Source organism: Pseudomonas sp. Ost2 (assembly GCF_018326065.1).
Lineage (GTDB): Bacteria > Pseudomonadota > Gammaproteobacteria > Pseudomonadales > Pseudomonadaceae > Aquipseudomonas > Aquipseudomonas gingeri.
Map to the genome: position 1 here is coordinate 1967873 of NZ_AP021904.1, position 112122 is coordinate 2079994.

The following is a 112122-nucleotide window of genomic DNA, read 5'->3' on the forward strand; positions in this document are numbered from 1 at the left end:
TTCAAGGGGCTTGCGGGGGAGGGGTCAAATCGCAGGCAAAAAAAACCCGGGTTCTGGGGGGGTGAATCCGGGTTAAGACCATTAGGAGTAAAACAAAGGCGCGCGGTCCCTTGGCACCTTTATCAGCGCGTCACTTGGGGGAGATGTCGCGCCGACACTTCAAGTATTGGCCAGTATCGCGTCACGTCCAGTCAGCCCTGCTCATTTTTTAAACAGATTTGGAATACCGCCGCTTCGGTTGAGTTCTCATTGCTTGTCACGGGCTTCGGGGCTTGTCTGAGTGCGACGCTCCGTGACCTGGGCGAAGATTTTTTGACCAGTAGGGCCTGATTCGTCGACAGTGAAAACGAAAAGCTTCGGATGATTCGTGCAATTTGGCGCGGCTCAGGCATAATAGTTGGCTTCGATTTTGCCCCTACAGACCTTTTCTTATGCATAAAGAACCCCGTAAGGTCCGTGAGTTTCGTCGCCGCGAGCAAGAAATTCTCGATACCGCGCTAAAGCTGTTCCTCGAACAGGGTGAAGACAGTGTCACCGTCGAGATGATCGCGGATGCCGTCGGTATCGGCAAAGGCACCATCTACAAGCACTTCAAGTCCAAGGCGGAGATCTACCTGCGCCTGATGCTCGACTACGAGCGCGACCTGAACGAATTGCTGCACTCGGCCGATGTCGACAAGGACAAGGAAGCACTGTCCCGCGCCTACTTCGAATTCCGCATGCGCGACCCGCAGCGTTATCGGCTGTTCGATCGCCTGGAAGAGAAGGTGGTCAAGGGCCACCAGGTTCCGGAAATGGTCGAGGAACTGCACAAGATCCGCGCCTCCAACTTCGAACGCCTGACCCTGTTGATCAAGGGCCGCATCAGCGAAGGCAAGCTCGAGGACGTGCCACCGTACTTCCACTATTGCGCGGCCTGGGCATTGGTGCATGGCGCGGTCGCGTTGTACCACTCGCCGTTCTGGAGCAATGTGCTGGAGGATCAGGAAGGTTTCTTCCAGTTCCTGATGGACATCGGCGTGCGCATGGGCAACAAGCGCAAGCGCGACACCGATACGCCGGTAGCCTGACCGGCGCGGTATACTGGTGATGGTCCTGTAGGAGCCGGCTTGCCGGCGAAGAACGATAGCGCGGTGCGGCTTGAATTCCGCATCGCTTGAATCGCCGGCAAGCCGGCTCCTACGGATAGGACTTGCTAAAACTTGATTTTCAAGTCAACTTTTAGCTTGTGCCAGAGTCCATCGCCGGAGTGTTCCATGATCGTTGACCGTCAAGGCAGGCGTTTTCGCAATCTGCGCATCAGCCTGACATCCGCCTGCAACTATGCCTGTACCTACTGCGTGCCCAACGGCAAGCGGCTGGTGGCTGCCCAGGATGAATTGTCGGCCGAGGCCATGGCGCGGGGTGTTGCCTACCTGATCGAGGCGGCCGGAATCGAACGCCTGCGTATTACCGGCGGCGAACCACTGGTCAGTCCCAAGCTGGAAACCTTCATGGGCGCGGTGGGCCAGTTGGGCCTGAGTGATATCAGCCTGACCACCAACGGCCAGTTGCTGGCGCGCAAGCTGCCGTTGCTGGTGGATGCCGGGATCCGGCGGATCAACGTTTCCCTCGATACGCTCGATCCCGAGGCTTTTCGCGGCATTGCCCGTGGCGGCGATCTGGCCAGCGTGCTCGACGGTATGGATCAGGCGCGGGCCGCGGGGCTGAAGATCAAGGTCAATATGGTGCCGCTGCGCGGGCAGAACCTGGATCAGGTGATGCCGCTGCTCGACTACTGCCTGGAGCGGGGTTACGAGCTGCGTTTCATCGAGTTGATGCGCATGGGCCACTTGGCCAGCGACAACAATGCCTTCCTTCAGCAGTTCGTCAGCCTCCAGCAGTTGCTGGGATTGATCGGCGAGCGCTATGAATACCTGCAGGCCAATGCGCCGGTCGACGCGACCGCGGTGCGCTACGAGATTCCGGGGCAAGGCTATTTTGGCGTGATTGCCAACGAAAGCGTGCCGTTCTGCCGGACCTGTTCGCGCTTGCGCCTGTCCTCGACGGGCTGGCTACATGGCTGCCTGTCGTCGAGCAACCGGCATTACGTCGGCGATCTGCTGGACAAGCCGCGTCACGAAGCCCTGCCGGCGTTGCAGCGGCTGCTGGTCAAGGCCCTGGGCGACAAGCAGGAAGTGGCCTTCTCCGGCGGTGCGACGGTGATGAAAATCATCGGCGGCTAGTCATGTCGCGGTGCCTTGCTGGGAGCGGGCTTACTGCAGGGCGGGCTATGCAGGAGTGAGCTATGGGGGAGCGGGTTATGTGGGAGCGGGCTTGCCCGCGAAGCTTCTAGCGACCTCAAGGGCCTCTTCGCGGGCAAGCCCGCTCCCACAGTTGCCACAGAGCTTCGATGCCACAGAGCTCACAGTTGCCACAGAGCCTCGATGCCACAGAGCTCGCCACAGTTGCCACAGTGCTCCCGCAGTTCCACGGTCTCACACAAACCCCGCTCCCACAGACTCAACCCGCTTGCCAGGCCGATCTGGCGCGGAAGCTGCATCACGCGGCTATTCGCCGGTTTTCCGTCACCGGCCTTTGGAGGATAGGATGCGTAGCCTGGTTATGCTGCTGGCGTTTTTGGTGCTGGGCGGCTGCATGAAAGTCAGCGATCTGGGAGAAGGGGCTCGTTATCAGATGAGCGATGCGGGATTGCTCGATCATAGCGATACGCGCCGGATCCACTCGTTCCGCATTCAGCCGGACTCCTTCATCTACATTGCCCAGGGCGCATTCGCCCCGCCTGGCAGCGCCTATCCACGGCCGAACGTGGTGGCCGAAGAGGCCTTCAACGGCTTTGTCGAATACTTCCCGATGGTTCGCCGCGCCCGTGCCCCTGTCGGTCTCGACGAGGCCATGGCCGAAGCCCGCTCCGCCGGTGCCCACTACCTGCTGTACACCCGCTTCGCCAAGGCTGACGACCGGATCGGCAACTACGACGAGTGGGCCGACCAGGAAGCCGTCGATCGCCTGGGGATCGACAGTGGCGTTATCCAGATCATGCTGATCGAGACCAGCACCCAGTACCTGATCGATACCGCCCGGATCAAGAGTCGTGGCGGTTTACTGACGTTCCACGACAACAAGCCGCAGGACCTGATCGCCAAGCCACTGGCAGAATATGCGCGTAGTCTATTGGGCTTGAGCGATCAGTAAGTCATTTCGGAGTGAGCATGAGTGAGCCAGGCAAGGCCGATGATCTGTTGGCGCAAATTTCTCTGATCGGGAAGGGCACGGAAAAGGGCCTGCCGCCGGTGCACCTGTGGAACCCGGACTTCTGCGGCGATATCGACATGCGCATCGCCCGCGACGGCACCTGGTATTACCTGGGCACGCCCATCGGGCGCAAGCCGATGGTCAAGCTGTTCTCCACCATCCTGCGTCGTGACGGCGACGATTATTTCCTCATCACTCCGGTGGAAAAGGTCGGCATCAAGGTCGATGACGCGCCTTTTGTCGCGGTAACCCTGGAGGTCGAAGGGCAGGGCGAGACGCAGCAACTGCGTTTTACCACCTACGTCGATGAACAGGTGACGGCTGGGGCCGAGCATCCGATCCGGGTGCTGATCGATCCCGTCAGCCAGGAGCCGACGCCGTATGTCCACGTACGCAGCAATCTCGAGGCGCTGATCCACCGCAATCTGTTCTACCAACTGGTGGAGCTGGCGGTGACCCGGCAGATCGACGGCCAGTCCTGGCTCGGCGTGTGGAGTGGCGGCGAGTTTTTCCCCATCGGCCTCGAACCCTGATATCGGGCTCCACCATTCATCCCCTGGAAAAATAAATCCCTTGCACCGACAAGCCTGTTTCGGTTATCAATTTGTACATGATTAGACATGTTCGATTTGACAAGAAAAAACGGGTGGTCGATGAGCTGATCCGGCGCATCGAAAGCGGTCTTCTCGAAGACGGCTTTCTGCTGCCGGGCGAGCATCAGTTGGCCGAAGAATTCTCGGTGAGCCGTGGCACGCTGCGCGAGGCCCTGGCCGAGCTCAAGCGGCGCAACTACATCGCCACCCAGAGCGGCGTCGGCTCGATCGTCACCTATGACGGCATCGCGCTCGACCAGCGCGCGGGCTGGGCCCAGGCCCTGGCCGACACCGGTGCGCTGATCAACACCGAAGTGTTGCGTTTCGAGGCCGTGGAGCGTCCGGACCTGCTCAGTCGCTACGGCACTGACCGGTTCATCGCCCTCGACCGGCGGCGGCGCAACACCGAAGGCGTCGTGGTCTCCCTCGAACATTCCCTGATGCCGGCCAGCGGCGGCCTGGAAAGCCTGCCCGAAACCGGCCTGATCGATAACTCCCTGACCATCACCCTGGCCGCCCACGGCTTTATCGGCGAGCGTGGCGACCAGTGGATCGGTGCCGAACCCCTCGGCGCAGAGGACGCCGAGCTGCTTGGGCGTCCCGTGGGCACCGTGTTCCTCAAGGCCCTGCGCACCACCTATGACAAACAGGGACGTTTCATGGAACAGGTCGAAAGCCTGCTCGATCCCTTGCATTTCCGCCTGCACCTGGCTTTTGGAAACCCGACATGACCCCGACGCACCGCGCCCTCGGCGCATTCTATGGCCTGGCCCTGGGCGACGCCCTCGGCATGCCGACCCAGTCATTGAGTCGTAGCCAGATCCAGGCGCGCTTCGGCAGCATCCGCACCCTGGTGGACGCCGGTCCGGACCAGCCGATTGCGCCGAACATGCCCGCCGGTTCCATTACCGACGACACGGAACAGGCGATCCTGGTCGGCCAGTTGCTGATCGACGGGCAGGGCCATATCGAGCCGGCCGTGCTCGCCGAGCGCCTGATCGCCTGGGAAGCGGTGATGCAGGCCAAGGGTTCCCAGGACCTGCTGGGGCCGTCGACCAAGCGCGCGATCGAAATGATCCTCGCCGGTCACAGCCCTGAAGAGGCCGGACGCTACGGCACCACCAATGGCGCGGCGATGCGTATCACGCCGGTAGGCATTGCCGCCGATATCGCCGAGCCCGGGCGTTTTCTCAAGGCCGTGGTGCAGGCTTGCCAGGTCACCCACAACACTAACCTGGGCATCGCCAGCGCCGCCGCCGTGGCCGCGGTGATCTCCAGCGGGATCAACGGCAAGAGCCTGGCGCAGGCGCTGGAGGTCGGCACCGAGATCGCCTTCGCCGCCGAACAGCATGGCCACTGGGTTGCCGGTGGTCGCATCGGTCCGCGCATCCGCTGGGCCCGGCAACTGAGCGCTGACTGCGCCGATGCCGATCTCGCCGATCTGCTCTATGACGTGGTCGGTACTTCCGTCGCCAGCCAGGAGTCGGTGGTGGTCGCCTTTGCCCTGGCCCAGCGCGTGGCCGAGGGGCGCCTGAGCGCCTTCGACGCGACCTGCCTGGCCGCCGGTATCGGCGGCGACACCGACACCATCGCCGGGATTCTCGGCGCCATGCTCGGCGCCTGCGACGGCCTGGAGTGCTGGCCGCCCGAACTGATCGCACAGATCATCGAAGTCAACGGGCTGGAACTGGTTCCACTGGTTCAAGGGTTGATCGCCCTGCGCACCGCCTGAATAAACAAAACGCAACGGACTGCAGAAGAAGGGGGCCGGAGTGGCCCGGGTTTCACTACGCCTTCCGCACTGCCCACAACCACAACAATGGCATCAGGAGCTGAACACCATGACCTCATCAAACGCCGGGCAAAGTGCCGGGCAACTGGAAACCCGCGGTATCGAACCGGCTCCCGAAGCGGAGTGCAACGGCCATCCTCTGCAGCTGTTCTGGGTCTGGTTCGCCGCCAACATCAGTATTCTCGGCTTGCCGCTGGGGGCGACCCTGGTGGCCTTTCGCGGCCTGGCGATCTGGCAGGCGATCATTGTCGCCATCATCGGTGCGGCGGGCTCCTTCGCCGTGGTGGGGGTCATCTCCATCGCCGGTCGCCGCGGCCGGGCACCGAGCCTGACGCTGTCGCGGGCGATCTTCGGGGTGCGTGGCAATATCGGCCCGACCATCGTTTCGCTGATGTCGCGCCTGGGCTGGGAAACGGTCAATACGACCACGGCGGCCTTTGTGCTGCTGTCGCTGTGTTCGATCCTGTTCCACTCGCCGGTCGAAGCCAAGAGCGCACCCGCGCTGACGTTGCTGTTCATCGCCATCTTCGTGTTGCTGACCCTGTCGGTTTCCGGCCTGGGCCACGCCACCTTGCTGGTGATCCAGAAGTGGGCGACCTACGTCTTCGGCGCCCTGAATATCCTGGTCGGCGGCTTCCTCTGCGCCACCATCGACTGGAGCGCGGTGTTCAACGCCACGCCGGCGCCGATGAGCGCGATGATCATCGGTATCGGTACCATGGCGGCGGGCACCGGCATCGGCTGGGCCAACGCCGGGGCGGATATGTCGCGCTACCAGCACAAGAGCGTCAAGGCTGCGCGTCTCGTCGCTTCGGCGGCCTTCGGTGCGGGTATCCCGCTGGTGCTGCTGATCACCCTCGGCGGCCTGCTGTCGGTGGGCAACCATGACCTGGCACAAGCCACCGACCCGATCATCGCGATCCGCGACATGCTGCCGACCTGGATGGCGGTGCCGTACCTGATCACCGCATTCGGCGGCCTGCTGCTGTCGAACAACCTCTCGGTGTATTCGGCCGGCCTGACCACCCTGACCCTCGGCCTGAGGGTCAAGCGCGTGCATGCGGTGATCGTCGATATCGTGGCGATCTTCGCCGGCTCCATCTACTTCATGCTGATCGCCGACAGCTTCTACGGCCCGTTCATCACCTTTATCTCGCTGCTGGCCGTGCCGATCACCGCCTGGGTCGGGATCTTCGTGGTCGACCTGCTGCATCGCCATGTCTACAGCGCCAAGGACCTGCTGGACGTCAGTCCGACCAGCGCCTACTGGTATCGCGGGGGTGTGGAATGGCGTGCGTTCGGTGCCTGGGCCGTAGCCATCGTGCTGGGTTTCAGTTTCACCACCATCGGCACCACGGCGGAGAACATCTGGTTCCGTGGTTTCCTGTCCGATTCCTGGCTGGGTCACAACGGCCTGGGCTGGATCGTCACTTTCCTCGTTGCAGGCGGTATCTACGGCCTGCTCGGCGGCGCGGCGGATCGTCGTGCGGCCTTTGTAGAGAATGCCAATGGCTAGATTGCTGCATACCGGCCAGGTCATGGTTGACCTGGTCATTTCCCTCGACCAGTTGCCGGTCAGTGGCGGTGACGCCCTGGCCAATGCCGCCAGCTTCGAAGCCGGTGCCGGTTTCAATGTGATGGCCGCCGCCCGGCGCAATGGCCTGGCGGTGGTCTACCTCGGTCGTCACGGCAACGGCCGCTTCGGCGAACTGGCCCGTCAGGCGATGGTGGCGGAAGGGGTCGAGATCGCCCTCGACAGCGACAAGGAAAAGGACACCGGGCTCTGCGTCTCCCTGACCGAAGCCAGTGCCGAGCGCACCTTCATTTCCCATATCGGCGCCGAAGGCGGGCTCTCGGCCGCCGATCTGGCGCGGGTTGCGGTGCAGGCCGACGACTATGTCTATGTCAGCGGCTACAGCCTGCAATACCCGGACAAGGTGCAGGCGCTGCTGGACTGGGTGCTGGCCTTGCCGAGGGAAGTGACGGTGGTGTTCGATCCGGGGCCGCTGGTCAACGCGCCGGACTCGGCACCCATGGCGGCCCTGCTGCCGCGTATCGATATCTGGACCAGCAACAGTGTCGAATCCCTGCGCTTTACCGGCGCCGTGGATATTGCCGGCTCCCTGGACAGCCTGACGCGGCGTCTGTCCGACGGTGCCCTGCTGCTGGTGCGCGACGGCCCGGACGGTTGCTGGATCAGCCGGCACGGGGAGCGCCGGCATATCCCCGGCTTCAAGGTGACGGCGGTGGATACCAATGGTGCCGGCGACGCTCATTCCGGCGTGTTCCTCGCCGGGCTGGCGGCGGGGCTCGATGCTGCCCAGGCAGCCCTTCGCGCCAATGCGGCGGCGGCCCTGGCGGTGACCCGCTGGGGGCCGGCAACCTCGCCGGGTGCTGACGAAGTAGATGTCCTGGTCGCGGGGCTGAAGTCGTAAAGATGTAAGAAAAATCTGTAATAGATTGCGCTTTTGTCTTCTGCTTAAGTAGGAAGTGCTGGAAACCACGGCAGCGGCTGTTCTACCCTAGTACGTTGGCTACTTTTCTCGATACCCAGCCTCCGGAGGCTCTGCTCCAAGGCTGGTGGTCGGGTGAAGTCAGCGTATTCTCCGACTTCTGTGACGACGCCCGTGAAACTCATCATCATTGCTGTTTACGTATTGTCCATCGCGTATGTACACCTGCGCGGTAAAGTCCGGCACAAGCTGGGTCGCCAACTGAGCGACCACTCCAGCTTCCTGGCACCGATCAACTGCTTCCTCTACCTGTTTTCGAAGATCCCCAGCCGACCGTACCTGCAGACGACGGACTTCCCCGAACTCAAGCCGCTGCAGGACAACTGGCAGGCGATCCGCGAGGAGGCCCTGGCCTTGCTGCGGGCGGGTGAAATCAAGAAATCCGAGCGGCCCGACGACGTCGGTTTCAACTCCTTCTTCAAGACCGGTTGGAAACGTTTCTACCTGAAATGGTACGGCGACAACCATCCCTCCGCCCTGGAGCTCTGCCCGCGTACCACCGAGCTGCTCAACGGCATCGGCACGGTCAAGGCGGCGATGTTCGCCGAATTGCCGCCGGGTTCGAAGCTGGTCCGTCACCGCGATCCGTATGCCGGTTCGCTGCGCTACCACCTGGGGCTGGAAACGCCGAACGACGCGGGTTGCTACATCAACGTCGACGGCCAGAACTACCACTGGCGCGACGGCGAGCCGGTGATGTTCGACGAGACCTTTATCCACTACGCGGAAAACACCACCGACAAGGACCGCGTGATCCTGTTCTGCGATATCGAGCGGCCGATGAGGTATCGCTGGGCGGCGGCGTTCAACCGCTGGTTCAGCCGTAACGTGATGGCGGCTGCCGCGGCGCCCAATGGCGACGGCGACAAGACCGGCGGGATCAACAAAGCCTTCACCAAACTGTACGGCATCCGCCTGCGCGGCAAGGCGCTGAAGAAGACCAATCGCACCCGCTACTACCTGGAAAAGTGGGCGATCTTCGGTGGCCTGCTGGCGTTGTTCCTGCTGATCTAGCGCCATTTCCGCGATCGATTGCAGCAATGAATCGGCCGGGCTCCCAACGGGAGTCCGGCCGATTTTTTTCAAGCGTTCCGCAATGGGTCGCCAGGGGCGATCAACTAGATGCCATCCTGCGGGTGCAATGTACGCTTGGCCAGGTCCTCGGGACTCTTCTGCTGCCAGACCGGCCAGTAATCGGCGCGTTTCTCTTCTACGCTGCCCTTGTTGCTCTCGAACCACGACAGCGATTTCGGCGAGTTGTCGACCAGTTCGGTGTTCTTGATCAGATCGGTGACGTCCTTGCTGCCGGTGCTGAACTCGGCCTTGCTGTCGCTACTGACCGGCCACAGTGAGAAGCGGGCTTTCCAGGCACCCATGCGTGGCGTCACGACGCTGTAGTAGGTCTTGCCCGGGGCCAGGTCGGCCTCGAGGAAGTCGGCGGCTTCGGAGACCACCATGAAGGTGTGCTTGCCCGGGGTGGTCGGGTAGTTGATCTTGCTGCCGTTGGCCATGATTCCGATAAACCGGGTCTGGCCGCCGGTGACGTCATACAGCGAGGCATCGATGATCTTGCCGACGAACGACGAGCGCATGAACACCACCTGGGCGGCGGTCGGTTCGGCGGTCGGGATGGTTTGCGTGGGGACTACCTGCATCGGGTTGCCGGCACAGCCGCCCAGCAGTGCAGCGGCGGCCAGCAGCCACAAATGGATAAAGCGCATTGAATGCTCCTTGGTCTTGAACTCGAGTTATTCCCTACTCAGGTGCGCCGCGGCAAAGACGTGTTCGCCGCTCCGGACATCTTTCAGGCCCGGCCTTTAAATCATGAAGGCATTTGGCTATCAAGTGTTTTCGATTTTCTCCGGGGATGAGTTTTCCCTGTCTGTACGGGCCTCGTATACGTCGGATTGATGTAGTGACCTGGATTCGGGAAGTTACCGGACCCACATCAACCCTTGCCGCGCGGTCAACGCTCCAGCACACCCCGGAACGCCGCGCTCAAGGCCCGCAGTGTCTCCTGGGAGCGGGCGTCCGTGGGCCGTGAATGCAGGATGATTTCGGTCACCGGCAACGCCGGCAGTCCCAGCTGTTCGCCGACTTCGACAGCACCGGCCGGAGCCACCCGCCTTGCCAGCGCGGCGACGCCGAGCCCGGCACTGACCGCCGCGCCCACCGCCATGACGCCGCCGCCGATAAACACTTCGGTCCAGGCAATTGCGGCGTCGTCCAGCACCCGTACCGCCAGGTGGCGCACGCCGCACGGCGCGGCCATGGTTGCCAGGCGCAGTACGCTACCCGGCACATGCTGCCAGGTCGGCGCGGCGAACCAGCCGAAGCGCTCGACCACCAGCACTTCACCGTCGTGGCGGTCGCCCTCGCTGCGCACGATGGCCGCGTCCAGCTCGCCGCGGTCGAAGGACGCGCTCAGGTCCCGGGACGATGCGATGCGCACCTCGATGATCAGCAACGGATCGTAATGGGCCAGTCTGCTCAGGAGCACCGGCAGGTCGGGCCCGGCGACATGATCGCTGATACCGATGATCAAGCGTCGGCTCGGCGGCGCGCTCATGTCGCCGAGGGCGCGTTCATGGGCCTGGAGCAGGGTCCGCGCCGCCTGGATGAATTGCTCGCCGGAAGGCGTCAGGCGCACATGCCGTGGCGTGCGCTCGAGCAAGCGATAACCGAGGCGCTCCTCCAGACGCTTGAGCTTCAGGCTGATGGCCGCCTGGGAGGTGTCCAGTGCCTGGGCGGCGCGGGTGAAGCTGGCGAAGTCGGCAATCAGGACAAAGGCCTGGACGGTGTCGATATCGAGAGGCCTGCTGATGTCTGTCATATCTACCTCTTATCACACATATATCGGTAGATATCTTGTTGTAATCATCGACCTTGCGCAAGCTGGCTCCAGGTTTTCCACAGCCGGTTTTTCCCAAGGAGCGCGATCATGTTTGCCAAACAGTATTCCCACCGCTTGCCCGCCAACTACGACATGGATCTGATCCGTCGCCGTGCCGCTGAACTCGGACCGCTCTGGGACGATGCCCGCGGCCTGCTGTTCAAGGCCTTTATCGCCCGGGAGCGCGGCGTCTTCGGTGCCTCGGCCAACCAGTATGCGTCGGTCTACCTGTGGTCGGATCCGGCCGCCGCCGCTGCCTTCCTGATGGATGAGCGGTTCCAGAAGGTGATCGATTCGTTTGGTCGTCCGCAGATCGAGGCCTGGTTGCCCCTGGATTTCCAGCTGGGCACGGCGCTTGAGGCGCGGGCGCTGTACCGCGAAGAACTGGCGGTCGACCCGGAAGCCGATCGCGCCCGGTTGCTGGCAAGCGAGATCGAGCGCAACCAGGCTCTTCTACGCCAGGAAGATACCTTCGCGGTCTTCCTGGCACTGGATACCGCGAGCTGGCGGCTGGTGCGCATCACCCTGTCGTCAGGTCATCCGGACCGCAGTCGTGCCAGCGAGGCCTACGAAGTGCTGTACCTGGCCCAACCCGGTGTCGAGAGCCGGCGTCATGGACGGGCGTGACGAGCAGGGGCAGGCCAGCCGCGCGCTGCTGGCCCATCTGCTGGGGATGGGCGTGGGCGCAGGGCTGATCCTCGGCCTGACGCTGCTGGCCTGCCTGCTGTTGCGAACGAATTTTCGTTGAAATGATTCAAGCGGCAACACAATCCGAATAGCATGGGCGTCTCCATTGATTCCGGAAGCGCCCATGTCCCTCGAAATACGCGAAGCCCGGCCCAGCGATGCGCCGCAGATCCTGGCCTTTATCACCGAACTGGCGGACTACGAACGGGCGCGTCACGAAGTGATCGCCAGTGTCGTCGACATCGAGCGCAGCCTGTTCGGCGAAGGCGCCACGGCCCACGGCCTGATCTGCCTGCGGGACGGCGAACCGGTCGGTTTCGCGGTGTTTTTCTTCAGCTACTCGACCTGGCTCGGGCGCAATGGCCTGTACCTGGAAGACCTCTATGTCTCGCCACAACAACGCGGCGCCGGGGCGGGGAGGAAGCTCTTGCGGCATCTGGCGAAGATCGCCTGTGCCAACGACTGCGGACGCCTGGAGTGGAGTGTGCTGGACTGGAACGAGCCGGCGATCCGCTTCTACGAGTCCATCGGCGCGCAACCCCAGAGTGAATGGGTGCGCTACCGGATGGACGGCGAAGTGTTGAAGAACTTCGCCTATTCGCAGGACTGAACAGCGATCCTGAAAACCCCGCGAAACCTGTAGGAGCTGGCTTGCCAGCGATAGCGATGTCACATTCACCACCGCCATCGCTGGCAAGCCGGCTCCTGCAGGAATCGGGTTCAACCTGGGCCGATGTTTATTGCAACCACTGCCACAACAGCAGCGTGCCGATCAGCCCGACCACCGAGACGATGGTCTGCAGTACCGACCAGACCCAGATGGTCTGCTTGAGTTGCAGGCCGAAGTACTCGCGCACCATCCAGAAGCCGGCATCGTTGACGTGGCAGAAGAATACCGAGCCGGCACCGATGGCCAGCGCCACCAGGGAACTCTGGGTGGTTGCCAGGCCCGCCATCAGCGGGGCCAGGATGCCCGCGGTGGTGGTGGTCGCCACGGTGGCCGAACCCGTCGCCTGACGCAAGGCCACGGCGATCAGCCAGGCCAGCAGCACGTAGGACATGTTCGCGCCGGTGGCGACCTTGCTGATGGTGTCGCTGATCCCGGCTTCCAGCAGCGTCTGCTTCAGCCCGCCGCCGGCGCCGATGGTCAGCAACAGCACGGCAATCGGTGCAAGGCTCTTGCGCAGTACGTTGCCGACCTGGTCGCGGGCCATGCCGATCGACCAGCCGAGGCAGATCACCGCGGCGATCACCGCGAGGCCCAGGGCGATCAGCGGTTCGCCGAGAAACTTCAGGGTGATCGCCAGGTTGCTTTGCGGCGCCATGGCGACTTTCGCCAGGGTGCTGCCGAGCATCAACAGCACCGGCAACAGAATGATCAGCAGCGAGACGGCAAAGCTCGGCTTGCGCCGGGTCTCGACCTTCGCCGTGAACAGGGCGCCGAGTTCCGCCGGTTCCTTCACATCCAGGCGCTTCGACAGCCAGATGCCATACACCGGGCCGGCGAGCATTACCGCCGGAATGGCGATGCACAAACCCAGCAGCATGGTCATGCCGAGGTCGGCGTGCAGGGCGCTGACGGCGATCAGCGGCCCCGGATGAGGTGGCATCAGCGCGTGCAGGGTGGTCATGCCGGCGAGGGCCGGGATCGCCACCTTGAGCAGCGGCTGGCCGGATTGCCGGGCGATCACGAAGATGATCGGCACCATCAGCACCAGGCCGACTTCGAAGAACAGCGGCAGGCCGATGATCATTGCCACCAGCGCCATCACCCAGGGCAGCGACTTGCCGCGGGCGTGGCGCAGCAACGTCGAGGCGATGCGATCGGCGGCCCCGGATTCGGCCATCAGCGCGCCGAGCATGGCGCCCAGGGAAATGATGATCCCGGCTTCGCCCAGGAGGCTGCCAGCGCCTTTGCTGAACGCCTTGGCCACTTCCTCTGGCGGCAGGGACGCGCCGAGCCCGGCGACAAAAGTGCCGATCAGGATGGACAGGAAGGGCGGCAACTTGGTGAGGCTGATCAGCACGATGATGGTGGCGATGGCCAGCAGGCAGCAGATGATCAGGCGGGTGTCGTGGGCGAGCCACGCGGCATGTGAAAGATCCAACGGAAACCCCTTCTTGTAATATCTTGTTACGCGGTTGGAAGGAATATACCTGATCAATTCATATAGATGACTATTTGACACGGGTTTTTTACCAACGGCCGTCTGAAAGTCCCGGACGGTTTGCGCTGGTCGCGAGCAGTAACCGAAGCGGCTTCAGTCCATCAGCATCGGCGGCAATGTGCCCAGCAGCGATACCGCGAGGATCGCCCCCAGCCCCAGCAGCCATTCGAGCGTCACACTGCGGCGCAGGACGCTGAAGTGTCCGCGCCGGCTCATCACCAGGTTGAACAGCGCCAGCCCCAGCATCAGCGCGACCATCAGCACCTTGATCAACAGGATCAGGGCAAAGCCGCTGAACAGCGGAGTCGGCCAGACGGCACCGGTGAGCACGCGCACGTTGATCATCCCGGTGACGATGATCGTGGCGACCAGCAGGTAGCCGAGGTTGCTGAACCGGCGCAGCACCCGGTCGATGTCATGTTCCGCCGGTTTGCCCAGCACCAGGGCGAGCAACATCAGTCCGCCGATCCAGGCACCGACACCGCTCAGGTGCAGCAACTGGTTGAACATCAGCAGCCGGCCACCCAGGCCGTCGAGCATCGCGCCGTGGCCGACCGGAGCCAGGGTCGCCAGCAGCAGGAAGGCGAGCAGAAGATTGAGCCGGGGAGAGGTATTGGCCCGGAGGCCGATCAACAGCAGCAGGCCGAACCCCAGGTGCCAGCTCCAGACCTTGCCGAAGAAAGTGCTGCCCAGCACCAACTGCAGGGTGCCGAGGTGGAACGCGTCGGCCCCATCGCCGGTCATGCCGGCGGTGGTCAGCAGCAGCCAGGCGATCGCACTGAGCGAGGCCAGGCCGGCCATCCAGCGTTTGGCCCGCGACAGGCGCAGGTCGAGGACCGCGCAGGGTGCCGGGCCGAGCAGCAAGGGCCTGAACAGACAGGCCCCGAACAGCGACAGGACCATGGTGAAATGCAGGAAACGGCACAGGACCATGGCGCTTTGCATGAATTCAGTTGCCCACCTTGAAGCCGTAGTTGCCTTCGCTCTTGTGGGTGTCGACCGAGACCGCATGCCATTCGACCTTGTAGTCGCCGGCCTTCAGCGGGGCGGCCGGGGTCACGATGAGGGTTTTCTTGTCGGCCGGATCGGTGACGATGCTTTTCACTGCGACCGGGACGCCGTCACTGCTCAGCCCGACTTTGCTGAATTCGGCTTCGACCCCTTCGCTGAACACCAGGCGCAATTCGCTCGGGGCGCTGACGGTGCTGTCCGCCGCCGGGGTCTGGCTTTTCAGGTGCGCATGGGCGAACGCGGAACCGGCCGCGACGCAAGCGCCGAGCAGGACAAGGGTATTCAGGGCTTTTTTCAGGTGGGGAAATGACATCGATCAGTACCTTGATGGCGGAAACAGGTGAGGATGATGCGAGAGGACGTGGGGCAACAATAGCCGGTACAGAGGGGTTTGGCACGGAGGAGCCGGGGGCAGCCGGCTCCTTTTTTGTAATGCAGTCGCCTGGTCCGATCAGCCGAGCACGTAGTGGCCCTGGCGCTTGAGGGCGCGTTCGGTCAACCAGCCGAACAGCAGGCCGAGGGTGGTCCACAGCACCAGCTGGATACCCAGGGCGGCGACGCGGAACTGCCACAGCACCACGGCCGAGAAGTCCGCCGGCACTTCATTGATTTCCGGGAACGCGTAATGGGCCACGGCGGCGATCACGATATACAGCGCGGCACCGACCAGAGTGGCTGTCCAGGCACCGTGACGGGCGATCAGTTTGCGACCGAGGTTGATCGCGATCACCATCGCCGCGATCGACACCGCCAGCATCAGGAAGAACAGCTTGGTGCGCTGCTTGATGGTATCCGGGTCGCCCACCGACGGCGGGTTGGCCGGGTACTTGAGTTCCGGCACGAAAATCACCGCGACAAAGGCGGCCAGTGCCAGCAGGGCGGACAGGCCACGCGGCCCCATGCGACCGACGCGGCCCAGGGAATAGGCGAACACCAGGGCGAACAGGCCACCCATGGACGCGCTGTAGACCAGCACCCCGGTCAGCAGGCCGATGCTGCTCTGGGTTTCGCGGCTGACCAGCTCGGGTTCAGGCGCCTCGCCCTTCATGGCGTCCATTTTTTCTTCGAAGGCAATGGCCTTGTCGACCTGCGGCTCGCCAAAGACCTTGGCAAAGCCAAACGCCAGCAAGCCGGCTACGAGCCCCACGAGCATGCCGCGCAGCAGAAGTGATCCAGTCATGATGAGTTCTCGAGATCAGTGGCAGGGAAAGCCGAGCAAATGACGGCCATCGTGTACGAACTCATGCACGTACATGCCGGAGATCAGCGAGGTCGCGCCCTGTTCCGCGCCGACGAAGTAAATCGCCAGCATCAGCAGCAGGCCGCCGAAGATTGCCCAGGGCAGCAGTTCGCCGAGGGGAATGGTGGGGATCGATATGGAGCCGGGAGTATCGTATGTTGCGGTACTGGCCATCTGAAAAATCTCCAGGGATTGTGCGTCCGGTCTGAGAAGTGGAGTGTGCGTGGAAGGGTCTGACTCTCGGCATCTATGCTCTGTACGATAATCGCCTGTGCGACCCTCAGGCCGCCTTGCGAGTACTCGTACAGACCGTTTGAATGCGATTACAGTGGCGCAACCGTGCCGGGTTTCCACCGGCTTCCTTCCTTGTAACAAATTGATACAAGTGCTCGCGGAGTGTAATCCCCCGCGAGGCGTAACGGGAGAAAATTCCATATGCCGATCCGGCTCAGTGTTGTCTGCCATGCCCGCACCGAGGCCCAGCGCCTGGGGCGTTTTCCGCTGGATGAGCCGGTGGAACCCAAGGGCCTGGCCAAGGCTGCCGAGCTGGCGGCGCGGCTGAAAAAGCCGGTGCGGATTCTCAGTGCGCCGGAGACCCGCGCCTGGCAGACGGCCGAGGCCCTGGGCAGCGAGATCGAGATCGTTCCGGAACTGGGGGATTACGACTTTGGCGAATGGCAGGGCCTGGCCCTGGCGGATCTGCAGGAAAGCGATCCCGAGGCGCTGGCGGCCTGGGTCAGCCAGCCGCAAGTGGCAGCGCCGGCGGGCGAATCGGTGGAGGCGCTGTGTGCGAGGGTCGGAGCCTGGCTCGACGGTTTTCACGAGGACGGGCATTTTGTCGTCGTGACCCATCCCTTCGTGATCCGCGCGGCCATCCTGCATGCACTGCAGGCTGGCCCGGCTTCGTTCAACGCGATCGATATCGAGCCCTTGTCAGTGGTCGACCTGCGCCGCAACGGACGCTGGCGTCTGCGTTTCTGAGCGCAAGCCCGTTCCCACGCCGTGCGTGGGAACGAGTGTGTCGACTAGGGTTTTTTCACCGGCGTCGGCAGGGTCACCAGCGACACGTAGTCGTTCCAGAATTTCTTCTGGTCCACCGCGAACACCACCTTGGCTTTCTGCGTCCCCACCGGCGGGTTCTTCTTGTAACCCAGGGCACGCCCGTAGTCCGGACCGAAATGGGTGTCGACGTCGACCCACATATCGCGCGATTCGGTGACGATTCCAGGCTCGGTCAGGAACAGTGCCGGCAGGCTGTCCCAGGTAAAGCTGTGGTAGCCCGGGTCCTTGGCGAACTCCGGCCCGAACACGCTCTTGTACAGTTCCGGCACCGCGCCCTTGGCGGCGATCACCCGCTTGTAGACCGAGGCGTCGAAGGTGACTTTCTCGCAGACATCGTTCGGGAAGATCACATGTTCGATCGGCGAGCGCAGGACGATCCGCGCCGCTTCCGGGTCGAACCACCAGTTGAACTCGGCGGCCGGGGTGGTATTGCCCGGGATCTCGATGGCACCGCCCATGTACACGATGCGCTTGATCAGCGGCACGATATCCGGCGCCTGGCGGATCGCCAGGGCCAGGTTGGTCAACGGGCCGATGGCCAGCAGGGTTACTTCGTGAGGATTCTTGCGCACGCTGTCGATAATGAACTGCGGGGCGGTTTCGCTGCGCAGTTGGGTGTGGGTCGCCATGCCATCGGGTGGCGCCACCAGTTGCGTGGCCGAGGTCGGTCGCGGGTTCTTGAACGCGCCGGGCCAGCCGGCACCGAACATCGCCTTCTCCTGTGGATAAGTCGCGAAGTCATGCAGCAGCGGATACGCCGCGCCGGAGTAGACGCCGATTTCCTTTTCCACACCCATGCGCTCGACGGCCTTCAGTGCATCGACCTGTTCCTGGTCGACCCACGCATTGCCGCTGACCAGGGTCATCCCCAGCAGGTCGATCTTCTTCTGCGCGTGCAGTTGCGCCAGCATGATAAAGGCCTGGCCGTCGTCGTTGAGGACGTTGAAATCGGTGTCGAGAATGACTTTTTCAGCCGCCTGCAGCGAACCGGCCGACAAGCCGACAGCCAGCGCCAGCGCGCAGCCCTTGAGAAAGCGTTGCATGTTGATTTGCCCCAATGAGTTGTTGTTGTCTTGCGGTAGTCCAGCATGCCTGCCGACGCCTGGAAACGCCATCGGCAGGTAAGTGACTACTTAACGATTGACCAGTTTGGCCGGCAGTGCGATCACCAGGAAACTGCTCAGGATCAGGCAGCCGGCGAAGAACCAGAGCGCACCGGCACTGCTGCCGGTCAGGTCGATCGCCACGCCCATCAGCGAGTTGCTCACCAGTCCGGCGATGTTCGCCACCGAGCAGGCCAGGGCAAAGCCGGTGGCCGCCGCGGTGCCCTTGAGGAAGGTCGCCGGCAGGCTGAAGAACACCGGCACCGCGCCGATGATTGCCGCCGAGGCGATGGCGAACAGCGCCACGGTCGCCACCACGTTATGGGTGAAGAACGTACTGGTGGCCATGGCGGCGGCACCGATGAAGAACGGCACGATGATGTGCCAGCGGCGCTCGCGGTGGCGGTCGGAACTGGCGCCGATCAACAGCATGCCCAGCAGTGCGGCGACACTCGGCAAGGCGGTCAGTACGCCGATATGGAAGGTGTCGGTGATGCCCGCGTTGCGAATGAACGTCGGCATCCAGAAACCCATGGCATAGGCGCTGAGCAGGATCGAGAAATCGATGCCGCCGAGCATCCACACCTTCAGGTTGAAGAAACCGTCGCGGAAATGCTGCTTGCTGTCCGGGCTGCTGGCCTCATCGGCCCGCAGCTCGTTTTCCAGTACATTTTTCTCGTCTTCGCTCAGCCATTTGGCCTGGCGGAAGTGGTTCGGCAGCGCCCAGAAGGTCAGGATGCCGAGCAGCACGCTGGGAATCGCTTCGATCAGGAACAGCCACTGCCAGCCGCGCAGGCCGCTGACCTGGTCGAAATGGCCCATCACCCAGCCGGACAGCGGGCCGCCGATCACGCTGGAGAGCGGCAGGCCGATCATGAACAGGGCGATGATCCGTCCCCGTCGGTGGGTCGGGAACCAGGTGGTCAGGTAGAACAGCACGCCTGGCAGGAAACCGGCCTCCGCGGCGCCGAGCAGGAAACGCAGGATGTAGAACTGCGTGGTGGACGTGACCAGCATGGTGCAGGCCGAGAGCAGGCCCCAGGTGATCATGATCCGCGCGATCCAGATTTTCGCCCCGACCCGTTCCAGCACCAGGTTGCTCGGCACCTCGAACAGGATATAACCGACGAAAAACAGGCCGGCACCCAGGCCGAAGGCGGTTTCGCTGAAGTGCAACTGGTCGAGCATCTGCAGTTTGGCGAAACCGATATTGATCCGGTCGAGGTACGCGGCCAGATAGCAGAAGCACAGGAACGGGATCAGTTTCCAGGTGATCTTGTGGTAGAGCGCTTGGGTCGGGTCGGCGACCGAAGTCGCTGATGTTGCATTCGCAATGGGCATTGGGTGTCTCCTGGCGGTGACTTATTCGTGCCCCGTGAAAACTGCCGCGCTCGAAAATACTGCGTTGAAGACAGGTTCGGACTGCTCACTTACAACGTGTAAACTCCGCGTCCTCGCCTGTCTTCGCCTGGTATTGACTTCGCTCGCTACGTTTTCACGCGGCCCTCTTTGGTTTTTATTACAGCCGCTTTTGTTCCAGCACTTCGGAGTGCTGTGAAAGCGACTTCCAAAGGCAGTGTCAGAAGACTGGGAGCTCCCATAGTTGACCGGCTTTATTCAACAAGCCGTATGCCAAAGTGGGCTCTCAGTTTTTCAAGACCACGCTCTATGGCGCGGTTCTTCGTAAAACCTTATTGCTCCTTGAACTTCGAGATCGCTTCCTGTTTGCTGACGACATCGCCGTACTTGCTGTCGATGTCGAACAGATTCGCTTCATGGGGCGCCGGATGCCGGTCGCCCACGCATTCGCGTACCACGATGGTGCGAAATCCATGCTGGACGGCATCCACCGCCGTTGCGCGGATGCAGCCGCTGGTGGAACAGCCGGCCAGGACCACGGTATCGATACCCTGGGCGTGCAACTGCGAGGCCAGGCTGGTGCCGAAAAACGCACTGGCGTACTGCTTGCTGATCACCACTTCCGACGGCAGCGGCAGCACCGCTTCGCAGAAGGCCGCGAGCGGATTGCCCTCGACCATGTCCTTCATCACCGGGGCCTTGCGCACCCAGACGCCACCGTCGGCGAAGTGTCCCGGATGGTAGCGAATATTGGTGTGCACCACCGCAATCCCGTGACGCCTGGCGCTGTCGAGCAGGGCCACGCTTTCGGCCACCGCGCTGACCACGCCCGGAGCGAACAGCGGTGCACCCTCGGTGGTGTAGCCCTGCATGAAATCGATCATCAGCAGTGCCGGTTTGCGTCCGAAGCCGATGCGCTGGCCCCAGACTCCCTGGTAATTGTCATTGGCGCTTTGTTCGCTCATCTCGCGGACCCCGCTCAGTAGGCGCCGGACAACAGGGCACCGGCACCGGGCACGATCGGCTCCAGGTCCAGGGCCTTGAGCATGGCGTAGGTGGTGGCGATGGCGGCCGTCAGCACCGGCTTGCCGGTCTGTGCCTCGACCTTGGCGACGGCCGGCAGCGACTGCATCTGCACGCAGGCCGAGAGCACGATCACGTCGACGCCTTCGAGGTTCATCCCGGCGACGATGCCCGGCAGGTTGGCCGGATCGTGACGGGCCACTTCGAGGTTGTCGGGGATCTCCAGGGCGCGCCAGTCGACGACCTCGAAACCTTCCTCGCGGATGTAGTTCACCACCAGTTCGGTCAGCGGCTTCATGTAGGGCGCGACAATGGCGATGCGCTTGGCACCCATGACTTTCAGGCCCTCGATCAGGGCGCCGGCGCTGGTGATCACCGGGGCATTGCCGTCGTTGTCGGCGGTGGCCTTGCGCAGGCGCGCCTCGGACTGGCGGTGATAGCCCAGGCCCATGGCCATGATCGCTACCAGGCAGGCGTAGCCGAGTACATCGACCTTGGCGTCGGACAGCTCGACGGCGCAGCGATCGGACTCGCCGTCCATCGCCGCCAGTTCTTCCTTGCGCACCTGCTTCATGCGCATGCGGCTGGAGTGAAAGGTGAAGCGTTCCGGACGGATCGCCTGGCGGGCGTTGAGCATCGCCGGGATCTCGGTTTCCATGGTGGTGTTCGAGCTCGGTACGATCTGACCGATGCGGTAAGGCTTGAGCATGCTTGTCTCCTTAAATCGATAATTCAGCCGATACATCAACCTGTGGGAGCTGGCTTGCCGGCTCCCACAGATTCAAGAGGTCAGGTGCACGCCGAGGAAATCACCGAAGGCGGCGAAGAAGCCGTCCAGGTCATCCCAGGGAATCATGTGCCCGGCATCGGCGACATGGGCGATGCGGATCGTCGGTTGCAGTTCGCGGATCTCGGCTTCGTCCTCGGGCTGGATCACGCCGCCGCGCCCGGCCACCAGCAGCAGGGCCGGCGCCTCGAGGCGCGGCAGGTCCTGGTGGAAGTCGACGTCATGGAAGTCGTTGAAGGCCCGGACAATCGCTGGCTCGTAGCAGGTGTGCAGCCATTCGGCGCGCAGTTGCAGTTGTTCTTCGGTCCAGGTGGCGCAGAAGGCGCGCATCGCCTCGGCATCCATCCCGACCAGCGACTGGCGGATCGAGTCGACGTACCACGGCAACTTGCTCGGGTACTCGCGACGGCCCGGGCCGGATACCGGCGGGTCGATCAGCACCAGGCTTTTCACTCCGGCGGGGCTGAGCACCGCACTGCGCACGGCAAAGCGCGCGCCCATGGAGTGGCCCACCAGGTGATAGCTGTCCAGGCCTAGGGCCGCGGCAAACGCGGCGATATCGCTGGCGCAGGTCTCGGCGCTGTAGTCCAGTTCCGGGCCGCTGGAGGACAGGCCGCGGCCACGCACATCCAGCACATAGGTGTCGAAATACTTGCCGAAGCGCTCGGCGACGAATCCCCAGGTGATCGCCGGGCTGGTGATGCCGGGGATCAGGATCAGCGCCGCGCCCTTGCCGCCGTAGCGCAGGTAGTGCTGGCGAATGCCGTTGGCCTGGACGTTGCCGCCATGGACGAAGGTGCTCACGCCGCCACCCCCGATTTCAGCTGTTGGGCATAGAGGTCGTAGCCGTAGACCCAGGCCGGATCTTCCTGGGTGCGCAGCCAGGTGTTGGCGTTGGATACCGATTGCACGCGGGACGCACGGTCCTTGCGGTTGGCTTCATAGAGCTCGAAGGCGGTGCGGTAGTCGCCCAGACCGGTTTCCTGCAGGCAGCGGGTCAGCATCGCCGCGTCTTCGATGGCCATGCCGGCGCCTTGGGCCATGTGCGGCTTCATCGGGTGGCAGGCATCGCCCAGCAGCACCAGGCGCCCGCGGCTCCACAGCGGCAGTGGGTTGCGGTTGCGCAGCGGCCATTTGGTCACGGTATCGGTGGATTCGATCAGCGCCTGGACGGTGGGGTGGTAGCCCTGGAAGGCTGCGAACATCTCTTCGCGGCTGCTGTCGACGAACGGACCGTCGAAGTCCAGTTCCGGGTGCGGCACGCCGGTGACGTAGTAGTACTCGTCGCGCTTGCCGGTGGTGTAGTAGACCATCATGTGCCGGTCCTCGCTCCACCACTTGATGCAGTCTTCGAAGTTCAGGTCGTAGCGGGCCAGCTTGTCGCGGGTGATCAGCGCGCGGTGGGCGACCCAGCCGCTGTACAGCGGTGCTTCCTGGCCCAGCAGTTCTTCGCGGATCTTCGAGTTGATGCCGTCGGCACCGATGACGATATCGGCGCTGGCGTGGGTGTCGTCGGTGAACGTCAGGTGCACCTGGTCACCGCGGTCCTCGATGGTTTCCAGGCGCTTGTTGAAGTGCAGGGTGCCCGGTTTGATGGTGGACATCTGCAAGGCGTGCAGGTCGCCACGGTGCACCGTGATATAGGAAGCGCCGTATTCCTTGCGGGCAAACTCGCCCAGGGGAATGCGCGACAGGTAGTCGCCGCTCATGCCGTCCCGGCTGAACCAGTGGTCCGGGTGCGAACCCATCTGGTCGAGCTGCTGCTCGATGCCCATGCGCCGGAAGATCTTCATGATATTCGGGCCCATGTGGATCCCGGCACCCAGGCGGGAAAACTCCGGCGCCTGCTCGTAGATCGTCACGTCGAATCCCGCCTGTTGCAACAGGGTGGCGGCGGCCGCGCCACCCAGGCCCGCGCCGACGATGGCGATTTTTTGTGTGCTTGCCATGGGCATGCTCCTCGTTCCGAGTGAAGGTTGGCGGGGACGACCCGCAAGGTTTTTAAAGTGTATACGCTCTTTTTTTGAAAAGAGAAGATCCTCCGTAAAAATTAAAATTTTGCCGATATTTGGCTGTCGTAACGCTAAGTAACCTTATTTTATTGGGGTTGTGTGGGTTGGTAACGTTTTGGTCTGGCTCTTGCAGAATGTCTTCAATTCGGGTCTTATCGGATTTAAATGGCGTATACGCTATAAAAATGCACTAGAGTGAAGCGTGACGCTTCTACTTGGTGCGTCGTGGGCGAATTGAGGAGAGAGGAAATGCCGGTAAGTGATTGCGAACTGACGCAGATGTTCGAGCACGTGTTGAAACTGTCGAAGGTCGACTCGACCCAGAGTGTCGCGGTGCTCAAGAGCCATTACTCCGACCCGCGCACCGTGCGTTCGGCGATGGAGGCTTCGCAGCGCCTGGGGGCCAAGGTGTACGCGGTGGAATTGCCGTCCTTCAACCACCCGATGGCCATGGGCAATGACATGACCGCCTACTGCGGCGACACCGCGCTGACGGGCAATATCGCCGCCCAGCGGGCACTGGAGGCGGCGGACCTGATCGTCGACACCATGATGCTGCTGCACTCGCCGGAGCAGGAGCAGATCCTCAAGACCGGCACGCGCATCCTGCTGGCGGTCGAGCCGCCGGAAGTACTGGCGCGCATGCTGCCGACCGAGGCCGACAAGGTGCGGGTGCTGGCGGCGGAAGCACTGTTGAAGAAGGCGCGCTCGATCCATGTGAAGTCCCGTGCCGGCAGCGATTTCCGCGCGGCGCTGGGGCAGTATCCGTCGGTGACCGAGTACGGTTTCGCCGATGAGCCGGGGCGTTGGGACCACTGGCCGAGCGGCTTCCTGTTTTCCTGGCCGAACGAGGAAACCGCCGAGGGCGTGCTGGTGCTGGATATCGGCGACATCCTCCTGCCGTTCAAGACCTATACCCGGGAGAAGATCACCCTGGAGATCGAGAAGGGCTTCATTACCTCGATCCATGGCGGTTTCGAGGCCGAATACCTGCGCGACTACATGAAGTACTTCAACGATCCCGAGGTCTACGGCATCTCCCATATCGGCTGGGGCCTGCAGCCGAAGGCGCAGTGGACCGCCATGGGCCTGCACGACAAGAACGACGGCATGTGCATGGACGCGCGGGCGTTCTATGGCAACTTCCTGTTCTCCACCGGGCCCAACACCGAAGTCGGCGGCACCCGCAAGACGCCGTGCCACATGGACATTCCGCTGCGCAATTGCGATGTCTACCTGGATGACCAGGCGGTGGTGATCGGCGGCGACGTGGTGGCTCCCGAGGCCTCGCGGGCCCGTTGAGTGGCGACCTGGATCGTTCCCACGCTCCGCGTGGGAATGCACCCCGTGACGCTCCGCGTCACAGATCTACAGCGGACGCAGAGCGTCCAGAGAGGCATTCCCACGCGGAGCGTGGGAACGATCTGATGAGTGAGTGACAGAGGACTGCAGGAGCCGGGCTTGCCCGCGAAGGGGCCGGCCCGGACGACCTCACACTTGAGTCCGCCTCGCAACCTGTCCATCATGCCAGCCCATTCTCCATTGCCTTTTCGAGCCTGCCGTGCCGGATACTCCTGATTCCAATTCCTACGTCTTCTCCGAACAGGTCGGCCACCTGCTGCGCAAGGCCTACCAGCGACATATGGCGATCTTCCAGCAGAATGTCGGCGATTCGCAGCTGACGGCCGTGCAGTTCGTCACCCTGTGCGCGGTGCGTGACCACGGCCCCAGTTCCCTGACCGAGCTGGTCAAGGCGACCGCCGTCGACCAGGCCACCATCCGTGGCATCGTCGAACGACTCAAGGCCCGCGAGCTGATCAGCCTGGAGCCTGACCCCGAGGACCGGCGCAAGGTCATCGTCGGCCTGACCGACGAAGGCGCCCGCCTGGTGCAGCAGACCGTGCCCTGTGCCGCGCGGATCAGCGAGCTGACCATGAGCAACCTCAACCCCGCCGAGCAGGTGGCGGTGCTGTTCCTGCTGCGCAAGATGATCGACGACCGCGACGAATAACCCCTCTTGAACCGATGCTTGGGAGGGATCCCATGGTGCAGGGCAACGGGTCCTGCCTTACCTGTGCCAATCTCGTCACCAGCAAGCGCAGCGTCGCCTGGCTGTCTCTCACAAATATCGCACCGCAAGCACTAACCCCGTGGGAGCGGGCTTGCCCGCGAAGGCGTCCGCCCAGTCGCCGCAGGTCCACAAGAGCGCTGCAAGCCTCAAGGCCCTCTTCGTGGGCAAGCCCACTCCCACAGGGGTGTGTTTGATCGTTCCCACGCTCCGCGTGGGAACGCCTCTCCGGATGCTCTGCGTCCGCTGCGGACCCGTGACGCGGAGCGTGGGAATGATCGTGATCACCCGGACCCACGCCGCTGGCATCCTTCTTGCTCTCTGTTCATGTAGTAACCACTTCATCAGAAAAAGTGTGTCGTCAGGAGACACTGACGGCGTAGAGCCATGGCTTTTTCATGTAGTGATCACTTCATCAAATGAACTGAGCGCAGCCCATGACGACGCAGGAAATCACGGTAGCCCTTGAGGTCAACGGCAGCACCACTTCGGTCACCGCCATGGCGGACACGCCGCTGTTGCTGATCCTGCGCAACGACCTGCGGCTCAACGGCCCCAAGTACGGCTGTGGCCTCGGCGAATGCGGGGCGTGCACGGTGATCATCGATGGGGTGGCCGCGCGCTCCTGCGTGTTTCCCCTGGCCGGTGCGGTGGATCGGCAGATCGTCACCCTTGAGGGGCTCGGCAGCCGCGAGGCGCCGCACCCGGTGCAGCAGGCCTTTATCGACGAGCAGGCGGCCCAGTGCGGTTATTGCCTGAACGGCATGATCATGACCGCCAAGGCCCTGCTCGACCGCAATCCGCACCCCAGCGAGGCACAGATCCGCAACGAACTGTCCGCCAATCTCTGCCGCTGCGGCACCCATATCGAAATCCTTCGCGCGGTGCTGCGTGCCGCCCGTCAAACGCCTTGAACGTGGACCGACGACCATGACCGATGCCATCCCCACCCGTGATCAATTGCTGGCCAAGACCGGCGTCCTGCTGATTGTCGACGATATCCTGCCGCCCTCCGGCCCGGTGGCCAAGGGCGGTTCGCCGGTGGTCAAGCCCAAGGAGCTGGGGCTGTTCATCGCGATCAGCGATGACGGCTGGGTCTATGCCTTCAACGGCCATGTCGACCTCGGCACCGGCATCCGCACCTCGCTGTCGCAGATCGTCGCCGAAGAGCTGGACCTGGAAGTGGCGCAGGTGCGCATGGTGCTCGGCGACACCGAGCGGGCACCGAACCAGGGCGCGACCATCGCCAGTGCGACCCTGCAGATTTCCGCGGTGCCCCTGCGCAACGCGGCGGCCGAGGCGCGGCGTTTCCTGCTGGCGCGGGCGGCGCGGCGCTGGGGGCTGGCAGCGCAGGAACTGCGGGTCGAGCGCGGTATCGTCAAGGCGCCGGACGGCCGGGCCCTGAGCTACACCGAACTGGTGGCGGGCGAACACGATCAATTGCGCATCAGCGGTGACGCACCACTCAAGCCGGCCGCCGACTATCGGCTGGTGGGCAAGGGCGCGGCGCGGGTCGATATCCCGGCCAAGGCCACCGGCGAGCTGACCTATGTCCACGATATGCGCGTACCGGACATGCTCCATGGCCGGGTGGTGCGGCCGCCCTATGCCGGGTTCGACAGCGGCGACTTTGTCGGCAACAGCCTGCTGGAGGTGGATGAGTCGTCCATCGCCCATATTCCCGGGATTGTCCGGGTGGTGGTGATCCGCGACTTTGTCGGGGTGGTGGCGCTGCGCGAGGAACAGGCGGCGAAGGCAGCCCAGGAACTGCGGGTGCGCTGGAAGGACTGGCGGCAGAAGCTGCCGGACCTGAGCGACGTCGAGCAGGCGATCCGCGACAACCCGCGGATCAAGCGCACGGTGCATGACCAGGGCCAGGTCGACGAAGCCCTGGCCGGTGCCAGCCAGCGCATGCCGCGCACCTACCTGTGGCCTTACCAGATGCATGCCTCGATCGGCCCGTCCTGCGGGCTGGCGGATTACCAGGCGGGCGGCATCCGGGTCTGGTCCGGCAGCCAGAACCCGCACCTGTTGCGGGCCGACCTGGCCTGGTTGCTGGAGTGCCCCGAGGAACATATCGAGATCATCCGCATGGAGGCCGCCGGCTGCTACGGGCGCAACTGTGCCGACGATGTCTGCGCCGACGCGCTGCTGTTGTCCCGGGCCGTCGGCAAGCCGGTGCGGGTACAACTGACCCGGGACCAGGAACACGTCTGGGAGCCCAAGGGCACGGCGCAACTGATGGATGTCGATGGCGGCCTGAATGCCGACGGCAGCGTCGCCGCCTATGACTTCCAGACCAGCTACCCGTCCAACGGCGCGCCGACCCTGGCTTTGTTGCTCACCGGGCGCGTCGAGCCGGTGGCGGCGATGTTCGAGATGGGCGACCGGACCTCGATCCCGCCCTACGACTACGAACATATGCGGGTCAGCATCAATGATATGTCGCCGATTGTCCGGGCCTCGTGGATGCGCGGGGTCTCGGCCTTGCCCAACACCTTCGCCCACGAATCCTATATCGACGAACTGGCCTTTGCCGCCGGCGTCGATCCGGTGGAATACCGCCTGCGCTACCTGCATGACGAGCGCGCCGTGGACCTGGTGAAATCCACCGCCGAGCGCGCCGCCTGGACCCCGCGCACCGCGCCGATGCAGACCCCCAACGACGACCATCTGTTGCGCGGGCGTGGCTTTGCCTACGCGCGTTATATCCACAGCAAGTTTCCCGGGTTCGGCGCGGCCTGGGCCGCCTGGGTCGCGGACGTGGCGATCGACCGGCAGACCGGCGATGTCTCGGTGACCCGGGTGGTGATCGGCCATGACTCGGGGATGATGATCAACCCCGACGGCGTGCGGCACCAGATCCACGGCAATGTGATCCAGTCCACCAGCCGGGTGCTCAAGGAGCGGGTGACCTTCGAGGAATCGACGGTGGCGAGCAAGGAGTGGGGCGGCTACCCGATCCTGACCTTTCCCGAAGTGCCGAAGATCGACGTGCTGATGATGCCGCGCCAGAGCGAGCCGCCCATGGGCGCGGGGGAGTCGGCCTCGGTGCCGAGCGCGGCGGCGATTGCCAACGCGATCTTCGATGCCACCGGGATCCGCTTTCGCGAACTGCCGATCACCCCGGAGCGGGTGTTGCAGGCGCTCAATGCCGGTACCGAGCAGGATCCGCCGAAGTCCCCGGCCAAGCGCTCGAAATGGTTGTTCGGTTCCTTGTTCGCCGCCTTTGGCGCGTTGCTGGGCATGGCGGCCACCGCCTGGCCCTGGCACGGCGAGATCGCCCCCATCGCGCCACCGAGCGCCGGCACCTGGTCGGCGGCCACCCTGGAACGCGGACGCCTGTTGGCGGCGGTCGGCGATTGCGCGGTCTGCCATACGGCGCCGGGCGGGGCGACCAATGCCGGAGGGCTGGCGATGGAGACGCCGTTCGGCACCTTGTACAGCAGCAATATCACCCCGGATGTACAGACCGGCATTGGCAGCTGGTCGTATCCGGCCTTCGAGCGGGCGATGCGCGAGGGTATCGGGCGCGACGGGCGCAATCTGTATCCGGCGTTTCCCTACACGGCGTTTCGCAATATCAACGATGCCGACATGCAGGCGCTGTACGCCTACCTGATGTCCCAGGCACCGGTCAGTCAGCCGGCCAGGGCCAACGCCATGCGCTTTCCGTTCAACCAGCGGCCGTTGATGGCAGGGTGGAATGCGTTGTTCCTGCGCAAGGGGGAAATCCAGGTGCAGCCGCAACGCAGCGAGCAGTGGAATCGCGGGGCTTATCTGGTCAACGGCCTGGGGCACTGCGCGGCCTGTCATTCGCCGCGCAACCTGATGGGCGCGGAGAAGGGCGGCGCGGCGTTTCTGTCCGGCGGACTGGTCGATGGCTGGGAGGCGCCGGCCCTCACCGGCTTGTCGAAGGCGCCGACGCCCTGGACCGAGGACCAGTTGTTCACCTACCTGAGCAGCGGCTATTCCGATGCTCATGGCGTGGCGGCGGGGCCGATGGGGCCGGTGGTCAGCGAACTGGCGAAGTTGCCGAAGGAAGACGTGCGGGCGATGGCGGTGTACCTGGCCTCGCTCAACGGCGCGCAGGACGAGGCGCGGGTGGTGGAGCGGGCAACCCGCCCGGCAGCGGTTGAAGCGTTGTCCCTGAGCAACGGGCAGCGGGTGTTCGAAGGCTCATGCCAGGGCTGCCATGCCGATGGCCTGGGGCCGAAGCTGTTCGGGGTCAGCCCGTCGCTGGCGAGCAATACCAATGTGCACAGCGACCTGCCGGACAATCTGATCAAGGTGATCCTGCAAGGGATTGCGACGCCGGCGACCCGCGACCTGGGCTATATGCCGGGCTTCAAGGACAGCCTGTCCAATACCCAGGTGGCGGAACTGGCGGCGTACCTGCGCAGCCGCTTTGCCGGCGATGCGCCGCCATGGCAGGGGCTGGAAAAGACCGTGGCCCATGTACGCGCAAATCCGGGAACCCACTGATGGGCATTGTTCGTTGCCGCACCGCGAACCTGTAGGAGCTGGCTTGCCAGCGATGGCGGCCGGATGAGCGCTGCAGGACCACAAGAGTGCTGCAAGCCTCAAGGCCCTCTTCGTGGGCAAGCCCACTCCCACAGGGGGGGCCGTATATCCGCGGCTGAGCCGGTGATTGTGGGAGCGGGCTTGCCCGCGAAGGCGGCCGGATGAGCGCTGCAAGGCTTGATGGCCTTATCGCTGGCAAGCCGGCTCCCACAGGTTCTGCGTTTACGGCAGGCGCAATACCCCGCGAACCACCAGGTCGCTGATAAACGCCAGCCAGTCCTGCTGCTGGTGTTTCTCCGCCAGCGGCTCGCCGAGGAATGAACTCAGGGTGTGCTGGTTGGAATTATAGAAATAGCAGAGCGAGGCGATCATCAGGTACACGTGCTTGAGGTCCAGGTCCTCGCGAAAGATCCCCCGGGCCTGGCCCGCCTCGATGATCGGCCGCAACACGCCGACCGCTTCCCCCGACAGCCGCCGCAGTTCCCCGGACTGCTGGGCGTGCCTGCCCTTATGCAGGTTCTCGATGCTCAGGATGGCCACGAATTCCGGGTGCTTGACGTAGTAGTTCCAGACGAAGGCCACCAGTTCCCGCAGGGCTTCCAGGGGCTGGTCCAGGTCCAGGCGCAGTTTGCTTTCGGCCTTGTTGAACTGCTCGTAGGTGTGTTCCAGCACGCAGATGAACAGCCGCTCCTTGCTGCCGAAGTAGTAGTAGAGCATGCGGTCGTTGGATTCGGCTTCGCGGGAAATGCTTTCCACCCGACCGCCGGAATAGCCGTCGCGGGTGAAAACCTTGACCGCCGCCTTGAGGATACGGGCGCGTGTCTGGTCGGCTTGCTGGGCTCTGATGCCGATTTTCTTGTTCACCGTCGGGCATTCCTTCGACAGGGCGGGGTGGGGCGCGAATATACCACGGCTGCCGTGACGGCCCCTTGTGGGAGCCGGCTTGCCGGTAAGGGGGGCCTCCTTGTCTGGCGCCGACCGTACGGCCGCCATCGCTGGCAAGCCAGCTCCTACAAGGTCGGTGTTGTTCTTAAGAGTTTAGTTTTTCCCACTATATGGGATTGATATTTATATATTGAGATTTTAAACGCGCCGGGTTTATAGTTCATCGCACTCACTGCCCAGAAAAACAAAACAGGTGAAGCGATGCAGGCGCAATTGATCGCGCTCGACTGGGGAACCACTTCCCTTCGTGTCTACAAGCTCGGTCCCCAGGGCCTGGTGCTGGAACAGCGCGCGCTGGCTTGCGGCATCATGCAATTGCCCAAGGTGCCACGGCTGGTAGCCGGCCAGTGGTGCAGCGACGGTTTTGAACTGGCATTCGATGAGGCCTGTGGTGACTGGCTCGATGCCTGTCCGCAACTGCCGGTGATCGCCTGTGGCATGGTCGGCAGCGCCCAGGGCTGGCGCGAAGCGGTCTATCGGGAAACCCCGGCCAGCCTTGCGGGCCTGGGCTCCAGTCTGCAAAGGGTCGCCACCTTGCGCGGTAGCGACCTGCATATCGTTCCCGGGGTCATCCAGCGCTCCCGCCTGCCCAACGTGATGCGCGGCGAGGAAACCCAGGTGCTCGGTGCCCTCGATGTGCTGGGCGACGACAGCCGGGTGCTGATCGGCCTGCCCGGCAGCCATTCGAAATGGGTCCAGGTGGTCGCCGGCAACCTCGTGCACTTCGACACCTTCATGACCGGCGAGCTCTTCGGTGCCTTGAGCGAGCACACCATCCTCGGCCGCACCCAGCAACGCAATGCGCCGTTCGACGCGCACGCCTTCGATCGTGGCGTGCAGGTGGCCTTGTCCGCCGAGGGCGAGATCGGCCCCTTGTCGACCCTGTTCAGTGCCCGCACCCTGGGCCTGACCGGCGAGCTGAGTCCTGCCGAGCAACCCAACTACCTGTCCGGCCTGCTGATCGGCCATGAACTCGTGGCGCTGCGCGCGTTGCTGCTCCAGCGCCACACCGGCAGCGAGCTGCCGGCAATCCTGCTGATCGGCAACGAACAACTCTGTGTCCGTTACCGGCGGGCCCTGGAGGCCTGCGGCTTTGCCTCGGTGAGCCTGGCCGAGCAGGCCACCGAACGGGGTTTATGGCAACTGGCCCAGGCGGCCGGCTTGCTCGACTGAAGCTTTCGACGATTCCTTTCAGAGGTTTGAGATGCTCAAGCAAGCGCTGGCAAAAAACGGTCTGATCGCCATCCTTCGCGGCCTGCGCCCGGAGGAGGCGAAGGCCATCGGCCGGGTGTTGTACGACGCCGGGTTCCGTACCCTGGAAGTGCCGCTCAACTCCCCGCAACCCTATGACAGCATCCGTATCCTGCGCGACAGCCTGCCCGCCGATTGCCTGGTGGGCGCCGGTACCGTGCTGACGCCGGAGCAGGTCGGGCAGGTGAAGGCGGCGGGCGGCCAGGTGATCGTCATGCCCCACAGCGACCCTGTGGTCCTGCGCGCGGCCAAGGCCGCCGGCCTGTACCTGTCGCCGGGTGTCGCCACGCCCACCGAAGCCTTTGCCGCCCTCGCCGAAGGTGCCGACGTGCTGAAGATGTTCCCCGCCGAGCAGATGGGCCCGGCCGTGGTCAAGGCCTGGCTCGCGGTGTTGCCGGCCGGGACCCTGTTGCTCCCGGTGGGCGGTATCACGCCGGACAACATGGCGGTATTCCTCGAGGCCGGCGTCGGCGGCTTCGGCCTTGGCTCGGGGCTGTTCAAGCCGGGCCTGAGCCCCGATGAGGTGGCGGTTCGCGCCAAGGCCTACATGACGGCCTGGAACACCTTTCGTTAAGACTGCCGACGCCCAGGGCGTCCATCGACAAGCCCCATTACAAGAGAGATAAGCGATGAAAATCACCCAGCTCACCACCTACATCGTTCCACCGCGCTGGTGCTTCCTCAAGATCGAAACCGACGAGGGCGTCACCGGCTGGGGCGAGCCCGTCGTGGAAGGCCGTGCCCACACGGTGGCGGCGGCGGTCGAGGAATTGTCCGATTACCTGATCGGCAAGGACCCACGCAATATCGAGGATATCTGGACGGTGCTCTACCGCGGCGGCTTCTATCGTGGCGGGGCGATCCACATGAGTGCCCTGGCCGGGATCGACCAGGCGCTCTGGGATATCAAGGGCAAGGCGCTGGGGGTATCGGTCAGCGATCTGTTGGGCGGTCAGGTGCGGGACAAGATCCGTGTGTATTCGTGGATCGGCGGCGATCGTCCGGCCGACACCGCGCGGGCGGCGAAGGAAGCGGTCAGCCGTGGCTTCACCGCGGTGAAGATGAACGGCACCGAGGAACTGCAATTTCTCGATACCCACGACAAGGTCGACCTGGCCCTGGCGAACGTTGCCGCGGTGCGCGATGCGGTGGGTCCGGATGTCGGCATCGGCGTGGACTTCCATGGCCGGGTGCACAAGCCCATGGCCAAGGTGCTGATGAAGGAACTCGATCCCTACAAGCTGATGTTTATCGAGGAGCCGGTGCTCAGCGAGAACTACGAAGCCCTCAAGGAGCTGGCGCCGTTGACCAGTACGCCGATTGCCCTCGGCGAACGGCTGTTCTCGCGCTGGGATTTCAAGCGGGTGCTCAGTGAAGGTTATGTCGACATCATCCAGCCGGATGCTTCCCATGCCGGCGGCATTACCGAAACCCGCAAGATCGCCAACATGGCCGAGGCCTATGACGTCGCCCTGGCCCTGCATTGCCCCCTGGGGCCGATTGCCCTGGCGGCCTGCCTGCAACTGGATGCGGTTTGCTACAACGCCTTTATCCAGGAACAGAGCCTGGGCATCCATTACAACGAAAGCAACGACCTGCTGGATTACGTCAAGGATCCACGGGTGTTCGACTATGAGAAAGGCTTCGTGAAGATCCCCAACGGTCCGGGACTGGGGATCGAGATCAACGAGGAATACGTGATCGAACGGGCCGCCATCGGCCATCGCTGGCGCAATCCGATCTGGCGCCACGCCGATGGCAGCTTCGCCGAGTGGTGATACCTGATCGTTGCTTGATCGTTCCCACGCTCCGCGTGGTAACGCCGCTCAGGACGCTCTGCGTCCGCTGTTGGAGGTGACGCGGAGCGTCACTGGATGCATTCCCACGCGGAGCGTGGGAACGATCATCAGGGATAGGCAAGCAGTCCTCAATAATCATAAGAAGAGGCACGCTCCATGCAATTCGAACGGCCCCAGGCCGCGGCGTCCCTGGTGACGCCCAGCCGCAAGCGATTCTTCATCATGGTGCTGTTGTTCATCACCGTGGTGATCAACTACCTGGACCGCAGCAACCTGTCGATTGCCGCGCCGGCCCTGACCAGCGACCTGGGCATCGACCCGATCCATGTCGGGCTGATCTTCTCGGCCTTCGGCTGGACCTACGCCGCCATGCAGATTCCCGGCGGCTGGCTGGTGGACCGGGTGCCGCCGCGGATTCTCTACAGCGTGGCCCTGCTGCTGTGGTCGGTGGCGACGGTGATGCTCGGTTTCGCCGCCAGCTTTATCGCCCTGTTCGTCCTGCGCATGGCGGTCGGCGCCCTGGAGGCCCCGGCCTATCCGATCAACAGCCGGGTCGTCACCACCTGGTTCCCGGAGCGTGAGCGGGCGACGGCCATCGGCTTCTACACCTCCGGACAGTTTGTCGGCCTGGCCTTTCTCACCCCGGTCCTGGCCTGGTTGCAGCACCGCTACGGCTGGCACATGGTGTTTGTCAGCACCGGTGTGGTGGGGATTCTCTGGGCGGTGGTCTGGTACGCGGTGTATCGCGAACCCCGGGACTTCAAGGGGGCGAATGTCGCCGAGATCGAACTGATCCGCGAAGGCGGCGGCCTGGTGGATATCCAGGCGCAAACGGCCCGCCGCAAGGCGCCGTTCAGCTGGACGGACCTGGGCATCGTGCTCAGCAAGCGCAAGCTGTGGGGCATCTACCTGGGGCAGTTCTGCCTGAACTCGACCCTGTGGTTCTTCCTCACCTGGTTCCCGACCTACCTGGTGAAGTACCGCGGCATGGACTTTATCAAGTCCGGTTTCCTCGCCTCGCTGCCGTTTCTCGCGGCCTTTGTCGGTGTGCTCTGCTCCGGGCTGTTCTCCGACTGGCTGATCCGCCGCGGTGTCGGCATCGGCCTGGCGCGCAAGCTGCCGATCATCGGCGGGCTGCTGATTTCCACCTCGATCATCGGCGCCAATTTCGTCGACTCCACGGCCCTGGTGATCGCCTTCCTCGCCCTGGCGTTCTTCGGCAACGGCCTGGCCTCCATTACCTGGTCGCTGGTCTCGACCCTGGCCCCGGCGCGTCTGCTGGGGCTGACCGGCGGGGTGTTCAATTTCATCGGCAACCTGTCGGCGATCACCACGCCGATCGTCATCGGTTTTCTCGCCAGCGGCGACTCGTTCGCCCCGGCCATTACCTATATCGCCGTGCTGGCGTTGATCGGCGCGCTGTCCTACGGGCTGTTGGTGGGCAAGGTCGAGCGGATCGAGCTGTAGCGCGCGTCACGGGTTCATTCGATTTCATTCAGGAGTGTTTGAAATGGCAAAACCGCTGTCGTTACCCGAAGTCCCCGAGCCGAAGTACGGCGATCGCCTGAAAGACAAGGTGGTGGTGATCACCGGCGCGGCCCAGGGCATTGGCGAGGCGATCGTCGCCTGCTTCCAGGCGCAGCAGGCAAAGCTGGTGATCGGCGATATCCAGGCCGAAAAGGTCGAGCAGGTCGCCGCGCGTTGGCGCGGGCAGGGCGCACAGATTCACGCGCAGGCCATCGACATCACCTCGCAGACGCAATGGCGCGCCCTGGTCGACCTGGCCATCGAACGCTTCGGCCGGGTCGACGTGCTGGTCAACTGCGCCGGCGTGAATGTGTTTCGCGATCCGCTGGAGATGACCGACGAGGATTGGCGGCGCTGTTTCGCCATCGACCTGGACGGGGCCTGGTTCGGCTGTCGCACCGTGTTGCCGCACATGATCGAACAGGGCATCGGCAACATCATCAATATCGCCTCGACCCATTCCAGCCACATCATCCCCGGCTGCTTCCCTTATCCGGTGGCCAAGCATGGCCTGCTCGGCCTGACCCGGGCGCTGGGCATCGAGTACGCGCCCAAGGGTATCCGGGTCAACGCGATTGCCCCGGGGTATATCGAGACCCAGCTCAATGTCGACTACTGGAACGGTTTCGCCGATCCCGGGGCCGAACGCCAGCGGGCCTTCGACCTGCATCCGCCACGACGTATCGGCCAGCCGGTCGAGGTGGCGATGACGGCCTTGTTCCTGGCCACCGACGAGGCACCGTTCATCAACGCCACCTGCCTGATGATCGATGGCGGGCGCTCGGTGATGTACCACGACTGATCTGCGCGCCGGCCTTCGGGGCGACGTTTGTTGCACGCAGCGATTCAACAAGAACCGGTCAAACAAGAACAAGAGGGTTACCCATGCTTATCCAACGCAAGCTCCGTTCCCTGGCCTGTGCGGTCGCGGTAGTCGCCGCCGGTGGTCTTACCCATCTGGCAGCGGCCGAAGAAGTGAAAATCGGCTTTCTCGTCAAGCAGGCCGAGGAGCCCTGGTTCCAGACCGAGTGGGCCTTCGCCGAGAAGGCCGGCAAGGACAAGGGGTTCACGGTGATCAAGATCGCCGTGCCGGATGGCGAGAAGACCCTCGCCGCCATCGACACCCTGGCCGCCAATGGCGCCAAGGGCTTTGTCATCTGCCCGCCGGACACTTCGCTGGGCCCGGCGATCATGGCCAAGGCCAAGCTCAACGGACTGAAGGTGCTGGCGGTGGACGACCGTTTCGTCGACGCCAAGGGCAATCCGATGGAGGACGTGCCCTATGTCGGCCTGGCGGCGTTCAAGATCGGCCAGAAGCAGGGCGCGGCGATGGCCGAGGAGGCGAAAAGGCGCGGCTGGGACTGGAGCAACACCTACGCGGTGATCAATACCTTCGACGAGCTGGACACCGGCAAGAAGCGCACCGACGGTTCGGTGGACGGCCTCAAGGCGGCGGGCCTGCCGGCGGATCATATTCTCTTCAGCCCGCTCAAGACCCTCGACGTACCGGGCAGCATGGACGCCACCAACTCGGCGCTGGTCAAGCTGCCCGCCGCGGCGAAGAACCTGCTGATCGGCGGGATGAACGACAGCGCGGTGCTGGGCGGCGTGCGCGCCACCGAAAGCGCCGGCTTCAAGGCGGCCAATGTGATCGGTGTCGGCATCAACGGTACCGATGCCATCGGCGAACTGAAAAAGACCGACAGCGGTTTCTTCGGCTCGATGCTGCTGAGCCCGGACACCTCCGGTTATGAAACCGCCAGCCAGATGTACACCTGGGTCACCACCGGCAAGGAGCCGGCCAAGTACACCGCGCTGGACAACGTCACCCTGATCACCCGGGCCAACTTCCAGGCGGAACTGAGCAAGATCGGCCTGTGGAAATGAAAGGGGGTTGAGGATCGTTCCCACGCTCTGCGTGGGAATGCCTCTCAGGACGCTCCGTGTCCGTTGTGGCGACGCAGAGCCTCACGGGCTGCATGCCTTTGCGGCATGTGGGAACGATCGGTGTCGGTGATTGGGGCGGGAGAATGACAATGATGGATGAACAGAACACGGGCGCCAGTCTGCGCTTCAACGGCATCGGCAAGGAATTCCCCGGTGTCCGCGCCCTGGCGCAGATCAGCTTCGAGGCCCGGCCCCACAGCGTGCATGCGCTGATGGGGGAAAACGGTGCCGGCAAGTCGACCCTGCTGAAGATCCTGGGCGGCTTCTATGCGCCCAACAGCGGCCACCTGCAGATCGGCGGACAGACCCTGCACTTCAGGTCCGCCGCCGACAGCATCGCCAGCGGTATCGCGGTGATTCACCAGGAACTGCAACTGGTGCCGGAAATGAGCGTGGCCGAAAACCTGCTGCTGGGGCATATGCCGACGCGCTGGGGCGTGGTCAACCGGCGGGCGATGGTCCGTCGTGCCCGCGAGTTGCTCAAGGGCCTGGCCGACGAGATCGATCCCGATACCCGTCTCGGCAGCCTGTCCCTGGGCCAGCGGCAATTGGTGGAAATCGCCAAGGCGATGTCGCGCAATGCCCGGGTGATTGCCTTCGACGAACCCACCAGCAGCCTGTCGGCGCGGGAGATCGAACGGTTGATGGTGATCATCGCGCGCCTGCGGGACGAGGGGCGGGTGATCCTGTATGTCTCGCACCGGATGGAAGAGGTGTTCCGCATCTGCGACGCGGTGACCGTGTTCAAGGACGGGCGCTTTGTGCGCACCTTCGAGGACATGGCCCAGCTGAGCGTCGATCAACTGGTGAGCTGCATGGTCGGCCGCGATATCCAGGATATCTACAACTACCGGCCGCGCGAACACTTCGGCGAAGCCCTGCGGGTCGAAGGGCTGCTGGGGCCTGGCTTGCAGGAGCCGGTCAGCTTCAGCGTCGCCAAGGGCGAGGTGCTCGGCCTGTTCGGTCTGGTCGGTGCCGGGCGCACGGAACTGCTGCGACTGCTGGCCGGGCTCGCCCGCGGCAAGGCCGGGCAATTGTTGCTGGAAGGGCGGGAGGTACGCTTGCGCTCGCCTCGCGATGCCATCGCGGCGGGGGTGTTGCTGTGCCCGGAGGACCGCAAGAAGGAAGGCATCGTGCCCCGCGCCAGTGTCGCGGAGAACATCAATATCAGTGCCCGCGCCCATCACGCCGGCTTCGGCTGCCTGATCCAGGGCGGTTGGGAACGGGACAACGCACAGCGGCAGATCGCCGCCCTGAATATCCGCACGCCGTCGGCGGCGCAGCCGATTCTCTATCTGTCCGGTGGCAACCAGCAGAAGGCCATTCTCGGTCGCTGGCTGTCGATGCCGATGAAGGTCCTGCTGCTCGACGAACCGACCCGCGGCATCGATATCGGCGCCAAGGCGGAGATCTACCAGATTATCCACAACCTGGCCGCCAGGGGCATCGCGGTGATCGTGGTGTCCAGCGACCTGATGGAAGTCATGGGCATCGCCGACCGGCTGCTGGTGATGAGCGAAGGGGCGATCACCGGCGAACTGGCGCGCACTGAGGCCGATGAGGCCCGGCTGTTGCAACTGGCACTCCCGCGGACGCGGGAATAAAGAACCACTCCCGCGAACCCGGGAATAAAGAGGCACTCCCGCGAACCCGGGAATGAACCACTCCCGCGCAGCGGGCCCCAAGAGACATTCCCGTGTTCGTGGAATTGAAGACTGACGAGGTGGCTATGTCACAGGTAAAAACGCCGGGCGCGTTCTGGCTGGGTCTGAATCAACGCAAGTTTTTCGACGATTGGGTGATGCTCCTGGCGGCGCTGGGGATCTTCCTGTTCTGCACGCTGTTCATCGACAACTTTCTTTCCCCGCTGAACATGCGCGGCCTCGGCCTGGCGATTTCGACGACCGGGATCGCCGCCTGCACCATGCTGTTCTGCCTGGCCTCGGGTCACTTCGACCTGTCGGTGGGCTCGGTGATCGCCTGTGCGGGGGTGGTGGCGGGGATCGTCATCCGCGATACCGACAGCGTCTTTCTCGGTGTCTCGGCGGCCCTGGCGATGGGCCTGTGCGTGGGGCTGATCAACGGGATCGTGATCGCCAAGCTGCGTATCAATGCGCTGATCGCCACCCTGGCGACCATGCAGATCGTCCGCGGGCTGGCCTATATCTTTTCCAGCGGCAAGGCGGTCGGCGTGATGGACGAAGGGTTCTTTGTCTTCGGCAACGGCCAGCTGTTCGGCGTGCCGGTGCCGATCGTGATCACCGTGCTGTGCTTCCTGTTCTTCGGCTGGCTGCTCAACTACACCACCTACGGGCGCAACACCATGGCCATTGGCGGCAACCAGGAAGCGGCGTTGCTGGCCGGGGTGCAGGTGGACCGCACCAAGATCATCATCTTCGCCGTGCACGGCCTGATCGGCGCGCTGGCAGGGGTGATCCTGGCCTCGCGCATGACCTCCGGCCAACCGATGATCGGCCAGGGCTTCGAGCTGACGGTGATTTCCGCCTGTGTGCTGGGCGGGGTGTCCCTCAGTGGCGGGATCGGCCTGATCCGCCATGTGATTGCCGGAGTGCTGATCCTGGCGATCATCGAGAACGCGATGAACCTGAAGAATATCGACACCTTCTACCAGTACGTGATTCGCGGTTCGATCCTGCTGGTGGCGGTGATCATCGACCGGCTGAAACAGCGTTGACGCGCAGGGCATCGTCTCCTGTTCCCGAAGTCGGCTGGTCGTGCTCCACAGCCGGCAAGCGAAAGGCCATAATGGCCGCCGTTCTGGTACACCTCTCATAGGCTGGATATGCAGGAAGACGCTCCGATCTCCCCGACGAACACGGCCAAGGAGGCCGCGCCCACCGGTACCCAGACCCTGCTGCGCGGCCTGGGCGTGGTGCAGGCGGTGGCCGCTGGTGCCCGTGATCTCAAGGAGATCGCCCGGCGCATCGGCACCACGCGCAGCACCACCCATCGCCTGGCCAGCTGCCTGGTGGAGGAACGCTATCTGCGGGTGGTGCCGCAGGTCGGCTACCTGCTGGGGCCGAAGCTGATCGAACTGGGTTTCCAGGCGCGGGAAGAACTGCCGCTGGTGACCCTGGCCGTGCCGTACCTGGACGAGTTGTCGAGCCTGACCGGCGACACCATCCACCTGGCGATCCGCGAGGACGACGATGTGCTGTACCTGCACAAGAATCCGGGGCGCAACGGCCCGGAGATGCGTTCGCGGGTCGGTCATCGCATGCCGTTGGCACGCACCGGGATCGGCAAGGCACTGCTGCTCGACGATACGGCACGGGAATGGCAACGATTGTATGAAGCGAGCCTGCCGGCGGCGGGGAAAAATGCGCTGTGGCCGCAGCACCGGGAAGCATCCTGGGAGCAGTTCCTGCAGCGTATGCAGGAGTATGCGGCGGGCGGTTATGCGTTCGACCTGGAAGACAACGAACCGTCGATCCGCTGCGTGGCGGCGCCGATCCGCGATGCCGGCCGGCGCATTGTCGCCGGTATCAGTATCGCCAGTACCGTGCCTTACATGCCGCTGGAGAAGATGGCCGAGCTGATTCCGCTGATCAAGAAAGCCGCGGCGGGTATTTCGGCGGAACTGGGCGGCTGACCATCCCTGTGACCTGTGGGATTGAGCGTGTGGCACGAACCCTGTGGGAGCCGGCTTGCCGGCGATAGCGGCCGATCAGGCGCTGCAAGGCTTGCGGGCCTCTTCGCTGGCAGGCCAGCTCCCTCGGGGTGTCAGACCTTCAGCGTCGCCATATCGATGACGAAGCGGTATTTCACATCCCCGGCGATCATGCGGCTGTAGGCCTCGTTGATATCGCGGATATCGAGCATTTCGATATCGCAGGTGATGTTGTGCTCGGCGCAGAAATCCAGCACTTCCTGGGTTTCGGCGATACCGCCGATCAGCGAGCCGGCCAGCACGCGGCGCTTCATCACCAGCTTGCCGGCATGCAGTGCCGGGTCCACCGGTTCGATCAGGCCCACCAGGATATGCACGCCGTCAAAGCGCAGGGTATCGAGGTAGGGATTGAGGTCGTGCTGCACCGGGATGGTGTCCAGCAGGAAATCGAAGTGCCCGGCGGCGGCCTGCATCTGTTTGTCGTCGGTGGACACGATCACATGATCGGCACCCTGGCGACGGGCTTCCTCGGCCTTGCTGGCGGAGCGGGTGAACAGGGTGACTTCGGCACCCACGGCCTTGGCCAGCTTGATGCCCATGTGACCCAGGCCACCCATGCCGAGCACGCCGACCTTGTCACCGGCCTTGATGCCGTAGTGCTTGATCGGCGAGTACATGGTGATGCCGGCGCAAAGCAGCGGGGCGGCGCTGGCCAGGTCGAGTTTTTCCGGGATACGCAGGACGAAGCGTTCGCTGACCACCACGCTGTCGGAGTAACCGCCCATGGTGAGACTGCCGTCCACGCGGTCGGCGCCGCCGTAGGTCATGGTCATGCCTTCCAGGCAGTATTGTTCCAGGTCGGCATGGCAGGCTTCGCAGTGGCGGCAGGAGTCGACCATGCAGCCGACGCCGACCAGATCGCCGACCTTGTAGCGGGTGACATCGCCACCGACGGCGGTGACCTTGCCGACGATTTCATGGCCCGGCATCAGCGGGTAGACGGCGATGCCCCATTCGTTGCGGGCCTGGTGGATATCTGAGTGGCAGACGCCGCAGTAGAGAATCTCGATGGCGACATCGTCCGGTCGTGGCGCGCGACGCTGGAAGGTCATGGGGGCGAGGGGAGTGGTGGCCGATTGAGCGGCATAACCGATGGCGGTGTACATGGAAAAACCTCGCAAGGCAGTGACGGTTGAGGCGGGCCATTCTCTGCGTCGCCCGGCGAGCCGGCCATGACGATTCCTCCGAGTGTCATGCCTAATCCTCCGGCATCGGCGGCCGGCCACTTTCATGTCGCCCAGGACCTGCGATGATGTTTGCATCCCTTTTTCCGTGAAGTTTTTGCCATGCAGTTGACCCGTCATCTCGACGCCAATGCCACCCTGGTTTCATTGCTCCAGCCCCTGGCACCCCGTTCGGGCTTCCTGCCGACCCCGCTGCCCCAGGTGAACATCGTGGCGGCCTACGGCAATGTCTCGCGCTGCCCGCAGATCTACGAGCCGAGCCTGATGATCATCGCCCAGGGCAGCAAGCTCGCCTACCTGGGGCCGCGCATCCTCGAGTATGGGGCGGGGCATTACCTGATCCAGGCGCTGCCGGTGCCTTTCGAGTACGAGACCTTTGCCACGCAGGACGAGCCGTTGCTCGGCGTGTCCATCGGTATCGACCGGGCGATGTTGAGCGAGCTGGTGCTGGCCATGGGGCTGGCGACGGAGCGCGGGGCTTCGTCGCAGACGCCGGAGTCGATGACCTCGGTGGCACTGGACGACGAGATGCGCCTGAGCGTGGAGCGTTTGTTGCGTTGCCTGCATGATCCGCTGGAGTGCCGGGTCATGGGACAGGCGCGCCTGCGCGAGGTGCTGTTCGCCGCGCTGCGCGGACCCCAGGCCGATGTACTGCGGGCGCTGGTGGAACAGCAGGGGCAGTTTGCCCGGCTGGCCGCCTCCCTCAGCCATCTGCACGAGCATTTCGCCGAGCCGCTGAACGTCGATACCCTGGCGGGTTACGCGAACATGAGCACCTCGACCTTCCACGAGCATTTCAAGCGCAGCACCCTGTTGTCGCCGGTGCAGTACCTCAAGCGCCTGCGCCTGATCAAGGCCCAGCGGCTGCTGGTCAGTGATGGTCTGGGCGTGGCCCAGGTGGCGCATCGGGTGGGCTACCAGAGCACGTCGCAGTTCAGTCGGGAGTACAAGCGTTACTTCGAGCACAGCCCGGTGGAAGAGGGGAGCCTGGCAGTCCAGTGATCGTTCCCACTCGCTGCGTGGGCAGGCGTCACCTGCAGAGCGGACGCGGAGCGTCCAGTGAGGTATTCCCACGCGGAGCGTGGGAACGATCATGCAAAAAGGCCCCCGAGGGGGCCTTTTCGTGACGGGCGGGCGAACTACATGTTCGGGTAGGTCGGTCCGCCAGCGCCTTCCGGAGTCACCCAGGTGATGTTCTGCGCAGGGTCCTTGATGTCACAGGTCTTGCAGTGCACACAGTTCTGGGCGTTGATCTGGAAACGCTTCTCGCCGTCTTCCCGGGTGATCACTTCATAGACCCCGGCCGGGCAGTAGCGCTGTGCCGGTTCGTCGTACATCGGCAGGTTCTTGCTGATCGGGATGCTCGGATCCTTCAGCTTCAGGTGGCACGGCTGCTCTTCTTCATGGTTGGTACCCGAGATGAACACCGAGCTCAGCTTGTCGAAGCTCAGCTTGCCATCCGGCTTCGGATAATCGATTTTCGTCGAGTCCTTGGCCAGCTTCAGGCAGGCGTAGTCCGGCTTGGTATCGTGCAGGGTGAACGGCAGCTTGCCGCCCATGATGTTCTGGTCGAACCAGTTGAAGCCCGCGCCGATGATCGGCCCGAACTTGTGCATCGCCGGACCGAAGTTGCGGCTGGCGAACAGTTCTTCGTACAGCCAGCTGGTCTTGAACGACTCGACGTAGCCGGTCAGCTGATCGCCACCCTCGGCGCCAGCCAGCAGCTTCTCGGCCACGGCTTCGGCGGCGAGCATGCCGGACTTCATGGCGGTGTGGCTGCCCTTGATCTTGGCGAAGTTCAGGGTGCCCAGGTCGCAGCCGATCAGCGCGCCGCCGTTGAAGATCATCTTCGGCAGCGAGTTCAGGCCGCCCTTGCAGATGGCGCGGGCGCCGTAGCTGATGCGCTTGCCGCCTTCCAGGTACTGCTTGAGCACCGGGTGATGCTTGAGGCGCTGGAACTCGTCGAACGGCGACAGGAAGGTGTTGCTGTAGGACAGGTCGACGATCAGGCCGACCACCACCTGGTTGTTTTCCAGGTGATAGAGGAACGAGCCGCCGGTGTTCTCGGCGCTCATGATGTCCAGCGGCCAGCCGGCGGTGTGCACCACCAGGCCCGGTTCATGCTTGGCCGGGTCGATTTCCCAGATTTCCTTCAGGCCGATGCCGTAGTGCTGGGCATCGGCGTCGCTGTCGAGCTTGAAACGCGAAATCAGTTGCTTGCCGATATGCCCGCGGCAGCCTTCGGCGAACAGCGTGTACTTGCCGCGCAGTTCCATGCCGGGGGTGTACAGGCCTTCCTTCGGGTTGCCTTCACGGTCGACACCGAGGTCGCCGGTGATGATCCCGCGGACCACGCCGTTCTCGTCGAACAGCGCCTCCTGGGCGGCGAAGCCCGGGTAGATCTCCACGCCCAGGTTCTCGGCCTGCTGGGCCAGCCAGCGGCACAGGTTGCCCAGGGAGATGATGTAGTTGCCTTCGTTGTGCATGGTCTTGGGCACAAAGAAGTCGGGGACCTTGGTCGAGGTCTCGCCGCTGCGCAGGACATAGATGTCGTCACGCTTGACGGGGGTGTTCAGCGGCGCGCCGAGTTCTTTCCAGTCAGGGAACAGTTCGTTCAGGGCCCGTGGTTCGAACACTGCGCCGGAAAGGATATGGGCACCGACTTCGGAGCCTTTTTCCACCACGCAGACGCTGATTTCCTGACCCGCTTCGGCCGCTTTCTGTTTCAGCCGGCAAGCGGCGGACAGGCCTGCGGGGCCGGCACCGACGATGACCACGTCGAATTCCATGTATTCGCGTTCCACAGACTCTCTCCTACTCAAGGCTCAACAGTTTTTCTAATGGTGGAGGTTTGGTGTCGCGCTCCAGTATTCCTGCTCCACGTCGGGAAGAGGATCACGGATGAGACATCTTTCTCTCTAGGCGGCGCATTATATCTACACCACCACCAGCGTCCAATACAAACGTTTGTTTGAAATCGCTGGAAGCCAGATAAATCAAAGTAGCGCGGCTTATGACTGGCCATTTTGCCGTATTGACCGGAATAGGCGTTCCGGTCAAGATACGGGCGGTTTTGCGTTCGCCGTAGGCTAAATGCGGCTCGCAGGAGTACGTCCAAAGACAGGGCGAAGGCACCCGAACGTGAAGCACCACGCCGGTTCGGCGCGGAGTTTACACGTCCCGACGACCCGTGACTGCATAGTCACGTCGGACAAACGGTAGTTATCGGGGAAAAAGGATCCGCTTTTCAGCGTGTCGGCGTTTTTGGAGGTCCTCCTGGGCCAATGAGCATCAACCGCCAGGTTCGCCTAGGCGACTTTCTTTTCACCGGAGAGTGAGGAATCCATGAAGGTTCTTGTAGCTGTCAAACGCGTTGTCGATTACAACGTCAAGGTTCGCGTCAAGGCGGACAATTCCGGCGTAGACCTCGCCAACGTCAAGATGTCGATGAACCCCTTCTGCGAAATCGCAGTGGAAGAAGCGGTACGCCTGAAAGAAAAAGGCGTGGCCACTGAAATCGTCGTCGTCTCCGTCGGCCCGTCCACCGCCCAGGAGCAACTGCGCACCGCGCTGGCCCTGGGTGCCGACCGCGCCATCCTGGTCGAATCGGCCGAAGAGCTGACCTCCCTGGCCGTGGCCAAGCTGCTCAAGGCTGTCGTCGACAAGGAACAGCCTCAGCTGGTGATCCTCGGCAAGCAGGCCATCGACAGCGACAACAACCAGACCGGCCAGATGCTGGCGGCCCTGAGCGGCTACGCCCAAGGCACCTTCGCGTCGAAAGTCGAAGTGTCGGGCGACAAGGTTGCCGTGACCCGCGAAATCGACGGCGGCCTGCAGACCGTTTCGTTGAGCCTGCCGGCCATCGTCACCACCGACCTGCGTTTGAACGAGCCGCGCTATGCGTCCCTGCCGAACATCATGAAAGCCAAGAAGAAGCCGCTTGAGACGCTGACTCCGGATGCTTTGGGCGTTTCCACCGCCTCCACCAACAAGACCCTGAAAGTCGAAGCGCCGGCTGCTCGCAGCGCGGGCATCAAGGTCAAGTCGGTTGCAGAACTGGTCGAGAAACTGAAAAACGAAGCGAAGGTAATCTGATCATGACTATCTTGGTAATCGCCGAACACGACAACAAGGTCGTGGCTCCGGCCACCCTGAACACCGTTGCCGCCGCCGCCAAAATCGGTGGTGACATTCACGTGCTGGTCGCAGGCTCCGGCGCTGGCGCCGTGGCCGAAGCTGCCGCGAAAATCGCCGGTGTGTCGAAAGTGCTGCTGGCCGACAACGCCGCCTACGCGCATCAACTGCCGGAAAACGTGGCTCCTCTGGTCGCTGAGCTGGGCAAGGGCTACAGCCACATCCTGGCTGCCGCCACTTCCAACGGCAAGAACATCCTGCCGCGCGTTGCCGCGCAGCTGGACGTCGACCAGATCTCCGAGATCATCTCGGTAGAAAGCGCCGACACCTTCAAGCGTCCGATCTATGCCGGCAACGCCATTGCCACCGTGCAATCGAACGCCGCCGTCAAGGTCATCACCGTGCGTGCCACCGGTTTCGATCCGGTTGCCGCTGAAGGTGGTTCGGCCGCGGTTGAAGCCGTTGCCGCGGCTCACGATGCAGGCAAATCGTCGTTCGTCGGCGAAGAACTGGCCAAGTCCGACCGTCCCGAGCTGACCGCCGCCAAGATCGTCGTTTCCGGCGGCCGTGGCATGCAGAACGGTGACAACTTCAAACACCTGTACGCCCTGGCCGACAAGCTGGGTGCCGCGGTCGGCGCTTCCCGCGCTGCCGTCGACGCCGGTTTCGTGCCGAACGACATGCAGGTCGGCCAGACCGGCAAGATCGTCGCGCCACAGCTGTACATCGCCGTCGGTATCTCCGGCGCGATCCAGCACCTGGCCGGCATGAAGGACTCCAAGGTGATCGTCGCGATCAACAAGGACGAAGAGGCACCGATCTTCCAGGTGGCCGATTACGGCCTGGTCGCGGACCTGTTCGAAGCCGTACCCGAGCTGGAGAAGCTGGTCTGATCCAGCCACTTCACTTATAAAAGAGCCCGGCCTTCTGGCCGGGTTTTTTTTGCGATTTTTTTTTGCCGAACGTTCCCTTGTGGGAGCCGGCTTGCCGGCTCCCACAGGAGGGGCGGACAGGAGAACTGTGCCATGGACGTGCTTCGCGTCGTTACGTCATCACTGCTGTTGGGGCTGTTTGCGCTGCCCGCGTCGGCGTTTGCCGTGGGCAAATGCGAGCGCCTGATCGTCACCGGCAGCCCGGATGCGCCGCCGTACCTGTGGCGCGATCCCGAGGATCCGGTGCACCTGATCGGCGCCAGTGCCGACCTGTTGCGCCAGGTGGGCAGCGAGCTGGGGCTCAAGGTCGAGGTGCTGTATGGCGGCAAGCGCTCCCAGGCCCAGGAAGAAGTGCGCAGCGGGCGCATGGACCTGCTGGTGGATGCGCCGATTGCCCTCGACGAGCTGGATTCGCTGGATTACATCCACCCGGCGCTGGTGCAGAACGACTATCTGGTCTGGACCCGTAACGATTCGACACTCATCTATGACACCGCCACCGACCTGCACGGTCACCGCGGCGCTGTGTCGCAAAAGGCCCGGATGACCCAGCCGTTCGTGGCGTTCGCCAAGGAACAGCTGACGCTGCAATACACCCCGGCCTTGCCCCAGGCGTTCCACAAGCTGCTGCTCGGCGAGGTGGAGTATGTGCTGGCCGGGCGTTATGCCGGTATGGTCACCACCCAGAGCCTGGGCATGGCCGGGGACCTCGGCCCGCGGGCGCGACCGGTGGATCAGCCCGGCCTGTTCCTGGCGGTCTCGCACAACTCGGCCTGCAATGACGCCTGGTTGCGCGGACAGTTGGCGAAAAAGATGACAGAATTGCCCGCTTCCGGCCTGACCGAGGCCGTGTTGCAACGCAATCTGGAGCGTTGGAAGGCGCAGCTCCAACCGGTCAGCGCCCCAAAACAGTAGGAATTTCCATTGAGTATTCGACCTCTATTCGCTGTCCTGGCCGTTGTGGCTCTGGCGGGCTGCGCAGCCGATCCGGCGCCGAATGAACAAATGCGTCTCACCGAGCGAGCCCTCGAACAGGCACGGGCGGTCGGTGCCAAGGCCGACGATGTCGCCGAGCTGAAACTGGCCGAGGGCAAGTTCGAACGTGCCCAATCCGACATGGCCGACCAGTCCTTCAAGAAAGCCCGCATGCGTGCCGAGCAGGCCGAACTGGACGCCCGCCTGGCCGAAGCCCGGGTATTGACCGAGAAAAGCCAGGAGCAACTGAAGGTGCTCAACACCCGCATCACGCGCTTGCGCAAGCAATTGGGGGACGCCCAATGATCTCTCCGGGCAAAATGGCCGGCGGCCTGTTGCTGGCGGCCTGCGCCAGCCTGTATGGCTGTGCCGGCCAGCAATCCAGTGATGCGGCCCTGCAGCAGGCTTCGGCCAGCTTCCAGAAGGTCAAGGAAGACACCAATGTGCTGCGCATCGCGCCCAAGGACGTGATCCGCGCCGGCGAGTCGCTGGCCCGCGCAGATCGGCTGTCCAGCTACTGGGGCAGCAACGCCGACGTGGTGCACTACGCCTACCTGAGCGAGCGTTATTCGCAGATCGCCCGCGAGCACACCGAACAGGTGCTCAACCAGGAACGTGCCGCCAAGCTGGAACTGGAGCGCCAGCGCCTGCAACTGGCCTTGCGTGAATCCAAGTTGCTCAGCGTGCAGCAGCAGGGCAAGTGGGTGGAAGAGCAGATCAACAGCCTGACCAGCATCCAGGCCGATCGCGGGCTGGTCATGACCCTGGGCGACGTGCTGTTCGACACCGGCGAGGCGGAACTGCAGAGTTCGGCCAATCGCACGGTCCTCAAGCTGGTGCAGTTCCTCCAGCTCAACCCCCGGCGCGTGGTGCGGATCGAAGGTTATACGGACAACACCGGGGACAAGGACTTCAACCTGCAGTTGTCCCGCGATCGCGCGCAGTCGGTGGCCGATGTGCTGGTGGACCTGGGCATCGATGAGAAGCGCATCCAGGTCGAGGGTTACGGCGACCAGTACCCGATCGACGTCAACGCCACCGAGCGGGGCAGGGCGCAGAACCGTCGGGTGGAGATCGTCTTCTCCGACGAGAAGGGCCAGCTCGGTGCCGCACGCTGAGGCTTGACCTACAGGCCCAGGTTCTTCTCGAGACAAACCCGGTATCCGCAAGGTGCCGGGTTTTTTCATGCCTCGATAATCGAAAGACCTGAGCGGGCGCGGAGCGTCCAGGGAGGCGCTGCCACACCGGGCATGGGGACGATCGAGTCAATTGAGACGCCTGTCTGTGCCCGTACAGTTTTACTTCTCTTGTCACTGTATTGTCGACTATTGTAGAAACTGTGCCAGTACACTTTAAAACTGTTCCGGTATCGTTGCTTCCAAGAATAAAAATGCCGTTGAAACCGAGTGCTGCTTCATGACCAATCTATTGCTCTACCAACGTATTGCGCAGCAGCTGGCCGAAGATATCCGGCGGGGTGTCTATCAGCCGGGCGAGCGGGTGCCTTCGGTACGCAAGATGAGCTCGCAGCTCAATGTCAGCCATGCGACGGTGTTGCAGGCCTACGCCAACCTGGAAGACCAGGGGCTGATCCGTGCACGTCCGCAATCGGGCTACTACGTTCACCAGACCCCCGCGCTGACCGCGCCGACGCCGGATATCGCCCGGGTCGAGCGCCCGGGGCTGGTGACCCGCAGCAGCATCATCCAGCAGGTCCTAGTCGAGTCCCGTCGCGAAGGGGTGTTCCCCTTTGGCGCCGCGGTGCCGTCGGTGGATTACCTGCCGGTGCGGGCGCTGCACCAGCAACTGGCCAAGGTCACGCGGTTTCATAGCCCGCGGGCCTTCAGCTACATGTTCAGCCCCGGCTTCGAGCCGTTGCGGCGCCAGGTGGCGATTCGCATGCGCGATGCCGGCGTGGTGGTCGATCCCTCGGAAGTGGTGATCACCCACGGCTGCGTGGATGCGCTGCAGATGTCGCTGCGGGTGCTGACCCGTCCTGGCGACCTGATCGCCGCCGAATCGCCGACCTATTACGGTCTGCTGCAACTGGCCGACCTGCTGGGTCTGAAGGTCATCGAGATCCCCAGCGATCCGGCCACCGGCATGAGCCTGGAGGCCCTGCAACTGGCGGCCAACCAGTGGTCGATCAAGGCCCTGGTGCTGACCACGCGGCTGAGCAACCCGCTGGGCGGGACCATGCCCGAGGAACGCCAGAAACAATTGCTGCGCCTGGCCTCGGACTTCGATATCCAGATCGTCGAAGACGATATCTACGGCGAGCTGATGTTCGAGGTCGGGCGTACCAAGGCCCTCAAGGCCTACGATCGGCTGGACCGGGTGATCTACTGTTCGAGCTTTTCCAAGACGCTGTCGCCCGGGGTGCGGATCGGCTGGATGATCGCCGGCAAGTTCCAGCAGGAAATCCAGCGCCTGCAGACCTTCAGTACCCATTCGGCGTGCAGCGTCACGCAGATGGGCGTGGCGGCCTACCTGGAAAACGGCGGTTATGACCGGCATCTGCGCTATATCCGCCAGGAATACCGCAAGAACCTGAGCGCCTTCCAGCTGGCGGTGCAGCAGTACTTCCCCGAAGGTACGCAGATGACCCGGCCGACCGGCGGTTTCATTCTCTGGGTCAGCCTGCCAGGCAGGGTCAATACCCAGGAGCTGCATGTGCGGGCGCTGCAACAGGGCATCAGCATCGCGCCGGGACTGATCTTCAGCAATACCGAGCAGTTCAACCACTGCATCCGGCTCAACTGCGGAATCCCGTGGAATCGCGAGGCCGACCGGGCGCTGATGACCCTCGGCATGCTGGCCAGCCAGCTCTGCCAGGAAACCGCCGCCGGGCTGTTCTGAGCCCCTGTGTCCGGGCGGCCGCCAGTGGCCGTTTCCGGGCACGGGGAGAGGTTGTCCGAACTCTTTACGTCTCTTTACTTGTCTTCAACTGCTCAACAAGCGAGCATATGACCCTCTGTTGTTTACGCCGTAGAGCCCATGACCGCCACTTTCCCTGTGCGCCTGCTGTTGATTGCCTTGCTGACCAGCCTGAGTGTTGGCGGTTCGGCAATGGTTCAGGCCCAGGAAGCGTCTTCGGCCAAGGCGTCGACGGCGACCAAGACCTCCACGGCGACCGCCAAGCCGACAGGCAAGGCCGGCAAGACCCCCGCGCCGCAAAAGAAACCCGCACCGAAAAACACCGCCCCGGTGAAAAAGCGTGCGCCTGTCGCGTCCAGGTCCAAGCCGGCCAGCGAGGTGGTGAAGACCCGCCTGCCACCGGCCAAGCTGGACCTGAGCCTGCCCCAGGACCTCGTCAACAAGATGCAGCCGGTGGGTACGGTGCCGCTGTCCAAGAGCCGCCCGCTGTTGCCGCAGATGTTCGGTGAGAAGCCTCCGGGCCAGACGCCGTTTCAGCTCAACGGTCGCTTGCTGAGCAATGAGATGGATCTGCAATTGCGCAACGAGAGCCGGCGGGAAGTGGAAGGCGCGGCCCTGGATTTCGAGTTCAAGCAGTAGATCCCTTCGTTCGGTCATGACACTTCGTCGGTGACTGACCGGTCATATAGCCTGTCATTGAAAAACAATTGTGCGACCAATTTTAAACAGCCGTTTTAGCGGTTACTCTGTCTTCCACACCCCGGGTCCGTTGCGAGGAGCGTGTCGTCATGAACTGCCGTGAAGGTTGTGGCGCCTGTTGCATCGCGCCTTCCATCAGCTCGCCGCTGCCCGGCATGCCGGACGGCAAGCCGGCCGGAGAACGTTGCCTGCATCTCTCGGTCGAACACCTGTGCGAGTTGTTCGGCAAGCCTGAGCGACCGGCTGTATGCGGTGGTTTCAAGGCCGATCCCGAGGTCTGTGGCGATAGCCGTGAAGAAGCCATTCGCCTGATCGGCTGGTGGGAGGAAATGACGGCGGCTTGAGGTGTGTTCAATGAACGGAACTTTGACAATAAGGAATAAAACAATGGGTTCGCTGCATCGAATGGCTGTGGTTTGTGGCTTGACTGTCCTGTTGACCGGTACTGCCTGCGCGGAAACCTGGGAAACGGCCAAGGACGAAAACGGGATCAAGGTTTCACTCAGCGAAGTGGCCGGTTCCAAGTACAAGGCCTATCAGGGCGTGACGACGATCAAGGCTTCGGTGGCCAAGATCCGCGCCTTGCAGGAAGACGTGGCCGGCGCCTGCTCCTGGATCCACGAGTGCAAGTCGCAGAAGCTGGTGGACAAGAAAGGTGACGAGAGCTGGACCTATACCCAGTTCAAGGCGCCGTTCCCGGTCACGGATCGCGACTCCTACCTGCATATCACCACCACCCAGGCCGCCGATGGCACCCTGACTCGCAAGCTGGAAGGCGTGCCGACCTACAAGCCGGAAGAGAAGGGTTATGTGCGCGTGGCCCAGGTCGCGGGCTTCTGGAAGCTGGTGCCCAAGGGTGACAACCTCACCGAAGTGACCTACCAGGTGCACACCGAGCCAGGCGGCAGCGTGCCTTCGTGGCTGGCGAACAAGTTCGTGGTGGATGCGCCGTACAACACCTTGCAAGCCCTCAAGGAACACGCCGAGAAGCCGTGAGGCGTTGAAGGGGTTTGTGGGAGTGGGCTTATGTGGGAGCGGGCTTGCCCGCGAAGCTTTTGCGCCCTTGAGGGCGCCTTCGCGGGCAAGCCCGCTCCCACAAGGTTCCCCACAAGGTTCATCCTCCGCAAGATCTCTGAACGATCCTCGCTGCCGAGCAGTCCAGATGTTGTAAGCCCGGCTTGGGCTTTATCGAGGAGACACCGATGAAAATGTGGGAAGTCACTTTCGTGGACGATCATGGTGTTCAGACCGTCGAGCACTTCGATTGTGAGCGCGAACCCAGCATGGAGGAGGCCGCGCAACTGATTCGCGCCAAGCTGCTGCCGGTTCCGGCCGAGCTGGACCTCAACGACCTGGAGGGACGCCGGGCCGATCCAACGGTCAAGAGCCTCAAGGACCAGAACAGCATCCAGATCCTGCACATCGCACCGGCTTCATGAAACTGTATTTTTCCCTCTCGGACCCTCTGGCAGAGCTGCTGGCATCGCGCTACTCTGCAATCGAGATCAGCGAATGATTCGCTAAGGTGGTCTGATCTTGTCAGCTACATGCTTGTTTCCCGGTCGGCAGATACCTGTCGAACTGCCAGCACCGCCCGGTGCCTGGTTCGGGAGTACGGAAAGTCTATCCAACGCTTGCTGAGGAGGACGTTTCATGAGCACAGCCTATCAAGAAGACATCAGCAGCCAGGTGCTGCGCCGCATGAAAGAAGGCGGTTTTGATTTCGCACGCATCCATCCCATCGAGTTCTATGCCATTTTCCCGGACGAGGAGCGGGCACGCAGGGCAGCAGGCAAGTTTCGTGGTGAATCCTTGAATGCCCAGGTCAGTGCCAGGGACGACGGTGCCTGGTATCTGGAGCTGAGCAAGGTGATGTACGCCACCTATGGCGGCATCGATGACTTCGAGCACGACTTCGGGGCGGTGGTCGAACCCCTGGGTGGTGTGATCGAAGGCTGGGGCGTCAAACATCCGATACGTGCGCTCAACTGAACGCATCGATCTCCACACGGCAGCGGCTGACCTCGGGGTCGGCCGTTTTTGTTTGTAAAAAACACGCACAAAAAAAGGCCGCCCGGGCAGGCCGCCGAACGAGGGCTATGCTGGTTATAGCCATAAGCTTGCTTCGCAATGAAGCGCGGCTGATCGCATTGGGGCGTTTACTGCACAGCTATGGTGCGGCGCAGGTTGGGTGTTTATCCAACTTATTGATATCTAAGCGTTTATGCCGATGGCACGGGCCTTGCGAAGGCTCTTGTGACCGGGTGACAAGGAGCACGGCATGATCCGCACCTATTTTGATGAGATGTACGATGCAGGCGGCCAGGTCCGCCCGCATTACCGGGAGTTTGCTCGTTGGCTGGCGGATACTCCGCAGGAGTTGCTGGCCCAACGGCGACGCGAGGCCGATCTGCTGTTTCATCGCGCCGGGATTACCTTCACCCTTTATGGCGACGACCAGGGCACCGAGCGCCTGATCCCCTTCGACACGATTCCCCGCAGTATTCCCGCCAGCGAATGGCGGATCGTCGAGCGCGGCTGCATCCAGCGGGTCAAGGCGCTGAACATGTTTCTCGCCGACCTCTACCATGAGCAGCGCATCATCAAGGCCGGGATCATTCCCGCCGAACAGGTGCTGGCCAACGAGCAGTACCAGTTGGCGATGCAGGGCCTGAACCTGCACCGTGATATCTATTCGCATATTTCCGGGGTCGACCTGGTCCGCGATGGCGACGGTACCTACTACGTCCTCGAAGACAACCTGCGCACCCCCAGCGGCGTGAGCTACATGCTCGAAGACCGCAAGATGATGATGCGCCTGTTCCCCGAGCTGTTCGCCGCCCAGCGCATCGCCCCCATCGACCATTACCCGAACCTGCTGCTCGACACCCTGAAAAGCTCCAGCCCGCTGGATAACCCGAGCGTCGTGGTACTGACCCCCGGACGCTTCAACAGTGCGTTCTTCGAACATGCGTTCCTGGCCCGGGAAATGGGGGTGGAACTGGTGGAGGGTGCCGACCTGTTCGTGCGTGACGACAAGGTCTTCATGCGCACCACCGACGGCCCCAAGCAGGTGGACGTGATCTATCGCCGGCTCGACGATGCCTTCCTCGATCCACTGGCGTTCAATCCCGATTCGATGCTGGGCGTACCGGGCCTGCTGTCGTCCTATCGTTCCGGCAATGTCGTACTGGCGAACGCCATCGGCACCGGGGTCGCCGACGACAAGTCGGTGTATCCCTTCGTCACCGACATGATCCGCTTCTACCTGGACGAAGAGCCGATCCTGAAGAACGTGCCGACCTGGCAATGCCGCAAGCCCGAGGAACTCTCCCACGTGCTGGCGCATCTACCAGAACTGGTGGTCAAGGAAACCCAGGGTTCCGGTGGCTACGGCATGCTGGTCGGCCCGGCGGCGAGCGCCGCGGAAATCGAAAATTTCCGCGCCCGGCTCAAGGCCAAGCCTCACGCCTATATCGCCCAGCCGACGCTGTCACTGTCGACCTGTCCGACCTTTGTTGAAAGCGGCATAGCTCCGCGCCACATCGATCTGCGCCCATTTGTCCTGTCCGGTCGTGAAACCCGTGTCGTGCCAGGCGGGCTTACCCGCGTCGCGCTGCGCGAAGGCTCCCTGGTGGTCAACTCGTCCCAAGGGGGCGGAACCAAGGACACCTGGGTGGTCGAGGATTAAGGAAGCCTGCCATGTTAAGTAGAACTGCCTCGGATTTGTACTGGATGTCGCGCTACCTGGAGCGAGCGGAAAACCTCGCGCGGATGCTCGACGGGAGTTACTCGCTGTCGCTGATGCCGCAGGACGGCCGTGGCGATGGCCTGCACGAAATGGCCATGCCGCTGTTGATCACCGGCACCCTGGATGACTACCTGGAGCGCCATGGCGACCTGCACGCCGAACGGCTGCTGCACTTCTTCGCCCTGGACGCCGAGAACCCGGCCAGCATCTACAGCTGCCTGCGCGCCGCGCGGGCCAGCGCCCATGCGGTACGTGGGCGGATTACCGCCGACATGTGGGAAAACATCAACGCCACCTGGCTGGAGATCCGCGGCATCGCCGACCAGGGCCTGGGCAACTACGGCATGAGCCGTTTCTGCGAATGGATCAAGGAGCGTTCGCACCTGTTCCGGGGCGCGTCCTACGGCACCATCATGCGCAACGATGCGTTCCGCTTCATTCGCCTGGGGACCTTTATCGAACGGGCCGACAACACCCTGCGCCTGCTCGACGCCCGCTATGACATGGCCGGCGACCAGGCCGATGCCGTCAGCGACCACACCGCCCATGCGTATTACCAGTGGAGCGCCTTGCTGCGGGCCCTGTCGTCGTTCGAGGCCTACACCGAGATCTACCGCGACGCCCCCGGTGCGCGCCAGGTGGCCGAGTTGCTGCTGCTGCGCGCCGATGTGCCGCGTTCGCTGCGGGCCTGCACGGAAGAAATCGACCAGATCCTCGCCAGCCTACCCGGCACCAACGGCCGGCCGGCGCAACGCCTGGCGGCCGAGATGGACGCGCGACTGCGCTATACCGGTATCGATGAAATCCTCGAAGAAGGCCTGCACGCCTGGCTGACCGAGTTCATTCCTCTGGTTGCCGAACTGGGCAACGCCATCCACAGTTCCTACCTGGAGGCTGCATGAGACTTTCCATTAGCCACGAGACCACCTATCACTACGCCGACCAGGTGCGGGCGAGCATCCAGTACCTGCGGCTGACCCCCCATGACAGCGAGCGCCAGCATGTGCTCAGCTGGCAGTTGAACCTGCCGCGCCCGGTGCGCGCGCAGCTCGATCCGTTCGGCAATATCCTCCATGTGCTGACCCTCGACGAGCCCCACGAAGCGATCATCATCGGTGCGCGTGGACAGGTCGATATCGACGAGCAGCGCGAGGCCGAGCACGAGAGCCAGTCGGCCCTGCCGTTCCTGCGCATGACCCGCCTGACCGAATCGGATGACGCGCTGCGCGGCTTCGCCGACCGGCAATGCCGCAAGCGCCGCGACCGTTCGGCGCTGATCGACCTGATGCAGGCGCTGAACCAGCACATGACCTATACGCCGGGCGTGACCGAGGTCGACACCAGCGCGGCCCAGGCTTTCGCCAAGCGTGCCGGGGTGTGCCAGGACCATACCCATGCGTTTCTGGCGTGCGCCCGCAGCCTGGGGATTCCGGCGCGGTACGTGTCGGGGTACCTGTACAGTGAAAACAGCGAGCACCTGTCCAGCCACGCCTGGGCGGAAGCCTGGCTGGACGATGCCTGGTACAGTTTCGACGTGACCAACCAGCTGGCCAGGCCGGAACGGCACCTGAAGCTGGCCGTGGGCCTGGATTACCTGGACGCCTGTCCGGTGCGCGGCATGCGCCGTGGCGGCGGTTTCGAGCAGATGCACGCCAAGGTGCTGGTGTCGCCGACACCGGTGTTGTCGGTACAGCAGCAGTAACCACGCCATACCGATCATTCCCACGCTCCGCGTGGGAATGATCGTCTATTGCGCGGGCACCTTGCGCTTGGCCATATGCTTTAGATAGCTCACCAGCAGATCCAATTCGCCGTCCGGTAGCACGGCCGGGGCGAACGCCGGCATCTTCGCCTGCGGCCAGTGGCGCAGGCCCTGTGGGTCGCGGATATAGCGCTTGAGAAAACCCTCGGCGAAGTATTCCGTCGGACTGTACGGCACGTTCAGGTCCGGACCGACCTGCGCATCTCCCGCGCCATTGAGCTTATGGCATGCCAGGCAGTTCTTCTGGAACAGCGCAAAGCCCTTGTTCACCGGATCGTTGGCCGCCAGTTTCGGATCGGGCAACAGCGCCGGGAAACGTTCCGCCACCGACGTCAGGCGCTTGATACTGGCGACCTGGAAAGGCCATTGCTCGGGGCTGATATGGCCGGCCTGCGGATGGGTCCACACCAGGTAGAACGGTCCGGCGCCGGGCTTGCCCTCCGCCAGCGGCGGCCAGGGTCTGGCCGGGTCTTCCACCGCCAGCCACGCTTGCGCGCCTTTCTGGTTGAGCAGGGGCCCGGCGCTCAGCTCGGCGGCGAAACCGTCCAGCGCCACCGCCTGCAGGTGATCGTCGGCCTTGATGCCGTCCAGCAGCGCCGCGACCGGTACAGCGCGATAGGTCATCTGGCGTTTGTAGGAAACATCGTCATCGATGGTGATGGTCTGGGCCTGGGGATGGGCCAGCAACGCCTCGGTTTCCCAGGTGCGGCTGCCGGAACCGAGGTCGAGGGTCAGTTGGGCGGCGTGCAGCGGAGCGCACAGCGGGACGATGCTCAGAAGGAAAGTGCTCAGCAGGGTCAATCGTTTCATGCGTTGGCTTTATTCCGTGGGAACGGCGGTAGGGGTGGCCTGGTCGGCGATATCGTCATCATTGTCGAAGGCCCAGGTCGGGGTGTCCTCGACGTGGTCGAACAGCGCATCGCGCAATTCGCTGTAGTTACCACCGTTCACGATACCGAAATACCCGCGTTTGACCAGCGTGTCCTCGGCTTCCAGGGCGTGCTGGTCGGTGTCGCTGTAGATGACCACGGTGGCATTGGGGTCGAGTACGACCTGGCGCAACTGATAGGCCAGGCCTTCGGCGCTGATGCCGGTGCCGTCTTCCAGGGTCAGGTCGACTTGCAGGGAGTTGTGGATATTGCCGGCGGCGAAGTCGCTGTTATTGCGCAGATCGAGGATCAGGGCGCCGTCGCGGATCTCGTCCACCGCCCGGTTTACATCGATGATGCCCGCGCGGACGGAGAAACTGCCGAGCAATGTGGTTGCGACGGCTGCGGCGGCGATCCAGTGGCGCATGAACCTGTCTCCATCAAGTCATGGCTCAAGATTGGCACACAAAAACGCACCTCGACAGGGAATCGGGATGAGAATTTGTGGTGATGTTGAAAAAACGCCACAGCGTCTAGCCGATCACTTTGGTGAGGTTCGGCAGAATAAGCAGAAGCGTGGTGGCGAATACGATCAAACCGGCCTGGCGGACTTTCGAGTGCTTGAACATGGCTGACTGCCTTTTGTTGTTATTCCTGAAGACGACTGCTCAATAACCGTGTGGGATACCCCGGCAAAACCCGGCGGCAACTCCTACAGGGATAACCTTAGAGCCCGCGTCACACTTGTCTTAGAACCATTTCATATGGAAGCCGGCGAAATTATTTTTAAAAAGGCATGAGGCATATGGCCAGCTGGCTAGCGGGCCGTTTGCTAGACACGTGCGTCCACTAAAACGGTTAAGCGCTTAGCACACTACCGTTCGTCCGAGCGTGAGGGTCAAGGCCGGTGAGCGCTTCGGTCATTGAATCCTGGAGAGCGGAGCCTAAGGTGGGAACAGGGCTTTTTTCCTACCAGAGCGGTTCGAGGACGTCATGACAGAGGCTTTGATATTCGATGCGGTGCGCACGCCCCGGGGCAAAGGCAAGGCCGATGGCGCCTTGTACAGCGTCAAGCCGGTGAACCTGCTGGCCGGGCTGCTGACGGCGCTGCAGCAACGCCAGGGGCTCGATACCCGTGAAGTGGACGATATCGTGCTCGGCTGCGTGACGCCGGTGGGCGACCAGGGCGCCGATATCGCCAAGACCGCCGCGCTGGTGGCGGACTGGGATGTCAGTGTCGCCGGGGTGCAGATCAACCGGTTCTGTGCCTCGGGCCTGGAGGCGGTGAACCTGGGGGCGATGAAGATCCGCTCGGGCTTCGAGGACCTGGTGGTGGTCGGCGGCGTCGAGTCCATGTCGCGGGTGCCGATGGGCAGCGACGGCGGCGCCTGGGTACTCGATCCGCAAACCAACATGCACAGCCATTTCACCCCGCAGGGCATCGGTGCGGACCTGATTGCCACGCTGGAAGGCTTCAGTCGCCAGGATGTCGACCGCTTTGCCCTGCAATCGCAGCAGAAGGCCGCACGGGCCCGGGCGGCCGGGGCATTTCGCAAGTCGCTGGTACCGGTGGCGGATCAGAACGGCATTGTCCTGCTGGACCATGACGAGTTCATTCGGGCCGATTCGACCCTCGAAGGCCTGGGCAAGCTCAAGCCGAGTTTCGAAATGATCGGCCAGTTGGGCTTCGACGCCACGGCCTTGCGGGTCTACAGCCATGTCGAGCGCATCCACCATGTACATACCCCTGGCAACAGTTCCGGCATCGTCGACGGCGCGGCACTGATGCTGCTCGGCTCTGAAGCCAAGGGCCGCGAACTGGGCCTGCGGCCACGGGCGCGGATCGTCGCCACCGCCGTGACCAGCACCGATCCGACCATCATGCTCACCGGGCCGGCCCCGGCGACGCGCAAGGCCCTGGCCAGGGCCGGCCTGCGGATCGAGGACATCGATCTGTTCGAAGTCAACGAAGCCTTTGCCTCGGTGGTGCTGAAGTTCATTCGGGACATGGCCATCGATCCGGACAAGGTCAATGTCAATGGCGGCGCCATCGCCATGGGCCATCCCCTCGGCGCCACCGGCTGCGCGATTCTCGGCACCTTGCTCGACGAGCTCGAGGTCCGGCAGTTGCGCTATGGCCTGGCAACCTTGTGTGTCGGTGGCGGCATGGGTATCGCCACCGTTATCGAACGCCTTTGAACCGATCGGGAAACCTGCCATGACTGATGCCATTCGTTACGAAAAGGGTGCTGACCGGATCGTCGTCCTGACCCTGGACATGCCCGGCCAGACGGCCAACACCATGAACGCGACGTACCGCGAGGCCATGGCCGCCTGCGTGGCGCGCCTGCAGGCCGAGCGCGATGAACTGGCCGGTGTGATCATCACCTCGGCCAAGCCGACCTTCTTTGCCGGCGGCGACCTCAACGAACTGATCAAGGTCACGCCGGCGCAGGCACAAGGCTTCCACGACGGCGTGCTCGAACTGAAGGCCCAGTTGCGCGCCCTGGAAACCCTGGAGCGGCCCGTAGTCGCGGCGATCAACGGTGCCGCGCTGGGCGGTGGCTGGGAGATCTGCCTGGCCTGCCAGCATCGCATCGCCCTCGATCACCCGGCCGTGCAACTGGGCTTGCCGGAAGTGACCCTCGGCCTGCTGCCGGGCGGTGGCGGGGTGGTGCGCATGGTGCGCCTGCTCGGGCTGGAAAAGGCCCTGCCGTACCTGCTCGAAGGCAAGAAGGTCTCGGCGCGACAAGCCCTGCAGGCCGGCCTGATCGGCGAGTTGGCGAGCGATACCGGGGACATGCTGGACAAGGCCCGGGCCTGGATCGCCGGGCATCCGACGGCCAGGCAACCCTGGGATCTGCCGGGTTATCGCTTGCCGGGCGGCACGCCGGCCGATCCCAAGGTGGCGCAGATGCTCGCCATCGCCCCGTCGATCCTGCGCGCCAAGACCCAGGGCTGCTTCCCGGCGCCGGAGAAAATCCTCTGTGCGGCGGTGGAGGGAGCGCAGGTCGATTTCGCCACCGCGCACCTGATCGAGACCCGCTACTTCACCGAGCTGACCACCGGCCAAGTGGCGAAGAACATGATCGGCACCTTCTGGTTCCAGCTCAACGAGATCAACGCCGGCGGTTCGCGGCCCAAGGGCTTCGCGCCGTACACCACGCGCAAGGTCGGCGTGCTCGGCGCCGGCATGATGGGGGCCGGCATCGCCCATGTCAGCGCCGTGGCCGGGATCGAAGTGGTGCTCAAGGACATCAGCCTCGCCGCCGCCGAGAAGGGCAAGGCCCACTCGGCGGCGTTGCTGGAGCAGAAGATCGCCCGTGGTCAACTGACTGCCGAGCAGCGTGACGCCATCCTCGCGCGTATCCAGCCGACCGAGCAGGACAGCGACCTGACCGGCTGCGACCTGATCATCGAAGCGGTGTTCGAAGACCGTGATCTCAAGGCCAGGGTCTCGGCCGCTGCGCAGCGTATCGTCGGCGCCGCCGCGGTGATTGCCTCCAACACCTCGACCCTGCCCATCACCGGCCTGGCCACGGCGGTGCCGCAACAGGACAGATTTATCGGCCTGCACTTCTTCAGCCCGGTGGAGAAGATGCAACTGGTGGAAATCATCCGGGGTGCGCGGACCAGCGACGAAACCCTGGCCCGTGGCTTCGACTTTGTCCTGCAGATCCGCAAGACGCCCATCGTGGTCAACGACAGCCGTGGCTTTTTCACTTCGCGGGTTTTCGGCACCTTCACCAACGAAGGCATCGCCATGCTTGGTGAAGGCATCTCGGCGCCAATGATCGAAACCGAGGCGCGCAAGGCTGGCATGCCGGTGGGGCCGCTGGCGATTGCCGACGAAGTGTCGCTGAGCCTGATGAGTCATATCCGCCAGCAGACCGCCAGGGACCTGCAAGCCGAAGGCAAGGCCATGCCGCGGCATCCGGCGTTTGCGGTGATCGACCTGTTGCTGGAATACAAGCGTCCGGGCAAGGCCGCCGGCGCTGGCTTCTACGACTACCCGGCGGGGGCACCGAAACACGTGTGGCCGGAGTTGAAGAGCCGCTTCGAGCAATCCGGGCGGCAGATTTCGCCCCAGGATGTGCGCGACCGCCTGCTTTTCGTGCAGGCTCTGGAAACCGTGCGCTGCCTGGAGGAGGGCGTCTTGCAGTCGACGGCGGATGCCAATATCGGCTCGATCTTCGGCATCGGCTTTGCCGCCTGGAGTGGCGGGGCCCTGCAGTTCATCAACCAGTACGGCCTGGCGGACTTTATCGCCCGTGCCCGTTACCTGGCCGAGCAGTACGGCGAACGTTTCGCGCCGCCGGCGCTGCTGCTGGACAAGGCGGCCAGGGGCGAACGGTTCTGAGCGGCCGGGACTGGGCTTGATCCTGGCCGGGCCTGTTCTTCTCTGAATCAGGCCTGACAATGGCGCGTTCTGTGCTTGCCTTGAAAGGCCGTTTCAAGGCAGGCTCAGGCCTCACTCTTTGTCTTTTGTGCCAGGTACTTTTATGTCGTTACGCATCTGCATTCTGGAAACCGATGTCCTGCGTCCGGAACTGGTCGATCAATATCAGGGCTACGGGCAGATGTTCGAGCGTCTGTTCTCCCGTCAGCCGATTGCCGCCGAGTTCAGTGTCTACAACGTGATGCAGGGCGACTACCCGAGTGACGAGCTGACCTTCGATGCCTACCTGGTGACCGGCAGCAAGGCTGATTCCTTCGGCAGCGACCCGTGGATCCAGACCCTCAAGACCTATTTGCTCGATCGTTACCAGCGCGGCGACAAGCTGCTGGGCATCTGCTTCGGCCACCAACTGCTGGCGCTGCTGCTGGGCGGCAAGACCGAGCGTGCCAGCCAGGGCTGGGGCGTCGGCACCCACCAGTACAAGATGGCCGCCAAGGCGCCGTGGATGAGCCCGGTGATGGAAGAGCTGACGCTGCTGATCAGCCACCAGGACCAGGTCACCGAACTGCCGGAAAACGCCACCGTGATCGCCAGCAGCGATTTCTGTCCGTATGCCGCCTATCACATCAACGACCAGGTGCTGTGCTTCCAGGGGCACCCGGAGTTTATCCACGACTATTCGCGGGCCCTGCTGGACATTCGCCAGCAGAACCTCGGCGAGCAGATCTATTCCAAGGGGATCGCCAGCCTGGAACACGACCACCACGGCACCACGGTGGCGGAGTGGATGATGCGTTTCGTCGCCCACAAGCCGCAGGCCACTTCCGCCTGACAACGGCTACCTGATCGTTCCCACGCTCCGCGTGGGAATGCCTCGCTGGACGCTCCGCGGGTGACGCGGAGCGTCACGGGCTGCATGCCCACGCAGAGCGTGGGAACGATCTGCGATCGATTACAGCCAGCCGGATTTCTTGAAGCTGGCCCACAAGCCCGTGCATCCCACGGCGATAAATCCCAGCACGGCAAAATAGCCGTAATGCCAGCTCAGCTCCGGCATGTTCTGGAAGTTCATCCCGTAGATCCCCGCCACCGCTGTCGGAAACGCCAGGATCGCCGCCCAGGCGGCAAACTTGCGCTGCACGATGCTCTGCCGGGCTGCCTCCAGCAGCACGCCGATCTCGATGGTCTGGCTGGCGATATCGCGCAGGGTCGAGAGGTCTTCCATCTGCCGCGTCACATGGATCTGCACGTCACGGAAATACGGACGCATGTTCTTGTCGATAAACGGGAAGTCCAGGCGCGAGACTTCCTCGCTGATCTCCACCATGGGCGCCACGTAGCGACGCAGGCGCAACACGTCCCGGCGCAGGTGGTGGATGCGCTGGATATCGCCTTCGTTCAGCGAACTGCTGAGCACGTTCCTTTCCAGCTCGTCGATTTCGGCATGGATGGCCTCACTGACCGGCTGATAGCTTTCGGTGACGAAGTCCAGCAGGGCGTAGAGCACGAAGTCCTCGCCATGCTCCAGCAGCAGCGGGCGCGCCTCGCAGCGCTGGCGGACGTGGGCGTAGGACTTCGAGTGGCCGTTGCGGCAGGTGATGATGTAGCCATTGCCGGCAAAGATATGGGTCTCGATGAACTCCAGCTTGCCCTCATGGCGAATCGGCGAATAGGTGACGATAAACAGCGCATCGCCGAAGGTTTCCAGCTTCGGCCGGCTGTGTTTTTCCAGGGCGTCCTCAATGGCCAGTTCATGCAGGTTGAACTGTTTCTGCAGGTTGGCGAGTTCCTGGGCATTGGGTTCTTCGAGACCGATCCAGACAAAGTGATCGGGTTTCGCCGCCCAGGCGGCGCCCTCGTCGAGGGTGATATTGGTGACCTTTCTACCGGCACTGTAAACCGCCGCGGCAACGACTCTACCCATAATGCTGATCTTCTTCTTTTAAAAGGGGAAAGACAGGCTGCAGCTTAGCCTGCCCAGGCTCTTCAGAGTCGGCAAAGCAGCGGGAGTTCGTGGAAAAACCGCAACTTTCATGTTGCGGCGCGCGGCTCCCCGGGGCGGGAGCCGTGGTGGTCCGGGCCAGCGCGAGCGGGCGCTCGATCAGGCCGCCTGCAACTGCCGATCCATCGCGGCGATACAGTCGCGCATCTGTTCCCGGCACTGGGCGATCAGCATCGGCATATCGTCCAGCGTCAGCCCGGCGGTGGGGATCGCCGGCAGCGAGCGGATCATCACCTTGCCGCCGTGCCAGCGGTTCAGGCGCATATGCCGGATATAGCTGCTGACACACACCGGCACGATGGGCACGCCGGCGGCGATTGCCATCTGGAAGGCGCCTTTCTTGAACGGCAACAGGTCTTCGCCAAGATTGCGGGTGCCTTCGGGAAAGACCCAGATCGAGGTGTCCTTGTGTTGCAGGGTCTCGGTGGTGGTCAGCATCGACTGGCGCGCCTTGAAGGCATTGCCGCGATCGATCAGCACATTGCCCGCCAGCCAGAACAACTGGCCGAACAGCGGCACCCACTTCAGGCTTTTCTTGCCGATGCACACGGTGCGGCGTGGCACCACGTTGCCGAACACGAACAGATCATAGTTGGACTGGTGGTTGGCGATGATCACGCAGCTTTGTGGCTTGTCCATCAATGGCCCGACCTCGGCCTTGACCCGCAGGCGCAGGATGCACATGGCCGGCCAGGCATACAGGCGGGCACACAGCCGGCTGTTATCCGGATTGAACGGGCGGCACAGCCCGAGCACCACGCCGATCACGCCGGCGACGATAAAATGCAGCCCCATCAATAACATACGCAACAGAAACAGCATCGAACGGGCCCGCCAGGACAAAAGGTGGCGCAGTGTACGGATGTGCACTGTTTTCGGCAATTAGTCCGATAGAGGCCGGAGATGGGCGATGTTTTAGCGCATGTTTCGCGCTACGGCGTCAGGCGCGGTCTAGAGCGGTTGCAGCGGGTACGAACGTACCTGTAGGAAAAAGCCCGACTTGAAGTCGGGCTGTTCCACAGGCGATGGCGGGGAGGATCAGCCCATATGGTCCTGATCGAGAATGATCGCGTGATCCAGGGTTTCCAGCAGCGCCTTGCGCACTTTCAGCTTGGTGTTCTTGTGGGCGTTCATATTGATCTTCTTCAACTGCCGGGCGGCGTTCAGGGCAGCTTCCTGCAGGGCTTCCGGCGCCACCACCTTGTCGAGGAAACCGGCGGCCACGGCGTCCTGCGGGTTGAACATCTCGCCGTTGATCACCGAGCGGTGAAAGGCGGCGCGGCCGAGGCGGTCGCGGGCGATCTCGATCCCGGCGTGGTGCATGGTCATGCCGATCTGCACTTCATTCAGGCCGATGCTGAACGGCCCGTCGACGCCGATGCGGTAGTCGGCCGACAGCAGCAGGAAGGCGCCCTTGGCCACGGCATGGCCGGGGCAGGCGACGATCACCGGGAACGGGTGGGACAACAGGCGACGGGCGAGGGTGGAACCGGCGGTCACCAGGCTGACGGCTTCCTTGGGGCCGGCGGTCATCACTTTCAGATCGTAGCCGCCGGAGAGGATGCCGGGCTGGCCGGTGATGATCACCACCGCGCGGTCGCTGGTGGCCTGGTCCAGGGCGGTGTTGAAGGCGGCAATCACGTCCGGGGAAATGGCATTGACCTTGCCATTGCTCAAGGTCAGGGTCGCGATACCGTCTTCGAGATGGTAGGAGATCAATTCACTCATGACGTAATTCCTTATAAAGAAGTGGCACAGACGTTACCCAGCCGCACGGGTGAGGTAAAGCGCCGTGACTGACTGGTGAGTCAGGCTTTTGCCGCCGCGACCGTGGCTGCGGGCTTTGCCAGCTGCCTGCGCTGCCTTTAGGCAAGGCGTTGGGCCGGGCCGGAGATTGGCGGGTTTGCCCTGACGGGTGGGCGGGGCGATGGCGCCAGGTCGGCTACCCGACTTAAGCGCATGAAAATTCTGAAAAAAACCTTTGCCATTGGAAAAGCTTTCGACTACATTAGCGCGCCTCGACAGACTGAATCGGTTTGACGAGATACGGTGAAGTGTCCGAGTGGCTTAAGGAGCACGCCTGGAAAGTGTGTATACAGGAAACTGTATCGAGAGTTCGAATCTCTCCTTCACCGCCACATTCTGCAAACACAAACCCCTGATTTTCCTAGAGAAAGTCGGGGGTTTGTGGTTTTTGGTGTCCAAAAAGTAGCCTCATGGGACCATTATGGGATTTGCGCTCTATTTTGGTGCGAAAATCTTAGGCAAGTCGACTGCGTACCTGGGTCTGGCGAAACAGCTCCAAAGACTCGTGATCAGCCATTTAGAGCCGGGCGGACGCTTGTCGGGTCAGTTCGGCGTTCGTAGGACCAGGAATTGAACCAGTACAATTAGCCAGTAGAGAAATGTGCTGGCCCCTAACAAGAGCAACATTCGAACGATATTGATTCTAAGGGGAGACATCTGACCAACCCATGAGAGTTGGACATTTTTCGCCATGCACTCCGCGCTCCGAACCTGCAGAAGCGCCGGTGAGTCAGTGTTGACGGACATTATTTCAACTCCAATTTCCTCCTTCGGAGATAGATTCTCAAAAATCAAAGTATGTCGCCCATCCTGATCCGTCTTATGTTCGTAGGTGCGTATGGGCCAGAGATTTATGTAATGTGGCTTCCAGTTGAAGACTAACTCTATCTTGTTAGCCGTCTCTCGCCCGACATTGATTACCTTTATCGAAGCTGTGCATACCCGCTGGCTGGGACTTAGAATTTCTCCTTCTGAGTCTCTGAGGGGCTCCTGAATCCAAAAGTGGAATGAATGAGGACTGGCCCAAACGAGCTTCGCTCTAGCTTTAAACCCGGAGTTAAGTAGCCAGGTCAAAAGCGGAACGACAAGTGAAACGATCTCCTTTCCATAAGCGCTTAAAAAATTCATTTTTTCTCCATGGTTAAGTTCTAAATTTCGCCAAATTTGGTTTTTAGTAGACCGTATTTTTGAAGGTCTGCGAATATGATAGCTCCATCAGGCGCTTCTCTCTTTCTATGGGGCGAATCGAATAAAATTCTGTTCAATCACCAGAGCAAGAGTATTCTATTTTTTACGGCTGGCGCTTTCTGGCGAGAAAAACTCGTATCATTTTGCGTTACCAATAACACCGCTCATGTAAAAAAGACTCCTGCACTGACATCAGGTGTGAGGGCCTTTTTTGTGGGCTCGGCAGCCGAACCTCCCTGCGACTGGTATGGCGCACCGTTATCCCTACTCCATGGGCAAGGTTTTCGCAGAAGTCGTTGAGGTTGATGGCGATCACGGTCGGATCGCTGCTGTGGTTGACCACGGGGCTTCGTTGAGATTCGAGGTGGTCGTACACCTCCTAAAAGTCGGCAACGGTCGTATGGTCAGAGCTGATCGAGACTTGGCGTTCGATGGGCATCTGGATGATCTGATGCAGGGTAGTGGCGATCTGTGGTGGACTCAATTTCAGGACCAGACCCCCCCAGGCTGTCCAGCAGGGCGAGTAACTGAGCGTGGTTCTTGCTGATCCGTTCAACGCGGATGTACTTGCACAGGTCATAACCACAGCCTCTGAATCTGTGCATGTCGACCTGCAAACAGTCCTGGCCGAGATCGGCATCAAGACCGGGCTGTGTTTCAGGGGCCTGCCGCTGCCGGCGCCCATGGGCGGGCAAGAGGCGGGTATGTTCGGCTTTCCGGAGGAAGGCACCACTGTCGGGATCAGCTTCGCCTACGGCCTACCGCACAAACCCGTTATTACTCAGATTCCGCCGCAGGCCTGAGTCTGCCCCGGGTGCCGAAGGGCGATCAGGTGTGGCAGCACAGCGAGGCTTGCCAGCAGCGCGTGACGCTGACGGCAACTGCTGCGCCAGACCGACAGCAAGATCCAGGACAAGAAGGTGATCGAGCGAGAGGTAGATGTCTTGGAGAACACCGAGCGCTTCCAGAGCCACATCAGGACGGTCGACGACTACTCAGCCGAGTCCGTAGGTGGCATCAAGAAGATTGAGGCGCTGGGCGCCATGAAGTTACTTTCTGGCGGCTCCGCGAGCCTGGCGGCCGTGGATGATCTGCACCAGGCCACCGGCCGGGATCTCAACCTAGTGGTGGGACAGAAGCACAATGTCAGGGTGGGCGGCGATATGCAGGAAAGGATTCAGGGCTTACGTTTAAGCGTTGCGGGTTTGAGCAAGCAGTTGCAGACGCCGAAGAATTGGATCGGGTCTGGAACTGTAAATCTGTTCCAAGTAGTGTGCGGTATCCTCGATTTGCTGCATAAGATGAACACGCAACTTGCTGCCCACACTCACTTGCCTGGACCAGCACCTAGCTCCACCGATGCAACCGCATTCAGAAATCAAGCGATTGCAGCGACGAATCTTTACACGAGAATAAAGTAAATCACGATGTAGAAATGCTAACTCTCTACGAGTCCGTTTAAAATAAGTGTCATTTTTTATTTTGATAGTGTATAAAAAATACCTGATGGCCTAAGAAGGATGTGTACGTGGAAATGTTTATGGATAAAAAAATAAATCTAAATAAGGATTATGAGTTTAGGGTGTCTGTTGAAGGTTCTGTTGGCAGCTTCTCGGCAGTTTTAAAACTGTCCCAAAATGCAATTAGTATAAGGATTAGTGGCGATCAAGTAGGTCTGCGCATGTGGGGTGATGCTAAGTGGGAGCTAGAATCATTAGAGTGTGCTGGAAATGGTTGGAATTACCTTTTGTTTGACCTGCATTGTGCGAAAAGCGGAAGCTATATCGTCGGTGAAATGCCCGGTAATGCTATACATTTTGAGATTGAATACACAGCAAAATATGCAGTAATAAGCCGGCAGGCAGTTCTAGATATGGATTTTCGTAGTATTCATCTGTATTCGCCTAGTCTTGCTAAATGGGTGGGTTACACTGAGAAGCAACAGGAAATAATTGAAGATCAGGTGAGTGGGTCGAGAGTCGGGCTTGTTTCAAATTTTGATAATTTTGATACGACTGAATTTTGTATTGATGATGAGGATGGAGGTCAGATAGCCCTAAATTACAACATAAAAGCTAATGCGTCTCCGTTCGAGTTTGAGGTTGGAATCCGTTTCCCACTTTCTTTCTGTGTATTTAAAAACTGTCAAATAAATCCTGTGGATACTCTGGCTCTGTATCAAAAGTGCTACTCGCTATTAAGCCTTCTTCATGGGCAAGAGTTGGTTATGGATCGAATCGAGCTGTGGGAAGATGACGCGAAAAATGGTGAGGCATTTATTTATTATCCAAAGCCCGCACCTACTTCGAATGATTATACGTCATACAGTTGGTATCCACTAGGTCACAAGTTGCGCTTTAATGATTTAGGCTTGTCACCCTTTCCGCTTGAATCAATAAGTAAGTATTTCTCAGAAAGCTACGAGTTTTCAGAGAAGTGGGCGAAGTATTTAAAATACAGAAGAATGAGTAGTGTTGAAGAAAGGTTTCTAGGGTATTTTAGGTTGCTTGAGTCGCTAACTAAGAAAACGAAGTCATTTTTGGATCCTGATCTTTTGAGTGTACAAGTTGAACGGGTTGAGAAGTTGATGATAAAGATTTTTGGTTGCAGGAAGGAAGTTAAAAGCTTTCTTCGAGGTGTAGGTCGGTACAATGAGACTAAATATAATACCGAAAAGTGCATGATTGATTTTTATAAAAAGCTCCCAGTTAAGGTGGTAGGCGGTTGGCGCCTAAAGCAAGAATCTATTAAATCGATCTGTAAGCTACGAAATGATATCAGTCATGCGAATGATTATTTTGAAACTGATGATGAGATCCTTGCTAAATGTACATTTGTTGAATCTCTTTTGATGGTTTCTTTGCTTGAAACTGTTGGTGTATCTATCTCAAGTTCTTCAAGCTTGATATTTAGAATGCCGGGTGCTCACAACCTAAATGAGTAATGGGTTGAAATTAAACTATAGCAGAGAAGATCTACTTGGAATACCTGTCTTCTCTTTGTCAGGGGGGAATGCCACGGATTACAAGGGGCGCGCTCAGGAAACCGTGGGTTTCGAACGGTGTTTGTTTTCTGGATATCTCGATAAAAGTGAGCTATTTGAGTGTTCCTGGAACGGTATCAACTTGGCTGAAGAGCTCGACGTATCAGGTTTTCCGCCGATACAGCCCATTGCACTGGTTGACCTGCGATGGCTGCAGCCCTTGTATTCCTTGAGGGAAGGTGCAGGAAAGCGGCTACGGGCGGTTTTCGAGTCTTTCCCTTATCATCACATTCCTAAAATATAATTTATTGATTTTATTGTAAAAAATATTGATTTTGTGATTTTTGGCGTATGGAAAACAGGGACGTTGGGATACGGAGGTACCTTGGCCTGTATTAGCCTAGTGGCGTATGCCCCATTTGCTCTACTCTCAGGTCACCATTGGTCAGGCGGTAGTCGCCGAGTATGGAAGACGCGCAGCACTTGTAGACGACCGTTACGAATACGGTATGGAATCAGATAAGGCAGGTCGGGAAGAGGCCATTCTCGTGTTCCTGGAATTCGTCCTTCACGGCCCATAGCGGGAAACTGCGCTAGCCGCTGGACGCTGGCGCGCACCTCAAGCATGAAGGCCTGAGCTGCTTGTGGATTGTCTTGCGCGATATAGGCAGCTGCGTCATCCAGATTCCTGAGTGCGGTTTTCAGCCATTCAACGCGCATCGGCACCCCATTTCCGGAAGGTGGCTTCAACTTCCTCGTCCGTGGCGAAGTCTCCCGCATCAGCCTCTTCTATAGCGCGCTGAATTTCGGCGATTTGCCAGGCTTCACGGGCCAGGTAGTCCCGTAGGGCATCGATGGCGAGGAAGGATTTACTACGGCCAGTAGCTTTTGCCAGGTTGGCGAGGGTCTCAGCCATCTCGTCGGGGAGACGTAGGGACATAACGGACATGGGAACCTCAATGTAGTGGTGTGTAGTACAAAATACTACACCGTCATGCGCGGTAGTGCGTTAGCGATCTGTCGCGAATCATGTCCAAATCTGATTTTAATGAGGCGCGGATCCCCAACGGCGCGTGTGAGGTGGCCGTACCACTACCTTTCATGCAGTGATACGGCTTTCACCTGCCGGAATGATCAACTCGATGATTGAACCGAAGCCTGTTCCACCGGTTGCATCAGCACCGGCATATCCCGCCATTTTACCCAGGGCTCGTTCTGCCAATGCAGCAGGCTGACCGAACGCCCTGCCCACTGCAACGAGCTGAGGGCAGGGCCTTGCTCTGCTGCGGCGGTTGAAAGGTTGCGCAACGTGGGAATGACTTCATGAGTCAGCCATCGCCGCAAATGCTGGTTTTCAGGAATGTGGTGATAAACCATCAGTGCGTACACCCCCGACTCGCTGATCATCAGGGTTTTCTGGATCTTCGCGTGGTAGTTCAACAGGAGCAAACGGTGCTGGTCACTGTCGAGCTTGCGGGTAAGACGTTCGTCCAGATGCAGTCCCATCAGGCGACCCAGGTCGAGCGCGCTGAACCAGGCTTGTGACTCAAGCATCAGGGCATGGAGGAAACGATTGTGACGGGGGAATCGGGTTGGTTCGAAGTGTTCGGTCATATTGAGGTGTCCGCCTAGTTGAGTAAGTGGGTCGCCTCGTATTCACAGGACGCCAATCCTGTATCGCTGATGTGCAGCGATGACTGAACCTTACTGCGGGATGCGCGGTTGGGCAAGAGGGAAGAAGAGCCAAGTCCAGGAAGCGACTGGCCAGGGATGAGGCCTTTGAGCCTTGCGGTGCCTGTCCGGGCGTCATCGCCAGCAAGCCGGCTCCTACAAGTCGTGTTTCATCGCAAAGCATCATTGCGCCGCTTCCGATCAGGGGGCATTCCGATGATCCAGGTTCTGATACCCACTATCACATTCGGGATGCGGCCAGTTTTCCTCGGAAAGCCAGGGTCTGTGGTTTCTGGGTACAAATTTTTTGTCTGGTGTGGTGGCTGTCTTGTGCTAGAGAAATAATTTCTCTAGGGACTTCATGTATGGCGATAGCTGCACAGCGAAAAAAACTGGCAAAGCAAAATCTATCCTGACGACCATGCGCCACCGCATTTTCATGTGCAGACGCCTGATGGTGAGTCGTTGGTGTTGATAGACGGGCTGAATGTGTTGGGACATGGCGCGGACACCAAGGCATTGAAAGCCGCTTTGTCATGGGCCAGAACCCATACCGCCGAGCTTTGGCGTGTATGGCACGAGCAAAATCGGAGAGCCTGAAGTGACCAGTAAACTTCGTATCGAGACTGTACAAGCTGTTGCCGGTAAGCAGGCCTTGATTATCGATTGGAGCAATGGAAAACGTTATTCCGTTGACCTGTCAGAACATATTCGTGCGTTTCCCGTGCTGGAGCCCCTGGAAGATTTGGCTCTGTTCGAAAAGGTAGCCGTGGGGGAATGGGGCTTTGATGTGAGCTGGGGCGACGATCTCGAAATAGCCGCCACTACGTTGTATCGCCTGGCGCTTGAGCAGGCGGGGGAGGTCATGCGCACCCGGGATTTCAAGCGCTGGCTCGTGAACAACAATCTGTCGTTGTCTGCGGCGGCGGTGGAGCTTGGGTTTACCCGGCGAACCATTACAGCCTATAGCAGTGGCGCCGCGTTGATTCCAAAACATGTGGGGCTCGCCTGCAGGGGCTGGGAGTATGAACACAAGCTTCAGGGGCTGCAGTCTTCTGTCCCGGCGCTGTGAACTTCGATCCTCAAGGCAAATGATCCGCAGCAAAATCCGCCTCCGAACGCGCCTGCAAACGCCCCTTGCGGCAGGCCTGCTGGAAGTGTTCGAAGTCCCGTTCATTCTGCGTCGCATAGGTCTGGGCGTATTTGAACAGGGCTTCGGCCAGGGTTTCGCTCTTGCCGATATAGCCGCTGATCAGCGCCGCCTGGCCGGATGATTTGGCGTGGGCCTGGGCCAGGGCGCGGCCGCAGATGCGTCCATAGGCGGCGAAGGTTTCGGCGTCGAAGGTTTCCAGTTCCGCGGAGATCTTCATGTCACGCAACTGGCGGACATAGAAGTGCCGGCCGTTGGGGCCGGTGGTCCAGCCGAGAAACAGGTCGCTGGCCGATTGCATCAACCTTTGTCCTTCCACCACCCGCTGGCCGTTGTGCCGGGGCCGGGACTTGCCACGCACGTAGTCGGCGAGCACCGAGCGCCTGGCCTCCTTGAACTGCAGGAACAGCGGTCGTTCCTGGGTATCGGTCAGCAGGGCCACCAGGCAACGGGTGCCGACACTGCCCACGCCCACCACCTTGAACGCCAGGTCCTGGGCTTCGAAACGGGCCAGCAGGTCGCGGCGATCGGCCTGCAAGGTGCCGCGATAGTCGCGCATGAAGGTGTCGTACAGCGGTCGCCAGTCCTGCAGGCGCATCCAGTCATCGTCGGGATCGAGCAGGGTGGTGGTTTCGTGCAGATGGAAGATTTCCGGCAGGTCGTCGCGAATCAGCAGGCGGCCATGCTGATCACGCTCGCAGATCTTGGGCAGCAACTCGGCGTGGGTGCGACGCTCGGCTTTTTCGATGGCCCGTCGCACATGTTCCAGGGTGCTGCTGCCGCGGGCCTGGTCCAGCAGGTCTTCGTAGGTGGTGGCTTCGTACCAGATATCCAGGGCGCTCTGTTCGGTGCAGGCGGCCATGGCCCGCTGGTAGGCGCCGACCACATGGCGGCAGAGTTGTTCTTCGACAACGGCGCCGTGGCGCAGGTCGCGGGCAGCCACCACGAAGCTTGCCACCAGGCGCTTGAGGTCCCATTCCCAGGGGCCGGGATGAACCTCGTCGAAGTCATTGACGCTGAACAGCAGGTTGCGCTCCGGGGTGGCGAAACCGCCGAAGTTCATCAGGTGGCAATCGCCGCAGATGATCGATTGCAGGCCCATGTCCGGGGTGCCGGCGAGGTCGTGGGCCTGCAGCATCGCGTTGCCGCGATAAAAGGTGAAGGGCGAGACCAGCATGCGTCCGTAACGCAGGGCCACCAGGGATTCGACCCGGCCGGCACTGGACGCTTCGATCAGCGGGATAGGGTCGCGCTTGATTTGTCCCGGCGTGGCCTGGGAACTGCGCGGGCAATCCTTGCGGGCGTCCTTGCCCTGTTTGAGACGGTCTTTGACGGTACTCATGGGGTTCCTCTGCTGGCGGGAATACGGCCGAACCGCTTTGGAGCAGGGCAGTTCCATCGTGAGCATATATGGGATCTGGCAAGGTTCCAGTCCGGGCCGGTTCGGGAAGGGGTGTATGGGGAGGGGTGTAGGGGAAGGGTGTAGGGGTAGGGAGCGATTCTGCAACTTCTTCGCCTTATACCGTCTACATTGCAAGGAGGTTTCCCTCTTTCGAGGAACGGATGATGTTCAAGTCGCACTCGGTTATTGCTGCGTTTGCCTGTTTCGCCCTGGTGACTGGTTCCGTTACGGCGTTGGCCGATCCGGGTAACGGCAAAGGCCAGGGAAATGGCAAGGGAAACTCGCAGGACTATCAGGGCCCTGGTCATCAAGGCGGCCACGGCAAGGGGAAAAAATCGGCGGACGGCAACTGGGCACAAGGGCCGAGTGTCGATCACGGCGTCGTCCTCGGCGTGCTGGGCGGGTACCGGGACTACTGGCGTCCGGGGCCGGCATTGCCGCCCGGTATCCAGAAAAACCTGGCTCGTGGAAAGCCTCTTCCTCCCGGTATCGCGAAAAAGCTCGATGGCCGGCTGTTGGGGCGCCTGCCTCACTATGAGGGTTATGAATGGCAGCAGGCGGGGACGGACCTGATCCTCGTAGCCATTGCGAGCGGCATCATCTACGAAGTGCTCAGCGGGGCATTGGACTAGTTCCGATCCTTGCCTGGATAGCTGTTCACAGAGGAAGACGAGGCGTTCTGATGTCTGACGATTGTCCGCCTCGATGTTCGGTCAAGGACCGCGCGCTCATAACAAATACCCTGCCTTTACGTTCAACTTTTCTTGTTCGACAACCCCTCCGCCTGCCCCTACCTTACGCGACGAGCCGCTGATCACCCGACCTGTGCGCATCGCCCCTGGGCCATGCCCGCGATAGTCCCCTGGTCACGCGACTTCGATAAAAACAGCGCGCTTGCACGCCAGGAGAGATTTTCAGCATGGGCACCGCCTTGAAGTTCGGTCACAAGATTCTCCTGGGCGCCTGCTCGGTGCTGATTGTGGTGTTTCTGTGCTTTGCGCTGTTCAACGACTACCGGCAGACCGCGACCACCCGCGACACCCTGCACAGCAATATGCAGGATGTCGGCAAGGTCCTGGGTGCCAACATCAACAGCTGGCTGTCGGGCCGTATCCTGCTGCTGGAAAGCCTCGCCGAGGCCATCGCTGCCAATCCCGCACCGGAGGCCATCAATCGGGTTCTGGCGCAGAATGTGCTGAACGCCACGTTCGTTGCCAGCTACGTCGGGCAGGAAGACGGCACCTTCAGCATCCATCCGACACGGGTGATGCCCGAGGGATTCGATGCCCGCCAGCGGGCCTGGTACAAGGACGCCGTTCACAACAGTGGTCCGACACTCACCGAGCCCTATATCGGTGCCGGGACCGATTACCTGGTCATGACCCAATCCGTACCGATCAAAAAGAACGGTCAACCGCTGGGCGTGCTGGGGGCCAACCTGAATCTCGACAAGCTGGCGCAGATCATCAATGCCGTGGACATGAACGGTATCGGCTACGCCTTTCTGGTCAGCGCCGATGGCAGGATCCTGGCCCACCCGGACAAGGCGCTCGTCACCAGGACCCTCGCCGAAGCGTTCCCGCAATCGCCGCCCGCCATCAATACCGGGTTGAGCGAGGTGACGGAAAACGGCAAGGCCCGCCTCCTGACCTTCATGCCTATCGACGGCCTGCCTTCGGTGAAGTGGTTTATCGGTTTGTCGGTGGACAAGGACAAGGCCTATGGGGCGCTCCACGAGTTTCGCCTGACCGCGCTGATCGCAACGCTGAGTGCAGTGCTGGTGACGATTGCGCTGCTGGGATTGCTGATCAAGGCCTTGCTGCGCCCGCTAAGGCGCATGGGCCTGGCGATGCGGGATATCGCGCAGGGCGAGGGCGACCTGACCCAGCGCCTGCCTGTTCAGTCGCGGGATGAGTTCGGCATTCTGGCGGGTTCTTTCAATCAGTTCGTCGAACGCATCCAGCAGTCGATCCGCGAGGTGTTGCTGTCCAGCAGCCAGCTCACCGAATTGGCCGCACAGGTCAGTCGGACTTCGCATTCTTCGTTGCAAAGCTCGGATACGCAGGCGGCCCTGACCCATAACGTCGCCACAGCGATCAATCAGCTGGGCGCCGCCGCGGACGAGATTGCCCGTAGCGCGGCGCATGCGTCCAGGCGGGCGTCCGATGCGCGGGAGCAGACCCAGGACAGCCGCCAGGTGGTCGAGCGCAGTATTGCGGCGATGTCGGAGCTGTCCGCACAGGTGGTTTCGACCCGCAACGAGATCGAGGCGCTCAATGGCAAGACCCTCAAGATCGGGCATATCCTGGAGGTGATCAAGAGGCGGGGATCGGCGAGATCGACGAGATCAACCTGTCCATGGCCACCGCGACCGAAGAACAGACCGCCGTGGTGGGCAATCTCGACAAGGACATCACCCATATCAACGGCCTCAACCAACAGATGGTGAACAACCTGCAATCGACGCTGAGCGCTTGCACTGACCTGGAAAACCAGGCGCTGCGCCTGCAGAACCTGGTCAATACCTTCAGGATCTGATGGTGCGGGAGGCTTTCTGCGCAGCACCATAGACCCGCGCAAAAAACTCGAGCATCGCCGCATTCACTTCGTCGGGTTTTTCGCTTTGTATCCAGTGCCCGCAATCCTCCAGCACCTGTTGTTCCAGATGCGGAACCACGCCCGGCATGCGTTTGAGGGTATGGGCTTCCAGCGCCCCCACCGGATCACGGTCGCCGATCAGGAACAGCGTCGGCTGTTGCACCTGGGCGCCGGCCAGGAACCCGGTTCGTTGCCAGTTGCGCTCGAAGTTGCGGTACCAGTTCAAGGCGCCGCGAAAGCCCTTGTCGGCGAAGGTCTGGCGATAGGGCTCGAAGTCTTCTTCCGTACACCAGTCCGGCAGGGCTGGCGGTACGCTTACGCCGTCGAACAGTCTGGCATCGGCCGCCTTGGCTTGCAGAAACACTTCGGTGTCGCCCATGAAGGCCCGCAAGGTCCGCTCGACATCCGCGTCGAGTTCCTGTTCCGCGACGCCCGGCTGCTGGAAGTAGAGGATGTAGTTGAAGCGATCGGCAAACACTTCGCGCATACCTTCGATGGCCGGGCGTTTGGCGCGGCCGGCGAAGGGCACCGACAGCGTCACCAGGGCCTTGACCCGTTGCGGTTCCAGCAGCGCCAGGTGCCAGGCCACCGGCGCGCCCCAGTCGTGGCCGACCATGGCGACCTGTTCATGGCCGAAGGCCTCCATGGCCCCGCGGATATCGCCGCACAGGGTCAGCAGGTCGTAGGTCGCGATATTTTCAGGAGCGCTGCTGCGGCCGTAGCCGCGCATCTCCGGCACGAAAACCCGATAGCCGGCCGCGACCAGCGCCGGCACCTGCTTGCGCCAGGAATACCAGCACTCGGGGAAACCGTGCAGCAGCCAGACCGGCTTGCCGTCGAGCGGCCCGGCCACGTGCACACTCAACTCGATCCCGTTGACCGCTACCACGTGCTGTTCGAATGCATTCATCCTGTGTGCTCCCTTGGCCCATCCATCGACCGTAGCAGAAGGGCAAGACAGCGCTAATCACCATTCACGGGTCGAATGACCCCTGACATATCGTGGGTTCAGGGCAGGATGATGTAGTCATTGTCCTGCACGATGCCGCCATGGGGCGCTTCCACCAGTTCGATGTAGCGACCGTCGACCTGGTCGATCGGCAGGCAGTCGTCGATGTCGAGCACCGCGTCGGTATGGGGTTGTTCCCAGCCGCGGAACATCAGTTGTTTAGCCTTGGCCCTGGCCTGCACGAGGTTTTCGGCGACCACCAGCAGATAGCGATGGGCCTCGCCAAAGACCTGCGTTTCATAACCGCCGAAGTTGATGAAGAACAATCGCGGCGAGCCGGGGGACGGGGCCAGGTCGCTGAACCCGACCTTCCACCGCTCGACGCCGTCGACCCGCATCCAGCCATCGATATGCAAGCCCGCCTGGCTGCCGAACCAGTCCTGGCGCAGTTGCCCATAGGTCGCTTCAAGACTGTCACCGCGCACGAACGTCACGTCGTGCACTTCGATTCTGGCCCGGGGGTGTTTGCCCCCGAGCATGACCACCCACAACATTGCCGTTCCTTTTCGCTGAAGGGCTGGCGCAGTCGCCGGCCCGTGGTTCCAGTGCTCTGGTCGTTATGTTATTTACTCTGGAGCGATTCGGTCGAGGCTGATCAGGCTCCGAGGATGATAGGGCGGCCCTGCCCATGACCATCATTTGTCAGCATTGATTAACGCGAGCGGCGTTCTACCCTTGAGCGAAGCGCTACTTTTGACGCTACCCGACCACGGAGTTTCCAGTTGTCCTCACCCGAACAGCATCCCCAGCAGTATGAACTGGCCCTTGAACGCTTCCTTGCCGCACATCCGAGCGTGCGTGAAACCCTCGACCATCTCAATCCGCTGGCCGCCCAGGCCAGGGGCGAGAGCCTGCAACGCTACCGCGAGGAACGCCTGCATGAAGCATTCGAAGCCGAAGCCGAGCGCCAGGGGCTGTTTGCCTGGGAGCTGACGTTGCAACTGACCAGCGGCAGTGCCGAAGAGTTCGAGAGCCGACGCCTCGAGGTGCACAGGGAGGTGGCGGAGATGGCCGGGATGGAATGGTCGCAGTACTGCGCCCTGCATGGCTTGAGCGCCGGGTAGCGGTCCGGGGGCCGCGCTGTCTTATGGCGTGATCAGGGCGCTGTCGGTTTCCCCCGCGTCTTTGCGGACATTGGCGGGAAGCGGGTGGTGAAGCCAGCACAGGCGGATCTCGTTGACGCTCACCCAGTTGCCGTTCACGGGCGGGGTGCGGCAACTCTTGAAACCCAGGCAGATGCCGTTCTGGTCCAACAGCGCGAAGTGTCGGGGCGAAGAGGGATAGGTCAAGATGAACCTTGGAGGCGTCATGGCTGAAAATCCGCTGGGTATAGGCCCTGTATAAGCGATTTTCCGCGCACAGCCTCATGAAGACTTGTGTAAGTCTGTAGATATCCAACTGATGAAAATGACTCTCTGATGCTTGTTTCGGGATAGGCCGATTCAAGAGGGGGCCATGATGACCTGGAGCACGTCGGGTCAAAGATGAAAATTCTTTCACTGTGAGCTGTTCATCCAGCCTTTATAGTGCCCTCGCTCGTTCAAAAGCTTCCCTTAGCCCGCTCTCCCGCGGGCTTTTTTTTGTCGTTTTTTCCACCGCTGGCGCGGTGGGCGGCGGCGGCCCAGGCTCCGTTCGTCGGTCCCGGCCCGGTTTTTCTAAACCTTTGCCGCCCAGGTCATTCCCATTCTTGTAGAGGACAGATTTTTTCCCCACAGGAGGACAGCCATGAGCCGCAAGGCCCAACGACTACGCCCGATGTTTTTCAGCCTGATCCTGGGCGCCAGCCTGACCGCCCATGCCGTGGCCGGAACCCCCGCCGAGTTTATCGACAATGCCTCGGCGGCCGGGATCGCCGAGATTGAAACCAGTCGCCTGGCGATCCAGAAGACCACGGCCACCGATATCAACAGCTACGCCGTGGAAATGATCAAGGATCACACCGACGCCAACCGCGACCTGAAGGCGATCGCCACCCGGCACAACCTGCCCATGGCCTCCGATGCGCAAATCATGGACCAGGCCAGGAAGCTGATGCTGCAGGTGCAGGAGGGCGAGTCGTTCGACGTGGCGTATGTGGCCAACCAGATCAAGTCCCATGAGCAGGTCATCAAGTTGTTCGAGGACGAGGCCCGCGACTCGCAGTCGCCGGAGCTGAAGGCCTTTGCCCAGCAGACCCTGCCGAAGCTGGAGATGCACCTGGACATGGCCAGGAAGCTCGAGATGACTCATCACAAGGGCGATTGACCAGGTTTGTCCGTCAGCGCATGCAGGCGGCTGGTCCGGCTGCCCTGGCGCGACAGCACCATCTCCTCGAGGATCTCGCGGGCCAGCCGGGACAGGGATTCGCGGCCCTTGTAGTCGGCCCTGACGATGCCGGTCACGGCAAAGTGATCGGCATTCGGCCCGCTGAGGAGGGCCGACAGCGTGCCGTCGGAATGCAAGGTGCATTCGACTTTGTAGCTGGGCAACCGGGAGGCCAGTTCGGCCTCGATTTCCGACTTGCTCAGTGTTTCCATTGCAGATGCTCCAGGTCGACGAGGGGGCTTATTCAGCAGAATAGAAGCTCCTGTGCGCAGCGGCGCAAGAATATTTGTCGTCTCTGGAAACACTGTTTTTGCCGTCGGCGGGGACAAACCCCTTGCTGGCGGTTATGGCCTGCTAGGCTCACTCACAAGCAATGATTGCTTGGCTGTTCCATCTGCTTCATCACCTCTATTAGGGATGTGTCGACGTGATTTCCATTCTCGAACTGCGCAATATCATCGAACTCGGGTTTCTGCCGCTGCGCTGCCAATGCACGGTGGACCACGATTCTTCGTTGACGGTAAAGGTCTTCGATTCGCAAACGGGCAAGGTGGATCTGCTGGTGACGGGGATCTCCAGCCGTGCGCTGACCAGTGCCCGGGCCATCTCCAACCTGATGGGCCAGTTGCGCGGCGAACTGTCGGCCAACCAGGCAGTATCGGGGCGGCGGGAGCGGATGGCGGGCTAGGCGCCCGCCTGGGTCCGGGAGCGAGTCAGCCGGCTTTCTGCAGGGCCTCGATCAGCTCCTGCTTGCGCATGGTGGAGCGCCCGGCGATGTTGCGGGTCCGGGCTTCCTGCAGCAGGCTGGCCTTGCTTTGGGTTTGCAGCGAGGCCTGGCTGTCACGGGGGTAGCCCTTGCGGCTGGCCGCCGCGCGCTTTGATGAGTCCGACCGGGCTTGCGCCTTGGCGGCGGGGGCCTTGTCCCGACCTGAGCCGCCAACGCGCTCGCCGCCCCCCGACTGTTTGTTGACCGTGGCCCAGGCCCGTGCCTCGGCTTCCTCGCGGGACAGGCCCCTGGCTTCATAACTGGATTCGATATGCGCCGCCTTGCGCTTTTGCGCGGCGGTGTATTTGGCTTTGCTTGCCCGTGGCATCTGAAGACTCCTTCTGCTCGTTGCAAGGAAGGCGACGGCACCTCGCCGTGCCGCCGCCGGGGATCTACTTGACCGGGGAACCGCTGGTGCCGCCCGAGCCCATGCCCTTGCTTGAGCCGGGTGCGGTATCGTTGCCGATGGGACCGTTGCCATCGGTATTCACGCCGCCCTGGCGACCGGTGTCGTTGCCCTGGTTGCGCGGGTCGATGCCGTTACCGGGGGCAGGGCGCCATTTTTGATGACACTGTCATTGTCGGAGTTGATCCCGCCTGGAAGCTGCGGCGGCTTCGGTTCCTGGACCGGATTGGTCGGCCCCGTGGTGGGTTGCGCGGCGAAGGTCGCCAGGGACACCGATGACAGCAGGCCGGTCAACGCCAGCATCGCGAGTTTTGACGAAATCATGGTGAGTCTCCTTGTTTGAGAGTCCTTACCTGATATTGGTCTGTGCGTGCCGGGCGTTGGTGCCGATGGAGCGACGAATGGCCAGGGTGTCGTGGCTCAGTCTTCGACGATATCGTTGAACGAGCAGTATTCGTCCCAGTCCATGCCCAGTGCCTCGGCCACTTCGCGGTGGACTTCCAGGCGCATGGCCTGCAGTTGCGCGGGTGTCTCGGCGACCAGTTGCAGGGTCAGCTCCCACGGCTCGATGCCCTGGTTCTCGGCTTCGTCGTCGAAAGCCCATTGGAATTGCTGCTGTTGTTCCGTCGGGCTCAGGCCCCGGGTTTCTTCACGCAGGTGCGGGTGAGCGTCGAGGAACTTGGCGAGGGCGACCTCGCTGCGGGATTCTTTGGGGATCATGCTGGAGTCTCTGTGCGATGCGATGGTCCGGCGCCCTGTCTTGCAGGCTGCGCTTCGACCTGGAAAAAAGCTGCGGTCATGCTAGCGAGTTCATTCAACGATGGAAAGAATCGCGCGGCTCTGCGAGGCTAGCACTTCGCTGGCCGCACCTGAGCCGCCCTGACCTCAACCTCCTTGTATACGGATCGGATGCGATGACTGCTGCAGACTCTTCCTGGAACGCCTCTTCCCCGGGCCCGATAAAGGCTGTGATTTTCGATATGGATGGCTTGCTGCTCGACACCGAGGGCATCTATTCCGAAGTGACGCAGATGATCGTCGGGCGTTACGGCCGGACCTTCGACTGGAGTCACAAGCAGAACATCATCGGGCGCGGCGCCGGCGACCTGGCGCAGTATGTGGTGGAGGCCATGGAACTGCCGATCAGCGCAGAAGAGTTCCTGGCGGTGCGCGAGCCGCTGATGCGCGAGCGGTTTCCCAAGGCCGGTTCCATGTCCGGCGCCGAGGCACTGGTGCGGCACCTGTCGGCCCACAATATCCCGATTGCTGTTGGCACCAGCTCGTCGCGGGGATCGTTCGAGCTCAAGACCACCCTGCACCGCGAGTGGTTCGCGTTGTTCGATACCATTGTCACCGCCGACGATCCGCAGGTGGGCCAGGCCAAGCCGGCGCCGGACATTTTCCTGCTGGCGGCCAGCCGCCTGGGCGTTGCGCCCGAGGATTGCCTGGTGTTCGAGGATTCGCCGTTCGGCGTGACCGCGGCAAAGGCCGCCGGCATGTACGCGGTGGCGGTGCCCGACCCGGCGATGGCAGCGGAGAAATACCATCATGCCGACCGCATCGTGACCTCGCTCAAGCACTTTGCCCTGGAGCCGATGGGCTTGCCGGCGATCGACTGGGAACTGCGCTAGACGCGGGTTGCCGTGCTGTCTTTGCGGGCCTCTTCGCGGGCAAGCCCGCTCCCACAGTGTTCGAGTTGAAACGAAGGTTTATGCCTGACTCGGAACTTGTGGGAGCGGGCTTGCCCGCGAAGAAGTCGGCCCAGGTACGCCCGATCAGGCCGACACTGTTATCCCCAGGCGCCGCTGCACGGTGGCCCAGACGCCCAGCGCCAGCGCGGAAATCAGCCCGCCGGCGACGACTATGCCACTCCAGCCAAACGGGCCGAACAACTGCGCACCCAGCAGTGAACCCAGTGCACCGCCGATGAAATAGCAGGTGATATAGCCTGCATTGAGGCGGTTGCGCGCGGTTGGCCGGACCTTGAACACCGCGTTCTGATTGCTCACGTGCACCAGTTGCACGGCGAAGTCGAGCAGCAGCACGCCGATCAACAGCGCCACCAGCGAATGCCCGGCAAAACCCAGCGGCAACCAGGACAGCAGCAACGCCAGCAGCCCGATGGTGGTGGCGAACTCGCCCTTGCCCCGATCCGCCATGCGCCCGGCGAGGTTCGCGGCCATCGCGCCGACGGCACCGGCCAGGCCGAACAGGCCGATCACCGCATCGGAGTAGTGGTACGGCGGGTTGGCCAGGAGGAATGCCAGCGGTGTCCAGAACAGCGCGAACAGGCAGAAGGTCAGCAGGCCGAGCACGGCCCGCAGGCGCAGCACCGGTTCTTCGACGAACAGGCGGAAGACCGAACCGAGCAGCGCCGGATAACTCAGCCCGGCATTCTGCCGGTGCTGCGGCAAGGCGCGAAACAGGGCGAAGGCGCAGATGAACATCAGGCCGGCCGCCAGCAGGTAGATCGCCCGCCAGTCGCCGAACGACGACAGCGCCCCGGCCGCCGTGCGCGCCAGCAGGATACCCAGCAGCAGCCCGCTCATCAGGGTTCCGACCACTCGCCCGCGTTGTTCCGGCGGTGTCAGGCTGGCTGCCATCGGCACCAGGACCTGGGCCACCACCGAGAACAGTCCGGTCAGCGCGGTGCCCAGCAGCAGCCAGGGCAAGCCGGGGGCGAAGGCGCTGATCAGCAGGCCGAGGGCGCTGAGCAGGGTCATGACCACGATCAGCCGGCGCTGCTCGAACAGGTCCCCCAGGGGCACCAGCAGCAACAGCCCGGCGCCGTAGCTCAACTGGGCGGTGATGACGATGGTCCCGGCGGTGGCCATGCTCAGGCCCAGGTGCTGGGCGATGGTGTGCAGCAGCGGCTGGGCGTAGTAGTTGCTGGCCACCGCAAGGCCGGTGGCGGTGGCCATCAGCAGGATCAGGGCAGTGCTTAAAGGTCGGGTGTTGGCGTGGGCGTCGGACATTGCCTGTCTCGTTGTGGGGTATCGATGTGCGAAGTATTGGGAATGTCTTAACATGACGCCAATGCATTGTTTTCATCTCATCCATCTTGAAACGAGATACACGCGGTGAACCTGAAACAGATCGAGTACGCCCTGGCGGTGGCGGACGAGGGCAGCTTTACCCGGGCGGCGGAGCGCTGCCATATCGTCCAGTCGGCGCTCAGTCACCAGATCGCGCGCCTGGAGGAATACCTGGGCACGCCGCTGTTCGAGCGCAGCTCGCGCAAGGTCCGGCTGACCGCCGCTGGCGAGGCATTTGTGCGCAGTGCCCGGCCGGCACTGGAAGCGACACGGCGGATCGTCGCTGAAGTCGCGGCGGTTTCCGGGGAGGTGCGCGGCAGTCTGTCCATCGGCAAGATTTCCTCGTTGACCGAAGTCGACCTGGTGGAGTTGCTGGCGCGTTTCCATGGCCTTTATCCACAGGTGGATATCCACCTGAACATGAGCAAGAGCGAACTGCTGATGGCTGATGTGCGCGAGCGGCGCCTGGACCTGGCCTTTGTCGGGCTCTGGCCGGGAGAGCGGATCGAGGGCTTGGCGATGCGTTTGCTGGCCGAGGAGGAACTGGTCGCCGTGCTGCCGCCCGGTCATCCGCTGACGAAGTGGGAGCGTTTGCCGTTGGCACAGCTGGAGGATCAGACGCTGGTGGATTTCCAGGCCGGGACCGCCGGGCGTCGGCAGACCGATGAAGCCTTCGCCGCGGCGGGATTGCGCCATCGGGTGCAGTTCGAGGCGGGCAACGTGATGCTGGTGGGGGAGTTCGTGCGGCGTGGCCTGGCGCTGGGGCTGGTGCCCAGCAAGATTGCCGAAGGTTTCAGCGGGGTGGTGACGGTACCGGTGTGTGACGCGCCGTCGCGGCATCTGTATGTGGTCTGGTCCCATCGACCGACGCCGGCGGCCGCGGCGTTCCTGGTGTTGTTGGAGCAGGCGCTGGCGAAACGGGAGGTGCTGGCGTGACTTGATCGTTCCCACGCAGAGCATGGGAACGATCAATTATGAGCGCGGGCTCGCCGGACCACGGCGAAGACGTCAGACCCGCTGGCGGATCATCCGAATCAGGCGCTGAAGCCGCCATCGATGGTCAGGCTGGCCCCGGTGATGTAGCCGGCTTCCGGCCCCGCCAGGTAGGCGACAAAGCTGGCGATTTCTTCCACGCGGCCATAACGACCGCCGGCCATCAGGCTGATCAGGCTGTCGGCGAACTCGCTGTCGGCCGGGTTCATGTCGGTGTCCACCGGACCCGGTTGCACGTTGTTGACGGTGATGCCGCGCGGGCCGAGGTCACGGGCCAGGCCCTTGGTCAGTCCCACCAGCGCCGACTTGCTCATGGCGTAGGTGGCGCCACCGGCGAACGGCATGCGTTCGGCGTTGGTGCTGCCGATATTGATGATCCGCCCGCCGTCGCCCATATGCCGCGCGGCTTCCTGGGTCGCGACAAACACGCTGCGCACGTTGATCGCCAGGGTCCGGTCGAAATCTTCCAGGCTGAAATCTTCCAGGGGTCCCATGGCCAGCACACCGGCGTTGTTGACCAGGATATCGACGCGGCCAAAGGCTTCTACGGTGGCGTTCACGGCGTTGCGGATCGCCACGGCGTCGGCGCTGTCGGCCTTGATCGCCAGGGCCTTGCCGCCGTCGGCGATGATGCTGTCCTGCAGTTCCTCGGCCTTGGCCGCCGAGCTCACGTAGGTGAAGGCCACCGCCGCGCCCTGGGCTGCCAGGCGCTTGACGATGGCGGCGCCGATGCCGCGGGAGCCACCCTGGATCAGGGCCACTTTGCCGTTGAGGTTGCTGTTGAAGGTGTTGTCGGTCATGTCGTTCTCCAAAGTTCAAGGCCGTGAGAGGGAAAGGGTAGTGGCCTTGTTGTTGGAAGCGAGTATCGACTGTGGATTACTGCCTGTGTAGACGGTAATTGTTATAGTCTGTGTAAACCAGAAGTTGTGAATGGCGATCATGGAAACTTTCAGCAGTATCGAATGTTTTGTCCGCAGCGCCGAAGTCGGCAGCTTTGCCGAGGCGGCGCGGCGCCTGAGCCTGACCCCCGCGGCGGTCGGCAAGAGTGTCGCCAAGCTCGAGGCGCGCCTGGGCGTGCGGCTGTTCCAGCGCAGTACCCGCAGCCTGACCCTGACCGAGGCCGGGCAGCTGTTTCTCGGCGAAGTCGGTGCCAGCCTGCACACCATCCAGAATGCCGTGGCCAACCTCGCCAGCGCCAAGGGGCGGCCGGCGGGGACGCTCAAGGTCAGCATGGGCACGGTGTTCGGGCGCCTGTACATCGTGCCCTTGCTGGGGGAGTTCATGCGGCGCTTCCCGGATATCCGTCCGGACTGGAATTTCGACAACCGTCAGGTGGACCTGATCGGCCAGGGCTTCGATGCCGCGATCGGCGGTGGCTTCGAACTGCCCCAGGGCGTGGTGGCACGCAAGCTGACGGTGGCCCACCGGGTCCTGGTGGCGTCCGCCGAATACCTGGCGCAACAGGCTCCGATCGTCACGCCCGACGACCTGCGCCGTTGCACCGGCATTCTCATCCGCTCGCCCCAGACCGGTCGCGTGCGCACCTGGCAACTGACCGGTCGAGATGGGGAACACCAGCCGTTGAACCTGACGGCGTGCATGACCATGAGCGACTCGGAAGCGGCCTGTGCGGTGGCTGCCCAGAGCCTGGGCATCGCCCTGGTGAGCATGCCGTTCGCCCTGGCCTGGCTGCGGGTCGGCACCTTGCAGCGGGTGCTGCCCGACTGGTATGTCGACGACGGCAATATCTCGATCTACTACGCCGAGCACAAACTGCTGCCGGGCAAGACCCGCGCCTTTGTCGACTTCATCATCGAACAGTTCACCGAGCGGCAATGGGCGACCCATTTCGACGCCCGGCAGTGACCCACGCTGCCCTTGCAGGAGCCGAGCTGGCTCGCGAACCGCCGAAGGCGACCATTCAACCGCCGGCTAGCGACGCTCCCGCAAAGGCAACGGCCAACCGGTAAAGGTCTTGGGCCGTGGCGTGGCATAGGTGCGCACCTTGGACGTCGACAAGCCCAGGCGCACCAGGGATTCGGCGATGGTCACCGCCGCCGTCACGCCATCCACCACCGGCACGCCGGTACGTTGGCGAATCTGTTCATCGAGGCCGGCCATGCCGCCGCAACCCAGGCAGATCACTTCTGCCTTGTCGTCCTGCACCGCCCGTTCGGCCTGGCGCACGATGGCGTCCACGGCCCGTTGCGGATCCTGCTCCAGCTCCAGCACCGCGAGGCCGCTGGCCCGCACCGAGGCGCACCGCTGATAGAGCCCGGCCAGCTTCAGCCGGTCCTCGATCAGCGGTACGGTGCGGTCCAGGGTGGTGACCACCGAATAGGCATGGCCGAGAAACATCGCGGTGCTGGCACCGGCTTCGGTGATGTCCACCACGGGTACATCGAGCAGTTCCTGCAAGCCCTCGCGCCCGTGTTCGCCATAACCGGCCTGGATCACCGCGTCATAGGGCTGGTCGTAGGACAGCACCCGGTCCATCACGGCAATGGCCGCCAGGTAGCTTTCGAAATTGCCTTCCACCGAGTCGGCGCCGAAGTAGGGGGTCAGGCCGACGATCTCGGTGCCTGGCGCAGCGACGGCCTGGGCCTGGCGGGCGATGGCTTCGGTGATCGAGGCGGTGGTGTTGACGTTGACAATCAGAATCCGCATGCAGCAATCCTTTTTTCTTCGGCAGTGGGCACGGCCCGCAGCGGGCCGGCCGTGGTTTGTCAATGACAGAGGTTCAATGACTGAGGTTGTCGACCGCGATGGCTTCGCCGCTGACATCGGCGTAATGCGCCTGGCGTTTGGCGATGATCAGGTAGAGCAGGCCGGCGATTCCGGCACCGAACATCCAGGAAAACGGCGAGACGGCGGCGAACCCCGGCACCAGGGCCAGGACAATGGCGATCAGCGCCGCCGGAATGAACGCGGCCACCGCCCGCAGGTTGACCCCGTGGCTGTAGTAATAAGTGCCGTTGGGATCTTCGCTGTAGAGTTCCGGCACATTGACCCGGCCTTTGCGCAGCAGCCAGTAGTCGACCATGATCACGCCGTACAGCGGCCCCAGCAGGGCTCCCAGTCCGGACAGGAAGTAGACGATCACCAGCGGGCTGTTATAGAGGTTCCACGGCAGGATCAGCACGGCAATCGCGGCGCTGATCAGCCCGGCTCGGCGGAAGGTCAGCAGTCGCGGAGCGAGGTTGCTGAGGACAAAGGCCGGGGCGACGAAGTTGGCCATGATGTTCACCGCCACGGTGACGATCAGGAAGGCCAGGCAGCCCAGTACCAGGAAGAAGGTATTGGGGATCGAGGCGATGATTTCGGTCGGGCTCTGGATCACATGGCCGTTGATCTGGAACTGCGCGCCGCAGAGCAGCACGGTGATGCTGGCAAACACCAGGATGTTCACCGGCAGCCCCCAGAAGTTGCCGATCAGGATGGTCCGGCGGCTCGGCGACGAGCGTGCGAAGTCACAGAAATTGAGGATCAGCGTGCCGTAGATCGACAGCCACAAGGCGCCGCCGGCAAAGATATTGCGCCACATCTCGGCACCGCTCAGCGGCTCGCGGATCGACCAGGCGATGGTGGCGCCGGCCTGGGTGTACATCCACCCGGCCAGGGCGGCGACGGTGCACAGGATCACCGGCCCGGCGAAGCCCTCGTAGCGGCGGACCATCTCCATGCCATAGGCGAGGATCAGCAACTGCACGAACCAGATGATCACGAAGCAGGCCCAGCCGAGGGTCGACAGGCCGAGAATCGAGTTGTGATCATAGTCGGCGAAACCGGGGTGGATGGCCGTCAGCAGCACCCGGAAGACCACCGAGGCGAGATAGGTCTGGATGCCGAACCAGGCAATGGCGATCACCGCCCGGATCAAGGCGGGAAGTTGTGCGCCATGGATGCCGAAGCTGATACGGCTGATCACCGGAAAGGGCACGCCGGTCTTCTGTCCCATATAGCCGGAGAGGTTCATGAAGAAGTACACCAGTGCCGCGCCGATCCCCAGGGACAAGAGGATCTGCCAGCCGCCCAGGCCCAGCGCGTAGAGGCCGATGGCAAAGGAATAGTTGGCGATATTGTGTACATCGTTGGTCCACAGGGCGAAGAGGCTGTAGCCGCCCCAGCGCCGGCCCGCGATCCGCGTCGGCGCCAGGTCCGGGTTGTGCAGGCGCGGGCTGAGGACCACGGCTCCCGCTGGGGTATCCGGGCCGGGCGAGTGGGGCGATGAGGCGGGCAGATCCAGTGCGGCATGGGGGGAGAGACTGGTAGACATTCCGGCTAGCTCCTGGCCCCGGACGCCGACCTCGCCGGCGAACAGGCGGGACAACGCTCGGTGATCCGTATGTATGTAGGTTTTAGTTGAATTGTATACAAACTGCTTGTTGAGCTAAGCCAGTTCTATGCCAGTTTCCGATCTATAAAATTCGTCGATAATTTCGTTTTCTTATCGATTAAAACTAACCGCATGAAATTAAAGAGATATAACTTGACCGTTTGAACAGCTATCAATTCGACGGGCTGCGACTGTAGAAAACCTGTCTCGACAAGGCCGGGCGCCGGGCTGTCACTTTTTGGTGCGGGGATGGTAAGTGTGCACATTGATGTGACACTTATGGTTACAGTGATGTGTACATTATTTCCGATGCTTTTCCGCAGGATTTGACAGTTCCCCGATGGCCGCCCGATAGTGCCTGCGGCTGCCCAGGCCCTGCCTTTCTCTCGTTCTTCCAATAAAACCAATCGGAATCGGAGTTTCGGATGTCTGCACCTCGCGATACGGCTACTCAACACATTGCCTACGATGATCTGGTTGCGCTTCTGCAGCAGGTCTTCCAGGGTCATGGCACTTCTGCACAAGTGGCGCGGGTCCTGGCCGAGAACTGCGCCAGTGCCGAGCGCGATGGCGCCCACAGCCACGGTATCTTCCGCATACCGGGGTATGTTTCGACGCTGGCCAGCGGCTGGGTCGATGGCCAGGCGGTCCCGGTGGTCGAGGATGTGGCTTCGGGATTCGTGCGCGTCGATGCGGCCAATGGCTTTGCCCAGCCGGCATTGGCCGCTGCCCGCGAGTTGCTGGTGGAGAAGGCTCGCAGTGCCGGGATCGCGGTCCTGGCGATCCGCAATTCCCACCATTTCGCGGCGCTCTGGCCGGATGTCGAGCCGTTCGCCTATGACGGGCTGGTGGCTTTGAGCGTGGTCAACTCGATGACGTGCGTGGTCCCCCATGGCGCCGAGCGACCGCTGTTCGGCACCAATCCGATTGCTTTCGCCGCGCCCCGCGCCGGCAGCGATCCGATCGTCTTCGACCTGGCGACCAGTGCCATGGCCCATGGCGACGTGCAGATCGCGGCGCGCAAGGGCGAGCAGTTGCCGGACGGCATCGGCGTCGACCGTGACGGCCAGCCGACCCGCGATCCCAAGGCCATCCTCGATGGCGGCGCGTTGCTGCCGTTCGGCGGACACAAGGGCTCGGCGTTGTCGATGATGGTCGAGTTGCTCGCGGCCGCCCTTACCGGGGGCAATTTCTCCTTCGAGTTCGACTGGTCGCAACACCCTGGTGCCAAGACGCCATGGACCGGACAGTTGATCATTGTCATCGACCCGGCCAAGTCGGCGGGGCAGGATTTCGCCGAGCGCGCCCGGACCCTGGTCGGCCAGATGCAGGGTGTCGGCCTGCAACGCCTGCCGGGCGACCGGCGGCACCGCCAGCGCGGCGAATCGCTGCGCGAGGGGATCGCCCTGGCGCAGAGCGACCTGCAACAACTGCGCGCGCTGGCCGCACAACCGGCCCAGTTGCCACACGGCGCCTAGTGCAAGGGATGAAACTCGGGCGGCCGCCCCAGGTGAGCGAGCAACAGGGCCAGGGAGTCGGCGTTGCTCAGCATCACGTCGACCCGCTTGTCCGCATCGGAAAAGAACACCCGGCGGGCTTCGTCCAGATCCCGCGTGCCGGTCAGTTGCAGCACCCGCTGTAACGGCGCTCCGACCAGGTCGTACCAGCGCAGGTCGTAGTCGTCGAGTTCCCGGAACAGTTGTGCGGCGGGTGTGCTGCTCGACAGGGCGTGTTTCTGAATCTGTTCCAGTGCGCTGTAGCGCTGTTTTCCCTCGGCCGTGACGGTCTCCAGCAGGTCGAGGAAGGGACGATTGGCATCCACGTAGACCAGGTCGAGCGTGTCGAAGGCCAGGTGGCTGATTTCATGCAGCAGGACGGTCGCCATGCTGTGCCCCAGCAGGTCGAAGGTCCTGGGGCGCAGGGGCAGGTAGGCATCGAAGCCGGGATCGAAGAAGCGCTCGGTCAGGTAGATTTTCCGGATGGGCTCGTTGAGCAGGGTGAAGGCCTGGACGCTGTGTTCGGGATGGATGGCCGTGCCGACCACATAACGCGACGAGGTTTCGGGGTTGAGCGAGGGATCGAGCAGTTCTCCCAGCAGCCGGTGTGCCAGGACCCTGATCTTGCCCAGGGTGAAGGCGCTCACCGAGGGCATGTCGAAGAACTGTTCGACAAAGAGCCGGCGTCGGCGATCGAGGCGGGCGCTGGAAAAGAGCTTGTCCAGGTTCAGGAGGGCTTCGGTCACATAGGCCAGCGCCTGTTCATGGCCGCGCTGAATCAGCCGGGCGCGGTTGGGAAAGAGCCTGCGGATACAGGGAATGCCGATGGCCTGGACACGGATTTCCTGGCTGATGGTGCGGCGATTGAGGCAAGAGTCGAGCAGTTTCATGGCCGCGATCCTTCGATGCAGTGGCCTTCCAAATCGAACGACCAGCGTTTGTTCGCGCCCTGTTTCAGCCAGGGACCCAGGGCCTGGTCCTTGACGATGCGCCAGCGCCGAAGATCCCCCTGTACCTCGAAGACCCTGCCGCCGACCGCGACGAATACGCGCTGGCTCGTCGTGTCGCGGTAGAGCTCCGTGGCCGGGTCGAGGGTCATGTCCTGCAAGGCCACTTCGCGGGCTTCGTGGTCGAGGATCGCAGACTTTTGTCCAGGCGTCAGTTGGCTGTCTGCCCAGGGCGGCGTGGGGAAGGGCGATTCGACGACCGCCGCGCCGTTAGTGGGTGTCAGGCTTGCCACTTCCAGCCCGCGCGCCCCTCTGCGCGCCACGGCCAGTTGGGCCAGGCTGACGACGAATTCTTCGATCGCCTCGCTCCAGCGACCCTGCCAGCCCTTGTCCGCGGCATCCTTGAGGTGTGTCAGCGTCTGCCAGATCAGCACCGGCAGGCGCAAGCGCCCCAGCAATTGGCTCTGCCCCTGGTAAAGACCACCCTTGAGCCAGGACAGGACGTTGCTCCAGACCGTGCCCTGACCCTGTACGTTCTGCTGGCCGAGCATGTCCTTGAGCAGCGCGCTCGTATCCTGGTAGAGCCGGTGGAAGAGATTGCCCCGCACGGGGTTGTCACTGATCTGCATGATCGCCCGCTGTGCCGCGAACACGTGCTGCGCATAGTGGTCGCGCTTGTCGTGGGCCAGCCTTTCGAGGACTCGTTGTTGCAGCTCGCCCGAGGTCTTGAGGTCGTCGATAAAGGTGGTCTTGTCGGCATACTCCTTGAACACCGGCAATGTGCCCTGGGGGCTGAACAGGATGTGCGGGCCGGGCTCGTCGGGGGGCGGGCCGATCATGTAGAAACCCGCGACGGGCTCGGGAATCGCATGGGTGGTGCTGATCAGTTCCAGCGGACGAAGGTCGATCCTGCGCCCGTTCAGTGGCTCCCTGGCGAGGCCGTCCGGCATCGCCAGCAGGTGTTTGATGAAACCATGAGCGACGGCGGACAGGCTGTTGTCGATCACCTGGGTGAAGGCGTGCATCAGCCCCTGCCAGTAGCAGTGCCGGGCAAAGGCCGGGCGACGTCGGGTCAGCGCCTCCCGACCCCCGCTGAGGAAGGCGTCGAGCAGATTGGCGAAGTGACTGCCAATGGCCGCTTCCTTTACCAGCGTCCTCAGATGGTTGGCGGTCAGGTCTTGCGGGAAGGGACCGTCCAGCGAACGAACGATGAGCAGGCTCTGGTCGATATCGTCGAAGTGGCGCAAGGCGAAGTCGGTCAGCGACTCGGAGGTGGTGACATCCTGCCGTTTCAGGGAGATCCTGATCTTGTCGGGGTCGAGGCGGGTTGCCGGAAAGTCCCGCGAGAGCAGGCTGATGATCCGGGTCCTGGCGTTGTCGCGGATATCGGGGATGTCCTGGTGGTAGTCCCCGGTCGTGGCGGCCTGCTGGCGGTAGCGGTCGAGCAGGCTGGCCAGGGCGAACTGGCGGTGCTCCGTGGTGCCAGCCAGCCAGGGCGGCAGGGCCAGGTGCAGCGCGGTACTTTCCGCGGCCTGCAGGGCTTTCTCGAGAGGGGCGATGGTCAGGTGGGCATCGAGACAGGCCTGCAGGTGCCGATGCAGGTTTTCCCCCGAGTACGGGGCGGTCAGCGCATGAGTCAGGTCCGCCAGCACCTTGTCGATCAGCGAGTGTTGTCGATCGCCGCGCAAGGCGTCCTCGATCAGCGCGAAGCCCAGGGCCGGGTAAGCGCGGCGATGGGGGTTGCGGTTTGGCGCGACGGCCAGTTTCGGCGGCCGTTCGCCCCTGGCGATGTTCTCCAGCAGGGACAGGCGCTCCACGGGGTCATGCAGGCGCCGCTGCAGTTCGACGTCGGCATCATGGACCGAATGAAAGGCTTCCGCGCCCTGGGCCGGTGTCCAGAGCAGCGCGGCCCCGGAGTGCTCGGTGCTGAGGCCGCCGCGCTCGGTCAGCAGGAAGCAGTTGTGCAACGGGATCGGCACGGCGCTGGCATCGGCCCTGAGGGTCAGCGCAAAGGCATCCGGAATGAAGCCGCGCAAGCCGCCGCGGGAGCTGCGTTGCTGGCTGTCGAGGAGATGGTCGAGCAGTTCCAGGTCGCTTCTGCCCAAGTCGCCGCGCAGTTCCTTGAATTGCGCCTCGCGACGCAGTCCGCAGGTCACGGCCTCCCTCAGGGGCTCGGAGAGTTCGCCATACACGGCGCGTTGCCGGCGCAGGTAACGCGCGGAAAAATCCACCAGTGTCCTGTCGATGACGGTGTTGAGCGACGTGATATCCAGGCTGGCGATACGCGACCAGTTGCCCTCGGCGTCCGTGCTGAACAGTCCCGTGTTCGTCGCCGGGGGAAGCGCCCCGGCCTGTCGGGTCAGGCGCTCGAGGAAATGCTCGATGAGGTTCTGCGAACGTTCGGGCTGCAGCTCCGTATCCCCCAGCATGGGGAGCGAGGACGCATAGTGATTGATGTACAGGGTGTCGGGTGACGGCGTGACCCGGTGGGCAAGCAGCAGTTCCCTGGACAGCTCGCTGGACGCGAAGGCGCGCAGTGTCGGCCGTTTCTTCAGGCCCGCGGTGAGGGTGGACTTGAGCTCGCCCAGGGTTTTCAACTGGTACCTGACGGTCTCCAGGGTAGGCGTCAGGGCGTGTGGCGAGAGCGCTGCCTGGGCATTTTCGCTGGGGACCAGGTCCAGTCGATGGCTCCAGCGCCCCTGGGAGGCGAGGGTCGTCAGGCGCGGGTCGAGCAACGCGCGGATGTCCAGCGCACTCTCGAAGGCCGTCGCCAGTGCCAGGGCGCCGTCGCTGGCGCGATAGCGGGCGAGGATATATTCCAGGTTGTCCAGTTGCTTGGCGATGATGGTCTGGAACAGCGTCTCGAAGGCTGACGAGACCGTGGCTGTCAGGTTGATACGGGCGATGGTCGAGCCCTGCAGATCGGCGGCCTCGCGCAAGGCCAGGCCATCATGCAGACCGGCGTTCCGGCCCGGGTCCTGGACCTGTACCTTGACCCAGGCACGCAGTGACGCTTCGTTCTCGAAGGGCTGCAGGCGACCCGCGCCATAGAGGAAAAAGCCGGGAGGGGATTCCCGGTCGTTGCGCACGACAAAGGTGTTGCCCAGCACCGACGAGCGCTGGTCGGTCTCGATGCCCAGGGTGTAGTGGGTGATCAGGTTGAGCCTCGCGGCATCCCGTGGGTAGAGCCCGCTCAACCAGTAGAAGTTTTCCGGGGCGAGGGTGTTCCAGTCCTGTTCCTGCTGAAGCAGTTCGGCCCGGAAACGGGTGCCCAGGGCATCGATGAACAGTTCCCGGCGTGGCACTCCGTCGTCGCAGGTGCCTTCCCAGAAGGCTTTCACCGGGTCTTTCAGGTGACTGTCGAGGTGATTGGCAATGTTTGCCAGCGCATTTTCCCAGTCGAGGGTATCCGCTGCCGAGGCGGAGTAGCCGGGGGCCACGAACTCCCGGGTCTGGCCTTCGGGCCAACTGCCGCGGCGGTAATGTTCCAGCAGGGCTTCGCTCAGCGAGCGGGTCGACAGGGGCCGCGACGGCAGTGGCGCAGCCTGGTTGTCCGCGGGCGGCGCGACATGGCTGATCACCCGCAGGGCGCCCAGGCTGACCTGGCCGAAGCGCTTGCCCAGCCTGTTTTCGAGCAGTTGGTTGAGCAGGGTTTTCAGAGTGGGCAACTTGAGCAATTCGTTGTTCAGGACCGTCCGGGTGTAGTCGAGGTAGTTTTCGATGGATTGCCGTCGTTCGCTCAGGACCACCCCGCGAATAGGTTCGGCCACCAGGGAAGGTGAAGCTGCATGACGGATCGCTGTCCTGATGCCGAGGGGAACGAAGCGCAGCAGTTCGTCGCGTTGCCCGCTCACCTTCAAGCGTTCGAGCAGCTTGCTGGAAGCCAGTTGGCGGGTGGCGAAGCGCTCCAGGCCGAACGCCGGGGTGCAGAGGAATACCGAGTGGCCGGATGGGCCGCTGACCAGGAAGGTGCCGGCCAGGTCGGCGGGAGGAGAGCCCTGCGCGACGAGGAACAGTTTATCGACGGACATGGGGATATCGAGTGCCTGGCGGGCGTCGTGGCTGGGCAGGAAGAGGTCTCTGAGCCAGTCGCGCTCGCTGGTCTGGATGTGCAGGGAGGTTTCCAGTTCACTGGAGGTTTCATGCAGCTCCAGGGCCTGGGACAGGTAATAGACGGGGGGATTGCCGGACATGTGCGGTGCCTTCGTTCGTGTTGACGACGGGCGATGCCCGCAGGGGCCGGGCATCGCTCTTGAAGGGTATCGACGCTACAGGCGGCGAGTCGGCGGACGGCGTTAGATACTGCTGGCTTGCGTGGAGCCCTGCTCCTGGCGGGGTGTCCCGCTGAAGATCGGGTAGAACTCCGTGGGACGCCCCAGGTAGCTGATGAACAACGCCACGGAGTCCGCGTTGGCGAGGATGACATCGATGCGCCTGGCGTCGTCTTCCTGGAATTTTCGCCGGGCGTGGTGCAGGTCGGGGCTGCGTGTCAGTGCCAGGACCCGCTTGTACGGTTCATCCTCGATATCGTGCCAGGTGCCGGTGATCTCGTCTTCGACCCTGAACAGCTGTTGGCTGGGAGTCCGCGAAGAGAGGGCCGTTTCCTGCAGCTCCCGCAATGTGTCCTGTCGTTCACGCCCGTCGATGGTGGTGGTGTCGATCAGGTCGTAGAAGGGTCGGAAGGCATCGAGGTAGGCGATGTCCACGGTATTGAAGACGATATGGCTGAACTCGTGGAGCAGGATGGTGGCCATGTTGTGCAGGACGCTGTTGAAGGTCCTCGGCCGGATGGGCTCATAGACCTCCAGGCCGGGTTCGAAGAACAGCTCGTTCAGGTAGATCTTGCGGGTATGGTCGCAGGTCACCACGAAGGCCGCGCACATCCGCTCCGGTGTCCGGGCGGCGCCGAGGACATAGAGCTCCGAGAGGTCGGGAGAGCGGGCAGGGGACAGCAGTTCCATGAGCAGCTTGTCGAGCATCCTGCCGATTCTCTGGTTCAGACCCCGACTGATGGTTTTGAGGCCAAAGAACTCCTGGAGATAAATCTGGCGCTGGCTGTCGAGCCGCGTGCTGGCGGCCAGTGATTGCAGGCGTTGCCTGGCGTTTCTCAGGTAGGTGACGGCCAAGGCATGGGCCTGCCTGATCTGCCGGGCCTTGTCCGGGTAAAGAAGCCTGATCGCTTTCATGCCCGTGGCCAGTACCTTGATTTCACGGCCCACGGTCTGCCGGGTATTGATACGGTCCACCAGGCGACCGCCATCTCCGCCACCGAGCAAGCGCCCCTTGAGGTCCAGTTCCCACTGGCCCTGCTGGTCCTTTCTGAGCCAGGGGCCGGGTTCCTGATCGCTGACGATGCGCCAGCGCCGGTCCTCGTTCCGTACCTGGAACACCCGTCCGCCGACGGCGGCGTACTGGCGCCGGGTGCCCGGGTCGGTATGGATGCCCGGGACGGTGTCATGCTCCAGGTCGTTCAGGGCGATATCCCGGGCTTCATAGCCGAGCACACGGTCCTGCTGTTCCCGGGTCAACGGTATGTCTGCCCAACCCGGCCATCGTGGGAAGGGGGACTCGACCGGGGCGGCTGCCGGGACGGGTTCCTGCGCGGGCTTCGGCAATTCGACCAAGGCGCTGGCTGTCGGCGCCTCGCGGGCCAGGGCCAGTTGCGCCAGGGCACGGGTGAACTCCTCCAGGGCCACTGTCCAGTGACCTTGCCAGGCCTTGTCCGCGGCCTCCTTGAACCGTGGCAGGGTTTGCCAGATCAACCAGGGCATGCGCAAGCGGCCGAGCATGAAGCGGGCGTCCTGGTGCAGTTGATTGCCGAGCAGGTGGACTACCGTGCTCCAGGCCGACTGATGGCCTCGGGAGTCTTGCAGTCCCAGTTGATCTTTCAGCAGGGCGGTCATGTCGTGGTACAGCCGGTGGAGGAAATTGCCCTTGAAGGCGTTCCAGACGGCACTGACGGTCTGGCGACTGAAGACCTGTTCGCCGTAGAACTGGCGCACGCCGCTGGCAAGCCTGCCGAGCACCAGCTGGCGCAGCGGTCCGGGACGGCCGAGCTCGCTCATGAGCTGCGTTTCGTTGCCATACTCGCGAAAGGCCGGTTGTTCGCCATACGGGCTGAAGAGCACCAGGGGGCCGCGGTTATCGGAACGTCCGATCAGGTACAGGCCCAGGGCCCGGTCCGCGCTCGTCCAGGCCTGGCGCAGCAGCGCCAGCGGATACACGACGATGTCGTTGCCGGCAAGCGGGAGACGGGCAACGCCGTCGGGCATGCCCAGCAGGTGCCGGATAAAACCGTGGGCCTCGGCGGACAGTGAGTGTTGCAGGTACTGGCGCAGGGCGTGTTCGAGGCCCTGCCAGACCAGGTGCAGGCTGAACAGCTCGCGGCGCTCGGGTACGCCCTTCTCGCCGTGGGACAGGTGGGAGTCCAGCAGTGCCGCGTAATGGGTGCCGATGCCCGCCTCCCTGACCAGCGCATTGAGGTGCGCGACCGTCAGGCCGGCCGGCAGTGGGTTGGCCGAGGTCAGTGTCGCCGTCGCCCCGTCGATCTCGTCGATCTCGTCGAAATGACGCAGGGCGTAGTCCGTCAGCGTGTAGCTGCCCGGCGCGTCCAGGTCGGGCAGCGACAGGTACAGGTCATCCGGGTCCAGGCGCGCTGCGGGGTAGTCGCGGCTCAGCAGGCTGGCGATCTTGGTCCGGGCAAAGTGGCGGATATCGGGGATGTCGTGATGGTAGTCGAGGGGGGCGTCGACCTGTTGCCGGTGTCGGTCCAGCAGCTCGGCCAGGGCCAGTTGCTGGCTGGCGGGGGCACTCGCCAGCCAGGCGGGCAGCGCGCTGTGCAGGCGGGTATGGCGTGTCGCGTCGAGGGCTTTTTCCAGGTACGCCAGTGAGGCGTGTCGGAGCAGGCAGGACTGAAAGTGGCCTTGCAGGATGGCGGCCGGCAGTGGCGAGGAGGCCGCTTCGGCGAGGTCGCCCAGGGCCTTGTCGGCCACGGAGTCGGTAAGGTCGGTCAGGAAGTCGTTGCGGATGCGTGCGAAGCCGATGCTCATGCCATTGTGCTGATTGTTCGCCCAGAGCGGTGCTGGGGGCGGGGCGGCGACCAGGTTTTCCAGCAGCGACAGGCTTTGGACCGGGGTGTGCAGGCGCCGGTTGAGTTCGACTTCGGCCCTGGGCAACGAGGCGAATGCTTCGAGCCCGCCGGCCGGGGTCCAGAGCAGCGCGCGCCCGGAGTTGACCGGGTCCAGCCCGCCTCGCTCGGTGATCAGGAAACAGTTGAACAGCTTGCGCGGCAGCGACGGCCCGGCGGTTTTCAGGGTGAGTTCGAAGGCATCCGGGATAAACCCCCGCAGGCCCTTGCGCCGCGGACTGTCCGGGCTGTCGAGGAGTACTTCGAGCAGTTCCCGGGCGCTGTCGTCCAGCGTGCCGGCCAGGACTCGCTGGCGAGCTTCGTAGCGCAGTGCGCTGCTCAGGGCTTCACGCAACAACGGGGTGTTCTGGGAATAGAACGTGCGCTGGCGGCGCAACAAGCGCGGCAGGAAGTCCTGCAGGGCGGCGTCGACGAGAGGGTTGGCGGTGGGAATATCGAGGTTGTCGATCCTTGACCATCGCCCGTCGGGATCACGGCTGAACAGGCCCGTATCGACGCGGTCGGCCAGGGGCGGGGCGAGGCCGACCGAGCGCTCCAGCAGATGTTCGGCCAGGCTGATCGACGTACTCAGGGCAAGCCCCTGTTGTTCGGCGGAGGCGCTTGGGTACTGGTTGATGTAGAGCGTGGCCGGTACCAGGTTGCCCCGGCGGGTGTCGATCAGTGCCTCGTGCAAGGCGTTTTGCGCGAAAGTCAGGAGATCGGGACGTTTGGCCAATTCGCCGCCGAGGCGTTTTTTCAGGGTCTCGAGGGTGTGCCCGTGTGCCTGGGCGGTGTCCTGTGTCGTGGCCTGGGCATCGGTGGGTTTGGCGGGTGGCGGCTCGGGCTTGTCCGATGACCGGTCCAGGCGGGTGCTCCAGCGCTCGCGGGTATCGAGCGACTGCAGTTTCCGGCTGATCATCGTGCGGATGTCCAGGGCCGCATCCAGGGCTGCGCCGAGAGCCAGTTGTCCGTTACTCCTGTGGTAGCGGGCCAGTACGTAGTCGATGTTGTCCCGTTGCTTGGCGATAATGGCGTCCAGCCGGTTTTCGAACACCGGCTGATCGACGGCGGCTTGTTGCGTGGCCAGCGCGGGAAATTGCCGCAGGTCGTCGAGCTCGCTCAGGGACAGGGTTTCCGTCAGTTCGTCGGTGCCGCCGGTATCGTGCAACTCCCGCAGAAGGCTGCTGTCCAGGGCGTCCTGGTCGTTGAGCCGCGTGAGCCTGCCGTAGGCATAGACAAACAACGCGCCGGGATTGACGGATTCGTCGCTCACCACGAAGGCATTGGCGAGCGCGGTCTGGGAGGGCTTGCTGGTGTTGTAGCCCAGGCTCTTGATGCGGGTGTGGCGCAGCCGCGCTGGCGTGTAGGGGTAGAGGGCTGCTAGCCAGTGGTGGGTCCTGGGGCTGATGTTTTCCCATTGCAGTTGCTTGAGCAGTTCGGTGCGCCAACAGGTGCCCATGACGTCGCTGAACAACTGGCGGCGGGAGTGACCGCTGTCCAGCACGGTGTTCCAGTAGCTTTCCAGTTCGCTGTGCAGGCGCAGTTTCAGGCTGCCGGAGATGTCCGTGATGGCGCGTTCCCACTGCGCGGTGTCAGCGGGTACGGCGTTGTAGCCGGGTGCGCTGAATTCGCGGGTCTGGTCGGCGGGCCAGGCTTGCGCGAGGTAATGCGCCAGCAGCGCGTCGGCCAGGGAGTGCACGCCGACGGGGCGCCGTTGCGGGGCATTACCCTGGTCTGGCGTGTCGCTGCGGTAACAGGTCATGTTGACGCTCGCCAGGTTGACCCCGGCAAACCGTCGGCCCAGTTCGTCGTTGAGCATCTTGTTGAGCAGCGCCGCCAGGGTCGGCAGCTTGAGCAGTTGCTCGTTCAAGGTCTGGAGATTCTGCCGTTGCTGCTGGTCGACGGAGCGACGCCGGTCGAGGAACACCGCGCCTTCGATGGGCTCGGCCTTGACCCGGACGTTGCCGTCGAAGCGGATCCGGCTCCTGGTCTCCAGCGCCACGAAGCGCAGCAGTTCGTCGCGCTGCGTCTCGCTGTTCAAACGGCTGAGCAGGCTCTGGGTGGCCTCGCTGCGCGTATCGAAATGTTCCAGGCCCAAGCCCGGGCTGTAGAGGTACGAGCAATCGTCCGTTCCCGGGTTCATCAGGAACACCCCCGCCAGGTCCACGGGCACGATGCCGGTGGCCTCGACCGTGAATTTTTCCACGGTCATCGGATCGTCGAGGGCCTGGCGGGCTTGCTGGTTGGGCAGGAAGACGTTGCGCAACCAGTCGCGGTCGGTGCTGGAAATGTTCAGCGCCCGCTCCCGGTCATTGGGCGTGTCGCGCAGTTCCAGGGCTTCGGCGAACTCATAGGGAAAGGAATCGGTAGTCATGGCTTTTGCCTTCGTTCGTACTGACGAACCGCTGGGCGCTGGCAGGCCAGGCTTCGCGGGAAATGGCAAAAACGCTACCGGGTGGCGGGGGCGCGGGGTGGTAGATAGTTCTGTGGCAGGCGTGTCCCTTGTCGCGCTGACAAGGGACCGGGGGAACGCTGTGCGATCAGTCGCGTCGGCCCAGCAGCAGGCCGACCACCAGGCCGAAGCCGGCGGAAATCGCCACGGTCTGCCACGGATGGCCGCCGATGTAGGTTTCGGTCGCTTCGACCACGGGCTTGGTGTTTTCGCGCACATGGGTGACCGAGTCCAGGGCCTGCTTGAGCTTCTGGCTGATCTGCGCGCGCAGGCTTTCGCCTTCCTCGCCCACCAGCGCGGCGCTGTCCTTCAAGAGTTTTTCCGATTCCTGGATCAGCGCTTGCAACTCGCTGAAGGCCTGGTCCTTGATCTGGTCTTCGGCAGCTTGTACGGCGGATTTACGGGCCATGGCGATATTCCTTTCAAGTGAATGATGCTCTGAATAATGGGAGTCGGGGGGACCTGGGAAAGTTGCAAAATTTTCCGTCCGGGCACATCGGCCAGCCAAAATCCTCGATCGGATGTGTGTAGCGACAGTGTAAGATACGGCTCTATTTGTACCGCAGGATTTTCCAATGAGCTTCAATCTGGCTAACAAGTCCCTGGCCGAGCGTGCCGCCATCGAGGATGAGAAGTCCCGTCTGTTCGACCTCTGGCAGAGCAACCTGGGCAAGGCCAAGGGCGAGGCGGCACGCCTGTTCGGCGAGCGCGCCAAGCGCAAGGGCAAGTGGGCGGAATGGGTACGTGCGGAACTCGACACCCTGTCGCCACCGGAATACACCAGCATGGTGCGCAGCGAGGTCAACCGCCTGATGGCGGCAGCCAAGTAGGGCGTCGGTGTCAGCTGACGGCGGTCACGGTGTAGCGCTGGCGCACGGCGCCGACGCTGATCTGCACCTCGTCACCGTCGAACTTGCCCAGCAGGGCCTGGCCCAGCGGTGAGCGCGGGCTGATCACGGTGATCGTCCGCCCCTCCCATTCGATCTTCAGGCCGGCGGCATCCGGGGCCAGGAACAGTTGCTGCTCGTTGCCGTTCTCGGCTTCGAGGGTCAGCAGGGCGCCCAGCTGGATGCCCGCCTGATCGTCGTAGGGACGCAGCGGCAGTTCCCGGCACTGCTTGAGGGCCTGACGGATTTCCTCGACACGCCGGGCCTGCCCGGTGGCCAGGTACGAGGCTTCCAGGCCCAGGGTGTCGTACTTGTTCTCTGCGATGTTCTCTTCGTCGGTCGCGGCTTCGTAGGCGGTTTGTGCCGCCCGTTGCAGGACATCGAGATCGACCGCCAGGGTGTCGATGATGCGCTGGTGCACCGCGTGCTTGTCCATGCCGTGCAACCGGTTCAATTGCAGAACTGCAGCACGTTGGCCCGGCTCTTGTCGCTGGGCGCGGTCTGGTCCTGCTGCAACCAGAACTGGCATTTCGGATTGGACAGGTTGCGATAGCTGTTGCGGGCCTGGTCCAGGCGCTGCTGCTCTTCGTTCTTGCGCAGATTCTCTTTGTACTGCTCGAACATCTGCGTCGAATCGCCGGGAGCTTGTGGCGCGGTCGGCGCGGCGGGCTGGCTGATCTGCCGGACGGCCTCGGCGACGGGGGCCAGCGGCTGGGCAATGAACAGCCGGGCGACCAGCCAGGCGGTGAGGGCCAGCGCGACGAAACCGAGCCAGATGCCCAGCGCGATGCTGGCGGTCAACTGCAGTGGATTGAGGGTGACATACAAGCGGCGACGCGGTGGTGGGCGATAAGGCATGGCGGCCTCCTGGCGGGCGGTTCTTCGCAGGATGCGATTGTCGCATGAAGATTAATCGACGTCGGCTCTTCTGCGCAGGAGGATTTATGCGGACAATCGACGCCTTTGCCAAACGGAGCCCGTGCATGCCGGCCAACTGGGATATTTTCTGCACCGTCGTCGACAACTATGGCGATATCGGCGTGACCTGGCGCCTGGCCCGGCAACTGGTGGCCGAGCATGGCCTGGCCGTGCGCCTGTGGGTCGACGATCTGCGGGCCTTCGAGCGCTTGTGCCCGGAACTCGACATCGAACAGGAACAGCAGGTCCGCGAGGGCGTCGAGGTGCGCCGCTGGTCGGGCGACTGGCAGCCGGTGGCGGCGGCGGATGTGGTGATCGGTGCCTTTGCCTGCCAGTTGCCCCACGACTACATGGACGCGATGGCCCGGCGCGAGACCACGCCGCTGTGGCTCAACCTGGATTACCTGAGCGCCGAGGACTGGATTGTCGGCTGCCATGGCCTGCCCTCGGTCAAGTACAAGCAGGTACAGAAGTTCTTCTTTTTCCCGGGGTTTGAGGCGGGCACCGGCGGCCTGCTCCGTGAGGCGGGATTGCTGGAGCAGCGTCGGGCCTTTCAGGCGGATCCTGCGGCACGCCGGGATTTCCTGCGTGGCCTGGACGTCGATCCGACGGATGGCGAGCGGTTGATCTCGTTGTTCGCCTACGAGAACGAGGGCGTGGCCAGTTGGCTCGAAGCCCTGGCGGCCGATAGCCGCCCGACCCGGCTATTGGTGCCCGAAGGCCGGGTACTGGCGGATGTCCAGCGCTGGCTGGGCAGCGGTGAGTTGCGGGCCGGCGCCATCGAGACACGTCGGGCCCTGACGGTGCAGGTGTTGCCGTTCGTCCCCCAGCAAGCCTATGACCGCCTGCTCTGGAGCTGCGATTTCAACGCCGTACGCGGCGAAGACTCGTTCATTCGCGCGCAATGGGCCGGCCGGCCGTTGCTCTGGCATATCTACCGACAGGAGGACGATATCCACCTGGACAAGCTGGAAGCGTTTCTCGCGCTGTACACCCGGGGCCTGTCCGAGCCGGCCCTGGCCGCTTTCAGTGGCTGGTGGCGGGCCTGGAACAGTGGAAACGGGGTGGGTGAAAGCTGGTCGGCGGTGCTGCGCAACGAGCGGGAACTGGCCGAACACGCCGAACGCTGGTGTCTGGAACAGGCTTCGCGGCCCGATCTTGCCACGGCGCTGGTGAAGCTTTACCTAAATTGGATATGATACGCGGCCTAGATTTATGTACATCCCATCCAAATTCGGATATTCGCAATGAAAACTGGTAAAGAACTGAAACCCGGTACCGTGATCCGTATCGACAACGATCCTTGGCTGGTTCAGAAAGCTGAATTCACCAAGTCCGGTCGTAACAGCGCGATCATGAAGACCAAGCTGAAGAACCTGCTGACCGGCTACAAGACCGAAACCGTCTACAGCGCCGATGACAAGCTGGACGATGTGATCCTCGACCGTAAGGAAGCGACCCTGTCCTTCATCAGCGGCGATTCCTACACGTTCATGGACACCACCGACTACACCATGTACGAGCTGAACGCCGAAGACATCGAGGCCGTTCTGCCATTCGTGGAAGAAGGCATGACCGACGTCTGCGAAGCCGTCTTCTTCGAAGACCGCCTGGTTTCCGTGGAACTGCCGACCACTATCGTGCGTCAGGTCGACTACACCGAAGGTTCCGCTCGCGGTGACACTTCCGGCAAGGTGATGAAGCCTGCCAAGCTGAAGAACGGTACCGAGCTGTCGGTAGCTGACTTCATCGAAATCGGTGACATGATCGAGATCGATACCCGTGAAGGCGGTTCCTACAAAGGCCGTGCCAAATAAGCACTGCTTTTCGCCACACGAACAAAAAAGCCCGGGCATGCCCCGGGCTTTTTTGTGTCTGTTTGTTTCTGTGGCGTGGCGCGACCCCTTGTGGGAGCCGGCTTGCTGGCGATGCGGTGTGGTAATCGACATCGTCGTCGCCTGATTCACCGCCATCGCCAGCAAGCCGGCTCCTACAGAGGGGGCAGCGTTCACCGTGCCACCCCGTAGACGCTTATTTCAGGTGTTCCTTCAGTTCCTGCGAAGCCTGCAGGAGAGCCGAACGAACCTCCGGCACCTGGCTGACCACGTTGAGCAGGCCGAAGTCATGGATCATGCCGTTGTAGCGCACGCTGGTCACCGGTACGCCGGCTTCATCCAGCTTGCGGCCGTAGGCCTCGCCTTCATCCCGCAGGACGTCGGCCCCGGCGGTCTGGATCAACGCCGGTGGCAGGCCCTTGAGCTGTGCCGTGGTGGCCCGCAGCGGTGAGGCGTAGATCTCGCCGCGCTGCTTGGCATCGGTGGTGTAGTTGTCCCAGAACCACTTCATCATGTTTTTGCTGAGGAAGTGACCCTCGGCGTACTGGTTGTAGGACGCCGTCTCGAAACTGGCATCGGTCACCGGCCACAGCAGCAGCTGGAACTTCAGTGCCGGGGTGCCCTTGTCCTTGGCCATCAGGCTGACCACGGCCGCCATGTTGCCGCCGACGCTGTTGCCGGCCACGGCCAGGCGCTTGCCGTCGACATTGATTTCCTTGCCGTGCTCGGCCACCCAACGGGTCGCGGCGTAGGCCTGGTTGATCGCGGTCGGGTAATGGGCCTCGGGTGACGGCGTGTAGTTGACGAACACCGCCGCCGCCCCCGAACCCACCACCAGGTCACGCACCAGCCGCTCGTGGGTGGGGAAATCCCCCAGGACCCAGCCGCCACCGTGGAAGAACATGAACACCGGCAATGTGCCCTTGACCCCGGCCGGGCGGACGATGGTCAGCTCCAGCGGCTTGCCGTCGACCTGGATGGTCTTCTGGCTCACGTCGGTCTTGGGCAATGTCAGCTTGACCCCTGACTGCGCACCGGACAGCACGGCGCGGGCTTCTGCTGGCGTCATCTGTTCCATCGGCTTGCCCGTGCCGGCATTCAAGGCGTCGAGAAATGCCTGGGTGTTGTGTTCGATACCGGTGTTTTCGGCGGCGAACGCCGTGTGGACGGACAACGCGAGCAGGGTACCGGTCAGGACTTTGCTGAAAGTGTTCATGTACGGATCCTCAAGTGGCAGATGGGTTAGACAGTGACGTGCAGGCGGACGTCGACGTTGCCACGGGTGGCGTTGGAGTACGGGCAGACCTGGTGGGCGGCGTCGACCAGGCTTTGTGCATCGGCCTGTTCCAGACCCGGCAGGCTGATGTGCAGGTCGATATCCAGGCCGAAACCACCAGGGATCTGGCCGATGCCGACGTGGGCGGTGATCGAGGCGTCAGCCGGGATCTGGCGCTTGGTCTGGCTGGCAACGAATTTCAGTGCGCCGATAAAGCAGGCCGAGTAGCCGGCGGCGAACAGTTGCTCAGGGTTGGTGGCTGCACCACCGGCACCGCCGAGCTCTTTGGGAGTGGCGAGCTTGACGTCCAGGATGTTGTCGCTGGAGATCGCGCGGCCATCACGGCCACCGGTGGAAGTTGCAACTGCGGTATAGAGAGTTTGCATGGCGAGCCTCGTCGTTTCGGAAATTTGTTTTGCGCTAAATATTTGCGCGCTAAGTGACTGCGAGATAAATGTATCGCGCTAATACTTTGCGCGCAAGATAAATTTTCAAAAAAGTTTCGCGCGGGCTTTTCTGGCTGGATCGTTCAGGGAGGTTAGCGGTAAGCCGAAGGGAAGGTTGCACGCAGGATCGCCCCTGGGGCCAGGAGCGATCTGTTGTCTTTGTAGGAGCGGTCGGGCAATGCGGATTTGCCTGCGATCAAGGCGCAGGGCTGGGGAAGATCGTTGTCAGAGGCTGTCTTGCAGGTGCCCGCGCAGCGTCAGCAGTTCGGCCTGCAGGGCACGCAGGCGCTCCATGGAACCACCACCGGCGGCCAGGATGCATTGCGGAATACCCCGGGCCTTGTCGCGCAGGGCACGCCCGGCGTCGGTCAGTTCGACGATCACCACCCGCTCGTCGGCCTTGCTGCGGGTCCGGCTCAGCAGCCCCTCGCTTTCGAGGCGCTTGAGCAGGGGGGTCAGGGAGCCGGGGTCGGTCATCAGCTTGTGGCTGATCTCACCGACGGTCAGGCCGTCCTGTTCCCACAGCACGATCATCGCCAGGTATTGCGGGTAGGTCAGGTTCAGGGCCTGGAGCAGGGGCTTGTAGACCTTGGTCATCAACAACGAGGTGGAGTGCAGGGCAAAGCACACCTGGTTGTCCAGAAGCAGGTCGTCACAGTGGTCGGTGGTGCTGTTCATCGCTAGAGCCTTGTGCGTTACGTCTGTTGAATCTAGCGGGCGAATCTTTAATGCGCCAGGGAATTTTCTCTGCCTAGTGGCGCCCCAGGCCGCTTTGCAGTGCCAGGTCCCAGGGGGGCACGGGGCTGAAGCGACTCTTGAGGAACTCCAGCAACAGGCGGCTGCGGGAGTTGGCCGGTTGTTCCAGGCGCAGCGCGTAGACCCCGGCGGTCTCGGGGGCCGGCAGGCCATTTTCACAGAACAGCGGCAACAACTCCCCGCGCAGCAGGTACTCGCTGATCAGCCAGGTCGGCAGGTGGGCGATGCCCAGGCCGCTGAGGGCGCCTGAGAGCAGGGCTTCGGCGTTGTTCGAGGTCATGCGGATTCGCGACGGACGGTGCAGTTGTACCTGTCCGTCTTGGTGGAAGCGCCAGGCCATCGGCGGGGCCAGGGCGTCCCAGTCGAGGCCATCGTGTCCGCCCAGTTCGTCCGGACGCAGCGGGGTGCCGCGGCTTTTCAGGTAGGCCGGACTGGCGCAGGCGATCCGCACGATGCTTGCCAGGGGCGTGGCCACCAGCCGGGTATCGGCCATTTGCCCGGCGCGCAGGACCAGGTCGACCTTGCCCAGGTTGGAGCCCTGCATATCGACGAAGCTGTCGATCAGGTGCAGTTGCACGTCGAGTCCGGGGTAGTCGACCAGGAAGTCGGCGATGGCCGGGGCCAGATGGCGACGACCGAAGGCCGCGGGGGCGTCGATACGGATCAAGCCTTCCGGCGCATTGCTCAGGGACACCGCCTCGGCCCGCGCCAGGCGCAGTTCGGCGACGATCCGTCGGGCCCGCTCGGCAAAGGCCAGCCCTGCGGGTGTGGCCCGTACCGCGTGGGTGCTGCGAATGAACAGGCGGCTGCCGATCGAGCTTTCCAGGCTGTCGATCCGCCGGGCCACGGCCGATGGGGTCAGCGGATGGCGTCGGGATGCGGCGGAAAAGCTGCCGGTTTCCAGGACATCGAGAAACAGGCCGAGTTGATCCGTAAGGCTGGTGGGATTCATGGCGTTTGCTTGTGCGAGATCGGCATAGCCATTGTGCGTTGTTGTGCGTTTCCGCGCTAGAGCGGACTGCGTAGCATGGAGGGCATTGAGCGGGGAGACAGCTGTGATCGAGTGGATTGAGTACCTGGTGCTGGGCATCGTGATGGGCGGCGTGGGCGGGATATTCGGGATCGGGGGCGGCATGATCGCCATTCCGGTGCTGGGCATCCTGTTCGGCCTCGACCAGCAGTTGGCCCAGGGTACGGCGCTGGTGATGGTGGTGCCGAATGTGGTGCTGGCGCTGCATCGCTACAACCAGCGCAATCGCATCGAGCTGCGCCATGCGTTGCCACTGGTATTGATGAGTTTCTGCTTTGCCTGGTTCGGCGCCCTCTGGGCGGTCGGACTGGATCCGCGCAGCATGCGCCTGGGCTTTGTCGGTTTTCTCCTGGTGCTGGCGCTTTTCTATCTGGTGCGTCTGTTCATGGCACAGTCGCCGGTGTCGGCGCACATGCGCTATCCCTGGCCATGGCTGGGGGTACTGGGGGCGGCGTCGGGGACCATGGGCGGCTTGTTCGGGGTGGGCGGGGCCGTGGTGGCCACGCCGTTCCTGACCAGTGTCTTCGGTACTTCGCAGGTGGTGGCCCAGGGCCTGTCGCTGGCCCTGGCACTGCCGAGCACCAGCGTCACCCTGGTAACTTACGCGGTGCATGGCGAGGTGGACTGGCGCATGGGCATCCCCATGGCCATCGGCGGCTTGCTGAGTATCAGCTGGGGGGTGAAAGTGGCCTACGCCTTGCCCGAGAAAGTCCTGCGCGGCCTGTTCTGCGCCTACCTGGTGCTCGGCGCGCTGCTGCTCGGCTTCAAGGTTTGAAGCCTTCGACGATGTGCTCGGCCAGGCATTCGGTGATCGGCGAAGGCTTGTTCAGGTTGCGTATCAGCATGATGTTCAGCAGGGGCAACTGAGGCATGCCTTCGGTTTCGCCGAGGATTCGCCAGTCCTGGGGGATCAGGCTTTCCAGCTGGGCGGTCATCGCCAGTCCGGCGTTGACCACCGCCATGATCGTCGACAGGCTCGGGCAGGCATAGGCCAGGCGATAGTCGCGGCCGCGGGCATCGAGGGCGTTGCAGGCCCATTGGGTACAGAAGCAGTCCATCCCGTCCATGGCCAGTGGCAAGGGGTTCTGTTCGTGGATCGTGGCGTTCTGGGCCTCGGCCCAGACCAGGCGTTCCTGGCGCAGTAACTGGCCTAGTTCGCTGCCCGGCTTGCGGGTGACGATGGTCAGGTCCAGGTCCTGGCGTTGCAGCAACTGCGTGGAGGATTCGCAGTTCACTTCGAGCTGGATCAGCGGATAGAACTGCGCGAAACGCGACAGGATGCCCGGCATGAAGCGCATCACGTAGTCATCCGGCACACCGATCCGTACCAGGCCGACCATATGGGGCTCGCGCAGGGTATTGAAGACTTCGCTCTGCAGTTTGAGGATGCGCCGGGCATAGCCGAGCAGCACCTGGCCCTCGGCGGTCAGGCGCATCTGGCGCCCATCGCGTTCGAACAACTGGCGCTGGACCACATCTTCTTCCAGGCGCTTCATCTGCATGCTGACGGCCGATTGCGTGCGGTTGACCTGTTCGCCGGCCTTGGTGAAGCCACCGTGCTCGGCAATCGCGACAAAGGTGCGCAGGACGTCGGTATCGATGCTCGGGTAGCTGGACAACTCATCAATCTCCGAGATGTATTGCATAAGAAACATTCGTTGGATTGATCTTAGCCCCGGGCGGAGACTTTAGTCATCCCCAACTGGAGGGCAAGATGATGAAAGGTCAAAAAGGTTATCTGCTGGTGGGCGCGGCCTCGCACTCGGGGTTTTCGCCAAGGGCCCTGTGGCAGCGGCTGGTCCGTTGGCACGATCTGTCGCGCGAGCGCCAGTTGCTCGCGGCGATGAGTGACGACGCGCTCAAGGACATGGGCCTCAGCCGCGCCGATGTCGACCGGGAAACCCACCAGCACTTCTGGAACGATCCGCTGGGCAAGGGCCGTTGATGAGACTACACAAGCAGGGGGCGACTGCGGTAGCGTGCGGGTTCACAAGGAGGCGTGCATGCCCGCAGACCTGTCGTTTTCATTGAAGCAAGCCCGGCGCCTGGCGCTGGCCGCCCAGGGGTTCCAGGGGCGCAGGGCCCAGGCGTCGATCAAGCCGTTGCACGTCAATCGCCTGATCGAGCGCCTGGGGGTCGTGCAGATCGATTCGGTCAATGCCCTGGTGCGTTCCCATTACCTGCCGTTGTTTTCCCGTCTCGGCAATTACTCTTCCGACCTGCTCGACCAGGCGGCCTGGAGCCAGGGTCGGCGTCGTACCCTGTTCGAATACTGGGGACACGAAGCTTCGCTGTTGCCGATGGCGCTGTATCCGCTGATGCGCTGGCGCATGGAGCGGGCTTCCCGTGGCGAGGGCATCTATCAGCAGATGGCGCGCTTCGGCCGCGAGCAGCAGGCGACCATTCGCCGGGTCCTGGCGCTGGTCGAGGAGCGCGGTGCGCTGGGGGCCGGCAGCCTGTCGAGTCGTGAGG

The 112122-nt window shown here is 62.6% G+C and carries 107 protein-coding genes, 1 tRNA gene and 2 pseudogenes (1 of these 110 running past the window's edge); 63 read left to right on the plus strand and 47 right to left on the minus strand.

What is annotated here, in order from left to right:
• Window positions 1–431: 431 nt before the first annotated feature.
• The 9 genes from KI243_RS08765 (at window position 432) to lpxO (ending at window position 9167) form a co-directional block, all read left to right on the plus strand.
• Window positions 432–1070 (plus strand): TetR/AcrR family transcriptional regulator, encoded by a 639-nt coding sequence (locus KI243_RS08765; RefSeq protein ID WP_017126411.1) that lies wholly within the window; start codon window positions 432–434, stop codon window positions 1068–1070.
• Between the two features lie 186 nt (window positions 1071–1256).
• Window positions 1257–2225 (plus strand): radical SAM protein, encoded by a 969-nt coding sequence (locus KI243_RS08770; protein WP_017126412.1) that lies wholly within the window; start codon window positions 1257–1259, stop codon window positions 2223–2225.
• Window positions 2226–2589: 364 nt separating this feature from the next.
• Window positions 2590–3195, plus strand: a complete 606-nt coding sequence (locus KI243_RS08775) for a DUF4823 domain-containing protein (protein WP_017126413.1) — start codon at window positions 2590–2592, stop codon at window positions 3193–3195.
• A gap of 17 nt (window positions 3196–3212) precedes the next feature.
• On the plus strand, window positions 3213–3788 hold the full coding sequence (locus tag KI243_RS08780) for a DUF1285 domain-containing protein (protein ID WP_212810698.1): 576 nt from the start codon (window positions 3213–3215) through the stop codon (window positions 3786–3788).
• Window positions 3789–3865: 77 nt separating this feature from the next.
• Complete coding sequence (locus tag KI243_RS08785) at window positions 3866–4579, plus strand: GntR family transcriptional regulator (protein WP_178992429.1); 714 nt, start codon at window positions 3866–3868, stop codon at window positions 4577–4579.
• Window positions 4576–5580 (plus strand): ADP-ribosylglycohydrolase family protein, encoded by a 1005-nt coding sequence (locus tag KI243_RS08790; protein WP_177085131.1) that lies wholly within the window; start codon window positions 4576–4578, stop codon window positions 5578–5580. The genes KI243_RS08785 and KI243_RS08790 overlap by 4 nt, the downstream gene beginning before the upstream one ends.
• Before the next feature lie 109 nt (window positions 5581–5689).
• On the plus strand, window positions 5690–7156 hold the full coding sequence (locus KI243_RS08795) for a cytosine permease (RefSeq protein ID WP_177085128.1): 1467 nt from the start codon (window positions 5690–5692) through the stop codon (window positions 7154–7156).
• The gene (locus KI243_RS08800) at window positions 7149–8075 is read left to right on the plus strand and encodes a PfkB family carbohydrate kinase (RefSeq protein WP_103033033.1); all 927 of its coding nucleotides are present in this window, start codon (window positions 7149–7151) and stop codon (window positions 8073–8075) included. The genes KI243_RS08795 and KI243_RS08800 overlap by 8 nt, the downstream gene beginning before the upstream one ends.
• A gap of 192 nt (window positions 8076–8267) precedes the next feature.
• Window positions 8268–9167 (plus strand): lipid A hydroxylase LpxO, encoded by a 900-nt coding sequence (lpxO, locus tag KI243_RS08805; RefSeq protein ID WP_042935399.1) that lies wholly within the window; start codon window positions 8268–8270, stop codon window positions 9165–9167.
• 104 nt (window positions 9168–9271) lie between these two features.
• On the opposite strand, the gene KI243_RS08810 is transcribed toward lpxO, so the two are convergent.
• Window positions 9272–9874 (minus strand): hypothetical protein, encoded by a 603-nt coding sequence (locus KI243_RS08810; RefSeq protein ID WP_017126420.1) that lies wholly within the window; start codon window positions 9872–9874, stop codon window positions 9272–9274.
• A gap of 245 nt (window positions 9875–10119) precedes the next feature.
• On the minus strand, window positions 10120–10986 hold the full coding sequence (locus tag KI243_RS08815; RefSeq protein WP_017126421.1) for a LysR family transcriptional regulator: 867 nt from the start codon (window positions 10984–10986) through the stop codon (window positions 10120–10122).
• Window positions 10987–11094: 108 nt separating this feature from the next.
• Here KI243_RS08815 and KI243_RS08820 point away from each other — a divergent pair, with 108 nt between their 5' ends.
• From KI243_RS08820 to KI243_RS08825, 3 genes are all read left to right on the plus strand, one after another.
• Window positions 11095–11673: a DUF4865 family protein gene (locus KI243_RS08820; RefSeq protein WP_017126422.1), complete on the plus strand. Its 579-nt coding sequence runs from the start codon at window positions 11095–11097 to the stop codon at window positions 11671–11673.
• Window positions 11660–11794 carry a hypothetical protein gene (locus tag KI243_RS33060; RefSeq protein WP_017126423.1) on the plus strand — a complete coding sequence of 45 codons (135 nt, stop codon included), beginning with the start codon at window positions 11660–11662 and terminating at the stop codon, window positions 11792–11794. The genes KI243_RS08820 and KI243_RS33060 overlap by 14 nt, the downstream gene beginning before the upstream one ends.
• 63 nt (window positions 11795–11857) lie before the next feature.
• Entirely contained in the window at window positions 11858–12343 is a 486-nt protein-coding gene (locus tag KI243_RS08825; protein ID WP_017126424.1) for a GNAT family N-acetyltransferase, read from the plus strand.
• 127 nt (window positions 12344–12470) lie between these two features.
• Here the strand turns inward: KI243_RS08825 and KI243_RS08830 are convergent, their stop codons facing one another.
• From KI243_RS08830 to KI243_RS08850, 5 genes are all read right to left on the minus strand, one after another.
• Entirely contained in the window at window positions 12471–13841 is a 1371-nt protein-coding gene (locus tag KI243_RS08830; protein WP_017126425.1) for a gluconate:H+ symporter, read from the minus strand.
• Between the two features lie 153 nt (window positions 13842–13994).
• Window positions 13995–14846 carry a copper homeostasis membrane protein CopD gene (gene copD / locus KI243_RS08835; protein WP_017126426.1) on the minus strand — a complete coding sequence of 284 codons (852 nt, stop codon included), beginning with the start codon at window positions 14844–14846 and terminating at the stop codon, window positions 13995–13997.
• A 4-nt stretch (window positions 14847–14850) separates the two neighbouring features.
• The gene (gene copC / locus KI243_RS08840; protein WP_017126427.1) at window positions 14851–15225 is read right to left on the minus strand and encodes a copper homeostasis periplasmic binding protein CopC; all 375 of its coding nucleotides are present in this window, start codon (window positions 15223–15225) and stop codon (window positions 14851–14853) included.
• A gap of 138 nt (window positions 15226–15363) precedes the next feature.
• Window positions 15364–16092 carry a CbtA family protein gene (locus KI243_RS08845; RefSeq protein WP_103033034.1) on the minus strand — a complete coding sequence of 243 codons (729 nt, stop codon included), beginning with the start codon at window positions 16090–16092 and terminating at the stop codon, window positions 15364–15366.
• Between the two features lie 15 nt (window positions 16093–16107).
• Window positions 16108–16326, minus strand: a complete 219-nt coding sequence (locus KI243_RS08850; RefSeq protein WP_017126430.1) for a CbtB domain-containing protein — start codon at window positions 16324–16326, stop codon at window positions 16108–16110.
• Between the two features lie 261 nt (window positions 16327–16587).
• Between KI243_RS08850 and KI243_RS08855 the strand changes: the two genes are divergently transcribed.
• Window positions 16588–17133, plus strand: a complete 546-nt coding sequence (locus KI243_RS08855; protein ID WP_017126431.1) for a histidine phosphatase family protein — start codon at window positions 16588–16590, stop codon at window positions 17131–17133.
• Between the two features lie 44 nt (window positions 17134–17177).
• On the opposite strand, the gene KI243_RS08860 is transcribed toward KI243_RS08855, so the two are convergent.
• The 6 genes from KI243_RS08860 to KI243_RS08885 all read right to left on the minus strand — a co-directional run bounded on the left by KI243_RS08860 (window position 17178) and on the right by KI243_RS08885 (window position 23435).
• Window positions 17178–18257: a nucleoside hydrolase gene (locus KI243_RS08860; protein ID WP_042935401.1), complete on the minus strand. Its 1080-nt coding sequence runs from the start codon at window positions 18255–18257 to the stop codon at window positions 17178–17180.
• A 90-nt stretch (window positions 18258–18347) separates the two neighbouring features.
• Entirely contained in the window at window positions 18348–19658 is a 1311-nt protein-coding gene (locus tag KI243_RS08865) for an MFS transporter (protein ID WP_017126433.1), read from the minus strand.
• 350 nt (window positions 19659–20008) lie between these two features.
• Window positions 20009–20641, minus strand: a complete 633-nt coding sequence (locus KI243_RS08870; RefSeq protein ID WP_017126434.1) for an N-carbamoylsarcosine amidohydrolase — start codon at window positions 20639–20641, stop codon at window positions 20009–20011.
• Window positions 20642–20655: 14 nt separating this feature from the next.
• Entirely contained in the window at window positions 20656–21408 is a 753-nt protein-coding gene (locus KI243_RS08875) for an Asp/Glu racemase (RefSeq protein ID WP_017126435.1), read from the minus strand.
• A 72-nt stretch (window positions 21409–21480) separates the two neighbouring features.
• Window positions 21481–22290: an alpha/beta hydrolase gene (locus KI243_RS08880; protein ID WP_017126436.1), complete on the minus strand. Its 810-nt coding sequence runs from the start codon at window positions 22288–22290 to the stop codon at window positions 21481–21483.
• Complete coding sequence (locus KI243_RS08885) at window positions 22287–23435, minus strand: FAD-dependent monooxygenase (RefSeq protein WP_212810699.1); 1149 nt, start codon at window positions 23433–23435, stop codon at window positions 22287–22289. Before KI243_RS08885 ends, KI243_RS08880 begins: the two co-directional genes overlap by 4 nt.
• Before the next feature lie 312 nt (window positions 23436–23747).
• On the opposite strand from KI243_RS08885, the gene KI243_RS08890 reads away from it, so the two are divergent.
• The 4 genes from KI243_RS08890 to KI243_RS08905 all read left to right on the plus strand — a co-directional run bounded on the left by KI243_RS08890 (window position 23748) and on the right by KI243_RS08905 (window position 30051).
• Window positions 23748–24800, plus strand: a complete 1053-nt coding sequence (locus KI243_RS08890) for a 2,5-dihydroxypyridine 5,6-dioxygenase (protein WP_017126438.1) — start codon at window positions 23748–23750, stop codon at window positions 24798–24800.
• A gap of 259 nt (window positions 24801–25059) precedes the next feature.
• Complete coding sequence (locus tag KI243_RS08895) at window positions 25060–25509, plus strand: MarR family winged helix-turn-helix transcriptional regulator (RefSeq protein WP_017126439.1); 450 nt, start codon at window positions 25060–25062, stop codon at window positions 25507–25509.
• Between the two features lie 494 nt (window positions 25510–26003).
• Window positions 26004–26480 (plus strand): (2Fe-2S)-binding protein, encoded by a 477-nt coding sequence (locus KI243_RS08900; RefSeq protein WP_017126440.1) that lies wholly within the window; start codon window positions 26004–26006, stop codon window positions 26478–26480.
• A gap of 16 nt (window positions 26481–26496) precedes the next feature.
• On the plus strand, window positions 26497–30051 hold the full coding sequence (locus KI243_RS08905) for a molybdopterin cofactor-binding domain-containing protein (protein ID WP_177129894.1): 3555 nt from the start codon (window positions 26497–26499) through the stop codon (window positions 30049–30051).
• A 261-nt stretch (window positions 30052–30312) separates the two neighbouring features.
• Here KI243_RS08905 and KI243_RS08910 read toward each other — a convergent pair whose 3' ends face one another.
• Entirely contained in the window at window positions 30313–30954 is a 642-nt protein-coding gene (locus tag KI243_RS08910; protein ID WP_177109658.1) for a TetR/AcrR family transcriptional regulator, read from the minus strand.
• Window positions 30955–31236: 282 nt separating this feature from the next.
• Between KI243_RS08910 and KI243_RS08915 the strand changes: the two genes are divergently transcribed.
• The 9 genes from KI243_RS08915 to KI243_RS08955 all read left to right on the plus strand — a co-directional run bounded on the left by KI243_RS08915 (window position 31237) and on the right by KI243_RS08955 (window position 41172).
• Window positions 31237–32208: a 2-dehydro-3-deoxygalactonokinase gene (locus KI243_RS08915; RefSeq protein WP_212810700.1), complete on the plus strand. Its 972-nt coding sequence runs from the start codon at window positions 31237–31239 to the stop codon at window positions 32206–32208.
• Between the two features lie 31 nt (window positions 32209–32239).
• Complete coding sequence (locus KI243_RS08920; protein WP_017123922.1) at window positions 32240–32860, plus strand: 2-dehydro-3-deoxy-6-phosphogalactonate aldolase; 621 nt, start codon at window positions 32240–32242, stop codon at window positions 32858–32860.
• 55 nt (window positions 32861–32915) lie between these two features.
• Window positions 32916–34064: a galactonate dehydratase gene (dgoD, locus tag KI243_RS08925; protein WP_177085090.1), complete on the plus strand. Its 1149-nt coding sequence runs from the start codon at window positions 32916–32918 to the stop codon at window positions 34062–34064.
• A gap of 177 nt (window positions 34065–34241) precedes the next feature.
• Window positions 34242–35552, plus strand: a complete 1311-nt coding sequence (locus KI243_RS08930; protein ID WP_103033036.1) for an MFS transporter — start codon at window positions 34242–34244, stop codon at window positions 35550–35552.
• A gap of 43 nt (window positions 35553–35595) precedes the next feature.
• A complete protein-coding gene (locus KI243_RS08935; protein WP_103033037.1) occupies window positions 35596–36414 on the plus strand; it encodes an SDR family oxidoreductase in 819 nt (272 codons plus the stop codon).
• Window positions 36415–36497: 83 nt separating this feature from the next.
• Window positions 36498–37499: a substrate-binding domain-containing protein gene (locus KI243_RS08940; protein ID WP_017123919.1), complete on the plus strand. Its 1002-nt coding sequence runs from the start codon at window positions 36498–36500 to the stop codon at window positions 37497–37499.
• Between the two features lie 143 nt (window positions 37500–37642).
• The gene (gene araG / locus KI243_RS08945; RefSeq protein WP_212810701.1) at window positions 37643–39163 is read left to right on the plus strand and encodes an L-arabinose ABC transporter ATP-binding protein AraG; all 1521 of its coding nucleotides are present in this window, start codon (window positions 37643–37645) and stop codon (window positions 39161–39163) included.
• A 125-nt stretch (window positions 39164–39288) separates the two neighbouring features.
• On the plus strand, window positions 39289–40254 hold the full coding sequence (gene araH, locus KI243_RS08950; RefSeq protein WP_042934472.1) for an L-arabinose ABC transporter permease AraH: 966 nt from the start codon (window positions 39289–39291) through the stop codon (window positions 40252–40254).
• 108 nt (window positions 40255–40362) lie between these two features.
• Complete coding sequence (locus tag KI243_RS08955) at window positions 40363–41172, plus strand: IclR family transcriptional regulator (RefSeq protein WP_177085082.1); 810 nt, start codon at window positions 40363–40365, stop codon at window positions 41170–41172.
• Window positions 41173–41303: 131 nt separating this feature from the next.
• Here KI243_RS08955 and KI243_RS08960 read toward each other — a convergent pair whose 3' ends face one another.
• The gene (locus tag KI243_RS08960; protein ID WP_017123915.1) at window positions 41304–42356 is read right to left on the minus strand and encodes an NAD(P)-dependent alcohol dehydrogenase; all 1053 of its coding nucleotides are present in this window, start codon (window positions 42354–42356) and stop codon (window positions 41304–41306) included.
• A 180-nt stretch (window positions 42357–42536) separates the two neighbouring features.
• Here KI243_RS08960 and KI243_RS08965 point away from each other — a divergent pair, with 180 nt between their 5' ends.
• Window positions 42537–43436, plus strand: a complete 900-nt coding sequence (locus KI243_RS08965) for an AraC family transcriptional regulator (protein ID WP_177106747.1) — start codon at window positions 42537–42539, stop codon at window positions 43434–43436.
• Between the two features lie 137 nt (window positions 43437–43573).
• On the opposite strand, the gene KI243_RS08970 is transcribed toward KI243_RS08965, so the two are convergent.
• Entirely contained in the window at window positions 43574–45238 is a 1665-nt protein-coding gene (locus KI243_RS08970) for an electron transfer flavoprotein-ubiquinone oxidoreductase (protein ID WP_017123913.1), read from the minus strand.
• 541 nt (window positions 45239–45779) lie between these two features.
• Here KI243_RS08970 and KI243_RS08975 point away from each other — a divergent pair.
• From KI243_RS08975 to KI243_RS09040, 14 genes are all read left to right on the plus strand, one after another.
• Entirely contained in the window at window positions 45780–46529 is a 750-nt protein-coding gene (locus KI243_RS08975; RefSeq protein ID WP_017123912.1) for an electron transfer flavoprotein subunit beta/FixA family protein, read from the plus strand.
• Between the two features lie 2 nt (window positions 46530–46531).
• Entirely contained in the window at window positions 46532–47461 is a 930-nt protein-coding gene (locus KI243_RS08980; RefSeq protein ID WP_017123911.1) for an FAD-binding protein, read from the plus strand.
• Between the two features lie 132 nt (window positions 47462–47593).
• Window positions 47594–48415, plus strand: coding sequence for a transporter substrate-binding domain-containing protein (locus KI243_RS08985; protein ID WP_177129884.1), 822 nt, complete (start codon window positions 47594–47596; stop codon window positions 48413–48415).
• Window positions 48416–48424: 9 nt separating this feature from the next.
• Window positions 48425–48781 carry a DUF4398 domain-containing protein gene (locus KI243_RS08990; RefSeq protein ID WP_178963104.1) on the plus strand — a complete coding sequence of 119 codons (357 nt, stop codon included), beginning with the start codon at window positions 48425–48427 and terminating at the stop codon, window positions 48779–48781.
• Complete coding sequence (locus KI243_RS08995) at window positions 48778–49593, plus strand: OmpA family protein (RefSeq protein WP_212810702.1); 816 nt, start codon at window positions 48778–48780, stop codon at window positions 49591–49593. The genes KI243_RS08990 and KI243_RS08995 overlap by 4 nt, the downstream gene beginning before the upstream one ends.
• Window positions 49594–49891: 298 nt before the next feature.
• Complete coding sequence (locus KI243_RS09000) at window positions 49892–51334, plus strand: PLP-dependent aminotransferase family protein (protein ID WP_017123907.1); 1443 nt, start codon at window positions 49892–49894, stop codon at window positions 51332–51334.
• A 138-nt stretch (window positions 51335–51472) separates the two neighbouring features.
• Entirely contained in the window at window positions 51473–51991 is a 519-nt protein-coding gene (locus tag KI243_RS09005; RefSeq protein ID WP_017123906.1) for a hypothetical protein, read from the plus strand.
• 149 nt (window positions 51992–52140) lie between these two features.
• On the plus strand, window positions 52141–52395 hold the full coding sequence (locus KI243_RS09010; RefSeq protein WP_017123905.1) for a YkgJ family cysteine cluster protein: 255 nt from the start codon (window positions 52141–52143) through the stop codon (window positions 52393–52395).
• 43 nt (window positions 52396–52438) lie between these two features.
• Window positions 52439–53047, plus strand: a complete 609-nt coding sequence (locus tag KI243_RS09015; protein ID WP_177106744.1) for an START domain-containing protein — start codon at window positions 52439–52441, stop codon at window positions 53045–53047.
• Between the two features lie 206 nt (window positions 53048–53253).
• On the plus strand, window positions 53254–53490 hold the full coding sequence (locus KI243_RS09020) for a hypothetical protein (protein WP_017123925.1): 237 nt from the start codon (window positions 53254–53256) through the stop codon (window positions 53488–53490).
• A 214-nt stretch (window positions 53491–53704) separates the two neighbouring features.
• Window positions 53705–54043 (plus strand): ribonuclease E inhibitor RraB, encoded by a 339-nt coding sequence (locus tag KI243_RS09025; protein WP_017123926.1) that lies wholly within the window; start codon window positions 53705–53707, stop codon window positions 54041–54043.
• Window positions 54044–54332: 289 nt separating this feature from the next.
• Window positions 54333–55742: a circularly permuted type 2 ATP-grasp protein gene (locus KI243_RS09030; protein ID WP_017123927.1), complete on the plus strand. Its 1410-nt coding sequence runs from the start codon at window positions 54333–54335 to the stop codon at window positions 55740–55742.
• 11 nt (window positions 55743–55753) lie between these two features.
• Window positions 55754–56704: an alpha-E domain-containing protein gene (locus tag KI243_RS09035; RefSeq protein WP_042934473.1), complete on the plus strand. Its 951-nt coding sequence runs from the start codon at window positions 55754–55756 to the stop codon at window positions 56702–56704.
• Window positions 56701–57504, plus strand: a complete 804-nt coding sequence (locus KI243_RS09040; RefSeq protein WP_212810703.1) for a transglutaminase family protein — start codon at window positions 56701–56703, stop codon at window positions 57502–57504. Before KI243_RS09035 ends, KI243_RS09040 begins: the two co-directional genes overlap by 4 nt.
• A gap of 45 nt (window positions 57505–57549) precedes the next feature.
• Here the strand turns inward: KI243_RS09040 and KI243_RS09045 are convergent, their stop codons facing one another.
• Both KI243_RS09045 and KI243_RS09050 read right to left on the minus strand, forming a co-directional pair.
• Window positions 57550–58374, minus strand: coding sequence for a cytochrome c (locus tag KI243_RS09045; protein ID WP_212810704.1), 825 nt, complete (start codon window positions 58372–58374; stop codon window positions 57550–57552).
• Window positions 58375–58383: 9 nt separating this feature from the next.
• Window positions 58384–58860, minus strand: a complete 477-nt coding sequence (locus KI243_RS09050) for a rhodanese-like domain-containing protein (RefSeq protein WP_212810705.1) — start codon at window positions 58858–58860, stop codon at window positions 58384–58386.
• A 566-nt stretch (window positions 58861–59426) separates the two neighbouring features.
• Between KI243_RS09050 and KI243_RS09055 the strand changes: the two genes are divergently transcribed.
• The 3 genes from KI243_RS09055 to KI243_RS09065 all read left to right on the plus strand — a co-directional run bounded on the left by KI243_RS09055 (window position 59427) and on the right by KI243_RS09065 (window position 63664).
• A complete protein-coding gene (locus KI243_RS09055) occupies window positions 59427–60632 on the plus strand; it encodes an acetyl-CoA C-acetyltransferase (protein WP_042934474.1) in 1206 nt (401 codons plus the stop codon).
• A 19-nt stretch (window positions 60633–60651) separates the two neighbouring features.
• A complete protein-coding gene (locus KI243_RS09060; RefSeq protein ID WP_212810706.1) occupies window positions 60652–62793 on the plus strand; it encodes a 3-hydroxyacyl-CoA dehydrogenase NAD-binding domain-containing protein in 2142 nt (713 codons plus the stop codon).
• Between the two features lie 142 nt (window positions 62794–62935).
• Window positions 62936–63664: an amidotransferase gene (locus tag KI243_RS09065; protein ID WP_017123935.1), complete on the plus strand. Its 729-nt coding sequence runs from the start codon at window positions 62936–62938 to the stop codon at window positions 63662–63664.
• 120 nt (window positions 63665–63784) lie between these two features.
• Here KI243_RS09065 and KI243_RS09070 read toward each other — a convergent pair whose 3' ends face one another.
• The 3 genes from KI243_RS09070 to KI243_RS09080 all read right to left on the minus strand — a co-directional run bounded on the left by KI243_RS09070 (window position 63785) and on the right by KI243_RS09080 (window position 66562).
• On the minus strand, window positions 63785–64756 hold the full coding sequence (locus KI243_RS09070; protein WP_103033038.1) for a magnesium and cobalt transport protein CorA: 972 nt from the start codon (window positions 64754–64756) through the stop codon (window positions 63785–63787).
• A gap of 177 nt (window positions 64757–64933) precedes the next feature.
• A complete protein-coding gene (locus tag KI243_RS09075) occupies window positions 64934–65656 on the minus strand; it encodes a 1-acylglycerol-3-phosphate O-acyltransferase (protein WP_177085061.1) in 723 nt (240 codons plus the stop codon).
• A 216-nt stretch (window positions 65657–65872) separates the two neighbouring features.
• Window positions 65873–66562, minus strand: coding sequence for a crotonase/enoyl-CoA hydratase family protein (locus KI243_RS09080; RefSeq protein ID WP_103033039.1), 690 nt, complete (start codon window positions 66560–66562; stop codon window positions 65873–65875).
• A 320-nt stretch (window positions 66563–66882) separates the two neighbouring features.
• Here KI243_RS09080 and KI243_RS09085 point away from each other — a divergent pair.
• The 3 genes and pseudogenes from KI243_RS09085 to KI243_RS09095 all read left to right on the plus strand — a co-directional run bounded on the left by KI243_RS09085 (window position 66883) and on the right by KI243_RS09095 (window position 70772).
• A tRNA-Ser gene (locus KI243_RS09085) sits at window positions 66883–66972 on the plus strand.
• Between the two features lie 1518 nt (window positions 66973–68490).
• Window positions 68491–69249 (plus strand): annotated as a pseudogene (locus KI243_RS09090) (hypothetical protein); the annotation flags it as partial.
• A gap of 113 nt (window positions 69250–69362) precedes the next feature.
• The gene (locus tag KI243_RS09095; protein ID WP_244861886.1) at window positions 69363–70772 is read left to right on the plus strand and encodes a HEPN domain-containing protein; all 1410 of its coding nucleotides are present in this window, start codon (window positions 69363–69365) and stop codon (window positions 70770–70772) included.
• 474 nt (window positions 70773–71246) lie between these two features.
• Here KI243_RS09095 and KI243_RS09100 read toward each other — a convergent pair whose 3' ends face one another.
• The 3 genes from KI243_RS09100 to KI243_RS09110 all read right to left on the minus strand — a co-directional run bounded on the left by KI243_RS09100 (window position 71247) and on the right by KI243_RS09110 (window position 72425).
• On the minus strand, window positions 71247–71531 hold the full coding sequence (locus KI243_RS09100) for a type II toxin-antitoxin system RelE/ParE family toxin (protein WP_178991782.1): 285 nt from the start codon (window positions 71529–71531) through the stop codon (window positions 71247–71249).
• Complete coding sequence (locus KI243_RS09105) at window positions 71521–71760, minus strand: ribbon-helix-helix protein, CopG family (protein WP_177057445.1); 240 nt, start codon at window positions 71758–71760, stop codon at window positions 71521–71523. The genes KI243_RS09100 and KI243_RS09105 overlap by 11 nt, the downstream gene beginning before the upstream one ends.
• Window positions 71761–71945: 185 nt before the next feature.
• The gene (locus KI243_RS09110) at window positions 71946–72425 is read right to left on the minus strand and encodes a Bro-N domain-containing protein (protein ID WP_212810708.1); all 480 of its coding nucleotides are present in this window, start codon (window positions 72423–72425) and stop codon (window positions 71946–71948) included.
• A gap of 658 nt (window positions 72426–73083) precedes the next feature.
• Here KI243_RS09110 and KI243_RS09120 point away from each other — a divergent pair.
• Window positions 73084–73554, plus strand: a complete 471-nt coding sequence (locus tag KI243_RS09120; protein WP_212810710.1) for a DUF2442 domain-containing protein — start codon at window positions 73084–73086, stop codon at window positions 73552–73554.
• Between the two features lie 10 nt (window positions 73555–73564).
• Here KI243_RS09120 and KI243_RS09125 read toward each other — a convergent pair whose 3' ends face one another.
• The gene (locus KI243_RS09125; protein WP_017123942.1) at window positions 73565–74974 is read right to left on the minus strand and encodes a DUF2252 domain-containing protein; all 1410 of its coding nucleotides are present in this window, start codon (window positions 74972–74974) and stop codon (window positions 73565–73567) included.
• Between the two features lie 224 nt (window positions 74975–75198).
• Here KI243_RS09125 and KI243_RS09130 point away from each other — a divergent pair, with 224 nt between their 5' ends.
• Window positions 75199–75666, plus strand: coding sequence for an anti-virulence regulator CigR family protein (locus tag KI243_RS09130; protein WP_042934484.1), 468 nt, complete (start codon window positions 75199–75201; stop codon window positions 75664–75666).
• A 287-nt stretch (window positions 75667–75953) separates the two neighbouring features.
• Window positions 75954–77572, plus strand: a pseudogene (locus KI243_RS09135) (methyl-accepting chemotaxis protein).
• Here KI243_RS09135 and KI243_RS09140 read toward each other — a convergent pair.
• Both KI243_RS09140 and KI243_RS09145 read right to left on the minus strand, forming a co-directional pair.
• Window positions 77562–78542, minus strand: coding sequence for an alpha/beta hydrolase (locus KI243_RS09140; protein WP_212810711.1), 981 nt, complete (start codon window positions 78540–78542; stop codon window positions 77562–77564). The pseudogene KI243_RS09135 and the gene KI243_RS09140 sit on opposite strands and share 11 nt — an antisense overlap.
• A 98-nt stretch (window positions 78543–78640) precedes the next feature.
• Window positions 78641–79135 (minus strand): DUF1543 domain-containing protein, encoded by a 495-nt coding sequence (locus KI243_RS09145; RefSeq protein ID WP_017123946.1) that lies wholly within the window; start codon window positions 79133–79135, stop codon window positions 78641–78643.
• 228 nt (window positions 79136–79363) lie between these two features.
• Here KI243_RS09145 and KI243_RS09150 point away from each other — a divergent pair, with 228 nt between their 5' ends.
• On the plus strand, window positions 79364–79705 hold the full coding sequence (locus KI243_RS09150; protein WP_017123951.1) for a DUF6388 family protein: 342 nt from the start codon (window positions 79364–79366) through the stop codon (window positions 79703–79705).
• Window positions 79706–79726: 21 nt separating this feature from the next.
• Here KI243_RS09150 and KI243_RS09155 read toward each other — a convergent pair whose 3' ends face one another.
• On the minus strand, window positions 79727–79951 hold the full coding sequence (locus tag KI243_RS09155) for a hypothetical protein (protein ID WP_042934477.1): 225 nt from the start codon (window positions 79949–79951) through the stop codon (window positions 79727–79729).
• A 415-nt stretch (window positions 79952–80366) separates the two neighbouring features.
• Between KI243_RS09155 and KI243_RS09160 the strand changes: the two genes are divergently transcribed.
• The gene (locus KI243_RS09160; RefSeq protein ID WP_103032903.1) at window positions 80367–80885 is read left to right on the plus strand and encodes a DUF4142 domain-containing protein; all 519 of its coding nucleotides are present in this window, start codon (window positions 80367–80369) and stop codon (window positions 80883–80885) included.
• On the opposite strand, the gene KI243_RS09165 is transcribed toward KI243_RS09160, so the two are convergent.
• Window positions 80870–81157: a hypothetical protein gene (locus KI243_RS09165; RefSeq protein WP_212810712.1), complete on the minus strand. Its 288-nt coding sequence runs from the start codon at window positions 81155–81157 to the stop codon at window positions 80870–80872. The genes KI243_RS09160 and KI243_RS09165 overlap by 16 nt on opposite strands.
• 215 nt (window positions 81158–81372) lie before the next feature.
• On the opposite strand from KI243_RS09165, the gene KI243_RS09170 reads away from it, so the two are divergent.
• Window positions 81373–81633, plus strand: coding sequence for a DUF1652 domain-containing protein (locus tag KI243_RS09170; protein ID WP_177106729.1), 261 nt, complete (start codon window positions 81373–81375; stop codon window positions 81631–81633).
• A gap of 25 nt (window positions 81634–81658) precedes the next feature.
• Here the strand turns inward: KI243_RS09170 and KI243_RS09175 are convergent, their stop codons facing one another.
• The 3 genes from KI243_RS09175 to KI243_RS09185 form a co-directional block, all read right to left on the minus strand.
• Window positions 81659–82039 (minus strand): Rho termination factor N-terminal domain-containing protein, encoded by a 381-nt coding sequence (locus KI243_RS09175; protein WP_212810713.1) that lies wholly within the window; start codon window positions 82037–82039, stop codon window positions 81659–81661.
• 159 nt (window positions 82040–82198) lie between these two features.
• Window positions 82199–82441, minus strand: a complete 243-nt coding sequence (locus KI243_RS09180) for a hypothetical protein (protein ID WP_244861827.1) — start codon at window positions 82439–82441, stop codon at window positions 82199–82201.
• Between the two features lie 96 nt (window positions 82442–82537).
• A complete protein-coding gene (locus KI243_RS09185; RefSeq protein WP_177085041.1) occupies window positions 82538–82837 on the minus strand; it encodes a DUF6388 family protein in 300 nt (99 codons plus the stop codon).
• 194 nt (window positions 82838–83031) lie between these two features.
• On the opposite strand from KI243_RS09185, the gene KI243_RS09190 reads away from it, so the two are divergent.
• Entirely contained in the window at window positions 83032–83748 is a 717-nt protein-coding gene (locus KI243_RS09190; protein WP_212810714.1) for an HAD-IA family hydrolase, read from the plus strand.
• Window positions 83749–83892: 144 nt separating this feature from the next.
• Here the strand turns inward: KI243_RS09190 and KI243_RS09195 are convergent, their stop codons facing one another.
• Entirely contained in the window at window positions 83893–85092 is a 1200-nt protein-coding gene (locus KI243_RS09195) for an MFS transporter (RefSeq protein WP_017125847.1), read from the minus strand.
• A 105-nt stretch (window positions 85093–85197) separates the two neighbouring features.
• On the opposite strand from KI243_RS09195, the gene KI243_RS09200 reads away from it, so the two are divergent.
• A complete protein-coding gene (locus KI243_RS09200; protein WP_212810715.1) occupies window positions 85198–86088 on the plus strand; it encodes a LysR family transcriptional regulator in 891 nt (296 codons plus the stop codon).
• Between the two features lie 98 nt (window positions 86089–86186).
• Here KI243_RS09200 and KI243_RS09205 read toward each other — a convergent pair whose 3' ends face one another.
• Window positions 86187–86945 (minus strand): 3-oxoacyl-ACP reductase family protein, encoded by a 759-nt coding sequence (locus tag KI243_RS09205; protein ID WP_017125849.1) that lies wholly within the window; start codon window positions 86943–86945, stop codon window positions 86187–86189.
• Window positions 86946–87084: 139 nt separating this feature from the next.
• On the opposite strand from KI243_RS09205, the gene KI243_RS09210 reads away from it, so the two are divergent.
• A complete protein-coding gene (locus KI243_RS09210; protein WP_042935265.1) occupies window positions 87085–88011 on the plus strand; it encodes a LysR family transcriptional regulator in 927 nt (308 codons plus the stop codon).
• A 66-nt stretch (window positions 88012–88077) separates the two neighbouring features.
• Here the strand turns inward: KI243_RS09210 and KI243_RS09215 are convergent, their stop codons facing one another.
• Both KI243_RS09215 and KI243_RS09220 read right to left on the minus strand, forming a co-directional pair.
• Complete coding sequence (locus KI243_RS09215; RefSeq protein WP_177085035.1) at window positions 88078–88812, minus strand: aspartate/glutamate racemase family protein; 735 nt, start codon at window positions 88810–88812, stop codon at window positions 88078–88080.
• Between the two features lie 73 nt (window positions 88813–88885).
• Window positions 88886–90421: an NCS1 family nucleobase:cation symporter-1 gene (locus tag KI243_RS09220; protein ID WP_042935248.1), complete on the minus strand. Its 1536-nt coding sequence runs from the start codon at window positions 90419–90421 to the stop codon at window positions 88886–88888.
• Window positions 90422–90906: 485 nt separating this feature from the next.
• Here KI243_RS09220 and KI243_RS09225 point away from each other — a divergent pair, with 485 nt between their 5' ends.
• Window positions 90907–91959, plus strand: a complete 1053-nt coding sequence (locus tag KI243_RS09225; RefSeq protein ID WP_042935249.1) for an Ldh family oxidoreductase — start codon at window positions 90907–90909, stop codon at window positions 91957–91959.
• Here KI243_RS09225 and KI243_RS09230 read toward each other — a convergent pair.
• The 4 genes from KI243_RS09230 to KI243_RS09245 all read right to left on the minus strand — a co-directional run bounded on the left by KI243_RS09230 (window position 91956) and on the right by KI243_RS09245 (window position 102911).
• A complete protein-coding gene (locus tag KI243_RS09230) occupies window positions 91956–92867 on the minus strand; it encodes a hypothetical protein (RefSeq protein ID WP_042935250.1) in 912 nt (303 codons plus the stop codon). The two genes, KI243_RS09225 and KI243_RS09230, sit on opposite strands and share 4 nt — an antisense overlap.
• Window positions 92864–97117: a DUF6543 domain-containing protein gene (locus KI243_RS09235; protein WP_212810716.1), complete on the minus strand. Its 4254-nt coding sequence runs from the start codon at window positions 97115–97117 to the stop codon at window positions 92864–92866. The genes KI243_RS09230 and KI243_RS09235 overlap by 4 nt, the downstream gene beginning before the upstream one ends.
• Before the next feature lie 102 nt (window positions 97118–97219).
• Window positions 97220–102424, minus strand: coding sequence for a DUF6543 domain-containing protein (locus KI243_RS09240; protein WP_212810717.1), 5205 nt, complete (start codon window positions 102422–102424; stop codon window positions 97220–97222).
• Window positions 102425–102590: 166 nt separating this feature from the next.
• Window positions 102591–102911 carry a DUF883 family protein gene (locus tag KI243_RS09245; protein ID WP_017125855.1) on the minus strand — a complete coding sequence of 107 codons (321 nt, stop codon included), beginning with the start codon at window positions 102909–102911 and terminating at the stop codon, window positions 102591–102593.
• 166 nt (window positions 102912–103077) lie between these two features.
• Here KI243_RS09245 and KI243_RS09250 point away from each other — a divergent pair, with 166 nt between their 5' ends.
• Window positions 103078–103332 (plus strand): hypothetical protein, encoded by a 255-nt coding sequence (locus tag KI243_RS09250; RefSeq protein WP_017125856.1) that lies wholly within the window; start codon window positions 103078–103080, stop codon window positions 103330–103332.
• Between the two features lie 10 nt (window positions 103333–103342).
• Here KI243_RS09250 and KI243_RS09255 read toward each other — a convergent pair whose 3' ends face one another.
• Complete coding sequence (locus KI243_RS09255) at window positions 103343–103825, minus strand: GreA/GreB family elongation factor (protein WP_017125857.1); 483 nt, start codon at window positions 103823–103825, stop codon at window positions 103343–103345.
• Window positions 103826–103839: 14 nt separating this feature from the next.
• On the minus strand, window positions 103840–104247 hold the full coding sequence (locus tag KI243_RS09260) for a hypothetical protein (RefSeq protein ID WP_017125858.1): 408 nt from the start codon (window positions 104245–104247) through the stop codon (window positions 103840–103842).
• Window positions 104248–104372: 125 nt separating this feature from the next.
• Between KI243_RS09260 and earP the strand changes: the two genes are divergently transcribed.
• Together earP and KI243_RS09270 are read left to right on the plus strand one after the other, a co-directional pair.
• Window positions 104373–105506: an elongation factor P maturation arginine rhamnosyltransferase EarP gene (earP, locus tag KI243_RS09265; RefSeq protein WP_017125859.1), complete on the plus strand. Its 1134-nt coding sequence runs from the start codon at window positions 104373–104375 to the stop codon at window positions 105504–105506.
• Window positions 105507–105554: 48 nt separating this feature from the next.
• Entirely contained in the window at window positions 105555–106124 is a 570-nt protein-coding gene (locus KI243_RS09270; protein WP_017125860.1) for an elongation factor P, read from the plus strand.
• A gap of 214 nt (window positions 106125–106338) precedes the next feature.
• On the opposite strand, the gene KI243_RS09275 is transcribed toward KI243_RS09270, so the two are convergent.
• From KI243_RS09275 to KI243_RS09290, 4 genes are all read right to left on the minus strand, one after another.
• Window positions 106339–107358 (minus strand): alpha/beta hydrolase, encoded by a 1020-nt coding sequence (locus tag KI243_RS09275; protein WP_017125861.1) that lies wholly within the window; start codon window positions 107356–107358, stop codon window positions 106339–106341.
• Between the two features lie 26 nt (window positions 107359–107384).
• The gene (locus KI243_RS09280; RefSeq protein WP_017125862.1) at window positions 107385–107804 is read right to left on the minus strand and encodes an organic hydroperoxide resistance protein; all 420 of its coding nucleotides are present in this window, start codon (window positions 107802–107804) and stop codon (window positions 107385–107387) included.
• Window positions 107805–108089: 285 nt separating this feature from the next.
• Window positions 108090–108542 carry a MarR family transcriptional regulator gene (locus tag KI243_RS09285; protein WP_017125863.1) on the minus strand — a complete coding sequence of 151 codons (453 nt, stop codon included), beginning with the start codon at window positions 108540–108542 and terminating at the stop codon, window positions 108090–108092.
• Between the two features lie 73 nt (window positions 108543–108615).
• Window positions 108616–109572 carry a LysR family transcriptional regulator gene (locus tag KI243_RS09290; protein ID WP_017125864.1) on the minus strand — a complete coding sequence of 319 codons (957 nt, stop codon included), beginning with the start codon at window positions 109570–109572 and terminating at the stop codon, window positions 108616–108618.
• 103 nt (window positions 109573–109675) lie between these two features.
• Between KI243_RS09290 and KI243_RS09295 the strand changes: the two genes are divergently transcribed.
• Complete coding sequence (locus KI243_RS09295) at window positions 109676–110425, plus strand: sulfite exporter TauE/SafE family protein (RefSeq protein WP_017125865.1); 750 nt, start codon at window positions 109676–109678, stop codon at window positions 110423–110425.
• Here KI243_RS09295 and KI243_RS09300 read toward each other — a convergent pair.
• Window positions 110415–111269: a LysR family transcriptional regulator gene (locus tag KI243_RS09300; protein WP_177116420.1), complete on the minus strand. Its 855-nt coding sequence runs from the start codon at window positions 111267–111269 to the stop codon at window positions 110415–110417. The genes KI243_RS09295 and KI243_RS09300 overlap by 11 nt on opposite strands.
• 98 nt (window positions 111270–111367) lie before the next feature.
• Here KI243_RS09300 and KI243_RS09305 point away from each other — a divergent pair, with 98 nt between their 5' ends.
• A complete protein-coding gene (locus KI243_RS09305; RefSeq protein WP_042935266.1) occupies window positions 111368–111595 on the plus strand; it encodes a DUF1127 domain-containing protein in 228 nt (75 codons plus the stop codon).
• Between the two features lie 58 nt (window positions 111596–111653).
• Window positions 111654–112122, plus strand: the start of a protein-coding gene (locus KI243_RS09310; protein ID WP_017125868.1) for a winged helix-turn-helix domain-containing protein. 743 nt of this gene lie beyond the right edge of the window; 469 of the gene's 1212 nt are visible here — the first part of the coding sequence; the start codon lies at window positions 111654–111656; the stop codon falls past the right edge of the window.

What these genes read in the sequence shown, in the direction of transcription:
- KI243_RS09105 (WP_177057445.1), bottom strand. Translation starts at nt 71,760, where the DNA reads ATGTCCGTTATGTCCCTACGTCTCCCCGACGAGATGGCTGAGACCCTC.
- KI243_RS09190 (WP_212810714.1), top strand. Translation starts at nt 83,032, where the DNA reads ATGACTGCTGCAGACTCTTCCTGGAACGCCTCTTCCCCGGGCCCGATA.
- KI243_RS09260 (WP_017125858.1), bottom strand. Translation starts at nt 104,247, where the DNA reads ATGCCTTATCGCCCACCACCGCGTCGCCGCTTGTATGTCACCCTCAAT.
- KI243_RS08810 (WP_017126420.1), bottom strand. Translation starts at nt 9,874, where the DNA reads ATGCGCTTTATCCATTTGTGGCTGCTGGCCGCCGCTGCACTGCTGGGC.
- KI243_RS09100 (WP_178991782.1), bottom strand. Translation starts at nt 71,531, where the DNA reads ATGCGCGTTGAATGGCTGAAAACCGCACTCAGGAATCTGGATGACGCA.
- KI243_RS08825 (WP_017126424.1), top strand. Translation starts at nt 11,858, where the DNA reads ATGTCCCTCGAAATACGCGAAGCCCGGCCCAGCGATGCGCCGCAGATC.
- KI243_RS08860 (WP_042935401.1), bottom strand. Translation starts at nt 18,257, where the DNA reads ATGCAACGCTTTCTCAAGGGCTGCGCGCTGGCGCTGGCTGTCGGCTTG.
- KI243_RS09225 (WP_042935249.1), top strand. Translation starts at nt 90,907, where the DNA reads ATGTCTGCACCTCGCGATACGGCTACTCAACACATTGCCTACGATGAT.
- KI243_RS08855 (WP_017126431.1), top strand. Translation starts at nt 16,588, where the DNA reads ATGCCGATCCGGCTCAGTGTTGTCTGCCATGCCCGCACCGAGGCCCAG.
- KI243_RS09280 (WP_017125862.1), bottom strand. Translation starts at nt 107,804, where the DNA reads ATGCAAACTCTCTATACCGCAGTTGCAACTTCCACCGGTGGCCGTGAT.
- KI243_RS09155 (WP_042934477.1), bottom strand. Translation starts at nt 79,951, where the DNA reads ATGACGCCTCCAAGGTTCATCTTGACCTATCCCTCTTCGCCCCGACAC.
- KI243_RS09130 (WP_042934484.1), top strand. Translation starts at nt 75,199, where the DNA reads ATGTTCAAGTCGCACTCGGTTATTGCTGCGTTTGCCTGTTTCGCCCTG.
- KI243_RS09145 (WP_017123946.1), bottom strand. Translation starts at nt 79,135, where the DNA reads ATGTTGTGGGTGGTCATGCTCGGGGGCAAACACCCCCGGGCCAGAATC.
- KI243_RS08985 (WP_177129884.1), top strand. Translation starts at nt 47,594, where the DNA reads ATGGACGTGCTTCGCGTCGTTACGTCATCACTGCTGTTGGGGCTGTTT.
- KI243_RS09250 (WP_017125856.1), top strand. Translation starts at nt 103,078, where the DNA reads ATGAGCTTCAATCTGGCTAACAAGTCCCTGGCCGAGCGTGCCGCCATC.
- KI243_RS08885 (WP_212810699.1), bottom strand. Translation starts at nt 23,435, where the DNA reads ATGGCAAGCACACAAAAAATCGCCATCGTCGGCGCGGGCCTGGGTGGC.
- KI243_RS08955 (WP_177085082.1), top strand. Translation starts at nt 40,363, where the DNA reads ATGCAGGAAGACGCTCCGATCTCCCCGACGAACACGGCCAAGGAGGCC.
- KI243_RS09240 (WP_212810717.1), bottom strand. Translation starts at nt 102,424, where the DNA reads ATGACTACCGATTCCTTTCCCTATGAGTTCGCCGAAGCCCTGGAACTG.
- KI243_RS09005 (WP_017123906.1), top strand. Translation starts at nt 51,473, where the DNA reads ATGACCGCCACTTTCCCTGTGCGCCTGCTGTTGATTGCCTTGCTGACC.
- KI243_RS09245 (WP_017125855.1), bottom strand. Translation starts at nt 102,911, where the DNA reads ATGGCCCGTAAATCCGCCGTACAAGCTGCCGAAGACCAGATCAAGGAC.
- KI243_RS08780 (WP_212810698.1), top strand. Translation starts at nt 3,213, where the DNA reads ATGAGTGAGCCAGGCAAGGCCGATGATCTGTTGGCGCAAATTTCTCTG.
- KI243_RS08820 (WP_017126422.1), top strand. Translation starts at nt 11,095, where the DNA reads ATGTTTGCCAAACAGTATTCCCACCGCTTGCCCGCCAACTACGACATG.
- KI243_RS09050 (WP_212810705.1), bottom strand. Translation starts at nt 58,860, where the DNA reads ATGCGCCACTGGATCGCCGCCGCAGCCGTCGCAACCACATTGCTCGGC.
- KI243_RS09060 (WP_212810706.1), top strand. Translation starts at nt 60,652, where the DNA reads ATGACTGATGCCATTCGTTACGAAAAGGGTGCTGACCGGATCGTCGTC.
- KI243_RS09275 (WP_017125861.1), bottom strand. Translation starts at nt 107,358, where the DNA reads ATGAACACTTTCAGCAAAGTCCTGACCGGTACCCTGCTCGCGTTGTCC.
- KI243_RS08770 (WP_017126412.1), top strand. Translation starts at nt 1,257, where the DNA reads ATGATCGTTGACCGTCAAGGCAGGCGTTTTCGCAATCTGCGCATCAGC.
- KI243_RS09070 (WP_103033038.1), bottom strand. Translation starts at nt 64,756, where the DNA reads ATGGGTAGAGTCGTTGCCGCGGCGGTTTACAGTGCCGGTAGAAAGGTC.
- KI243_RS09010 (WP_017123905.1), top strand. Translation starts at nt 52,141, where the DNA reads ATGAACTGCCGTGAAGGTTGTGGCGCCTGTTGCATCGCGCCTTCCATC.
- araG (WP_212810701.1), top strand. Translation starts at nt 37,643, where the DNA reads ATGACAATGATGGATGAACAGAACACGGGCGCCAGTCTGCGCTTCAAC.
- KI243_RS09305 (WP_042935266.1), top strand. Translation starts at nt 111,368, where the DNA reads ATGAAAGGTCAAAAAGGTTATCTGCTGGTGGGCGCGGCCTCGCACTCG.
- KI243_RS09215 (WP_177085035.1), bottom strand. Translation starts at nt 88,812, where the DNA reads ATGCGGATTCTGATTGTCAACGTCAACACCACCGCCTCGATCACCGAA.
- KI243_RS08980 (WP_017123911.1), top strand. Translation starts at nt 46,532, where the DNA reads ATGACTATCTTGGTAATCGCCGAACACGACAACAAGGTCGTGGCTCCG.
- KI243_RS08775 (WP_017126413.1), top strand. Translation starts at nt 2,590, where the DNA reads ATGCGTAGCCTGGTTATGCTGCTGGCGTTTTTGGTGCTGGGCGGCTGC.
- KI243_RS09080 (WP_103033039.1), bottom strand. Translation starts at nt 66,562, where the DNA reads ATGAGTGAATTGATCTCCTACCATCTCGAAGACGGTATCGCGACCCTG.
- KI243_RS09020 (WP_017123925.1), top strand. Translation starts at nt 53,254, where the DNA reads ATGAAAATGTGGGAAGTCACTTTCGTGGACGATCATGGTGTTCAGACC.
- KI243_RS08900 (WP_017126440.1), top strand. Translation starts at nt 26,004, where the DNA reads ATGACGACGCAGGAAATCACGGTAGCCCTTGAGGTCAACGGCAGCACC.
- copC (WP_017126427.1), bottom strand. Translation starts at nt 15,225, where the DNA reads ATGTCATTTCCCCACCTGAAAAAAGCCCTGAATACCCTTGTCCTGCTC.
- KI243_RS08890 (WP_017126438.1), top strand. Translation starts at nt 23,748, where the DNA reads ATGCCGGTAAGTGATTGCGAACTGACGCAGATGTTCGAGCACGTGTTG.
- KI243_RS08905 (WP_177129894.1), top strand. Translation starts at nt 26,497, where the DNA reads ATGACCGATGCCATCCCCACCCGTGATCAATTGCTGGCCAAGACCGGC.
- KI243_RS09235 (WP_212810716.1), bottom strand. Translation starts at nt 97,117, where the DNA reads ATGTCCGGCAATCCCCCCGTCTATTACCTGTCCCAGGCCCTGGAGCTG.
- KI243_RS08815 (WP_017126421.1), bottom strand. Translation starts at nt 10,986, where the DNA reads ATGACAGACATCAGCAGGCCTCTCGATATCGACACCGTCCAGGCCTTT.
- KI243_RS09015 (WP_177106744.1), top strand. Translation starts at nt 52,439, where the DNA reads ATGGGTTCGCTGCATCGAATGGCTGTGGTTTGTGGCTTGACTGTCCTG.
- KI243_RS09030 (WP_017123927.1), top strand. Translation starts at nt 54,333, where the DNA reads ATGATCCGCACCTATTTTGATGAGATGTACGATGCAGGCGGCCAGGTC.
- earP (WP_017125859.1), top strand. Translation starts at nt 104,373, where the DNA reads ATGCCGGCCAACTGGGATATTTTCTGCACCGTCGTCGACAACTATGGC.
- araH (WP_042934472.1), top strand. Translation starts at nt 39,289, where the DNA reads ATGTCACAGGTAAAAACGCCGGGCGCGTTCTGGCTGGGTCTGAATCAA.
- KI243_RS09290 (WP_017125864.1), bottom strand. Translation starts at nt 109,572, where the DNA reads ATGAATCCCACCAGCCTTACGGATCAACTCGGCCTGTTTCTCGATGTC.
- KI243_RS09055 (WP_042934474.1), top strand. Translation starts at nt 59,427, where the DNA reads ATGACAGAGGCTTTGATATTCGATGCGGTGCGCACGCCCCGGGGCAAA.
- KI243_RS08920 (WP_017123922.1), top strand. Translation starts at nt 32,240, where the DNA reads ATGCTCAAGCAAGCGCTGGCAAAAAACGGTCTGATCGCCATCCTTCGC.
- KI243_RS09000 (WP_017123907.1), top strand. Translation starts at nt 49,892, where the DNA reads ATGACCAATCTATTGCTCTACCAACGTATTGCGCAGCAGCTGGCCGAA.
- KI243_RS08940 (WP_017123919.1), top strand. Translation starts at nt 36,498, where the DNA reads ATGCTTATCCAACGCAAGCTCCGTTCCCTGGCCTGTGCGGTCGCGGTA.
- KI243_RS08865 (WP_017126433.1), bottom strand. Translation starts at nt 19,658, where the DNA reads ATGCCCATTGCGAATGCAACATCAGCGACTTCGGTCGCCGACCCGACC.
- KI243_RS09285 (WP_017125863.1), bottom strand. Translation starts at nt 108,542, where the DNA reads ATGAACAGCACCACCGACCACTGTGACGACCTGCTTCTGGACAACCAG.
- KI243_RS09180 (WP_244861827.1), bottom strand. Translation starts at nt 82,441, where the DNA reads ATGATTTCGTCAAAACTCGCGATGCTGGCGTTGACCGGCCTGCTGTCA.
- KI243_RS08875 (WP_017126435.1), bottom strand. Translation starts at nt 21,408, where the DNA reads ATGCTCAAGCCTTACCGCATCGGTCAGATCGTACCGAGCTCGAACACC.
- KI243_RS08785 (WP_178992429.1), top strand. Translation starts at nt 3,866, where the DNA reads ATGATTAGACATGTTCGATTTGACAAGAAAAAACGGGTGGTCGATGAG.
- KI243_RS08935 (WP_103033037.1), top strand. Translation starts at nt 35,596, where the DNA reads ATGGCAAAACCGCTGTCGTTACCCGAAGTCCCCGAGCCGAAGTACGGC.
- KI243_RS09075 (WP_177085061.1), bottom strand. Translation starts at nt 65,656, where the DNA reads ATGCTGTTTCTGTTGCGTATGTTATTGATGGGGCTGCATTTTATCGTC.
- KI243_RS08915 (WP_212810700.1), top strand. Translation starts at nt 31,237, where the DNA reads ATGCAGGCGCAATTGATCGCGCTCGACTGGGGAACCACTTCCCTTCGT.
- KI243_RS08850 (WP_017126430.1), bottom strand. Translation starts at nt 16,326, where the DNA reads ATGGCCAGTACCGCAACATACGATACTCCCGGCTCCATATCGATCCCC.
- KI243_RS09255 (WP_017125857.1), bottom strand. Translation starts at nt 103,825, where the DNA reads ATGGACAAGCACGCGGTGCACCAGCGCATCATCGACACCCTGGCGGTC.
- KI243_RS08965 (WP_177106747.1), top strand. Translation starts at nt 42,537, where the DNA reads ATGCAGTTGACCCGTCATCTCGACGCCAATGCCACCCTGGTTTCATTG.
- KI243_RS33060 (WP_017126423.1), top strand. Translation starts at nt 11,660, where the DNA reads ATGGACGGGCGTGACGAGCAGGGGCAGGCCAGCCGCGCGCTGCTGGCC.
- dgoD (WP_177085090.1), top strand. Translation starts at nt 32,916, where the DNA reads ATGAAAATCACCCAGCTCACCACCTACATCGTTCCACCGCGCTGGTGC.
- KI243_RS09230 (WP_042935250.1), bottom strand. Translation starts at nt 92,867, where the DNA reads ATGAAACTGCTCGACTCTTGCCTCAATCGCCGCACCATCAGCCAGGAA.
- KI243_RS09125 (WP_017123942.1), bottom strand. Translation starts at nt 74,974, where the DNA reads ATGAGTACCGTCAAAGACCGTCTCAAACAGGGCAAGGACGCCCGCAAG.
- KI243_RS09160 (WP_103032903.1), top strand. Translation starts at nt 80,367, where the DNA reads ATGAGCCGCAAGGCCCAACGACTACGCCCGATGTTTTTCAGCCTGATC.
- KI243_RS08800 (WP_103033033.1), top strand. Translation starts at nt 7,149, where the DNA reads ATGGCTAGATTGCTGCATACCGGCCAGGTCATGGTTGACCTGGTCATT.
- KI243_RS08975 (WP_017123912.1), top strand. Translation starts at nt 45,780, where the DNA reads ATGAAGGTTCTTGTAGCTGTCAAACGCGTTGTCGATTACAACGTCAAG.
- KI243_RS09035 (WP_042934473.1), top strand. Translation starts at nt 55,754, where the DNA reads ATGTTAAGTAGAACTGCCTCGGATTTGTACTGGATGTCGCGCTACCTG.
- KI243_RS09165 (WP_212810712.1), bottom strand. Translation starts at nt 81,157, where the DNA reads ATGGAAACACTGAGCAAGTCGGAAATCGAGGCCGAACTGGCCTCCCGG.
- KI243_RS08960 (WP_017123915.1), bottom strand. Translation starts at nt 42,356, where the DNA reads ATGTACACCGCCATCGGTTATGCCGCTCAATCGGCCACCACTCCCCTC.
- KI243_RS09045 (WP_212810704.1), bottom strand. Translation starts at nt 58,374, where the DNA reads ATGAAACGATTGACCCTGCTGAGCACTTTCCTTCTGAGCATCGTCCCG.
- KI243_RS09140 (WP_212810711.1), bottom strand. Translation starts at nt 78,542, where the DNA reads ATGAATGCATTCGAACAGCACGTGGTAGCGGTCAACGGGATCGAGTTG.
- KI243_RS09110 (WP_212810708.1), bottom strand. Translation starts at nt 72,425, where the DNA reads ATGACCGAACACTTCGAACCAACCCGATTCCCCCGTCACAATCGTTTC.
- KI243_RS08870 (WP_017126434.1), bottom strand. Translation starts at nt 20,641, where the DNA reads ATGAGCGAACAAAGCGCCAATGACAATTACCAGGGAGTCTGGGGCCAG.
- KI243_RS08795 (WP_177085128.1), top strand. Translation starts at nt 5,690, where the DNA reads ATGACCTCATCAAACGCCGGGCAAAGTGCCGGGCAACTGGAAACCCGC.
- KI243_RS09175 (WP_212810713.1), bottom strand. Translation starts at nt 82,039, where the DNA reads ATGCCACGGGCAAGCAAAGCCAAATACACCGCCGCGCAAAAGCGCAAG.
- KI243_RS09025 (WP_017123926.1), top strand. Translation starts at nt 53,705, where the DNA reads ATGAGCACAGCCTATCAAGAAGACATCAGCAGCCAGGTGCTGCGCCGC.
- KI243_RS09040 (WP_212810703.1), top strand. Translation starts at nt 56,701, where the DNA reads ATGAGACTTTCCATTAGCCACGAGACCACCTATCACTACGCCGACCAG.
- KI243_RS09185 (WP_177085041.1), bottom strand. Translation starts at nt 82,837, where the DNA reads ATGATCCCCAAAGAATCCCGCAGCGAGGTCGCCCTCGCCAAGTTCCTC.
- KI243_RS08790 (WP_177085131.1), top strand. Translation starts at nt 4,576, where the DNA reads ATGACCCCGACGCACCGCGCCCTCGGCGCATTCTATGGCCTGGCCCTG.
- KI243_RS09195 (WP_017125847.1), bottom strand. Translation starts at nt 85,092, where the DNA reads ATGTCCGACGCCCACGCCAACACCCGACCTTTAAGCACTGCCCTGATC.
- KI243_RS08930 (WP_103033036.1), top strand. Translation starts at nt 34,242, where the DNA reads ATGCAATTCGAACGGCCCCAGGCCGCGGCGTCCCTGGTGACGCCCAGC.
- copD (WP_017126426.1), bottom strand. Translation starts at nt 14,846, where the DNA reads ATGCAAAGCGCCATGGTCCTGTGCCGTTTCCTGCATTTCACCATGGTC.
- KI243_RS08995 (WP_212810702.1), top strand. Translation starts at nt 48,778, where the DNA reads ATGATCTCTCCGGGCAAAATGGCCGGCGGCCTGTTGCTGGCGGCCTGC.
- KI243_RS09220 (WP_042935248.1), bottom strand. Translation starts at nt 90,421, where the DNA reads ATGTCTACCAGTCTCTCCCCCCATGCCGCACTGGATCTGCCCGCCTCA.
- KI243_RS09065 (WP_017123935.1), top strand. Translation starts at nt 62,936, where the DNA reads ATGTCGTTACGCATCTGCATTCTGGAAACCGATGTCCTGCGTCCGGAA.
- KI243_RS08765 (WP_017126411.1), top strand. Translation starts at nt 432, where the DNA reads ATGCATAAAGAACCCCGTAAGGTCCGTGAGTTTCGTCGCCGCGAGCAA.
- KI243_RS08845 (WP_103033034.1), bottom strand. Translation starts at nt 16,092, where the DNA reads ATGACTGGATCACTTCTGCTGCGCGGCATGCTCGTGGGGCTCGTAGCC.
- KI243_RS09210 (WP_042935265.1), top strand. Translation starts at nt 87,085, where the DNA reads ATGGAAACTTTCAGCAGTATCGAATGTTTTGTCCGCAGCGCCGAAGTC.
- KI243_RS09095 (WP_244861886.1), top strand. Translation starts at nt 69,363, where the DNA reads ATGTTTATGGATAAAAAAATAAATCTAAATAAGGATTATGAGTTTAGG.
- KI243_RS09270 (WP_017125860.1), top strand. Translation starts at nt 105,555, where the DNA reads ATGAAAACTGGTAAAGAACTGAAACCCGGTACCGTGATCCGTATCGAC.
- KI243_RS09205 (WP_017125849.1), bottom strand. Translation starts at nt 86,945, where the DNA reads ATGACCGACAACACCTTCAACAGCAACCTCAACGGCAAAGTGGCCCTG.